At 71.3% G+C, this 90559-nt stretch carries 76 protein-coding genes and 4 pseudogenes (1 of these 80 only partly in view); 24 read left to right on the plus strand and 56 right to left on the minus strand.

The features are described from left to right. Positions 1–337 carry the end of an argininosuccinate synthase domain-containing protein gene (locus R6Y94_RS37670; protein ID WP_318401362.1) on the plus strand. 887 nt of this gene lie to the left of the window's left edge, so only the last 337 of its 1224 coding nucleotides appear in the window; its start codon lies off the left edge, out of view; it ends in the stop codon at positions 335–337. A gap of 41 nt (positions 338–378) precedes the next feature. Here the strand turns inward: R6Y94_RS37670 and R6Y94_RS37675 are convergent, their stop codons facing one another. Continuing rightward, the gene (locus tag R6Y94_RS37675) at positions 379–1116 is read right to left on the minus strand and encodes a class I SAM-dependent methyltransferase (RefSeq protein ID WP_318401364.1); all 738 of its coding nucleotides are present in this window, start codon (positions 1114–1116) and stop codon (positions 379–381) included. Between the two features lie 402 nt (positions 1117–1518). Here R6Y94_RS37675 and R6Y94_RS37680 point away from each other — a divergent pair, with 402 nt between their 5' ends. Next, positions 1519–3285 (plus strand): condensation domain-containing protein, encoded by a 1767-nt coding sequence (locus R6Y94_RS37680; RefSeq protein ID WP_318401366.1) that lies wholly within the window; start codon positions 1519–1521, stop codon positions 3283–3285. 29 nt (positions 3286–3314) lie between these two features. On the opposite strand, the gene R6Y94_RS37685 is transcribed toward R6Y94_RS37680, so the two are convergent. Next, positions 3315–3974: a cyclase family protein gene (locus tag R6Y94_RS37685; protein WP_318401368.1), complete on the minus strand. Its 660-nt coding sequence runs from the start codon at positions 3972–3974 to the stop codon at positions 3315–3317. 18 nt (positions 3975–3992) lie between these two features. Then, positions 3993–4598, minus strand: a complete 606-nt coding sequence (locus R6Y94_RS37690) for a helix-turn-helix transcriptional regulator (RefSeq protein WP_318401370.1) — start codon at positions 4596–4598, stop codon at positions 3993–3995. Between the two features lie 610 nt (positions 4599–5208). Here R6Y94_RS37690 and R6Y94_RS37695 point away from each other — a divergent pair. Further along, on the plus strand, positions 5209–6237 hold the full coding sequence (locus tag R6Y94_RS37695; RefSeq protein ID WP_318401371.1) for a methionyl-tRNA formyltransferase: 1029 nt from the start codon (positions 5209–5211) through the stop codon (positions 6235–6237). Here the strand turns inward: R6Y94_RS37695 and R6Y94_RS37700 are convergent. The 8 genes from R6Y94_RS37700 to R6Y94_RS37735 are packed head-to-tail and all read right to left on the minus strand — an operon-like array spanning position 6214 to position 13436. After that, complete coding sequence (locus tag R6Y94_RS37700) at positions 6214–6894, minus strand: 4'-phosphopantetheinyl transferase family protein (RefSeq protein WP_318401373.1); 681 nt, start codon at positions 6892–6894, stop codon at positions 6214–6216. The genes R6Y94_RS37695 and R6Y94_RS37700 overlap by 24 nt on opposite strands. Further along, on the minus strand, positions 6885–8045 hold the full coding sequence (locus R6Y94_RS37705; protein ID WP_318401375.1) for an acyl-CoA dehydrogenase family protein: 1161 nt from the start codon (positions 8043–8045) through the stop codon (positions 6885–6887). The genes R6Y94_RS37700 and R6Y94_RS37705 overlap by 10 nt, the downstream gene beginning before the upstream one ends. Next, a complete protein-coding gene (locus R6Y94_RS37710) occupies positions 8042–8692 on the minus strand; it encodes an acyl-CoA dehydrogenase family protein (protein ID WP_318401376.1) in 651 nt (216 codons plus the stop codon). Before R6Y94_RS37710 ends, R6Y94_RS37705 begins: the two co-directional genes overlap by 4 nt. Next, positions 8689–9549 carry a hypothetical protein gene (locus R6Y94_RS37715; RefSeq protein ID WP_318401378.1) on the minus strand — a complete coding sequence of 287 codons (861 nt, stop codon included), beginning with the start codon at positions 9547–9549 and terminating at the stop codon, positions 8689–8691. The genes R6Y94_RS37710 and R6Y94_RS37715 overlap by 4 nt, the downstream gene beginning before the upstream one ends. 6 nt (positions 9550–9555) lie before the next feature. Further along, positions 9556–9804 carry an acyl carrier protein gene (locus R6Y94_RS37720; protein ID WP_318401380.1) on the minus strand — a complete coding sequence of 83 codons (249 nt, stop codon included), beginning with the start codon at positions 9802–9804 and terminating at the stop codon, positions 9556–9558. Further along, on the minus strand, positions 9801–11114 hold the full coding sequence (locus R6Y94_RS37725) for a type III PLP-dependent enzyme (RefSeq protein ID WP_318401382.1): 1314 nt from the start codon (positions 11112–11114) through the stop codon (positions 9801–9803). Before R6Y94_RS37725 ends, R6Y94_RS37720 begins: the two co-directional genes overlap by 4 nt. Continuing rightward, complete coding sequence (locus tag R6Y94_RS37730; protein ID WP_318401383.1) at positions 11104–12489, minus strand: hypothetical protein; 1386 nt, start codon at positions 12487–12489, stop codon at positions 11104–11106. Before R6Y94_RS37730 ends, R6Y94_RS37725 begins: the two co-directional genes overlap by 11 nt. Positions 12490–12500: 11 nt before the next feature. Continuing rightward, entirely contained in the window at positions 12501–13436 is a 936-nt protein-coding gene (locus tag R6Y94_RS37735) for a 3-oxoacyl-[acyl-carrier-protein] synthase III C-terminal domain-containing protein (protein ID WP_318401385.1), read from the minus strand. Positions 13437–13589: 153 nt separating this feature from the next. Between R6Y94_RS37735 and R6Y94_RS37740 the strand changes: the two genes are divergently transcribed. From R6Y94_RS37740 to R6Y94_RS37755, 4 genes are read left to right on the plus strand one after another with little or no spacing between them, the layout of a single operon-like run. After that, complete coding sequence (locus R6Y94_RS37740) at positions 13590–15068, plus strand: amidase family protein (protein ID WP_318401387.1); 1479 nt, start codon at positions 13590–13592, stop codon at positions 15066–15068. After that, positions 15065–16441: an aldehyde dehydrogenase family protein gene (locus tag R6Y94_RS37745; protein WP_318401389.1), complete on the plus strand. Its 1377-nt coding sequence runs from the start codon at positions 15065–15067 to the stop codon at positions 16439–16441. The genes R6Y94_RS37740 and R6Y94_RS37745 overlap by 4 nt, the downstream gene beginning before the upstream one ends. 4 nt (positions 16442–16445) lie before the next feature. Continuing rightward, a complete protein-coding gene (locus R6Y94_RS37750; RefSeq protein ID WP_318401390.1) occupies positions 16446–17651 on the plus strand; it encodes a cytochrome P450 in 1206 nt (401 codons plus the stop codon). 9 nt (positions 17652–17660) lie between these two features. Then, positions 17661–18809 (plus strand): hypothetical protein, encoded by a 1149-nt coding sequence (locus tag R6Y94_RS37755; protein ID WP_318401392.1) that lies wholly within the window; start codon positions 17661–17663, stop codon positions 18807–18809. Between the two features lie 49 nt (positions 18810–18858). Here the strand turns inward: R6Y94_RS37755 and R6Y94_RS37760 are convergent, their stop codons facing one another. Beyond that, complete coding sequence (locus R6Y94_RS37760) at positions 18859–19725, minus strand: SAM-dependent methyltransferase (protein WP_318401394.1); 867 nt, start codon at positions 19723–19725, stop codon at positions 18859–18861. Positions 19726–19878: 153 nt separating this feature from the next. On the opposite strand from R6Y94_RS37760, the gene R6Y94_RS37765 reads away from it, so the two are divergent. Genes R6Y94_RS37765 through R6Y94_RS37785 form a run of 5 tightly spaced genes read left to right on the plus strand, consistent with a single transcriptional unit; the run spans position 19879 to position 25779 of the window. After that, complete coding sequence (locus R6Y94_RS37765) at positions 19879–20928, plus strand: sugar phosphate nucleotidyltransferase (protein ID WP_318401396.1); 1050 nt, start codon at positions 19879–19881, stop codon at positions 20926–20928. Beyond that, positions 20909–21904 carry an NAD-dependent epimerase/dehydratase family protein gene (locus tag R6Y94_RS37770; protein WP_318401398.1) on the plus strand — a complete coding sequence of 332 codons (996 nt, stop codon included), beginning with the start codon at positions 20909–20911 and terminating at the stop codon, positions 21902–21904. The genes R6Y94_RS37765 and R6Y94_RS37770 overlap by 20 nt, the downstream gene beginning before the upstream one ends. Then, positions 21901–22947: a glycosyltransferase family 4 protein gene (locus R6Y94_RS37775; protein WP_318401400.1), complete on the plus strand. Its 1047-nt coding sequence runs from the start codon at positions 21901–21903 to the stop codon at positions 22945–22947. The genes R6Y94_RS37770 and R6Y94_RS37775 overlap by 4 nt, the downstream gene beginning before the upstream one ends. Continuing rightward, complete coding sequence (locus tag R6Y94_RS37780) at positions 22928–24757, plus strand: cellulase family glycosylhydrolase (RefSeq protein WP_318401402.1); 1830 nt, start codon at positions 22928–22930, stop codon at positions 24755–24757. The genes R6Y94_RS37775 and R6Y94_RS37780 overlap by 20 nt, the downstream gene beginning before the upstream one ends. Further along, the gene (locus tag R6Y94_RS37785; RefSeq protein ID WP_318401404.1) at positions 24754–25779 is read left to right on the plus strand and encodes an alcohol dehydrogenase catalytic domain-containing protein; all 1026 of its coding nucleotides are present in this window, start codon (positions 24754–24756) and stop codon (positions 25777–25779) included. Before R6Y94_RS37780 ends, R6Y94_RS37785 begins: the two co-directional genes overlap by 4 nt. Before the next feature lie 17 nt (positions 25780–25796). On the opposite strand, the gene R6Y94_RS37790 is transcribed toward R6Y94_RS37785, so the two are convergent. The 3 genes from R6Y94_RS37790 to R6Y94_RS37800 are packed head-to-tail and all read right to left on the minus strand — an operon-like array spanning position 25797 to position 29648. Further along, entirely contained in the window at positions 25797–27206 is a 1410-nt protein-coding gene (locus tag R6Y94_RS37790; protein ID WP_318401406.1) for a class I adenylate-forming enzyme family protein, read from the minus strand. Continuing rightward, positions 27203–28357 (minus strand): DegT/DnrJ/EryC1/StrS aminotransferase family protein, encoded by a 1155-nt coding sequence (locus R6Y94_RS37795; RefSeq protein WP_318401408.1) that lies wholly within the window; start codon positions 28355–28357, stop codon positions 27203–27205. Before R6Y94_RS37795 ends, R6Y94_RS37790 begins: the two co-directional genes overlap by 4 nt. Continuing rightward, positions 28350–29648 carry a nucleotide sugar dehydrogenase gene (locus tag R6Y94_RS37800; protein ID WP_318401410.1) on the minus strand — a complete coding sequence of 433 codons (1299 nt, stop codon included), beginning with the start codon at positions 29646–29648 and terminating at the stop codon, positions 28350–28352. Before R6Y94_RS37800 ends, R6Y94_RS37795 begins: the two co-directional genes overlap by 8 nt. Positions 29649–29864: 216 nt before the next feature. On the opposite strand from R6Y94_RS37800, the gene glf reads away from it, so the two are divergent. Beyond that, positions 29865–31043 (plus strand): UDP-galactopyranose mutase, encoded by a 1179-nt coding sequence (glf, locus tag R6Y94_RS37805; RefSeq protein ID WP_318401412.1) that lies wholly within the window; start codon positions 29865–29867, stop codon positions 31041–31043. Between the two features lie 23 nt (positions 31044–31066). On the opposite strand, the gene R6Y94_RS37810 is transcribed toward glf, so the two are convergent. The 9 genes from R6Y94_RS37810 to R6Y94_RS37850 form a co-directional block, all read right to left on the minus strand. Next, the gene (locus R6Y94_RS37810; RefSeq protein WP_318401413.1) at positions 31067–31732 is read right to left on the minus strand and encodes a helix-turn-helix transcriptional regulator; all 666 of its coding nucleotides are present in this window, start codon (positions 31730–31732) and stop codon (positions 31067–31069) included. A gap of 333 nt (positions 31733–32065) precedes the next feature. Beyond that, on the minus strand, positions 32066–34105 hold the full coding sequence (locus tag R6Y94_RS37815) for an NAD(P)-dependent oxidoreductase (protein ID WP_318401415.1): 2040 nt from the start codon (positions 34103–34105) through the stop codon (positions 32066–32068). Positions 34106–34229: 124 nt separating this feature from the next. After that, positions 34230–35027: a protein phosphatase 2C domain-containing protein gene (locus tag R6Y94_RS37820; protein WP_318401417.1), complete on the minus strand. Its 798-nt coding sequence runs from the start codon at positions 35025–35027 to the stop codon at positions 34230–34232. Further along, complete coding sequence (locus R6Y94_RS37825; RefSeq protein WP_318401418.1) at positions 35003–36949, minus strand: hypothetical protein; 1947 nt, start codon at positions 36947–36949, stop codon at positions 35003–35005. Before R6Y94_RS37825 ends, R6Y94_RS37820 begins: the two co-directional genes overlap by 25 nt. Before the next feature lie 10 nt (positions 36950–36959). Next, the gene (locus tag R6Y94_RS37830; RefSeq protein WP_318401420.1) at positions 36960–37634 is read right to left on the minus strand and encodes a PIG-L deacetylase family protein; all 675 of its coding nucleotides are present in this window, start codon (positions 37632–37634) and stop codon (positions 36960–36962) included. A gap of 23 nt (positions 37635–37657) precedes the next feature. After that, positions 37658–37873 carry a hypothetical protein gene (locus tag R6Y94_RS37835; RefSeq protein WP_318401422.1) on the minus strand — a complete coding sequence of 72 codons (216 nt, stop codon included), beginning with the start codon at positions 37871–37873 and terminating at the stop codon, positions 37658–37660. After that, positions 37870–43548, minus strand: a complete 5679-nt coding sequence (locus R6Y94_RS37840) for a polyketide synthase (protein WP_318401424.1) — start codon at positions 43546–43548, stop codon at positions 37870–37872. Before R6Y94_RS37840 ends, R6Y94_RS37835 begins: the two co-directional genes overlap by 4 nt. A 52-nt stretch (positions 43549–43600) precedes the next feature. Further along, the gene (locus R6Y94_RS37845; RefSeq protein ID WP_318401426.1) at positions 43601–45067 is read right to left on the minus strand and encodes a tryptophan 7-halogenase; all 1467 of its coding nucleotides are present in this window, start codon (positions 45065–45067) and stop codon (positions 43601–43603) included. 218 nt (positions 45068–45285) lie between these two features. After that, positions 45286–45417, minus strand: coding sequence for a hypothetical protein (locus R6Y94_RS37850; protein ID WP_318401428.1), 132 nt, complete (start codon positions 45415–45417; stop codon positions 45286–45288). Between the two features lie 176 nt (positions 45418–45593). Between R6Y94_RS37850 and R6Y94_RS37855 the strand changes: the two genes are divergently transcribed. Both R6Y94_RS37855 and R6Y94_RS37860 read left to right on the plus strand, forming a co-directional pair. Further along, positions 45594–45836 carry a hypothetical protein gene (locus R6Y94_RS37855; protein ID WP_318401429.1) on the plus strand — a complete coding sequence of 81 codons (243 nt, stop codon included), beginning with the start codon at positions 45594–45596 and terminating at the stop codon, positions 45834–45836. A 450-nt stretch (positions 45837–46286) separates the two neighbouring features. Then, on the plus strand, positions 46287–49013 hold the full coding sequence (locus tag R6Y94_RS37860) for a cation-transporting P-type ATPase (protein WP_318401431.1): 2727 nt from the start codon (positions 46287–46289) through the stop codon (positions 49011–49013). A 440-nt stretch (positions 49014–49453) separates the two neighbouring features. Here the strand turns inward: R6Y94_RS37860 and R6Y94_RS37865 are convergent, their stop codons facing one another. Next, positions 49454–51445: an acyl-CoA dehydrogenase gene (locus tag R6Y94_RS37865; RefSeq protein ID WP_318401433.1), complete on the minus strand. Its 1992-nt coding sequence runs from the start codon at positions 51443–51445 to the stop codon at positions 49454–49456. A 90-nt stretch (positions 51446–51535) separates the two neighbouring features. Between R6Y94_RS37865 and R6Y94_RS37870 the strand changes: the two genes are divergently transcribed. Further along, positions 51536–51751, plus strand: coding sequence for a hypothetical protein (locus R6Y94_RS37870; protein ID WP_318401434.1), 216 nt, complete (start codon positions 51536–51538; stop codon positions 51749–51751). 280 nt (positions 51752–52031) lie between these two features. Here R6Y94_RS37870 and R6Y94_RS37875 read toward each other — a convergent pair whose 3' ends face one another. The 4 genes from R6Y94_RS37875 to R6Y94_RS37890 all read right to left on the minus strand — a co-directional run bounded on the left by R6Y94_RS37875 (position 52032) and on the right by R6Y94_RS37890 (position 56274). Continuing rightward, positions 52032–52943 (minus strand): anchored repeat-type ABC transporter permease subunit, encoded by a 912-nt coding sequence (locus R6Y94_RS37875; RefSeq protein WP_318401435.1) that lies wholly within the window; start codon positions 52941–52943, stop codon positions 52032–52034. Next, the gene (locus R6Y94_RS37880; protein WP_412102973.1) at positions 52944–53657 is read right to left on the minus strand and encodes an anchored repeat-type ABC transporter ATP-binding subunit; all 714 of its coding nucleotides are present in this window, start codon (positions 53655–53657) and stop codon (positions 52944–52946) included. 26 nt (positions 53658–53683) lie between these two features. Further along, positions 53684–54637, minus strand: coding sequence for a choice-of-anchor M domain-containing protein (locus tag R6Y94_RS37885; RefSeq protein ID WP_318401437.1), 954 nt, complete (start codon positions 54635–54637; stop codon positions 53684–53686). Positions 54638–54699: 62 nt separating this feature from the next. Next, the gene (locus R6Y94_RS37890; protein WP_318401502.1) at positions 54700–56274 is read right to left on the minus strand and encodes an anchored repeat ABC transporter, substrate-binding protein; all 1575 of its coding nucleotides are present in this window, start codon (positions 56272–56274) and stop codon (positions 54700–54702) included. Positions 56275–56663: 389 nt separating this feature from the next. On the opposite strand from R6Y94_RS37890, the gene R6Y94_RS37895 reads away from it, so the two are divergent. Together R6Y94_RS37895 and R6Y94_RS37900 are read left to right on the plus strand one after the other, a co-directional pair. Next, positions 56664–57056: an SCO5389 family protein gene (locus R6Y94_RS37895; protein WP_318401439.1), complete on the plus strand. Its 393-nt coding sequence runs from the start codon at positions 56664–56666 to the stop codon at positions 57054–57056. Next, positions 57046–58146, plus strand: coding sequence for an LLM class flavin-dependent oxidoreductase (locus tag R6Y94_RS37900; protein WP_318401440.1), 1101 nt, complete (start codon positions 57046–57048; stop codon positions 58144–58146). The genes R6Y94_RS37895 and R6Y94_RS37900 overlap by 11 nt, the downstream gene beginning before the upstream one ends. A 221-nt stretch (positions 58147–58367) precedes the next feature. On the opposite strand, the gene R6Y94_RS37905 is transcribed toward R6Y94_RS37900, so the two are convergent. From R6Y94_RS37905 to R6Y94_RS37950, 10 genes and pseudogenes are all read right to left on the minus strand, one after another. Further along, positions 58368–59012 carry a choice-of-anchor M domain-containing protein gene (locus R6Y94_RS37905; protein WP_318401442.1) on the minus strand — a complete coding sequence of 215 codons (645 nt, stop codon included), beginning with the start codon at positions 59010–59012 and terminating at the stop codon, positions 58368–58370. Positions 59013–59043: 31 nt separating this feature from the next. Next, positions 59044–59709 (minus strand): choice-of-anchor M domain-containing protein, encoded by a 666-nt coding sequence (locus R6Y94_RS37910; protein ID WP_318401444.1) that lies wholly within the window; start codon positions 59707–59709, stop codon positions 59044–59046. Positions 59710–59894: 185 nt separating this feature from the next. Continuing rightward, entirely contained in the window at positions 59895–61481 is a 1587-nt protein-coding gene (locus tag R6Y94_RS37915; RefSeq protein ID WP_318401446.1) for a TIGR03773 family transporter-associated surface protein, read from the minus strand. A gap of 83 nt (positions 61482–61564) precedes the next feature. Further along, a complete protein-coding gene (locus tag R6Y94_RS37920; protein ID WP_318401448.1) occupies positions 61565–62785 on the minus strand; it encodes a WxL protein peptidoglycan domain-containing protein in 1221 nt (406 codons plus the stop codon). A 182-nt stretch (positions 62786–62967) separates the two neighbouring features. Next, positions 62968–64431, minus strand: a complete 1464-nt coding sequence (locus tag R6Y94_RS37925) for a choice-of-anchor M domain-containing protein (protein ID WP_318401449.1) — start codon at positions 64429–64431, stop codon at positions 62968–62970. 103 nt (positions 64432–64534) lie between these two features. Then, positions 64535–64840 carry a 30S ribosomal protein S14 gene (gene rpsN / locus R6Y94_RS37930; RefSeq protein ID WP_318401451.1) on the minus strand — a complete coding sequence of 102 codons (306 nt, stop codon included), beginning with the start codon at positions 64838–64840 and terminating at the stop codon, positions 64535–64537. A gap of 53 nt (positions 64841–64893) precedes the next feature. Next, positions 64894–65058: pseudogene (gene rpmG / locus R6Y94_RS37935) on the minus strand (50S ribosomal protein L33); the annotation flags it as partial. Beyond that, the gene (gene rpmB, locus R6Y94_RS37940) at positions 65058–65294 is read right to left on the minus strand and encodes a 50S ribosomal protein L28 (RefSeq protein WP_318401453.1); all 237 of its coding nucleotides are present in this window, start codon (positions 65292–65294) and stop codon (positions 65058–65060) included. The gene rpmB and the pseudogene rpmG, both read right to left, overlap by 1 nt. Positions 65295–65346: 52 nt before the next feature. Continuing rightward, a pseudogene (locus tag R6Y94_RS37945) lies at positions 65347–65655 on the minus strand (winged helix-turn-helix domain-containing protein); the annotation flags it as partial. 45 nt (positions 65656–65700) lie between these two features. Next, positions 65701–65829, minus strand: a complete 129-nt coding sequence (locus R6Y94_RS37950; protein ID WP_318401455.1) for a hypothetical protein — start codon at positions 65827–65829, stop codon at positions 65701–65703. Between the two features lie 3 nt (positions 65830–65832). On the opposite strand from R6Y94_RS37950, the gene R6Y94_RS37955 reads away from it, so the two are divergent. The 6 genes and pseudogenes from R6Y94_RS37955 to R6Y94_RS37975 form a co-directional block, all read left to right on the plus strand. Beyond that, the gene (locus R6Y94_RS37955; protein ID WP_318401457.1) at positions 65833–66849 is read left to right on the plus strand and encodes a histidine kinase dimerization/phosphoacceptor domain-containing protein; all 1017 of its coding nucleotides are present in this window, start codon (positions 65833–65835) and stop codon (positions 66847–66849) included. Further along, on the plus strand, positions 66759–67028 hold the full coding sequence (locus tag R6Y94_RS45450; protein ID WP_412102971.1) for an ATP-binding protein: 270 nt from the start codon (positions 66759–66761) through the stop codon (positions 67026–67028). The genes R6Y94_RS37955 and R6Y94_RS45450 overlap by 91 nt, the downstream gene beginning before the upstream one ends. Continuing rightward, on the plus strand, positions 67025–67681 hold the full coding sequence (locus R6Y94_RS37960; protein WP_318401459.1) for a response regulator transcription factor: 657 nt from the start codon (positions 67025–67027) through the stop codon (positions 67679–67681). Before R6Y94_RS45450 ends, R6Y94_RS37960 begins: the two co-directional genes overlap by 4 nt. A 275-nt stretch (positions 67682–67956) precedes the next feature. Then, complete coding sequence (locus R6Y94_RS37965) at positions 67957–68259, plus strand: hypothetical protein (RefSeq protein WP_318401460.1); 303 nt, start codon at positions 67957–67959, stop codon at positions 68257–68259. Beyond that, positions 68249–70438 carry an N-6 DNA methylase gene (locus R6Y94_RS37970; RefSeq protein WP_318401462.1) on the plus strand — a complete coding sequence of 730 codons (2190 nt, stop codon included), beginning with the start codon at positions 68249–68251 and terminating at the stop codon, positions 70436–70438. Before R6Y94_RS37965 ends, R6Y94_RS37970 begins: the two co-directional genes overlap by 11 nt. Before the next feature lie 50 nt (positions 70439–70488). Beyond that, positions 70489–70674: pseudogene (locus R6Y94_RS37975) on the plus strand (IS5/IS1182 family transposase); the annotation flags it as partial. A 173-nt stretch (positions 70675–70847) separates the two neighbouring features. Here R6Y94_RS37975 and R6Y94_RS37980 read toward each other — a convergent pair. From R6Y94_RS37980 to R6Y94_RS38060, 17 genes and pseudogenes are all read right to left on the minus strand, one after another. Beyond that, positions 70848–73331 carry a CHAT domain-containing protein gene (locus R6Y94_RS37980; protein WP_318401464.1) on the minus strand — a complete coding sequence of 828 codons (2484 nt, stop codon included), beginning with the start codon at positions 73329–73331 and terminating at the stop codon, positions 70848–70850. Between the two features lie 34 nt (positions 73332–73365). Beyond that, positions 73366–74313: a hypothetical protein gene (locus tag R6Y94_RS37985; RefSeq protein WP_318401466.1), complete on the minus strand. Its 948-nt coding sequence runs from the start codon at positions 74311–74313 to the stop codon at positions 73366–73368. A gap of 23 nt (positions 74314–74336) precedes the next feature. After that, positions 74337–75230 carry a hypothetical protein gene (locus tag R6Y94_RS37990; RefSeq protein WP_318401468.1) on the minus strand — a complete coding sequence of 298 codons (894 nt, stop codon included), beginning with the start codon at positions 75228–75230 and terminating at the stop codon, positions 74337–74339. Then, a complete protein-coding gene (locus R6Y94_RS37995) occupies positions 75230–75631 on the minus strand; it encodes a hypothetical protein (protein WP_318401470.1) in 402 nt (133 codons plus the stop codon). Before R6Y94_RS37995 ends, R6Y94_RS37990 begins: the two co-directional genes overlap by 1 nt. Positions 75632–75845: 214 nt before the next feature. After that, positions 75846–76994 carry a glycosyltransferase family 4 protein gene (locus tag R6Y94_RS38000; RefSeq protein WP_318401472.1) on the minus strand — a complete coding sequence of 383 codons (1149 nt, stop codon included), beginning with the start codon at positions 76992–76994 and terminating at the stop codon, positions 75846–75848. Then, positions 76991–77257, minus strand: a complete 267-nt coding sequence (locus R6Y94_RS38005) for a hypothetical protein (RefSeq protein WP_318401474.1) — start codon at positions 77255–77257, stop codon at positions 76991–76993. The genes R6Y94_RS38000 and R6Y94_RS38005 overlap by 4 nt, the downstream gene beginning before the upstream one ends. 254 nt (positions 77258–77511) lie before the next feature. After that, on the minus strand, positions 77512–78735 hold the full coding sequence (locus R6Y94_RS38010; RefSeq protein ID WP_318401476.1) for a glycosyltransferase family 4 protein: 1224 nt from the start codon (positions 78733–78735) through the stop codon (positions 77512–77514). Further along, complete coding sequence (locus R6Y94_RS38015) at positions 78732–79796, minus strand: endonuclease/exonuclease/phosphatase family protein (protein ID WP_318401478.1); 1065 nt, start codon at positions 79794–79796, stop codon at positions 78732–78734. The genes R6Y94_RS38010 and R6Y94_RS38015 overlap by 4 nt, the downstream gene beginning before the upstream one ends. Beyond that, complete coding sequence (locus R6Y94_RS38020; protein WP_318401504.1) at positions 79793–80491, minus strand: sulfotransferase family protein; 699 nt, start codon at positions 80489–80491, stop codon at positions 79793–79795. Before R6Y94_RS38020 ends, R6Y94_RS38015 begins: the two co-directional genes overlap by 4 nt. 6 nt (positions 80492–80497) lie before the next feature. Next, positions 80498–81481 carry a lysylphosphatidylglycerol synthase domain-containing protein gene (locus R6Y94_RS38025; protein ID WP_318401480.1) on the minus strand — a complete coding sequence of 328 codons (984 nt, stop codon included), beginning with the start codon at positions 81479–81481 and terminating at the stop codon, positions 80498–80500. Positions 81482–81554: 73 nt separating this feature from the next. Then, a complete protein-coding gene (locus tag R6Y94_RS38030) occupies positions 81555–82532 on the minus strand; it encodes a UbiA prenyltransferase family protein (RefSeq protein ID WP_318401482.1) in 978 nt (325 codons plus the stop codon). 13 nt (positions 82533–82545) lie between these two features. Beyond that, a complete protein-coding gene (locus R6Y94_RS38035) occupies positions 82546–83574 on the minus strand; it encodes an NAD-dependent epimerase/dehydratase family protein (protein WP_318401484.1) in 1029 nt (342 codons plus the stop codon). A 1549-nt stretch (positions 83575–85123) separates the two neighbouring features. Continuing rightward, positions 85124–86779 (minus strand): ABC transporter permease, encoded by a 1656-nt coding sequence (locus R6Y94_RS38040; protein WP_318401486.1) that lies wholly within the window; start codon positions 86777–86779, stop codon positions 85124–85126. Then, a complete protein-coding gene (locus tag R6Y94_RS38045; RefSeq protein WP_318401488.1) occupies positions 86776–87714 on the minus strand; it encodes an ABC transporter ATP-binding protein in 939 nt (312 codons plus the stop codon). Before R6Y94_RS38045 ends, R6Y94_RS38040 begins: the two co-directional genes overlap by 4 nt. 159 nt (positions 87715–87873) lie before the next feature. Next, on the minus strand, positions 87874–88218 hold the full coding sequence (locus tag R6Y94_RS38050) for a hypothetical protein (protein ID WP_318401490.1): 345 nt from the start codon (positions 88216–88218) through the stop codon (positions 87874–87876). Between the two features lie 641 nt (positions 88219–88859). Further along, a complete protein-coding gene (locus tag R6Y94_RS38055; protein WP_318401492.1) occupies positions 88860–90230 on the minus strand; it encodes a hypothetical protein in 1371 nt (456 codons plus the stop codon). Between the two features lie 17 nt (positions 90231–90247). Beyond that, positions 90248–90559: pseudogene (locus R6Y94_RS38060) on the minus strand (ABC transporter ATP-binding protein); the annotation flags it as partial.

Here is a 90559-nt window from a genome sequence, read left to right on the forward strand (position 1 = left end):
CAACGCCGTGTTCAGCGCGCGGGAACACACCATCCGCGCCGGCCTCGCCGCCGAATGGACCACCACGGTGGTGCACGGCGGGTGGTTCGGCCACCTCGCGGGCTGCCTGGCGCGCTGTCTGGCGGAGCTGGACCGCCCGCTGGAGGGCGTGGTCCGGATGCGGCTGCACGCCGGCACCGTGACCCTGCTCCGGCTCATGTCACCCAACGGCCTGTACTACGCGCGGCTCGGCGACGAATTCCACGACTGGATGGGATCCTTCTCGTACGGTCCCTGGTTGACCCTAACCACGCTCGCGGACCGTACCCGCGGCGGCACGGACCGCTCCGCCCCCTGATCCGCCAGGGGCGCGGGCATGCCTCGACCGCTGCCCGACGTTCAGGCCTCGCCGCGCCGTACGACCCGGGCCAGGCGGTGCCCGAGCACGTCCTGTTCGTCGACGGCGTACCGGTCGCGTCGCCGGGCCAGTGCCGCCAGCAGCGCCCCCCGCAGTTCGTCGGCGCCGTCCCACACGCCGTAGAACTTGTCCGCGCTCAGGCAGACCGGGCGCAGCCCACCGGTGAGGACGGCCTCCCAGACCGCCGCCGCGACCCCCGGGGTGTGTGCGGTCCGGTAGTCGTCGACCGCGACCACGCCTCCGGGACCGAGCATCACCCGGGCCGCCAGCAGGTCGGCCCGGACATCGTCGTACCGGTGCGACGCGTCGATGTGTACGAAGCGACAGGACCCGGCGCGGACGTGGTCGAGGATCGTGGAGCTCAGGCCCTCCACGATGGACGGCAGCGCGCTGTGGTATCTGAGGTAGTTCGCCTCGAACTGCTCACGCCGCAGCGGCTCGTAGAACTCCCGGGCGCTGGGCAGGATCGACCGGGTCGAGCCGGCCTGCTCGAACAGGTCGCACACGACCAGGCGCTCGCCGGGGCGCGTGAACCGACCGAGGTGGACCGCGCTGCGGCCGAGGTAGGTGCCGAGCTCCACGATGTCGCCGGGCGCCTCGGGCCGGCCCGAGTCGAGGAACCACTCGAACAGGTCCTGGTCAGTGTCGGAGAACCAGCCCGGGACGTCGCCGGTGATGCCCGCGCCCACCTCGGCCACAAGCTCCGCGTCGACGGTCATCCCGGTTGCCCCCAGACGTCGCCGACCGGGCTCACCCGCAGGGGATCCCGGCCATCCAGTGAACCTCTTTCACCCTGAACCGCGCAGCACTCACACACCGCGTCCGACCTCGCGCTCCGACGGACCGCAAGGTGAGGTTGGAAAAGGTTCAGTGTGTACGGCCGCTGCTGCGAAACTACTGCTCCCGTTCCCGACCCGGCAGGGTCCGGACGAGCGCGCGGACGGGCTGCCCGGACGGCCGTAGCCGGACGGACGGATGGTGCGGCGCGGCCGTCGCGGCTTGACTGGTGCACGTCGGCCGGTGAGGGCAGCACGGCGCTGCGCCGGCACGCGACCGCCGCGCGCCGGTCGGTGGACCGCCCGCCGGGACACCCGATCCGCGGCGGAGGAGGAGCCGGAGCCATGTTCCCCGTTCAGCACGTCCCGATCCGGTTCTCCGGCCTTCCCACCCGCGCCGGTCCGCTCACCCGGGGACAGGCGAACCTGCTCCGGGTGATGCTGACCGGGACACCGGTCTGCCTGGACGCCGTGCTCCCCGTGCCCCGGGGAACGGAGCCGGCCGACGTCTCGGCGGCCGTCCGCGTGCTGCTGGCCCGCCACGAGTCGCTGCGGACGACGTACCGGGTCGGTGACGTGCCCTCGCAGGTCGTCGCGGAGGCCGGCGAGCTGGTCATGAGCGTGGTCGAGGTCGCCCCGCCGATCACGCCGCAGCTGCTGGAGGACGTACGCCGCATCCACTGGGACAGCCCGTTCACGGACGCGGAGCAGGAGCTTCCCTTCCGGGTCGCCGCGGTGTCGGCCGACGGTGTGCTCAGCCACGTGGTCCTGGCGCTGTCGCACGTGGCTGCGGACCTGGCCGCGCTGACCATCGTCGCCGGCGAGCTGGAGAAGCTGCTCACGGGCCAGCCACTGTCAGCGCCCGGGCCGCAACCGCTCGACTTCCTGACGGTCGAGAACGGTGCCGCGATGCGGAACCGGCTGCGGACGAGTCTGCGGTACTGGGAGACACAGCTGCGCACGACGCCCCACTCGCTGTTCCCGCAACGGTGGCCGGAGGAGGACGGGCGGCTGCATCCCGGGCTGCTGGTCCGGTCCGCGGCCGCCGCCAAGGCCCTCGACCGGGCCTCCCGGCGGATCGGGGCGAGCAGGTCGGCCGTCGCGTTGACCGCGCTGGTCGTGCTGGTGGCCGACTACGTGGGGCAGCCGGTGTGCCCGGTCACGATGCCGTCCGCCAACCGCTTCCTGCCGCAAACGCGCGACTATGTCGGGCAACTCGGTTCGGACTGCTTCACCCGGGTGGACCTGCGCGGAACGCCGACCTTCGACGCCGCGGCCCGGGCCGTCCGGCGGGAGTCGATCCGGGGGTACTGGCACGGGTGGTTCGACACGGACGAGCTCTGGCGGCTCTACGAGACGGTCGCGACCGAACGTGGCCTGCACGCCCATGCCCGCGAGCTCGTCTTCAACGACCTGAGCGGAGTCGGCTCGGCGACCGCTCGCCCCGGCGAGGCCTCACTGCCGGAGCGGTACGGCCTGGTCGGCACGCCCGTCGTCGCCGCCGACCGCGCCACCGGGGCCGCCGACGGCGCATGGGCCCGGGTGTCGCCAGGCGCGGGCAACTGCTGGCTGGAGGCCGAGCCCAGCGTATCGCGCCTCTCCGTCGACCTCTACCGCCTCGACCACGAGCTGACGGCGGCGTTCTGGGCCGATCCCCGGTGCTTCACGGCGGCCGAGACGGTCGCCCTGGCCCACGCCTTCGAGGCCCTGCTCGTGGCGGCCGGCGACGACGACCTGGAGCTGTGTGACGTCCGGTCGGTGACCGGCCTGGCCCCCCGGGTACAGGGCGACGACTGGTACCCCGTCGACTCCGGCTGGGTCCCGCTGTCCTGCGCCCGTCGGCTGCTCGCCGACGTGGTCGGGGACGACTCCTTCGTCGCGGCCGTTCCGGACCCGCGGCTCGGACACCGCCTGATCGGCTACCTGGGTGATGGTTCGTGGACCCCGCAGGCGGTGCACAGCGCCTGCGTGGCCGCGCTGGAGGACCGGCCGGGGGCGATGACCCCGCACACGTACGTGATCTGCGCGGATGTCCCGGAGGACCGCGACGACTGGGACGCCTGGCGGCGGCAGCCGGTGCGGGCCACGGGCACGGGGCGCGCCGACCGGTAGCCGCGGCCGGCCGCCGCGCCCCGGTCAACTCAGTCGTCGTGCCAGGTCGCCACTGCGCGGACCGGGAACGACGCCATCCCCCGGACCGGCGCGGGAAGCGCGGTCAGACACGCCCCGGTGTCGGGCACGGCCCCGAGGTTGGTCAGGTGCTCGATGATCGGGATCTCGGCACCGAGGAGCCCGGCGTGTGCCGGCCGCCGCAGGTCGGTCGGGTCGTCGATGTTGAGGGAGTCGATCCCGACGACCGCGGCGCCCGCCCGGACCAGCAGGGCGACGGCGTCCGCGGTCAGATGCGAGCAGTCGGTGTCGAGGTAGCGGTCGGTCCCCCAGTGCCGGTCCCAGCCGGTGTGCAGGAGGACCGCCCGACCCCGCAACAGGTCGGGATCCCCGAGCGCCGCGGCCGTCACCGATCGCCGGTCGACCGACCGCACCACGACGATCGGCACGTTGACGAGCCGTTCGAGAGCCAGCCCGGCGACATCGGCGCGGTCCGGGTAGTAGTGGTAGGGCGCGTCGACGTAGGTTCCGGTGTTGCCGACGAGCGCAACCTCCTCGATCTCGAACGACGCGCCGCCGCGCAACCGGGTCACGGACGTCTCGCGCGCCACGACGACCCGCAGTCGCGGCGCGGGGATGCCCGGGTAGGTGGTCATGCCGTCGACGACCTCGTGCGAAAGGTCAGCCAGCATGGTGCAACGCTCCTCGCCTCATGCGGTCTTGTCCAGACCGGACCGGATCTCGGGCTCGATCTTGATGAGACCCATCTGGACGGCGGTCACCACCGCGGTCGTCCGGTTCGGTGATCCCAGCTTCAGCAGCAGGCTCGCCACGATACGTTTCACCCCGTGGCTGGAGATGTGCAGCCGGCGCGCGATCTGCTTGTTGCCCAACCCCTCCGCGAGCAGCGCGAGCGTCTCCATCTCCCGGGGTGTCAGGATGTGGCCGCCGCCCCGCCGCCGCGGGCGCGGGGGCGGTCCGCTGGCCCGCTCGATCAGCTCTCTGGTCAGGCCGGTCGGCATCGGGATCTCGCCGGCCGCGACGCGCCGGAGCGCGTCGGTCATCGACCTCTCCGTCAGGTCGTCCGCCATCAGCAGGCCGTCCGGCACCAGCCCGCGTTCGAACACCCGCGTCGCGTGACAGTCGTCGAACAGCACGAGGACCTTCACGCTCCGGCTGACCAGGGCCACGGCGTCGTCGGTCAGCGCGGACGCCTCCGACTCGTGCAGGATCAGCACGTTGACGTCACCTCCGCGCAGCAGCGACTCGACCCGTTCCCAGCTGTCGCAGTTGTGCACCGCTTGGACGGAGGACACCGCGGAGACCAGAGCGCCCACGCCCAGTCCCAGAACGAGTCTCCGCGCGTAGATGGCGACTCTTAGCTGAATCTCACTCCCCGGATTTGGCTGCATCTCACTCCCCAGGTCAGATGGTGGAACAGCGGTCCTGCGCGCTCGGTGCCCGGACTAGGAAACCGCCGAGACAATGGCCGCCGCCATTCGCCCACCAGGTGGGAAACACGCCATTGCGGGCCCCACGATGAGCCTGGATAACCCGCGGCCGGTCGCGGCGAGTGCGACCAAAAATACGCGCGCCGAGCACGGCGACGCGCGTTCACCACCCTCTATTACCTCCCCGTTTCTCGTGCATCATCGCCAACGGCGGCGGGCGGGCCGCTGGTCGTACATGCCAGACAGTACGTCACAGCGACTTCACATCGGCTTCAATACGGAGTCACGACCACATCGGCCCGCCGGGTGCGTGACATGGGGACGCACGAAAGGCCCCTATCCATATACACAGCACCAGGACGCGGTGTAGAATCAGGAATCATCCTCTACTGTGGTCGCTCCTTTCCCGGACTCCAGGACGCGCGTACGTCACCTGGCCGACGCCGGTGAAATCCTGACAGCGGAGGCACTCGACGTGAATGACACCGCATCGACCCCTCTCACAGCGCCGACCAAATTCGTCTTCGTCACCGGCCACACCTTCGGCCGCCGAGCCGTCGAGGGCATGGTGACGTCCTCGGCCTTCCTCGCCGGCCACCTCCAGTGGGCCGGGGCCGTGCAGCTCGGCGCGAGCAGGCAGGACAGGACCGTCGGATACGGCGGGCTGGAGGAACTCGCCGGGTGGCACGACGTCGAGGTGCGGCAGACCGTCGACGGGTCGCTGCTCAGCCTCGCCGACTGGCTGCGCGAGGTGTCCCCGCGCTTCATCCTCGTCGTCGGCTGGTCCCGGATCGTCGCCCCGCAGGTGCTCGACCTCCCACGGAGCCTCTGGGGGGCCGTGGAGGAACCCCGGAACACGCCCCGCTTCGGCGCGGTGGGCATGCACCCGTCCCCACTGCCCGAGGGTCGGGGTCGGGCACCGATCCCCTGGACCCTCATCAAGGGCCTCCGGCACACGGCGTTGACGACGTTCTTCCTGGAGGACACCGTGGACTCCGGCGCCGTCATCGCGCAGCGGCACGTCGACGTCCGCGACACGGAGACGGCGTCGTCGCTGTTCCTGCGGTTCGCCGACGCCCACTACCACGCGGGCCGGCACATCGCCGACCTGATGGCGGAGCGGCGCGTGGTCGGGCACCCGCAGGACCCGACGCTCGCCACCACCTGGCCCCGACGCACACCGGCGGACAGCCGGATCGACCCGACCGCCCCCCGCCGCTCCGTCGCGGCGTTCGTACGCGCGCTGTCCGCGCCCTACCCGCGTGCCTTCCTGGCCCTCGGGGCTCGACACCTGCGCGTCGACACCTGCCGCGAGCTGCCCGCCGACAGCCCGGCGCCGCCCGGAGCCGTCCTCGGCGCCGACGGCCGGTGGCTGCACGTGGCGGTCGGCGACGGGGCGCTGGCGCTGCGGGTCGTCGACGAGGACCTTGCCGGCCTGGTTCTGGCAGTCGAGCCCGACGATGCCGGCGGGCCGGTCGGTTCAGGCCTGGCATCCCACGGTTGACGCGATCTCGGCCCAGTCGTGGACCACCGCCGTGAAGGGCGCGTCCCCGCGCAACGCCACGGCCGCCACCCAGCGCGCGGGCAGCGACAGGTCCCGTACGGTCAGCAGGGGTGGATCGCCGGCGGCAACCGGGAGGCGCAGGCCGTGGGCAAGCTTCCCACCAGTCGCCTTGACGCAGGCCTCCTTCCGGGTCCAGAGCCGGGCGAAGAGCGCCGCCCGGTCGGCCGGTTCGGCGCCGCGCACCAGCCGCGCCTCGGCCGCCGGGAAGTACCGGTCGGCGAGCCGCACGGCGGTCTCCGCGTCACGTGGCTGTTCCACGTCGACACCGACGTCCCGGACGGCGCTCACCGCGACCAGGGCGAGGTCGCCCGCGTGCGTCAGGCTGGTCCGGACCGGGCGCCGGCCGCACAGCTCCGGCTTGCCGTACCGGCCGCGCCGCCAGCGGAGCTCGGCCGGGGCCGCCCCCGTGTAGCCGGCCACGACACAGCGCTTCGCCCCGTGCGCGACGGTGTACCGGCGGCGCAGCGACGGATCGCCCCGGCGGTGCATCCGCTCCCGCTCGTCGCCGTCGAGGGTCCGTTCCAGGAACCGGACCGTCGCCGGCGGGGCCCTCAGGTCGACCCGCCAGACGTCGACGGTGTCACCGGTCAGCTCCACCGCACCTCGTTGCGGGTGAGGCTGCCGAACAGGCCGAGCCGCTGGACGTTGCCGGTCCCCTCCATGTACTCGACCCCACACGCGTCGCGGGCCAGCTTGTCGAGGGCCGGGTGGTCGAGGCGCGCTCCGGTGCCGAAGAACCCCAACGCCGCCAGCGTCGTCTCCTCCGCCAGCCGGACGGCCCGGACCTTGGCGGCCGAACCGAGCGCGCCGTCGGCCGGGTCGCGGTCGACCGCCGCGGCCGCCCGCCAGGTGAGCTGCCGGACCCCCTCGATGCGCCGGCGTATCCGATCCAGCTCCAGTCGTTCCGCCGCACTCGGGTCGCGCCGGTTGGCGACGACGTACTCGTAGGCGGCCCGGGCCACGCCGACCGCCATCGCGGCCGCCACCGGACGCAGCTTGTGCAATGTAGACAGCCAGCCCAGCATGCCCCGCCGAATGGGTGGCAGGTGGCGGCCGAGCACCCGGTCCGGCGGCACCTCGACCGCGTCGAACGTGATGGCGCCGAGCTGCGCTCCGCGCAGGCCGATGGTCGGGATCGGCTCCGCGGTGTACCCGGGCGTGGGAAGCTCCAGCAGCGCCGCGCTGAGCGCGAGCGGCCCGGCTCCGGCGCGGGCGAACACCACACCGAGCCGCGCCCGTACCGAGTTGGTCACGTAGCGCTTGGCGCCGTCGAGCGTCAGGACCTCGCCGTCGTCCCTGGCCCGCAGCGACGTCTTGGTGGCCGCGGCGTCCGATCCGCCGTGCGGCTCGGTGAGCGCGAAGAAGCTCCACGTCACCCGCTCCAGCAGGCGGCCGTAGAACCACTCCTGCTGCCTGTCGTCACCAAGCATCGCGACCGTCGCTCCCGCCATCGGCGCGCCGGGCGCACCGAGGGTCATGCCAAGGTCGACCGCGGCGCACTCCTCCGCGTGCAGCACCTGCTCCAGCGCACTCACCAGGTAGTAGCGGTGTCCGTCGACGACGAGCGGCGCGGAGTTGTACTTCTCCGGGACCTGCAGGGTGGCCATCCGGGCGTACACCGGCAGGTCCCGGTGCCGCGTCACGGCCGCCGGGTCCCGGTCGACCTCCGCCGAGTACGGCGCCATCTCGGCCGCCCACCCACGGGCATGGCGTTGCAGGGCGAGCAGCGCGCCATCGAGTACGATCACGCCACGAGCTCCTCGTCGCGGCCCGGCACGTACGCGTCGGCGAGCAACTCCGACAGGTAGGACGCGGACCCCGGCCCCGCCGTGACGAATCCCCGCGCACCCAGCAACCGCAGCAGCATCCGGTCGGCCCGGGTGATCTGGTCGTGCAGCTCCCGCAGGGCCACCCCGGTCGGCTCGCCGTGCAGGACGCTCTCGACGGCGAGCAGCTCGACGAGGACGTCGGCCAGCGTTCCCTTGACGAGCTGCTGGTGCAGCAGCGGCCCCCCGGACACCGTCCGGGTGCGCGCGTGCCGGACGGTGGCGTCGAGCAGTCCCCTGGACAACCCGAAGCGCACCCAGGTGAGGCCGGTGAGGAAGGCCGGACACGGAGGGGCCCCGGCGCGAAGCCGAACGGCCCGTACCTCGCCGCCGTCCGGGCCGCCCTGCAGGGGCAGGAGCCGCTCGGTGGCCGGCACCCGGTCCCGGAGCACACCGCCGAGACAGACCTGGGTGGCCCGCGCCAGCACGGTGGACGGGACGATCGCGTGGCCGCGCGGCCCGCCGTGCACGGCGTCCCGGCCGACCCGTGTGTAGAGGCGGGTGAGCGCCGGCACCGGACCCTGGGCCCGGGCCACGTCACGCAGCTCCGCTCCGACGGGCGGAATCATCGCGGGACGGCCCAGTCGACCGCACACAGCCCGAGGTAGCCCAGCTCCTCGTCGTAGTCGCAGACCACCGTCCGGGTGCCGGCCGCGCGGAGCTGGTCGAGGTGGGCGGCGAGCGTCGCCCACACGCCGGTGCACGGCAACCCCGGCTCCGCGACGTACACGTCGGTCGTGCCGCAGTGGCGGGCCAGCGCCGGTCCGCAGACGACGGTCGACGGCGTGGCCGCCAGCTCGCGCGCCAGGATGCCGGCCACCTCCGCCGGGGCGGCCCCGCTGAGGTGCTGGACCGCCACCCGGCCCTGCGCCGCCGTCTCGTCGAACACCAGCGCGACGGCCGAGTTCCGCGTTGCCCGGAGCCGCTCCGGGATCGGCTCGCCGTGCTGCACCGCCGCCTGGTCCATGACCACGACCACCGACCGGCCGGCACCGTCGAGCTCGGCGACGTCCGCCGCCACCCGCATCGCGGTGAACGGGGCGGTGGGCCCCTGGTCGGCGAGGGCGAACAGCAGGTTGGACTGCGCGGCCGAGGCGGACAGGTAGGGCATCGGCCACCCCGGTTCCGCGTCCGGCGTACTGGAGACCTGCACCGCGACGCCGAGGTCACCCCCGAAGCGGCTCAGGGCCGGCAGCAGGCCCTCCATCATGTCGCGGAACGTGGTCCGGGTACCGCTGAGCATCTCCGGCCGGTACGGGACGCGGTGCAGGGCCAGCAGGTCGCTGAAGTACGTCCGGTCGGCGGCGCTGTAGCTCGCCCCGTCCGCCGCGAAGAACCGGTGGTGGATCAGGGTCAGGCCGAGCCGCAGGTGCTGCCAGCCGGACCGCCTGGTGCCGTGGAGGTCGGGCGCGGAGGTGAGGTACATGGCGGTCTAGCGCTCCGGCTGCCGGTTGATGAAGTCGACCAGCGCGCCCACCGTCTCCAGGTCGTCCGGCTCCAGCAGGTCCGGGTCGAACTGGACGCCGAGGTTGTTCTCGATGTGCATCAGCAGCACCAGGATGCTGGTCGAGTCAAAGCCCATGTCCTCGAAGAACCGCGTCTCCATCGAGATGGAACCGGGCTCTCGGTCGACCATCTCGGCCAGGACGTCGACGAGGTTCTCGGTTACCTTGGCGTTCATTGGCTGACTCCCGTCCTCTCGCTCATCACGCTGTCGTCGTCGGGTTGGAGGAACTCCGGCAGGAGCTGGCCGCGCAGCACGTCGCCGGCGCCGTCCCGGGCCCGGACCAGGTGTGCCCGCCCGCCGTGCACCAGCACCTCGGCCGGGTAGCCGTGGCCGAGGAACAGGACCGGAGACGCGGTGGGACCGTAGGCGCCGGAGCGCAGCACCCCGACCAGGTCGCCGGCCCGCGGCGCCGGCATCGGGACGGCCTTGCCGAGGACATCGTTGGGCGTGCAGAGCGGCCCGGCGACGTGCCAGGCGCCGTCCGGCTCCTCGTCCAGCCGGTTGAGCAGGCGCATCGGGAAGTTGCGCTTGACGAAGGAGCCGAGGCCTACCGCCGCCATGTGCTGATGGGTACCGCCGTCCACCACCGCGTACCGCTCCCCCATCGACGACTTCACGTAGCGGACCCGGGTGATGTAGGTGCCGGCCGGCGCCGTCAGGTACCGGCCCAGCTCCATGACGAGCCGGGTCCGCGGGTGGGTCGCGGCGAAGCGGTCGACGACCGGGTTGAGCGCATCCGTCAGCACCTGCCGGTCGAGGTCACGTTCACCGTCGAAGTAGGCGACGCCGAGCCCGCCGCCAATGTCGACCAGCTCCAGCGGGAAGCCCAGGACGCGCGCGAGCCGGTCCGCGGTCTCGAAGATGTGCTCGGTGTTCCGCACGATCGCCGGCTCGTCCAGGATCCGGGTACCCATGTAGATGTGCACGCCGACGACGTGGACGTGCGCCGACCGGACCGCCTCCGGAGCGTCGAGGAGGGTCCGCTCGTCGATGCCGAACTGCCGGCTGCGGCCGCCCATGGTGAGCTTGGAACCGGTGACCGTGAAGCTGGGGTTCACCCGCAGCGCCACCCGGGCGACCCGGCCGCGCTCCCGGGCCAGGAAGTCGACGAGGCGCAGCTCGTCCAGTGACTCGCAGATGATCGCATGGACGCGCTGGTCGAGGCAGGCGGCCAGCTCCGTCACGTCCTTGCCCGGCCCCGGGAAGACGATGTCGGCGGGCGGTACGCCTGCGCGGCGCGCCGTGATCAGCTCGGCGAGTGAGGACACCTCCGCCCGGGCGCCGAGCGAGCGCAGCAGGGCGCAGATCGCCACGTTGGGGTTGGACTTGAGCGAGAAGAATATCTCCAGCGCCGGGTGCAGGCTGTCGCGCAGGTCGCGGAACTGCGCCGTCAGGACGTCGCCGTCGTAGGCGAACAGCGGGGTGCCGAACGCGTCGGCCAGCTCGCTGACCGCGACGCCGCCGATCCGGAGCTCACTGGACATGGTCGCCCTCACGGTCGAGTGCGGTCAGCCGGGACCTGATCTCCCGGTCGATGTCGGCCGCCCGCTCCGGTGAACCGGCCACGACGATCCCGTGCAGGCGGCCGCCGAAGGGTTCGCCGGCCGTCCCGCGGCCCGCGTTGACGGTGGCGAAATTGTTGACCAGCAGCCCGTCGTCCCCCGGCCGCTGGAACAGCAGCCCGGCGAGCAGCCGGCGGAGGCCGGCGAACGGCAGCGGCCGGGTGAGCCGCACCGGATACCGGGTGGCCAGCGCCGCGCCCTCCGCCGGGACGAACCGTTCCCGGACTGGCTCCTGGTAGGTGGACATGTTGTTGCGGGCGTTGATCTCGATGACCGGGTACAGGTCGCCGTCCGGGTCCACCAGCGCGTCGACGCCGGCCAGTCCGAAGTAGCCGTCGGCGGCGAGCCGGCCGCCGAGGAGCTGGGTCGCCTCCCGGACCCGGTCGAGCTGCGCCGGGGTGAGCCGGGCCGGGATCCGGTGTCCGACATGCACGCCGCGCTCGGTGACGGCCTCGCGGACGAAGTCGAGGTGGACACCGCCCTCGCGGCCGATCGTGAACTGGTAGTTGAGGTCGGCCGACTTCGGCACCCAGCGCTCCAGCACCACGCCGAGCCGGTGCTGCCCGGTGCGGTCCGCCCGGCGTACCATCATCCGGTGGATCTGGTCGAGCTGTCGCTCGTCATCCACCAGGACGATCCCCTTGCCCGAGACGCCGTAGGCGTCCTTGACCGCGCACCGCCCGCCGTCCGCCAGCCACCGCCGGCCGACCGGTAGCGCGTCGGCGAACTCCTCGACGCTGGTGCACGCGACCCCGTCCGGCTGCCGCAGTCCGAGCGTCTCGGCGGCGCGCCTACTGTAGATCTTGCTGTTGACGCGCTTGCAGACCGTCGTCGGGGGCGCTGCCAGCGGCAGGCCGGAAAGCTCGGCGAGCCGCTCCTCAGTCTCGGAGACGCCGTGCGGCCACAGGTGCGCTCCCGGTCGCGCCACGCTGGACAGCTCCTTTACCAGCCGGGGGTCCTGCAACACGTCGTCGGTGACGATCTCCTCCGGGTCCTGCCGGCTCGGCACGCAGACGTGTGGCGGGTCGACGCCCAGCTCGGCGAGGTACCGCAGGTAGCCGGGATCGGGCGCCTCCTTCAGGATGACCAGGTCGTCCGGGCCGGCCAGGAGGAGGGTGAACTCGTCCATCCGGTTCTCCACCGCGCGACTGCGCCGGGGCGACAGCCGCGACACCCCGGGCTCCTCCGCGCCCCACCGGTCCTCGACCTCGAAGTTGCCGAGCAGGACGAGTTGGCCCCCGGGTGAGCCGGTGAGTGCCGTCCGCCACCGGTCCAGGCTGCTGGGCTCCACACGCATCCGTCGATCGCCTAGTGCTCGAAGACCATGGCGGAGAACGTGGCGCACAGGCCGACCGCCGTCATGACGTAGTGATCCCCGGGGCGGATCCGGCCCTGGGCGCGGGCCGTCTCGTAGTTGATGAACGCGTCGGCGCCGAAGCAGTGGCCGAGTCGCGGCAGCGTGTCGAGGAACAGCCGGTCCGTGCCGCGGATGCCCAGCTTCTTGAGCACGCGGGCCCAGGAGAGCCGGTTGGCGTTGTGCGGCAGGATCATGTCGACGTCGTCGACGGTGAGGCCGGCCCGCTCGACCGCACCCCGGATCACCGCGGCGAGGCCGTCGGCGTAGATGTCGCGGTACCGTTCCCCGCCGACGCCGTTCTTGAGGTCCTCCAGCGTCGACATGCCGCTCATCCGGTTCGCGTAGCCCAGCATCCGATCGCGTTGCCCGCTCGGCTGGACGAGGACCGCGGCCACGCCCTCCCCCATCACGCCGGTCTGCGCGATGTAGTCCGGCGTCGCCGTGAAGGACTTCTCGCCGACGAAAACCAGCGCCAGCGCGTCCGGATCGCCGTCCCGGGCGAGGAGCTTTCCCGCCAGGCTCACCGCGAGCAGGCCGGAGGCGCACGCGTGCTGGTTGACGCAGAACGCGGCGGCGTGACGGAGTCCCAACATGTCGCGCAGGCGGTGCAGGGGATTCGCCGGCGCGACGGTCGCCACCGGCATCGTCCGGGCCTGGATCAGGTACCGGATCCGGGGTTCGGCCGCGCGCAGCCCGGTCAGCCGCTGGGCGGCCGCGAACGCCTGGTCCAGCCAGGTCTCGTCGGCGTCGAAGCGCACCTCGTCGAACCCGAAGTACCGCCGATAGATATCGATCTCCGCGTCGGTGAAGCCGTGCGACTTCAGGTACGTACCGACCGGCAGCCTGGTCCGAGGCAGGTAGTGTGCCATCGCCGCGAGAGACGTCAACTTGTCCTCCCCATGAGCCGCATCGCAGTCCGAGCTTGCGACCCGGCCGACCTGTGCGACAAGACGATCTGGGCGGGACAACCGGCCTGACCGTGTGGGCATATCCCTAATCGGAGCTCCTCGCCACCCGCCACCCGCCACAGACTGAGGGGCGTGGAACCGACGGGGACGATGTCCGACCCAGACCCGTGCTGGTGGTCGGCGCAGGAGGCCGCCGCCGCGATCGCCCGACGCCGGATCTCCGCCCGGGAGTACCTGCGGGCGCTGACCGACCGGATCGAGGCGCACAACGGCCCGCTGGGGCTCGTGGTGACGCTGGACGAGCGGGCGGAGGCGGCGGCCAGGAGGGCGGACGACGCGTTGGCCCGCGGAGAGGTCCGGGGCCCGCTGCACGGGGTGGCCATGACCGTCAAGGACAGCATGGCCACCAGGGGGCTGCGCACCACCGGCGGCATGACCGAGCTGCGTTCGTTCACTCCGGTGGAGGACGCGGCGGTCGTCGCCGGGCTGCGCGCGGCGGGCGCGGTGATCTTCGGCAAGACCAACCTGCCGGCGGGCTCCGCCGACCTGCAGAGTTTCAACGACGTCTTCGGCACAGCCCGCAACCCGTGGCGTCCCGAGTACTCGACGAGCGGTTCCTCGGGCGGGGGCGCGGGCGCGGTCGCGGCGGGATTCACCCCGGCCGAGGTGGGCTCCGACATCGCCGGCTCCGTCCGGCTCCCGGCGGCGGCCTGCGGCGTCGTCGGCCACAAGCCCACCTTCGGCACGGTGTCGATGTACGGTCACGTACCGCCGGCACCGTTCCGGAACCTGATGCTCGACATCGCCGTGCCGGGGCCGATGGGCCGCTGCGTCGACGACGTGCTGCTCGCGCTGCGGGCGATCGCCGGCCCGCACCCTTGGGACCGCGCGGCCTGGCAGCTGGCGTTCCCGCCGCCCCGGGAGATACGCCGGGTCGCCGTCTGGTCCGACGACGCGTACTGCCCGGTGGACCGGGAGGTGCGCGACGCGGTCGAGCAGGCCGCGACGGCGCTCGCCGAGCAGGGCATCACCGTGGAGCACGCCACCCCACGAGGGATCCAGTTGGAGACCAGCGACCTCGTCTTCCGGCGGCTCCTCGCCGCCGCCGCCGTGAACAACCATCCGCTCGACGTGATCGAGCAGATCGGGGAGGGCCGGCGGGAGCCGGGCGCGGAGCTGGGCGCGGCGCACGTGGGACAGCGGTACCGGCACTGGAGCGACGCCGAGGAACGGCGGGCGCAGCTCCGGCTGCGCTGGCGGAGCTTCTTCCAGACCTACGACGCGCTGCTGCTGCCGGTGTCGGCGAGCCTGACGATCCCGCACGACCACCGCCCCTTCGCGGCGCGGCGGATCCGCGTCGACGGCGTCGAGCGTCCCTACTGGGACCAGGTCACCTGGGCCGGCCTGACCGGGGTCGCCTACCTGCCCTCGACCGTGGTGCCGGTGCGGCTGGACTCCCGTGGGTTGCCGGTCGGGGTGGCGGTCGCCGGCGGGCACCTGGAGGACATGACCACGCTGGCCGTCGCCCGCCTGCTGGCGACCCTTCTGCCACCCCTGGGCCGGCCGCCGATGCCGGACCGGACGATGGCGACGACGGGAGCCGGGGCATGACCCGGGACGACATCCTGAGGGTGGAGAACCCCGCGACCGGCGGGACGCTCGCCGAGATCCCGGTTCCCGCGCGGCCGGCGGTCGACCGTACGGTCGCGGACGCCGCCGCGGCGCTGCCGGACTGGTCCGGCCGCACGGTGGCCGAGCGGGCCGCGCACCTGCTGCGGTGCAACGCCGCCCTCGGTGCACACGTCGAGGAGATGGCCCGGCTACTCACGCTCGAGCAGGGAAAGCCGCTGGCCGACGCGCGGGCCGAGGTGCGGCTGGCCGTCGACTGGTTCCGGCACACCGCCGAACTCAGCCTCGAACCGGAGCGCGTCGAGGACGCCGGGGCCCGGATCCTGATCGGCCGGGTCCCGCACGGCGTGGTGGCCGCCCTCGCGCCGTCGAACTACCCCGTCATCCTGGCTACCACGAAGATCGCCCCGGCGCTGCTGGCCGGCAACACGGCCGTGCTGAAGCCGTCCCCGCTCACCCCGCTGGCCACGATGAAGATGATCGAGGTCCTCGGCGGTGAGCTTCCGCCGGGGGCACTGGCGGTGACGCCGGGCGACGGGGAGCTCGGCCGCACGCTGGTGGCGCATCCCAACGTCGCGATGATCTCGTTCACCGGCTCGGTCGCGACCGGACGGGCCATCGCCGGCCAGGCGGCGTCCCGGTTCGCGCCGGTGGTGCTGGAGCTCGGCGGCAACGACCCGGCCATCGTCCTGCCCGGCGCCGACGTGGCCGCCGTCGCTGAGGACATCTACTGGGCGGCCATGCGAAACAGCGGCCAGTTCTGCGCGGCCGTCAAGCGGGTGTACGTTCCGGACCAGCACCGGGCAGAGCTGGTGGACGCGCTGGACGCGCTGGCGGGGTCGACGGTGGTCGGTGACGGGCTGGAGCCGGAGACGCAGCTCGGCCCGCTGGTCAGCGCCGCGCAGCTCGACCGGCTGGACACGCTCGTGGCGGAGGCGCGCGGCGCCGGCGCCCGGATCGTGACGGGCGGGAAACGCCAGGAACGGGCCGGCCACTTCTACCCGCCGACCATCATCACCGACCTCCCCGCCGGCACCGGACTGGAGCTGACCGAGCAGTTCGGTCCGGCACTGCCGGTGCTCGGGTACGACGACCTCGCGGAGGCGGTCGCGCGGGCCAACTCGACCGAGTTCGGCCTCGGCGGCTCCGTCTGGGGCGACGAGGAACTCGCCCGGAACGTCGCGGGGCGGCTCGACTGCGGCACCGTCTGGGTCAACACCCACGGCCAGCTCCGCGCGGACGTGCCCTTCGGCGGCGTCCGCAGCTCCGGCAGCGGGGTGGAGTACGGCTACTGGGGCCTGCTGGAGTACACGCGCATCAAGGTGTCGCACACGGCGATCCGGACGGGGGTGTGACCAGGTGAGACGGCAGCCCTTCGACGCGCTCTACATGACCGAGCCGTACGCCGAGTACGCCCGGCTGCACCGCGCCGGGGCGCCGATCCACGCCATCCGGACCCCGGAGGGCCTTCCCGCCTGGTTGGTGACCGGTCATCGGGAGGTGCGCGCGCTGCTCGGCGACACCCGGCTGTCCCGCAACGTCAACCAGCCGCACCACCGGTCCCGAGTGCCCGTGACCGGTGCGATGCCGCTGCCCCGCCAGTTCACCACGGGTACGGTGGCCACGCTGGACGGACCGGACCACGTACGGCTGCGGGGGTTCGTGAACCGCGCGCTGAGCGCCAAGCGGGTCCGCCCGCTGCGCGGGCGGGTCGAGCAGATCGTCGAGGGCCTCCTCGACGACCTCGCGGGGTCGGACGGTACCGACCTCATGGCGGCGCTCGGCATGCCACTACCGATCACCATCATCTGCGACATGCTCGGCGTCCCCGGCGACGACCGGCCGCGGTTCCGGCACCTCATCGACGTCATCGCGGGGATGGCGAAGGATGTCGGCCTGGACCACGGCCTGCGGCGGACCGCCGGCCAGGAGATGCTCGACTACCTCGGCACTTTGATCGGATCGCGCCGCCGGCAGCCCGGCGCCGACCTCATCTCGGACTGGACCCGCCACCGGGACGCCTCGGACCCGGGGCTGACCGACGACGAGGTCGTCGGCCTCGCCTTCGCCTTCCTGCTCGGCGGGTACGACACGACGGCCGGGATGATCGGCGCCAGCTTCCTCGCCCTGCTCGACGACCGGCACCTGTTCGAGACGCTGCGCGAGCACCCCGAGCTGGTGCCGGCGGCCGTCGAGGAGCTGCTGCGCTGTTACGCGGTCCTGCACACCACCCGGCGGTTCGCCACGACCGAGATCGTCCTCGGCGACGTGCGGATCGCCGCCGGCGACCTGGTGCTGATCTCCATCGCCGCGGCGGGCCGGGACCCGAGCCGCTTCACCGACCCCGACACGCTCGACTTCGGGCGGGGCGCACCGCATCTGGCCTTCGGCCACGGGCCGCACTACTGCCCCGGCGCGGAGCTGGCGCGGCTGGAGCTGACGGTGACCCTGGAACAGACCGTACGGCGGCTGCCCCGGCTGGCCCTGGCCACACCCGCGGGCGACGTGCCGTGGCGCAGCTCCTACCTGATCCGCGTCCCCAGCGTCCTGCCCGTCACCTACTGAGGGGGAGTCATGACCGACACCGCCCGCCACCGGCTGCGCCACGCGCTGGTGCGCGCCAACCGCCAGATCCGGCACGGCCGTGAGCTGCTTCCGGAGAGCACCAATCTGCTGGTGCGGTCCTATCCGACCTGGGTCGGCGAGACGATGCGACCGGTGAAGATGTACCAGATCTGGTTCCGCACCCGCGGCTGCACCTTCGACCGCGCCGGGCAGTGCAGCATGTGCAACTACGGCGTCGGGCCGGAGATCGACCCGGACGTGATCGCCGACGCGGTGGCCGCGCGACTCGCCCTCATCCCGAAACGCTCGTTCGTCTACCTCTCGCCGTCCGGAAGCTTCTTCGACGACCGGGAGGTGCCGCCGGTCCTGCGAGAGCGGCTGCTGGCGTCGCTCGCCGAGCGGGCACCGGAGCACTTCGCCTTCGAAACCCGGCCGGAGACGTGTGCGCCGGAGATGCTCGGCCAGGTGCGACGCGCGCTGCCGGAAACCGAGCTGATCTGCCAGATCGGCGTCGAGTCCTGGGACGAACAGATCCGCACGCTGTGCCACCTCAAGCCCACACCGCAGGAATCGCTGCACCGCGCACTGGCCGAACTCGGCCGCCACGACTACCGCACGATCGCCAACCTCACGCTCGGCGGCCTCGGGCTCTCCCACCGCGAGGCCTACCGGGACGCCCTGTCCGGGGTGGCGGGCTCCCGGGCGGCCGGTTTCACCACCCAGATGGTCTTCCCGTTGAGCGCCAAGGCCGGGACCCTGCTCGGCTGGGTGCACGCGCAGGGGATGTGGGAGCCGCCGTCACTGTGGATGCTCATCCGGTTGCTGGTCGAGGACGCCCGCCGCAACGGCGGCCCGGACGACCGGTTCGACCTGCACATCTCCTGGTTCAACCCGTCGATCGGCGACGTCGTACAGGCGCGGCCGGGTTGCTGCGACATCTGCCGGCCGCTCGTCGTCGAGGCGCTGGCCACAATCCAGTCCACACCGGACCGGCGGGTGCTGGACGACCTCCTGCGGTACGACCGCTGCGCGTGCCCGCAGCTCGCCGAGCAGAAGCTGGCCCACGACGACGGGCGCACCTACCTGGACCGCCTCACCGAGGTCATGGAGCGCTGGGAGGCCAGCCGGCCCGGAGAGCTGCACCTTCTGCCGTCCTAGAGACAGCCGGAACGGGACGCCGGCGCGTCCCGTTCCGGTTCACCCATCCCTACGGCACCGGCGGCGCGGTCGCCGCCAGCAGGTAGCTGCGGGGCACCCGCACCGCCGCGGGCAGGATGCTGGCCGCCGGCCACCTCCCGTAGTCCGCGCCGGGCATGCCCGGCTCCAGGACGCTGTCGACCCGCCAGTCGGCATCCGCGACGAACCGCCCCGGCTCGTCGGTGCCGAACCGCCACGGGCTGCCCGCCGCTTCGAGGCGGCGGAGGAAGCCCCGGGTGTAGGGAAACTTGAAGACGCCGGTGCCGATGAGGTCGGCAGCCAGGCGGCAGCCGGGTACGGAGAGGGAGGCCGCGCGCCGCAGCACCGCCCGGGCGGCGTCGGCCGACAGGTAGAACAGCAGCCCTTCGGCGAACCAGACGGTGGGGCGGTCCGGCGCGTACCCGGCGTCGACGAGGTGCCCGACCCAGTCGCCGCCGAGGTCGACCGGCACCTCCCGGCGCCGGCACCGCGCCCGGCCCAGGTGTTCGCGCAGTCGGTGGGCCTTGGCGGCGAGCAGGTCCGGCTGGTCCAGCTCGAAGAGGACGGTGTCGTCGGGCCAGGAGAGCCGGAACGCCCGGGTGTCGAGTCCCGCGGCCAGCGCGACGACCTGGCAGCCGGGCCGGACGGCCCGGGTGAGGAAGTCGTCGAACCACCGCGTCCGGATCGCCAGGAACGGGTTGCCGTCCGTGGGCGCGCGATCGGTGTGGAAGTGGCTCAGCAGCCGCCGGCCCTCGTCGCCGGCGAGCAGGTGGGCCAGGGGGTCATGGAAAAGACGGTCCGGCCGGGCGCTCTCGCGCGCGCGGGCCGCGGCCGTCCACAGCGCGGTCTTGGCGACGGCGCCCAGGGGCTTTTCTCCGACGGTGGTTTCCCCGCTCATACGTCCTGATTGAAGCGGTCCACGGCGGGCGGGGCCATCCGGCCGTACGGGCATGCCCGCCGAGGCAGATCCCACCGTGCGGTCGATGGGCCCTTACCGCGGCGCAGCCGCCACTGGGAGGTTTGCGGTTACCACCGGTCCTGGGAGGCGCTGTTGCATGCCATCGTGCTCGTCGGCGGCAAGGGTACCCGTCTGCTTCCGTACACCGCCGACCGTCCAAAAGCACTGCTCGAACTGGGCAGCCATTCCGTCCTGGAGATCCTCGTGGACCGGCTGCGGAACGCCGGCGCGGAGCGGATCACCATGTGCCTGGCGCACCTGGGCGACATGATCAGGGCCGTCTTCGGCGACGGGACCGGGCACGGCGTCCGGATCGACTACACCACCGACCCCCAGCCGCTGGGCACGGCCGGCCCGCTGCGCATGGTGACCGCCTGGGACTCACCGGCGCTGATCGTCAACGGCGACGTGCTGACCACCATCGACTTCGCCGACCTGTACCGGACCCACCGCGACAACGGCAACTCGCTGACCGTGGCCGCATACCGGCACCGCCACCCGGTCGCGCTGGGCGTGCTCGACATCGCCGACGGCCAGGTCACCACGATCCGGGAAAAGCCGGAGATCGACGTCGACGTGTCGGCCGGCATGTACGTCGCCGACCCGACAGTCCGCGCGCACATCCCGCCCGGGTCCCCGCTGGACATGCCCGAGCTGATCGGCAACCTGCTCAAGGCGGGTACGCGCGTCGGCGCATACCACTTCGGCGGCGACTGGCACGACATCGGACGACCCGAGAGCTACGCGGCGGCGCAGCGCCGGTTCGCCGAGAACCCGCATCTGTTCCTCGCCAGCAACGGCGGGCCGGCGGCGGAGGCTCGCTCGACGTACGGCACCGGCGGAAAGGTGACCACGATGACCGAACATCCCCAACCCCCGGCCGAGCCCCAGATCGTCGAGATCGTCGCGCAGGAGATGGGCAGCGTCCTGATGCGGCCTCCGCTCCAGCGGGACGCCGACTTCTTCAGGGCGGGAGGCGACTCGCTCCGCGCGGTCGAGCTCGTCACCCGGTTGACCGACCGGTGGCGTCCGGCCGGCGGGGAGCCGGCGGACGAGCTGCGCAACGCCCTGCTGCTGTCCATCTTCGACGAGTCGAGCCCGGTGTTCCTCGCGCAGGTGATCAGTGAGCACGCGGGCCGCTGAGCGGGTACTCGTCACCGGCGGAGCCGGCTTCGTCGGCCTGCACCTCGCCCGCCGCCTCCTCGCGCGGGGCGCGGAGGTGGTGCTGCTCGACGACTTCTCGCGGGGCCGCGCCGACCGGGAGTTCCGGGCACTGCGCGACCACGTGGAGGTCCTCTCCCACGACCTCCGCCAACCGATCCCGGACGGGCTGGTCCGCGGTCCCGTCGACCACGTCTACCACCTGGCCGCGGTCGTCGGGGTGCGGCGAACTCTCGCCGATCCGCGGACGACCCTGTGGACCAACCTCCTCGCCGTGCTCAACCTGCTGGACTGGGCCCGGCGGGCCCGGCCGTGGGCGCTGTTCCTCAGCTCCACCAGCGAGGTCGCCGACGGCGCCGTCCGGGCCGGACTGTCCGGGCTGCCGGTCGCCGAGGAGGTGCCGTTCTCGCTGACCGAGCCGCGCTCCCCCCGGGTGGCCTACGCGCTGAGCAAGTTCGTCGCGGAGACGCTCTTCCTGCAGGAGGCGGCCGGGGTCCGGGTCCGCGTCGCGCGGTTCTTCAACGTGTACGGGCCACGGATGGGCGCCGCCCACGTGATCCCGCAGTTCATCAACCGGGCGCTGGCCGGTGCCGATCCGTTCGAGGTGTTCGGGCCGGCGCAGACCCGCGCCTTCTGCCACGTCGACGACGCCGTGGCCGCGAGCGTGGCCCTGATGGACCTGGAGACCGCGGCGCCCGTCGTTGTCAACGTCGGCAACGACCTGGAGGAGATCGCCGCGCTCGACCTGGCGCGCCGGGTCTTCACCGTGGCCGGGATCGACCCGCGGGTCGCGGTCCTGGATCCACCCACCGGCTCACCACAGCGCCGGGTGCCCGACGTCACGGCCCTGCGCCGGCTGACCGGCTACCACCCGCAGGTCGACCTGGACACCGGGCTGAAGACCACGTTCGAGTGGTACGCGGCACGCCACGCCGAGGACCAGCGGGGTGTCGGGTGAGCGCTGTACTGGTCGCCTTCGGCGCGTACCGGCAGGCGCACTCGGGCGCCGAACGCATGGCGTGGCGGTCCGCCCAGCACCTCGCCGCCCGTGGACACCGGGTCACCGTGATGACCGAATCACCGCCCGCGCCCGGCCTCGCCACCGACACGGTCGGCTGGAGCGGGTCCGCGCCCGCCGGACGCCCGGACGTCGTACACGCCTTCGACCTGGCCCGGCCCGCGCCGGTCCTGGCGGCGATGCGGATCGCCCGCGAGGCCGATGCCCTCTTCGCCCTCACGCCGGCGACGGACGCGGCCCTGTGGCCCGACCGGCACGCCGGAACGGCCGCGTGCCGCGCGGCCGACGTGATCTTCGTCCTGACCGAGGCCGAACGGGTAGCGGTACACCGGGCCGGGGCACCGGCCGAGCGGATAGTCCGGGTGCCGCAGTCCGCCGACCTCGCCGGGCGGCCCGACCCCGCCGGGTTCCGCCGGCGCTGGGCCGGTACCGGCGGGATCGTCCTCTTCCTGGCCCGCCGGGCCGCGGCCAAGGGCTACCGGCGGCTGCTGGAGGCCAGCGCCGCGGTCTGGGACCGCCTGCCGGACACCACGTTCGTGCTGGCCGGTCCCGACGCCGGCGAGGAGATTCCCGCGGGCCTGCTCGCCGACGCACGGATCCGCGACCTCGGTGTGCTGGACGAGCAGGGCAAGCACGACGCCATCGCGGCGTGCGATCTGGTCTGCCTCCCCACCACGGCCGACGTCTTCCCCCTGCTGTTCGTGGAGGCCTGGTCGTGCGGCAAGCCGGTCGTTAGCGGCCGCTTCCCCGGGGTCGAGGAGGTCGTCCGGGACGGCGTCGACGGGGTGGTCGTGGGCCAGGAAACCGGCGAGCTCGCGACGGCGCTGGTCGACCTGCTGCGCGACGCCGGGCGCCGGGCCGCGCTGGGCGCCGCCGGTCAGGTCCGGGTACGGGCGGACTTCAGCTGGCCGCGGGTCGCCGCGCAGATCGAATTCGGCTACCGGAGGGCAGGGGTGAGCCGGCATGGCGTACGCGGCTCGTGACGGTCGGATCTGGCGGGACGGCGAGCCGTTCGTCGTGCTGGGCGCCACCTACTTCCCCGCCGCCGGCTGCCGGCTGTGGCGCGACTGGGACGTCGCCGAGATGACGCGGGACTTCGCGGCCATGGCCGCCGCCGGCCTCAACACCGTCCGGATCTTCGTGATCTGGCGTGATTTCGAACCGGTCGAGGGTGTCGTCGAGGAGAGCAGCGTCACCCGGCTGGCCGGGACCGTGGCGGCGGCCGGGACGGCCGGACTGGCGTGCATCGTCTCGCTCTTCACGATCTGGATGAACGGCGAGCGGCTGGACCTGCCCTGGCGCGCCGGGCGCAACCTGTGGCGGGACCCCGCCTTGCTGGCGCGGCAGGTGGCACTCGCCAGCCGCGTCGCGGCCGCGCTGGCCGGGCACGGCAACCTGCTCGGGTTCGACCTGGGCGACGAGATCTCCAACGTCGCGCCGGACGAGGCCGCCCGGCTGACCCCCGACCAGGTCGCCGGCTGGTACCGGACCCTGGCGACCGCGATCCGGCGGGAGTCGCCCGGCGCCCTGGTCTTCCAGGCCAACGACGCGTCCGGCGTCTTCGGCACGTCGGGCTTCACCGTGGCCAACACCGAGCCGCTCGACCTGGTCGCGGTGCACGCGTTTCCCACCTGGGCACCGGGCTTTATCGAGTCCACCCTGTCGTACAAGGGGACCAACCTGGTGCCGTACGCCGTCAGCCACGCGGCGGCGTACGGGGTGCCGCTCGTGGACGAGCTGGGCAGCTACGGCGTCGACGAGCCCACCGCGACGGCGTACCTGGAGGTCTCCGCAGCCTCCGCGATCGCCAACGGCGCGGCCGGGGTCGTCGTCTGGTGCTGGAAGGACATCGTCTGCACCGCCGAGCCGTACGACCAGCGCCCGGGCGAACGCGACGCCGGCCTGTGCCGGTCGGACGGCGCCGGCAAGCCGCGGCTGGGCGCGATCACCCGGCTCGGCGCCGCCGCCCGGTCGCTGGCCATCGACCGGGAGCCGCCCCGCACCGCCATCTACCTCAACGACCGGATCAGGGTCCCCGGCGACTCCTACCTGGACCCGGGCGGCGGTCCGCTGCCGGTCTTCTACGCCTACCTGTTGCTCAAGCGCGCCCACCTCGACGCCGCGATCCTCGCCGGCGACGCGCTGACCGCACCTGGCCACGGTCTGGTCATCTGCCCGTCCGTCGGCCACCTGACCCTGCGGGATCTCCGACGCATCGAGGCCGTGGCCGAACGAGGTGCGACCGTCTACGTCTCCGCCGGCGACCACCTACACGGCTTTCCCGGCCCGGCGCTGGCCGGGGCAGAGATCGTCGACTACCGACTCGGTGACCCGGGAAAGACCTGGTTCGCCTGGGACGGGCAGCGGTGGCCGCTGGACTGGAGCCGCACCGGCGGGCGCTCGGTGACGATGCGGGCAACCGCCGGCACGGTCCTCGCGACCTTCGCGGACGACACGCCCGCCGTCGTCGCCAACCAGGTCGGCGCCGGGCAGGTGCTGTTCACCAGCGTGCCGTTCGAGCGGCAACTCGACGGTGCCGGGCGGCTGGCCTCGGCCCGGTGGGAGTCCTTCTACGAACGCGTCGCCCGGGCCGCCGGTGTCAGCGCTCCGGTCGGCTGCCCCGAGCCGGACGTGGAGGTGGTCGTCGGTCTCGGCCGCCGCCGCGCGGTGGTCGTCAACCACCAGGGCGCCGCCGTGCGGACCCATCTCGACCATGACGGCCGGCGGGTGCCGGTCGCCCTGGAACCGCACGGCTGGCGGATCGTCGACCTGACCGGGGAGGGCACCCGATGAGGGGCGTGGTGTTCCGGGGACCGCGCGAGCTGGAGGTCGTCACCGACCTGCCAGAGCCGGCGGTGCGCGGCCCACGGGACGCCGTCGTCCGGGTGACCCGCTCGGCGATCTGCGGCAGCGACCTGCATCCGTACCGGGGCGGGATCCCGGACTTCGCCCCGGGTACGGTGCTCGGGCACGAGTTCGTCGGCGTCGTCGTCGACGCGGGCGCCGAGGTGCCGTTCGCCGCCGGTGACCGGGTGAGCGCGTCCGACGTGATCGCCTGCGGGCGGTGTGCCCGCTGCGCCAGGGGCTGGCACTACCACTGTCCCGAGGCGACCCTCTTCGGTTATTCGACGGTGGTCGGCCCGGCGGTGCCGGGTGGGCAGGCCGAGTATGTCCGGGTCCCCTTCGCCGACGTGGTCCTCGCGGCCTGTCCCCCGGAGCTGAGCGACGAGCAGATGGTGTTCGTGGGTGACCTGCTGTCGACCGCCTGTGCGGCCGCTACGGCGGCCGTCGTCCCCGGAGACCTGACCACCGTGGTCGGCGGCGGCGCGCTGGGACAGCTCTCGGCCATGTGCGCGCGGGCCTTCGGCGCCGCGCACGTCGTGCTGGCCGACCCCGAGCCGGTACGCCGGGAGGACGCGCGGGCACTCGGCTTCGAGGCGGTGGAGCCCGGACGGCTCGCCGCCGCGCTGGACCGGCACGGCGGCGCCGCCGGCGTCATCGAGGCGGTCGGCAGCGACTCCGCGCTGGCGACGGCGGTCGGCGCCGCCGCGCCGCGGGCGATCATCGCCGTGGTGGGCGCGCACAGCTCCCGGGCCATGCCGCTGGCCACCCAGACGGCGTTCACCCGCGAGCTGACCCTCACCTTCATCGTCGGCGACCCGATCCGCGACCGGGCCCGGGCCGTCGCGCTGCTCCGGTCCGGCGCGCTCGACCCCACGGCGGTGATCTCGCATCGCCTGCACCTGACGGAGGCGGTGGACGGCTACCGGCTGTTCGACCGTCGCGAGGCGCTCAAGGTGGTCCTGCAACCGTGACGCGCCGAGCCCGTGGGTCAGGGACGTCCCGCGGCGATCACCCGGGGCAGGTCGACCTTCCCCATCCCGGTGCGCGGCAGCCGGTCCAGGACGTGCACCCGGTGCGGCACCTCGAACGGCATCAGCCCACGCGACCGGCAGAACGCCACCACGTCCTCGACCCGGGTGCCGGGAACGAGTACCACGGCCGCGTTGACCTCCTCCTCGCCGGCGGTCCCGCTCGCACCGTAGACGACGGCCTCCCGTACGCCGGGGTGCTCGGCCACGACGCGCTCGATCCGGCGCGGATTGACCTTCCGGCCGCCCACGTTGACGAAGGTGCTCTTCCGGCCGACCAGGACGAGGCTGCCGTCCGCGTCGACCCGGGCCACGTCACCGGTGTCGTAGTAGCCGTCGCCGCGCGCCGGCTCGCCGAGGTACCCGGTGAACATCGTCCGCGTCCGCACGAGGAGGCGCCCGTCGCCCGGCGTGACCCGGACCTGGACGCCCGGGGCAGGCCGGCCGACCCGGCCCTCCCGGGCGGGGCCGCCCAGCCCGGGCTCGCAGGCGATCAGGCCGGTCTCGGTGCTGCCGTAGACCTGGCGCACACCGGTGCCGAGGCGGTCGGCGATGCTCGCCGCCAGGCCGGGGGCGAGCGGACCGCCCGAGGTCAGGACGGTACGCAGGTGCGCGTGGCCACCCCGACGGGACGGCAGCAGCGGCGTGAGCATCTGGTACACCAGCGGCGTACCGAGGAACGTCGTGGCCCGGTCCAGCCCCTCCAGCATGCGCCTGGGGTGGAACCGGGTCACCGTGCACAGCGTCGCGCCGGAGACGAGGGCCGCCGCGAGGCCGCCGACGAGCCCGAAGGAGTGCGCGAGCGGAACGGCGGCGAGGACGACGTCGCGGTCGGTCAGCGCGAAGAGGTCCCGGTAGAGCCGGCCGCCGCGTACGAGGTTGCGCAGCGGCTGCCGGGCGGCCCGCGGCTCGCCGGTGGACCCCGAGGTGAGCTGGAGGATCTCCGGCTCGCCCGCGGCACGTCCGGTGCCGCCCGACGGGAACGGCCGGGCGCACTCCAGGTACGACAGGTACCTGAACGAGTCCGGTGGCCGCCGCTCGGGGCCGACCACGACGGACGCCCCGCAGCGGCGGATCACGGACTCGTGGTCGGTCAGGAACGAGTTCCGCTCCTCCAGCAACAGCAGGTCCACGCCGGCGTCCGCGAGCCCCAGCAGGGTGGCGATGCCGGCCGCGCCGCCGTCGAGGAGCAGCACGACCGGCGTACGGTCGAGCATCGACGGGGCGTGTGCCGCGACGGACCGCGCGGCGTCGTGCAGCTGCGTCCACGTCGTCGCGCGCCATCCGGCGTCCGTGCCGGCCCGGACCGCCACCGCGTCCGGGGACCGGTCCCGGTGCCGGCGCAGCGCCGCGACGATCCGGCCGCTCATCCGGGCACCCTCCGCGGCCGGTGCGCGGCCCGCGGGTCGAGTACGGACCGAACGGCCCGCGCCACGAACGCCGCGTCCCCGGTGGACATCCGCGCGTGCATCGGCAGGCTCACCAGCCGCGCGGCCACCCGCTCGGTCACCGGGAGCGGCCGGTGGGCGCCGGGGTACGCCGTCCGGTAGAAGGAGAACCGGTGCGTCGGCGGGTAGTGCATGGTGGTCTGGATGCCCTCGGCCGCGAGCCTCCGGCACAGCTCGTCGCGCAGCCGCGCCGGCACCAGCACCGCGAACAGGTGGTGTGCGCTGTCCCCGGTGTGCTCGGCGAACGGTACGACCACGCCCGGGACGTCGCGCAGCATCTCCTCGTACGTCGCCCGCACCGCGCCGCGCCGGGCCCGGTCCTCGGCGAGCCGGCCCAGCTGCACCCGGCCGAGCGCGGAGGAGACCTCCGTGGGCCGGTAGTTGAGGCCGACCCCGGTCACGTCGTACCCGATCCCGCCGGTGCGCGCCACGCAGTGCGACCTCATCGCCCGGACCCGGTCGAGCCGGTCGGCGTCGGTCCCGACCACCATCCCGCCCTCGCCGGTGGTGATGTTCTTCGCCGGGTGGAAGCTGAAGCAGCCGAGATCCCCGACCGTGCCGGCCATCCGCGATCCGGCCCGGACCACGGGGGCGTGTGCCGCGTCCTCGATCAGCGCCAGCCCGTGCTCGTCGGTCAGCGCCCGCAGCCGGGCCAGGTCGGCCGGGAAGCCGCTGTAGTGCATCGCGACCACGGCCCTGGTGCGGCTCGTGAGGAGCCGGGACACGTCGTCGGGATCGATCGTGAGGTCCTGTTCCGAGCGGACGTCGGCGAAGACCGGTACGGCACCGAGCAGGGCCGTCACCTCGGCCGCCGCCACGAAGCTGAGCGAGGGCATAACGACCTCGTCGCCCGGTCCGATGTCGAGGGCCAGCACGGCCAGGTGCAACGCCGCCGTTCCGCTGCTCACCGCCACCGCGTCCGGCACACCGAGCGCCCGCGCGAACTCCCGCTCGAACGCCCGGGTGGTCTCCCCGGCGGAGAGCCAGCGCGCGGAGAGCACCCGGCTGACCGCGTCGATCTCGGCGGCGGCGACGGTGGTGTCGGCGACCGCGACCCGCCACCGCTCAGCCACGCCCGTACCTCAGGTACCTGACGCCCGGCGCACCGTCCAGCCGCTGCCGGGCCACCCCCCAGACGTCGAACACGACCCGCCCCGCACGCATCCGGGACCGGACCGCCTCCGGTTCGAGCTCGCGGTATCCGGGATGGTCGTTGAGCAGGATGACGCCGTCCGCGTCGCACAGCCCCTCGTCGAGGTCCACCGGCTCGTACCCCAGTTCCTTGGTCCGGTCCTCGGGGACCAGGAAGTCGTGGCCGGCCAGGGTCCCCACGGTCGGCCCCAACAGCGTGGCCACCACGGCCGCGGCGCCACCCCGGACATCGTCGGTGGCCGGTCGGCCCTTGTAGGCCATCCCGCACACCAGCACCTTCGCCTCGGTCGCCGGGCGGTCCCCGTGCCGGGCCAGCGCCGCGCGGAAACCGTCGACCACCGCGTACGGGACGCTCTCGTTGACCGCACGGGCGGCCGCGACCATCGGCATCCACCGACCCGCCCGGCCCGCGGAGTCCAGCAGGAGGTACGGGTCCTTGGTCAGGCAGCTGCCGCCGACGTAGCCGGGCCCCGAGATGTCGGGCCGGGGATAGCGCAGGTTGGCCGCGTCGATGATCTCCCACGCGTCGAGGCCGAGGGCCGCAGCGGTGAGGGCCAGCTCGTTGCCGAACCCGTAGATCAGGTCGGTGTGCGCGTTGCAGGCCAGCTTGGTCATCTCGGCGGCCTCCAGCGAGGAGACCGGCACCCGGTCCGGGCACACCGCCGCGAAGAGCTGGTCCGCCCGCGCGCGGGACCGGCTGTCGAGCCCACCCACGATCTGCGGGAGCGACCCGAGCTCCGCCATCGCCAGGCCCTGGATGGTCCGCTCGGGGCAGCAGGCGAGCAACGGCGCGGCCACGCCGCGGCGCAGCGCCGGCAGCACGTAGCGCCGGCACGTCCCCACCGGCACCGTGCTGCGGACGACGACGAGGGTGTCCTCCGCGATCCGCGGCGCGATCCCGTCCACCGCCGCGCGCAGTTGGCGGAGGTCCGGCTGGTGGGCGTCCGGTGCGACCGGCGTGCCGACGCAGAGGATCACCGCGGCCGGTGGCCGCTCCGGCAGGGCCTCGGCCGTCGTCAGCCGGTCCGTCGGCACCGCGCGCAGCGCCGCGGCCAGGCCCGGTTCGGCGAACGGCGGCTCCCGCCGGTCGACCGCGTGCCGGACCGCCGGATCGGTGTCCACGCCGAGCACCTGCATGCCGGCCCGGGCCATCGAGACCGCCAGGGGCAGCCCTACGTAGCCGAGCCCGACCACCGCCACATACGAGTTCATCACCGCTCCGAGCGACGCCGACATCCCAGGAATGCAACACCTACGGGGAAATACTGCCGCCGACCGCCGGATCCGGAGAGATCCGATCGGCCGCACCTCCCGGTTGCGCCAGACAGCCATGCCCTGACGGACCGTAGCGGCGCCCGGGTCGGTCCCGGTTGAATCGGTCCTGGACCATCCTTCGCAAGGAAGACCCAGACAGGGGCGGTGAGGACCGTGAACGCGGATCTCGTCGTCGTCGGGGCCGGGTTGTTCGGCCTGACGATTGCCGAACGCTGCGCCACGGAGCTGGGCGCCAACGTCCTGCTGCTGGATCGCCGCGACCACATCGGCGGCAACGCGTACGGCGAGGTCGACCCGGAGACCGGCATCGAGGTGCAGCGCTACGGCACGCACGTGTTCCACACCTCGAACGAGCGGGTGTGGGCGTACGTCAACCGGTTCACCGCGTTCACCGGCTACCGGCACCGGGTCTTCACGCTCGCCGGCGGGCGGGTGTACCCCATGCCGATCAACCTGGGCACCATCTGCCAGTTCTTCGGCCGGGCGATGTCCCCGGACGAGGCGCGGCAGCTGATCGCCGAGCAGGCCGGCGCGGCGAACGACGCCGGCGGTCTGGAGGGCAGGGCGATCTCGCTGGTCGGCCGGCCGTTGTACGAGGCGCTCATCCGCGGGTACACCGCGAAGCAGTGGCAGACGGACCCGTGCGACCTGCCCGCCGACATCATCACCCGGCTTCCCGTGCGATACACCTTCAACAACCGCTACTTCGACGACACGTACGAGGGGATGCCGGTCGACGGATACGCCCCGTGGCTGGAGCGGATGGTCGACCACCGGCGGATCGAGGTGCGTCTCGGCACCGACTTCTTCGACCTGCGCCCCGCCCTCGTCGGCTCGGTACCGATCGTCTACACCGGGCCGGTCGACCGCTACTTCGACTACGTCGAGGGGGATCTGTCCTGGCGGACCCTGGACTTCGAGTGGATGGTCCTGCCCGTCGGCGACTTCCAGGGCACCGCGCAGATGAACTACGCCGACGAGACGGTGCCGTTCACCCGCATCCACGAGTTCCGGCACTTCTACCCGCACCGACGGGACTACCCGGCCGACCGCACCATCATCGCCCGCGAGTACTCGCGCTTCGCCCAGCGCCACGACGAGCAGTACTACCCGGTCAACACCGAGGAGGACCGGGCCCGCCTGCTGCGCTACCGGGACCGGGCGCGCGCGGAGCACCTGGTGTTCTTCGGCGGCCGGCTCGGCACGTACAAGTATCTCGACATGCACATGGCGATCGGGTCGGCGCTCACCATGTTCGACAACCGGGTCCGCCCGCTCCTCGAAGCGTCGTCGGTGGCCGGTCGGCCGCGGCGCGACCCGGCGGTCAAGTAGCTCGGGTGGCGGCACCAACCCGCTCAGGCGCTCGGCCGCTGCTCGCGGTCGAGGGTGATCAACCCGGCCTGCACCGCGGTGACGACCGCGGTGGTCCGGTTGGGCGAACCGAGCTTCAGCAGCACGCTCGCCACGATCCGCTTCGCGCCGTGGCTGGAGATCTGCAGCCGGCGGGCGATCTGCTTGTTACCCAGTCCTTCGGCGAGCAGCCCCAGCGTCTCCATCTCCCGCGGGGTGAGGTTCTGCGCGCTGCGGTGACGCAACGGCCAGGGCGACGGGGCGCCGGCCCGCTCGATCAGCTCCCGGGTCAGCACCGCGGGCATCGGAATCTCGCCCGCCGTGATCCGCCGCAGCGCGTCGGTCAGGGACGCCTCGGTCAGCTCGTCCTCCATCAGCAGACCGTCCACCAGGAGCCCGCTGCTCAGTATCTTCAGGGCGTGCCGGTCCTCCAGGAGGACGAGGACCTTCGCCTTGCGCCGCACCAGCTCCAGGGCTTCGTCGTCGAGCGCGTGCGCGTCGGACTCGTGCACGATCAGCGCGTCGATGTCACCGGCCCGCGCCAGCTCCTCGACGCGGTTCCAACTCTCGCAGTCGTGCGTCCCCTCGACGAAAGGCACGGCGGAGAGCAACGCCTCCACGCCGAGTCGGAGCACCATCTTCCGCACGTAGACGGCAACTCGCAGGTCCATCAGACTCCTCTCGTTGGGGCGGGGGTTCGTCCCTATTGACCAGGGCCACCGCGTCGTTGCGGGCAGAAGTCGGTCGCGTGTGGTCCTCTCCTCAACGGATGTGGGCGCGGCGCATCCGCGGCTGCGCACCGCCGCGGGTCCTGCTTGCTCACCGGGGCGGCGTCGCCGCGCGCGCCCGCCACCCGGCTGGTCGGTGCGGTAGCCGTCATCCCGGCCGGTGCGGTCGTTCGACCGCAGGTCCGTACGGTGCTTCCCACCGCGGATCCATCATCGTGCCCCCGTGTTCGATGTTCGCTTCAGTGGTGCGGACGGCGGGGCCGGCGCGGGGCCGACCTAGTCGTCAAGATCGTGGGCGAGCCACTGCGCATACCCGTGCAGGGCGTAGCCGACGTCCACGCTGGGCCGCCAACCGAGCTCCTCGGCCGCCAGGTCCACGGTGGCGACGGGGTTCTCGACGCACGACCGGAGCCGCTCGGCGTGTTCCACCGGGATCGGACGGACGACCCGGAAGACCTCCTCGCGCAGGTCCTGGTGGCTCAGTGCCTCGACGTTGCCGATGTTGAACAGTCGGCTCGACGGGGGGGCGGTGAGGACCGCGTGGACCGCGCCGGCGACGTCCCTGAGGTGCACGAGCTGCACCGGCCACCGTTCGTCCGGTTCGACGACGATCGGCCGGCTGACGATGGACCGCAGCACCATCTCGGCCAGGGCGTTGTGGCGCGGCATGCCCGGCCCGTACGGGGTGCCGAGCCGCAGGACGACGGCGCCGTGGCGGGCGCAGAGCTCCTCGATACGCCGGATCTCCCCGGCCACCGGATCCGTGCTGGGCGGGGATGCCGCGCTCTCGTCGACGGTTCCGGTGCCTCCGGCGTAGACCCGGTACGAGCTGAGGAACACCACGGTGCCGACGCCGGCCGACGCCGCCGCGCCGAGCAGTCGGCCCGTCCGGCGGTGTTCGTGCCGGATGCCGGTCAGGTCTCCGTGCCGGATGCCAACCGGGTGTTCGTGCCGGATGCCGGCCAGGTCCTCACGCACGTTGTCCGCCCATGCGCAGGGGCCGGCGTGGACGACCGCGTCGACGCCCCGTAGGAGGGCGGCGAGGCCCTGCTCCGAGCTGCCGTCGTGCACCAGGTAGGTGACCTCCTCGTGCACGCCCGCGGGCTTCTCCGCGTCGAGGGAGAGCACCTCGTGCCCGAGGTCGGCGAGGCGGTGCGCCAGGTACTCACCGACGAAGGTGTTCCCGCCGCTGACCAGGACCCGCCGGCCGGTACGGCTCGGCGTACGCGCCCGCCGGTCGGCACGCAGTCCCGTCTGCAGCCCGTGCCGGATGGTGGGTAGCAGGCGCGCGGACAGATCCGTCGCGTACCGGGCGTCGACGCGGTGGCAGACACCGCCCGGTACGAGGGTGCCGAGTGCCCGCTCCAGCACCGGGTCGGCCCCGCTCTCCAGGCCGGGGACGACCCCGTGGCCCTCCAGGCGGTTGAGGGCTCCCATCGTGTAGGCGGTCAGCCAGACCGCCCAGGCCATCTCCTCGTCGACGCCGGCCGGCGCCGGGCCCATCCGGGAGCGCAGGCCGGCGGCGTCGACGCCGAAGCGGTGGAGATAGTCGGCGCACTCGGAGTAGGTCCACCGGGGACGGGCCCCGCCGGGGATCCGCACCGCGCAGTGCGCCACCCCGCGCGAGTAGTACACGAAGAACGGCACCGCGGACGGGCTCAGCAGACCCTCCTCGCCCCGCTGCGGCGCCGGGTCGTCGGCGAAGAAGCAGGCTGACCGCCGCAGGCCCTGATTGGTGTTGTTCACCAGGCTCGGCAGGTCGTCGTGCTCGACGAGGTTCGGTACGGCGACGTACGCCGGGATGCCCTCGGCCCGCAGGTAGCGGTGCATGAGCACGTCGCTCGGCCAGGCCTCGCGGCCCCGGGCGTACCGGACGAACCCCTGCGCGACGTCGCGGGGCAGGATGAGCGCGTTGGTCGGGGTCCACTCGTTGATGGCGCGCACCCACCGCGCACCGGCGAGCGCGCCCTGCCGCACCGCGGCACCGTTACGCGAGCTCCAGAACGCGAACAGTGCCAGCGCGGCGTGCGGATGGGCCTCGACCGCCCGGCGGGCGCGCTCGACCAGCGACGACGACACCGTCATGTCGTCGTGCATCACCAGGTGGTGCGTCGAGTCGGCGGGCACCGACGACCAGGCCGCCATCGAGGTACGCAGCTCCGCGGGCGCGCCGGTCGGGTCGGGATCCGTCACCACCTCCCGGAACTCCGGCGGAAGGCGGTCGGCGAGCCGCGCAGCCTGCTCGATCCGCTTCGGGTGGGCCATGATCGCCCCGGTCAGCCGGTAGCTGTGCTCCATCAGCGGTACGCCTCCCATCCGGTGTCCGGCAGCGGCGGGATCTGGGCCACTACCCGACATATCGAGTTTCCCCGGAAACGACGGCGGCTGGCTCCCCGTCAAGGCATGACCGTTCGGCCAGGCCCGTGGAGCGCCCGGGAGATCACCGCTGCCGACCGCCCGGGAAGCGGCAGAGCACCGCCGTGGCGTCGTCGTGTGCCTTCCCCGGAAAGCTGCCTGGTGGCGTCGCGCGTTCGGCCGCTCTCGTCTGGGCGATCAGGTCCGCCGGTCCGTGCGTCTCCAGCAGGTCGAGCAGCGCCGGCCAACCCCAGCCGTACCGCTCCACCAGCCGCGACGCGCCGTCCGTGAGCAGTGCCGCCCGGCTGAGCCGGGCCAGCGGCAGCGCGCCGGTGATGGCGTGGTGGGCGGCCTCCGGCCGGCTCCCGGCCACCCAGAACCCGTCGGGCACGTTGCGGACCTGGCGCAGTGCCGCCCAGGGCCGGTCGTCGAAGCGCCGGATCCGGTCGTCGCTCACCACGCGGACCTCGCCCCGCTCCTCCTCCGCGACGAACGCCGCGTCGCCCAGGACCAGGTACTCGATGCCGCCGGCCCCGGTCCGGACCATCGCCACGGTCCCCGACGGGCTGCACGGGTTGGTCAGGTCGCAGGTGTGCGCGTGTGACCGGCCCACGGCGTCGAGCGCGCGGTGCAGGACGTCCGCCAGCGGCAGCGCGCGAGCCGCGTCGCCGGTGAGCAGGCGGCCCAGCTCGCTGGCGACCGAGACGGCGAACCACCGCACGCCGTGGACGCAACCGGGGTCGGTGTCGGGCTCGGCGGTCGCCCCGTCGATCACGACGGCGAAGTCCGCCCCGGCCACCAGCGCGTCCTCGTTCGTCCCGCCGGGGCCGGGGCTGCTCGCGAAGACGACCTCCATCGTCAGTCCGCCTCGTACGCCAGCCACTGCGCCAGGGTCCGGACGCCCTCGGCGAGCGCGACGGTCGGGGCCCAGCCGAGCTCCGACCGGGTGCGGTCCGCCGAGAGGTCCCGGCACGGCGGCCGGCCGTGCGGGGCGTCCGGGGCCGCTTCGACCGGCACCGGCTTCACCACTCGGGACACGAGGGTGGCGAGTTCGTACGGGGTGACACTCTCGGCACCGCAGACGTCCCAGGTCGCCCCCGGGCGGGTGGCGCGCAGGACCCGGTCCACCGCGGCGCCGACGTCCCAGACGTGCACGAACCGCAGCCGGTCCCGCCGCCCGGCGTCGACGGCCAGCGGCTTTTTGCGGAGGGCCCGCGCGACGAGGTCGTTCACCGGTGCCGCGTCGATCTCCGGACCGTACGGGACACCCAGCCGGAGCGTGGTCACCGCGAGGCCGTCCACTGAACCTTTTTCAACCTCCCCTTGCGGTCCGACGGACCGCATGGTCGGACGCGGTGCGTGGGCGTCGCGCGGTTCAGGTTGAAAAAGGTTCACGGTGGGGGGTGGCGGTGTGGGCACGCCGGGGGGCGGGTCGAGGTGGACGATCCGCGGGACGCCGGCGGACCGGGCGCGGTCCACGAGGCCGGGCAGAACGTCGTCGGGCGCCCCGGTTCCGGCGTACACCAACGCGGTCGCGCCCGGGAGGACCAGGCGCAGCTCGTCCTCGGGCACGGTCGGTCCGTCGAGATCCACCGTCGCGACGTCGTAGCCGCGGTCGCCCAGGTCGGCCGCGACGCACCGGCCGAGCGCCTGCCCCTTGGCGGCGATGACGGCGACCCGGCGGCGGGGCCCGGCCGGGCCGCGCCGGGCCGCGGACTCCCGGTGCCGCGCCCCGGCGACCAGGCCCGCCCGCGCCACCTCCCGGAGGTGGTCGCCGAGCGCCAGCAGCCGCCGCGCCGGGAAGCTCGTGCAGAGCCCGCCCCGGCCCAGCGTCGTCAGCGCCTCGTCCACCCACGGGTCCGCCGACCACGCCGCCAGCTCCGCCGTCAGGTCCGCCGGGCGCTCCGGGCGGCGGCCCGCGAACCCGGTCAGGTAGGCGGCCCGCCACAGCGACTCCAGGACCGGCGGCGCCAGCTCGCCGAGCCCGCGCACCGCGTCGGGGATCGCCTTCAGCGCCGACCGGAACTCGTCGAGACACGCCTCGGCGTCGATGCCCAGCCGCCGCGAGCTCCGGTCGAACCCGAGGGTCAGCCAACGGCCCGTCGGACCCTCCCGGACCGCGCAGAGCGCCATGCCGAACTTGAAGAACGGCACGACGTCCGGCTCCAGCACCCGGTGCGGGCCCCAGTCGGCGTCGGCCGGCAGTGTGCCGAAGCAGGCGGCCCGACGGGACCCGTGCTGGTCGTTGTCCGTCAGGCTGGGCAGGTCACCGTGCTCCACGAGGTTGGGCACGGTCAGGTACGTGGGCACTCCGACGGCGCTGAGGTAGCGCGCCATCACCACGTCACCCGGCCAGGTGTCGCCGTGGGCGGCGGCGTACGCCGCGAAGCCCGCCCCGACCGCGGCCGGCAGCATGAGCGCCACCGTGGGGGTGTACTCGCCGGCGGCTCGCGCCCAGCGGGCCCCGGCGAGCAGGCCCAGCCGGACCGCCCCGCCGTTGCGGGAGCTCCAGTTGCTGTGGAAGGCGATCGCCACGTCCGGCATCGCGGCGGCCGCCCGCTCGGCGTGCTCAGCGAACCCCGGGGACGGCTCGGCGTCGTCCTCCAGCACCAGGTGGTGCGTTGCCCCTGCTGGGATGGACGACCAGGCCCGCATCGCCGTCCGCAGGGCGGTCGGCGGCCCGTCCGGCTGCGGGTCGAGCACGAGGTCGAGGAAGCCCGGCCGGAAAAGCCGGATCAGTGCCTGGCCGGGACCGGTTCGATCGGGGTGCGCCATGACCACACCGCTGACGCGGACGTCGCTCACGAGATACCTCTCAGTCGCACAGCTGGCGGACGAGGAGGAACGGTTCGGCGCACTCCCAGCCCACCCAGGTGCCCCACGCCTCGGCGTTCGCCCGGATCGCCCGGGACGACCGCGGGTGCGGCCAGGAGCGGGTCTCCGTCGTGTAGCACGCGAACGCGCGCACCTTGTCCTCGATGGTGTCGGTGACGTTGGAGAACCAGTTGGGCCGGAAGGATGCCTCGAAGGGCGGCGTCCACTCGACGGCCGACGTCGTCGCGTAGCTGAGCACCCGGCGCACCGGACAGCCGCCCCGGGGCCGGGTCGCCACCATCACGGACTGGAACACCATCCGGTGGTCCAGGTTGACATCGGGGTGGACGGTGTAGACGGTGTCCGGGCAGAACTCCTCGACCGCCTCCTCGACCACCCGGTTGACGTCGATGTGCGGGACCGCGTCGAGGCGCATGTTCGGCAGCTCGCGCTGCATGCAGTGGACCACCCCGAGGGTACGGGCGGCCGCCTCCGCCTCCTTCTGCTTCAGCTCAAGGATCTCGCGGTTGCCCGGGTACTGCCCGGTGCTGCCGTCGGAGACCCACAGGACAGCGATCTCGGCCCCCTCGTACAGGGCGTGCTTGGCGATCGTGCCGCCCATGCCCAGGATCTCGTCGTCCGGATGGGCGGCGACCACCAGTATTCGGCCGGACATACCTCTCCTTGTCGTGCTCCGGGTCAGCGGGGCGGCTCGGTCCACGCGGCCAGCCGGTCCAGCCGGTCGGCCTCCTGCGGGTTCTGCCGGATCCGGCCCATCGCCCAGCGGAGCATGGGCGGTGCCATCACCGAGGTCACGATCGCCACCAGGATCAGGACGGCGTAGCTCGTCGTGGTGAGCAGGAGCAGCACCTGGTGCGCGCCCAGCGGCGGCACGATCTCGGCGGCGGCGGTCATCCGGTCGCCGGCCCGTCCGCCGGGGCGAGTCGACGGACGATGTCGGCGACCACGTCCGCCTCGTGCTCCAGCAGGTAGAAGTGGCTGCCCGGGTACACCCGCAGCGCGAAGCCGCCGTCCGCCACCGCCGCCCACTCCGCGACCTGCGCCACGGTGACCGTGGGGTCCTCCCGCCCGGCGTAGCCGACCACGGGGCAGCCGAGCCGGGCTGCCGGGCGGGGCCGGTACGCCTCGACCGCCCGGTAGTCGGCACGCAGCGTGGGCAGCACCATCGCGCGCAGACCGGGCACGTCGAGCACCGCCGCGCCGGGGCCGGCCAACCGGCGGATCGAGGCGGTGATCGTGTCGTCGTCGGCGGGGCGGTCGCCGTCGGCGCCGCCGTGACCGAACGCGGGGAAGGCGGAGACGAACAGGTGCGCCGGTGACCGCCCGCGTGCCTGGCAGCGGAGGGCGACCTCGGCCGCCACCGCGGCGCCCATGCTGTGCCCGAACAGCGCCAGCGGCCGGTCGGCCAGCGGCAGTACGGCCTCCGCCACCAGGTCGGCCAGCCGGTGCAGGTCGTCGACGGGCGGTTCGGCGATCCGGTCCTCCCGGCCGGGGTACTGCACCGCGTGCAGCTCGACCGTCGCGGGCAGGTGCCGGGGCCACCGGCGGAAGAAGCTGGCCCCGCCGCCGGCGTGTGGCAGGCAGACCAGCCGGACCCGCCCGCCCGCCGGATGCCCGTGACGGCGCAGCCACCGGTCGCCGGTCCGTCGCGTGCGCGTCGGGGGGACCGGCTGGCCCAGCAGGGCGGTGAGGTGATCGGCGAGCGCCGCCGGGCTGGCGTGGTCTAAGACCACCGAGGGGGGCAGCGACAGGCCGGTGGCGGTGCCCAGCCGGCCACCGAGCTCGATCGCGGTCAGGGAGCTGATCCCGGCGTCCACGAAGGACGTCTCGGCACCGACGGCGGTCACGTCGTGTCCGAGGACGGCGGCAGCCTCGCCGCGCACCAACTCCAGCAGGGTGGCGCCCAACCGGTCCGGTGGCACGTCCCGCAGCGGCTGGCCGGCCGGCTCGGCGTCCGCGCCGCGGGGCGCGACGTCCGCCGTGTCCAGCCAGTACCGGCGCCGCTGGAACGCGTACGTCGGCAGCGGTACACGGCGGGCCCCGGTGCCGTCGAACACGGCGGCCCAGTCGACGTCGACGCCACGGACGAAGATCCTGCCGAGCGCCTCGAGCAGCTGCACCGCGTCGTCCTGACCGGAGCGCAGCGTCGGTACGGCCACGCACGTCTCCGCCCCGCCGTGCGCGGCGAGGGTGTCGGCCGCCATGGCCGTCAGCACGCCGTCCGGGCCGAGCTCCAGGAACGTGGTGACTCCGGCGCCGACCAGCCGGCACACGCCGTCGGCGAACCGGACCGGCCGGCGGACGTGCTCGGCCCAGTAGTCGCCGCCGATCAGCGTCGGGCCTGCCAGGTCGCCGGTGACGTTGGACAGGATCGGCACCCGGGGCGGGTGGTGGGTCAGCTTGCCCGCCGCCGCGCGGAGCTCCGCCAACACCTCGTCCACCAGCGGCGAGTGGAAGGCGTGGCTGACCCGCAGTCGCCTGGTACGGTGGCCGGCCGCGGCGAACCCGGCGGCGATCTCGAACACCGCGTCGCGGCCACCGGAGATCACCACCGACGCCGGCCCGTTCACCGCCGCGACGGCCGCCTCGCGTTCCCGCCCCGCCAGAGCCGCCGCCACCTCGCCGGGGTCGGCGCCGACGGCCACCATGGCGCCGTTGTCGGGCAGCGCCCCGAGCAGCCGGCCGCGCGTCGCCACGAGCGCGGCGGCGTCGGGCAGGGACAGCACGCCCGCCACATGCGCCGCGGTGAGTTCGCCGATGGAGTGCCCGGCGACGAAGTCGGGGCGTACGCCCCAGGACTCGACCAGCCGGAACAGCGCCACCTCCAGCGCGAACAGCCCGGCCTGGGCGTACGTCGTCCGGTCGAGCGGGTCCGGGCTGACAGTGCCGAAGACGACCTCCCGGATCGGGTATTCGGCGTGCCCGGCCAGGTTCCGGTCCAGCGCGGCGCACGCCTCGTCGAAGGCGCGCGCATAACCGGGGTACGCCGAGTGGAGCGCCCGGCCCATGCCGGCCCGCTGGCTGCCCTGCCCGGTGAACCACACGGCGAGGCCACCGGTGCCGCGCACGCCGCGGACGAGGCCGGGCGCGGACCTCCCGTCGGCGAGGGCCTCGACCGCCCCGCGCGCCCCGTCCCGGCCCCGGGCGACCACGACCGCCCGGTGTGCCAGCCGGGCCCGGGCGGTCGCCAGCGCGTAGCCGACGTCCGCCGCGTCCGGCCCGTCCCCGTCCAGCATGGACAGCAGGCGGCCCGCCTGGCCGCGCAGCGCCGCCTCGCTGTGCGCGCAGAGCAGCCACGGCACCGGGACCGGCCGGCGGGCCGCCGGGGTGGGCAGGTCCCGGGCCGGCGGCGCGGGCTGCTCCAGGATCACGTGCGCGTTCGTGCCGCTCACGCCGAAGGAGGATACGGCGGCCCGGCGCGGCCGGTCCGACGCCGGCCACTCCCGGGCCTCGGTCAGCGGTCGGACCGCACCGGCCGACCAGTCGACCTCCGGGGACGGCGGGTCCGCGCGCAGTGTCGCCGGCGCCGCGCCGTGCCGCATGGCCAGCACCATCTTGACGACGCCGGCCACGCCCGCCGCGGCCTGGGTGTGCCCGAGGTTCGACTTCACCGAGCCGATCCACAGCGGACGGTCCGCCGGCCGCCCCCGCCCGTACGTGGCCAGCAGGGCGTGCGCCTCGATCGGGTCGCCCAGCCGGGTGCCGCTACCGTGTGCCTCCACCACGTCGACCTGGTCCGCGCCGAGCCCGGCGTCGGCGAGCGCCTGCCGGATCACCCGCTCCTGGGCCGCCCCGCTCGGCGCGGTCAGGCCGGCCGAGGCGCCGTCCTGGTTGACCGCGCTCCCCCGCACCAGCGCCAGGACAGGATGGCCGTTGCGGCGAGCCAGGGCGAGGGGTTCGAGCACCAGCATGGCGGCGCCCTCGCCCCAGCCCACCCCGTCGGCGGCCGCGCCGAACGCCTTGCAGCGGCCGTCGGGCGCAAGCCCGCGCAACCGGCTGTACGCGACGAACGCCCCCGGGGTCGCCATCACCGTCGCCCCGCCGGCCAGCGCCAGCGTGCACTCGCCACGGCGCAGGGACTGCACGGCCAGATGCAGCGCCACCAGGGAGGAGGAGCACGCGGTGTCCACCGTGATGGCCGGGCCGCCCAGCCCGAGCGTGTACGACACCCGCCCCGACGCGACACTGCCCGCCGTGCCGACGCCCAGGTAGCCCTCCAGGTCGCGGGGTACCTGCCCCGGCGGTGGCCCGTAGTCCTGGTGCATCACGCCGGCGAACACACCGGTGGGGCTGTCCCGCAGCGACAGCGGATCGATGCCGGACCGCTCCAGCGCCTCCCACGAGGTCTCCAGCAACAGCCGGTGCTGCGGGTCCGTCGCCGCCGCCTCCCGGGGGCCGATGTGGAAGAACGGGGCGTCGAACTCGCCGGCGTCGTGGACGAACCCACCCTCCCGGGCGTAGCACGTCCCGGCATGGTCCGGATCGGGGTGGTACAGGCCGGCGAGGTCCCAACCGCGATCGGTGGGGAACCCGGACACCGCGTCGGTGCCCGCCGCGACCAGCCGCCACAGGCCCTCGGGGTCCACCACGCCGCCCGGGAACCGGCAGCCCATCCCGACGATGGCGACCGGGTCGTCCGCGCCCTCCACCCGCGCCGGGGCGGTCCGCCCGGCGGCGGCCTCACGCTCGCCGGTGCCGCCGGACAGCACGGTACGCAGGTGCCCGGCCAGCAGGTCGACGGTCGGATGGTCGAACGCCACCGTCGCGCGCAGTTCCAGGCCGGTGGCGGTCGCCAGCCGGTCGCGCATCCGCACCGCCTGGGACGAGGTCAGGCCGAGTTCGGTGAACGCCCGGTCCACCGGCACCGCCGACCGGGCGGGAAAGCCGCAGAGGGCGGCGACCTCGTCGCGTACCAGATCGAGCAGTTCGCCGGCGGACGCGCGCGCCGGGGCGACGGCGCCGGCCGGGGCCGGTCCGGCCGGGGCCGACGCCTCGGTCCCCGCCACGAGCGGCGTCGCGGCCAGCTCGCGCAGTGCCCGGCGCCGCACCTTGCCGGAGCCGGTGCGCGGCAGCGCGGCGACCTCGTAGAGCTGGACCGGCACCTTGAAGGGGGGCAGCTCGGAGCGGCAGCGTTCGAGTGCGTGCCGCGGGTCGATCCCGCCGGAGTCGGCCACCAGATAGGCCACCGGAACCTCGCCGAGTGCGTCGTCGGGCCGTCCGGCGACGGCCACCTCGGCGACGCCCGATACCCGGCGCAGCACCGCCTCGATGTCGGCGGGATGGATGTTCTCGCCGCCCCTGATAATCAGCTCGTTGAGCCGTCCGGTCATCGTGAGGAATCCCGAGCGGTCGCGCCGGGCCAGGTCACCGGTGCGGTACCAGCCGTCCCGCAGCACGGCGGCGGTGGCCTCCGGCTGGTTGTGGTAGCCGACCATCAGGTTGGGCCCGGAGACCCACACCTCGCCCTCCTGCCCGGGAGCCGCGTCGAGCCCGCCCGGGTCCACCAGGCGGACGGTCAGACCGAGGACGGGCAGGCCGCACGAGCCCGGGACCCGGGTGCCGGTGAGCCAGTTGGTGGTGATCGGTCCGCACGTCTCCGTACTGCCGTAGCTGTCCAGCAGCGGCACCCCGAAGGTCTCCTCGAACGCGGTGACCAGCGACGCATCCGCGGCGGCGCCGGACACCAGGCAGGCGCGCGGCGCCGGCACGCCGCCGCCGTCCGTGCGGGCGGCCTCGACGAGGTGGTGGTAGAGGGTGGGCACCCCGGCCAGCACCGTGTACGGCTCCCTGCGCAGTTCCGCCAGCACGTCGCCGGCGGCCAGCCCGTCGACGATCCGGGCGGTCGCGCCGACCGCGGTCACGGCGACCAGGCACAGGCTGTGGCTCATGGTGTGGAACAGGGGCAGCGGCCACAGCACCCGGTCCGTGGCGGTCAGGTCGAGGGCCGGGGCGCAGCAGGCGGCGACGGACCACAGGAACGCGCGCTGCGTGGAGAGCACACCCTTGGGTACACCGGTGGTGCCCGAGGTGTAGAGCATCCAGGCGACCTCGTCCAGGCCGAGGTCGTCCGGCGGCGGGGCGGCCGGTTCGGTGGTGGCGAGCAGTTCGTACGACCCGGAGCCGGGCCCGCCGAGCGGTACGCCGGCACCGCCGCCCGGTTCGCCGCCGGTGACCAGGACGCGCAGCCCCGGGTACCGGTCGAGGAGGGGACCGAGCCGGCGCAGCCGCGGCGGATCGGTGATCACCACTGCGGCGCCGCTGTCGTCCAGCAGGTGCGCCAGGTCGGCGCCGCCGATCCGCGGATCCAGCGGGGTGCCCACGGCACCGGCCCGGCATACCGCGAGCAACCCCTCCATCGCCTCGACCCGGTCGCCGAGGTAGGTCGCCACCCGGTCGCCGCGGCCCAATCCGCCGGCCACGAGGTGGCCGGCGAGCCGGCCGGTGCGCCGGTACAGCTCGCCGTAGCGGATGCCGCACCGGGCGTCCTGGAACGCCATCTTGTCCGGAAAGCGGCCGGCGTGCGCGCGCAGCGAGTCGGCGACCGGGCGGATCAGTTCGGCACGAAGCATCCTCGCACTCCTCCCCGTGCGGGCGACCGGCGGTGTGTGTCGGGATCCGGGCCTAGCCGGCGCTGGGCTGCGACGCCGGCACAGTCCACTGGAGACCGTCCGACGACGGGATCAGCCCACCCGGCCGCGGCCCCTGGTGGGGTACGCCACCCGGCACCCACTGCCGTGCCTCGAAGATGGGGTGGCGGGGGTCGAAGCGGATGTGCCGGTCGGTGTCCCAGTCGGGGTACCGCCCGGCCGCGGTACCCAGCTCGATCGCCGGCGGCTGCCAGATGCCGTCCTCCGTGGCCACCTGCTCCCCGGTGGTCAGCCCGCCGACCAGGCTGGTGAAGGCCTCCAGGTCGGACGCCGGATGGTTGGTGATCTTCTTGGCCGACCAGAAGTAGGAGTTCTCGTCGACATGCCGGTCGTAGAAGGAGACCAGGAACTCGTAGAAGTTGCCGTACTCACGGCGGTAGCGCGACTCGAACTCGTCGAACGCGGTGGCCTCGGGAACGTCGCCGGCGAGCACCGCGTTGATGGACCGGGCGGCCAGCAGGCCGCTGTAGGTGGCCAGGTGCACGCCGCTGGACAGCACCGGGTCGACGAAGCACGCGGCGTCGCCGACGAGCACCATCCCGGGGCGCCAGAACGACGGGGCGCTGTAGGAGTAGTCCTTACGGGTGCGGATGGTGCCGTACACACCCTCGGTGACCCGTGGCACGCCGTCGAGGAAGTCGCTGATCAGCGGAGACTCCGCGATCAACGCGCGCAGCGCCTGCTCCCGGTCGCCGCGCACCTTGTCGGCCATCTCCCGGGAGACCACCGCACCCACGCTGGTCAGGTCCGGGCGGAGCGGGATGTACCAGAACCAGCCGCTCTTGAACGCGGCCGACAGGATGTTGCCGGAGTACGGCGCCGGAAGCCGCTTGCCGCCCCGGAAGTAGCCGAACAGGGCGATGTTGCGGAAGAAGTCCGAGTAGATCCGCTGGCCGGACACCTCCTGGTGGATACGGCTGCCGTTGCCGGACGCGTCGACCACGTACCTGGCCAGCGCGGTGCGCGGCTGGGCCTCCCGGTCGACGAAGCGCACCCCGGTCACCCGGTCGCCGTCGCGGAGCACGCCGCCCACCGTGCAGTTCTCCCGCACGTCCACGCCGTTCCGGCGGGCGTTGCGCAGCAGGAGGTCGTCGAACTTCATCCGCTCGACCTGGTACGCCGGCTCCGGCACCTGCAGGCCGGGGATCGAGGCGACGAAGTCCAGCGTCCACGGCTCCGGGTTGGTGCCCCACTTGAAGCTGCCGCCCCGCTTGACCGTGAAACCGGCCCGGCGCAGCTCGTCACCGACGCCGAGCAGGTTGCACGTGCCGAGCACGGTGGCCGGCAGCAGCGACTCCCCGATCTGGTACCGGGGGAACTTCTCCTTCTCCAGCAGCAGCACGCGATGCCCGCGCATCGCGACCAACGTGCTCAAGCTGGACCCGGCGGGGCCGCCGCCGACCACCACCACGTCGAACTGCTCCGTGTCCGCTGCCGTCATATGCCGACCTCCTGTCCCAATCGGACTGTCGGGTGTGGATGTCGCGAGGCGGGGACCCGCTGAACCACGTCCACCAGCGGATTCCGACTCTACGCAAACTCCCGGCCGCGCCCGGTAGCCGTCGGACCCGGCGTGCGGGCATAGCCCATCGGGCAGGCCGGGAGCGCGCGCCGGCCGGACTTCCGCCCGACACGGACGGTGGGCGACGGTGGTACCCGTCAGCCGAGCGGCCCGCGCGTGCCGGGGTCCCGCCCGCCCCCGACCTGGCCGGCCTGCGCCGGCTGTGGGCGGCGGTCGGCGCCGCCGACCTGGTGCAGGTCGCCGAGCAGTACCTGCTGATGCCCGCCCACGCGGTGCCGCCTCAACCGTCCTTCGGGGTACGCGTCGTTCCCAAAGATCTGGCATCGCCATCCGGTTAGCTGCAGCTTCGGACCCGCGCCGGGGCGCTGATCCGTTTCGAGGTGGTCTCCGGCCATCCGGGACTGCTCCGGACGGGTACGCCAACCCGGAGGGGACTCGGCCGCTCGTGCCTTGGCGGACCAACCGCCTCGCCTCGGAAATCCTGCTCCGCCTCTTCACCGGGAAACTGGCCGGGCTGGACCTGCACCGGCCGCCGGAGGCGCAGCGCCTGGCGGTCGAACGGCTCTCGGACGACATCTTCGGCAGGACCTCGCCGGCACCGGCGATTCCAACGCTTCCCGGGACAGGTCAGGCCGCTGCCGTCCGGCCCTCGGCGTACCGTCTCGCCGGCCCGGCTCGGACACGTTGAGCCCCACCAAAACTATTCACGTTCACCTGATGGTGGCGGTGGGGTTCGCGGTATCGAGCGCAGGCGGTGCAGGCGTCGGTTCCAGCGGCGTGTTGCCGGTTCGGGTGCGGCCCCGCGTGCGCGAGACGATAGCCGTACGGCGGGCGGCCACCCAGATGCCGGCCCTGGGAGCCGGTCTGAGCGGGCATCGCGGTGCTGGTCCGCCACCGACCACCGGCACCCGGGTACGTCCATTGACAACCGTTCCTACTACCGCACAGACGGGCGATCCATCACCAACCTGGGTGAACGCGGATAATCTGTCGTTAGGGCGGCCCGGAGTGGCGCGGCTCAGCACTGGGGGCGACTATCAGCGACTGGGCCACCTGACACAGCCACGTCCCCACCAGCCTGGGCGCATCGGTAGCCCCTGGCTCGGCCGGGATCCCTTACGAGGTGAGGGAGTTGACGATGGGATCGGTTGAGTCGCCCACTTCGCCGGACAATGCCCACCACGGCGTGTCCGCCCACGAGGTCGTGCTGCTGCTCGGGATGGATCCGCACCGTGGGCTGACTGACGCGGAGGCTTCGCGGCGACTGAAGCGGTTCGGGCCGAACGCGCTTCCCACCGCCGCCCGCGGCGGTGCACGTCGGCGGATCCTGCGCCAGTTTCACAATCCCCTGATCTACGTGCTGATCGCCGCCGGGGTGGTCACGGCGGTCTTGGGCGAGTATGTCGATTCCGCGGTGATCTTCGGTGTGGTCCTGGTCAACGCGACGATCGGCTTCGTACAGGAGTCCAAGGCCGAGGCCGCGCTGGACAGCCTGCGAGCGATGGTGCGCACCCAGGCACGGGTGATCCGCGACGGCCGTGTCCGGTCGGTGCCCTCGGAGGAACTCGTGCCGGGTGATCTGACCATGCTGGAGGCGGGCGACAAGGTCCCGGCCGACGTGCGCCTGGTCCGGTTGGCGCAGTTGCGGATAGACGAGTCGGCGTTGACCGGCGAATCCATCCCGGTCGTCAAGAACGAGGCGGTGGTACCCGCGGCGACACCGGTCGCAGACCGTCGCAACATGGCCTACTCGGGCACGTTGGTGACAGCCGGCAGCGGCGTCGGGATCGCCGTGGCGACCGGTCCGGAGACGGAGTTGGGGCAGATCCACCGCCTGGTCGGGGCGGCGGAGACACTGGCCACCCCGTTGACCCGCAAGCTCGCCCGATTCAGCAAGGTCCTGACGGTGGTCATCCTCGCCCTGGCGGCGGTCACGTTCGGGATCGGTCTGCTTCGCGGTCAGGACGCGGTCGGCACGTTCACGGCGGCCGTCGCCCTCGCGGTGGGAGCGATTCCGGAAGGGTTGCCAGCGGCGGTCACCATCACCCTGGCCATCGGGGTGACGCGGATGGCACGGCGGCGGGCCGTCGTCCGCCGACTGCCGGCGATCGAGACGCTCGGCAGCACCACGGTGGTCTGCTCCGACAAGACCGGCACGCTGACCGAGAACCAGATGACGGTACGGACGGTCTGGACCGCGGATGGCCAGTTCACGGTCACCGGCGCCGGCTACGCACCGGACGGCGGACTGCGAGACCCCCAGGGTACGGCGGTGACGGCAGCAGCCAGTCAAGCCCTGCGCTGGAGTCTGCTCGCCGGTGCTGGCTGCAACGATGCCCAGCTCCACCGGGAAGGGGACGAGTGGGTACTCATCGGTGACCCCACGGAGGCGGCGATGCTGGTCGTCGCCGCCAAGGCCGGCCTCGACCACGAAGGAGTCACCACCGGTTACCCCCGGGTGGCCACGGTCCCCTTCAGCTCCGAGCGTCAGTACATGGCGACCCTGCACGAGGACCCGAACGGCGGCGGCCGGGTGGCGCTGGTCAAGGGCGGCGTCGAACGGATCGTCGCGTTGTGCCGTACGGAAATGGGCGCCGACGGGGCCAACCGGCGGCTGGACGTGGACGCCGCCCTCGACGCCGCCGAGAATCTCGCGGGTCAAGGGCTGCGGGTCCTGGCCACCGCCATGAGCGGCGACGTGGACGCGGACGCGGAGCATTTCGATGAGCGGACGCTCTCCGGCGGCCTGACGCTGACCGGGCTGCAGGCAATGCTCGATCCGCCCCGCTCCGCCGCAGCGCCCGCAGTACGCGCGTGTCACACCGCCGGTATCGCGGTCAAGATGATCACCGGGGATCACGGGACGACAGCCACCGCGATCGCGGACCAGCTCGGCATCATTGGCGACGAGCGTGACGCCAGGGTGTTGACCGGCGCGGACCTGGACGCACTACCGGACGAACGGTACGCGGAGGCGGTCGACCGGGCCCGGGTGTTCGCCCGGGTCTCCCCGGAGCAGAAGCTCCGGCTGGTCGAGACGCTGCAGGAACGCGGCCATGTAGTGGCCGTGACCGGGGACGGGGTCAACGATGCACCCGCCCTGCGCCAGGCCAACATCGGCATCGCCATGTCCCGTGGCGGAACCGAGGTCGCCAGAGAAGCCGCCGACATGGCGCTCACCGACGACGACTTCGCCACCATCGAAGCCGCCATCGAGGAAGGCCGCGGCGCCTTCGACAACCTCACGAAGTTCATCGTGTGGACCCTGCCGACGAACCTCGGCGAGGGTCTGGTCGTACTCGTGGCCATCCTGTTCGGTACCGCGTTGCCCCTGCTGCCCACCCAGATTCTGTGGATCAACATGACCAGCGCGGTCCTGCTCGGCCTGATGCTCGCCTTCGAGCCGAAAGAGGCCGGCATCATGCGGCGCAAGCCCCGCGACCCGGCCCGGCCCCTGCTCACGGGCGCTCTCCTGGTGCGCATCCTGCTGGTGTCAGCACTGCTGGTCGCCGGCACGTGGTGGCTGTTCAACTGGGAACGGGACCACGGCGCCAGCGTCGCCGAGGCGCGGACCACCGCACTCAACCTGTTCGTCGTCGTCGAGGCGATCTATCTGTTCAGCTGCCGGTCGATCACCCGGTCCGCCTGGCGCATCGGCCTCTTCTCCAACCGTTGGATCTGGGCCGGCCTGACCCTGCAGGCCATCGGCCAGCTCGCCATCACCTACGTACCAGCCATGAACACGATCTTCGACACCGCCCCGATCCACGCCGACGCGTGGCTACGCATCCTCGCCCTGGCCGCGGCGACGGCTACCGTGGTCGCCGTCGACAAACGGCTCCGCAGGCCGCTCCTACAAGTGTGATCCACCGCTGCCGCCGCCGATGACCGGTCAGCACCGTACGGCCGCCGGTTGCCCAACCGTAGGCACCGCATCCTCCTGTCGTCGACCGGTACTGGAGCCAGCCTCGTGCTGCGTGTGGAGCGGACTACGCGGACCTATGACAGTCTCGTGACAACCAGCTACGACGGCAGGTCGCCGTCCTGGCAGCATCCGCGCCGCTGGCGCAGACGTGGGTGCCGGATCCTTCGGTTCCCCGCTCCAGGCGCCTGCTACCGCCGCCGGCCACATCAGGGAACCACAGGCGATCGGGCAGGTCGGGAAACTGCCGTCCGGACGCCGGTTCATGGCGGTGTACGTCGCGTGGCTCGACCGGCACGGGAAGAGCGTCTCGCCCTCCGTTACCACCGGGTGTGGGACCGAGCCGTTCGTCTGACAGCTCCACCGCACACGAGTCTTCCTGCCTACGCCGGGACCGCTTGCGGATCACCGGCGGCGTCATGGGCGGCCATCGTCTCCTGCCGATGGGGTTCCTCGCGCAGGATGGCGCAGTGCAGCCACTCCTCCGGGATGGCGAAACCGTCCACGAGCGTCCGCATGTGCGGGCGTAGCTCCTTGAGCAGACTGTTCACCACGCCGGTGATCGCTTTCGAGCGGGCCGGCGTGAGACGGCCGTGCTCCAGGAACCACCCCTTGTCGGCCTCGATGACGCTGAGCGCGTACAGGTCACAGATCCGGGAGAGCAGCGCCCGGACCGCCGGGTCGGCGGTGTCCTCGACGCCGGCGACGAACGCCTCCAGGGTGACCCGGTCGACGTGCGCGGCGGCAACGGCGAGGACGTGGTCCTGGACGTCGTTGAAGATGTCGAAGGGACGGTCCTTCTTCGTGGCCGCGCCGTTGCGGAGGCGACGGACCGCGCCGTCGAGGAGGTGCCTCTCGCGGTCCTCGAAGACCTTGAGCTGCCAGCCGCGGTCGGTGACGGCGACCTCCTCGTCGCGGCCGGGCACGGCGCTGGTCAGCCGCTCGATGAGCGACCGCGCGGCGGTGCGCTCAAGCACCATCTCGCGGATCTGTTCGGCGACGAAGGAGGCACGACCCCAGCCGTCCAGCGAGCCGAACTCGTCCCGGTGGCCGGTGAGCAGCCCCTTGGCCACCAGCTGCAGCAGCACCGTGTTGTCGCCCTCGAACGTGGTGAAGACGTCGGTGTCGGCCTTGAGACTGGGCAGTCGGTTCTCGGCCAGGTAGCCGGCGCCGCCACACGCCTCGCGGCACATCTGGATGGTGCGGGTCGCGTGCCAGGTCTGCGCGGCCTTGAGGCCGGCGGCCCGGGACTCCAGCTCCCGTTGCCGGTGCTCGTCGACCGGCCCGTCGCCGCCCTGCACCTCGTGCAGCGCGGCGACCAGCTCGGCGTGGGCGAAGTGCAACGCGTACGTGGTGGCCAGGGCGGGCAGCAGCTTGCGCTGGTGGGCCAGGTAGTCGTTGAGCTGCACCTCCCGGTCGGCGTCGGGCGTGCCGAACTGGCGGCGGATGTCGCCGTAGCGCACCGCGATGGTCAGTGCCGCCTTGGTGGCCGCCGACGCGGCGCCGCCCACGCTCACCCGGCCGCGGACCAGGGTGCCGAGCATGGTGAAGAAGCGCCGGGAGTCGTTCTCGATCTGGCTGGAGTACGTGCCGTCCTCGGCGACCTGACCGTACCGGTCCAGCAGCATGTCCCGCGGGACCCTCACGTGGTCGAAGCTGAGCCGCCCGTTGTCCACACCGAGCAGGCCGGCCTTGGGCCCGGCGTCGCCGATGGTCACGCCGGGCAGCGGGCTGCCGTGCGCGTCGCGGATCGGGACCAGCCACGCGTGTACGCCGTGCCGCCGTCCGTTGGTGATCAGCTGCGCGAAGACCACCGCCATCCGCCCGTCCCGGGCCGCGTTGCCGATGTAGTCCTTGCGGGCCGCCTCGTGCGGGGTGTGCAGGTCGAAGGTCTGCGTCTGCGGGTCGTACGCGCAGGTGGTGCGCAGCTGCTGGACGTCGGAGCCGTGGCCGGTCTCGGTCATCGCGAAGCAGCCGAAGATCTTGCCCGAGATGATGTCCCGCAGATAGGCGTCGTGGTGTCGCCTCGTGCCGAGGGCACCGACGGCGCCGCCGAACAGGCCCCACTGCACGCCCGCCTTGACCATCAGCGACAGGTCGACCTGCGCCAGCATCTCGCTGGCGACGATCGAGCCCCCCACGTCGGATCTGCCCCCGTACTCGGTGGGGAAGGCCGACGCGATCCCCAGTTCGACGGGGAGCTCGGAGAGCAGCCGGGTGATCCGCTCACGTGCCTGGTCACCGGTTTCGCCGTACACGGGGAGAAAGCGCGCGTCGAGGTGATGCCGGTGCGCGTCGCGGACCTCGGCCCACGGTCCGTCGAGCACTTCCCGCAGGCGAGCGAGGTCGAAGTGGCCGGACGCGTGATCGGGCATGGTCACCCCTCGGCTAGCGGACATATGCGTACAGTCTGTACCCCATCAAGGGTACCGACTCCGGGCGGTGACCCGGTCAGCGAGACCGCGGTGCGACGGGACACCATCGACGAACTCCCACACCTGCCCAGGGCAATGGCGATGGCCGATTCTGCTGACGGCTCGTGTGGTGTTGTCGGCGTCGCAGGTGATGGTGATCTGGTTCGCCCGCAGGTACGCGGCGGTAGCTCGCGCGTCGTCACGGGCTTCCGTCGTTCGATCGTCGAGTTGCCGTGCGATGTGGGCGAAGAGCAGGTCTTCGCGTAGGTACAGCGGCTTGGGCCGGCCGGGTAGGGGCGGGCTGGCGCGGTGTGGCCATGCCGGCACCGGTATCCGGGCCGTCCGTGTACCCAGTGCGCGTCGGCTCGTCGGCCGCAGGTTCGGCAGACGACCAGTCCGGTGAGCAGATACCGGCGCGGCTGGCCGTCCTCGGGCGTGGCGACCGCGTTCACCGTTTGGGCCTGGACGAAAGTCCGTCTCGCTGACCAGCGGCGGGTGCACCAATTTTCGGATAGCTAGCCGACAGCGGTGGAGACCCAACTCTTGATCAGGAGTTTTGGTACGAAAGGTCGCTCGCGGGCAGTTGCTCGTCGAATGCGCTACCTCGTGGTCGGCGCCAACGCTTGGTCAGTAGGCCGTGCCGTGGGGCGAAGAGCCAGGACGCCAGGAACGCGGCGGTGGCGACCAGCACGATGGTGCCACCGACCGGGGTGTCGTAACTCCAGGAGAGGTAGAGCCCGACGACCGCCGACACCCCGCCGACGACCGGGGCGAGCAGCATCATCACGCCCAGCCGGTCAGTGAGCAACCGGGCGGTCGCGGCCGGGATGATCAGCAGGGCCAGCACCAGGATGTTGCCGATGGTCTGTAGGGAGATCACCACGGCCAGGGTCACCAGTACGTAGAGCAGGATGTCGAGCCAGAAGACCGGCAGGCCGATGGCCCGGGACATCTCGCGGTCGAGGCTGACCGCCACCAGTTCCTTGTGCAACGCGAGGACCAGGCCGAGGATGAGCAGCCCGGTGCCGCCGACCAGGTACAGGTCCCGGTCCGGGATGCCGGTGATCGAGCCGAAGAGGAACTGTTGCAACGAGCCGGCGTAGCCGGGCGCCTGGGAGATGATCACGATGCCGAGGGCGAACGCGGCGACCAGGAAGACGCCGATCAGCGAGTCCTCCTTCAGCCGCCGGTTCTGCGCGAAGACGGCGATCAGCAGCGCGGTGGCGATGCCGGCGACCGCGCCGCCGAGCACCAGGCTGCCCTGCAACACGAAGGCGGCCGCGAGCCCGGGAAAGACCGCGTGCGCCACGGCGTCGCCGATGAAGGCCATCCCCCGGAGTACGACGTAGCAGCCGACCACGCCGCAGACCACGGAGGACATCACCGCGATGGCCAGCGCCTTGGGCAGGAAGGCGAGGTCGGGGTTGAACAGGTCGGCGAGAAAGTCGGTGATCGACAACTAGGCCGCCTTCACGAGTTTGAGCAGCGCGGACCGGTCGCTGACGCCGAACGTCCGCTTCCAGACCTCGGGGTCGCGCAGCTCCGCCGGCCGGCCGTCGGCGGTGACCCGGCCGTTGAGCAGCACCAGCCGGCTACTCGACTGCAGAGCGGCGACCAGGTCGTGGGTAGTCATCAGCAACGCCCGGCCCTCCTGTGCGAGGCTGCCGAACAGGTCGCCCAGAAGTTCCTGGGTGGGCAGGTCCAGGCCGGTGAACGGCTCGTCGAGGAGCAGGATCCGCGGCGACAGCGCAAGGGCCCGGGCCACCAGGACCCGCTGCCGCTGGCCGCCGGAGAGTTCACCGACCGGCCGGGTGCGTAGCCCGGCCAGCCGTACCCGGTCGAGCGCCTCCCCCACCGCGCGCCAGTCCGGTACGCCGGGCCGGCGCAGCAGCCCGAGCCGTCCCGTCCGGCCGCTCAGTACGGTCTGCTCGACCGAGATCGGGAAGTCCCAGCTGAACTCGTGGCGCTGCGGCACGTAGCCGATCACGATACGTCCGCGTCGAGCGGGCTCGCCGTCGACCCGGATCTGCCCGGTCCGGGTGCGGACCAGCCCGAGCACCGCCCGCAGCAGGGTGGTCTTGCCCGCGCCGTTCGGCCCGAGCAGCCCGACCAGCTCACCTGGTTCGACGTGCAGCCGTACGTCCCGCAGCACCGGTCGACCGCCGAGATCCACATTCAGGTCGGCGATGTCGAGCGCCCTCACGACCGGCTCTCCGACGTAGGATCTCCGTCGGTCGGCGCTGCCGCTGCCCGTTCGCCTCGCTCGCGCTCGGCGCGGCGCCTGGCGCTGCCGCCGCGGACCTGTACCCAGATCAGGGCGACGCCGAGCAGCACCGCGACCCCGACGAGCAGGGCGATCAGGGCTGACCTGCCACCACCGGAGCGGTCCGCCGCGGCGGCGCCGTCACTGTCCGAGGCCGCCTGGACCGCCGGCACGGACGGGATGTCCGCTATCGCGGTGAACGCCTCGTCGGTGCTGGTCGCATCGCCCACGGCGACCCGGAGCAGTCTGGTGTCGGAGACCTGCTCCCCACTGGCCAGGTCCGCCGAGACCTGGATGGCCACCAGGTAGACGCCCGGCCGGGTGAAGACCCAGTTGGCGTGGGTGTGCGTGTTCACCTCCACCCACAGCGGCTGCGGTTTCGGCTCGGCGGAGCGCCACAGCACCTGCGGCGCGGCGAAGTTGCCCGACTGGAGGTACACCGTCATCGCGCCCGGCCCGCGGACGCCGAGCAGGGTCAGCGTCACGCCACGGTCGATGTCCCGCATCACCCGGGGATCCTGGGTGTTCCAGCCGATCCAGACCACGTCCGGCTGTTGCGTCTGCGGCACCACGTACACCCGCGCACCGGCGTCGACGTCGAGGAACGAGTACGCCGGATCGTCCGGAACGGTCTGGAGGGCGGCATCGGAGACGTGCAGTACGGTCTCGTCGGTGCTGCGCCACACCGGCCGTTCCGCGTCGTCGTGGACCAGCAGCGTCCACCGGTCGTCGACGTACCGGGGACCGATGTCCACGTGCCCGGCCCTCAGCACTGCCCGACCGGTGGCGAGCGGCTGGTCCGGGGCGATCGACTGATCCAGCCCCGGCGAAGGCTCCGTGGCCACCGCCGGTGTCGCGGGCGCGATCAGCGCCAGCAGCGCGGCAGCCACCGCACCGCACCGGACGGCGACCCCCGCCCTCCCGCGTCCGCTCGATCGCACCGGTGCGCCGATCACTGTCGCCTCCCGTTGTTCGGCCTGGTCAGGCAGTCCCGCAGCGATTCCGCGTTGAACCGCATCATCTGTACGTAGCTCCGGACGTCGCCGCCGAAGCTGTCCCCGTAGATCTCGCAGATCCGTAGGCCCTGCTCGCTGGCGACCTCGGTCAGCGTCGTCGAGCGGGCCGCCAGGTTGGGTTCCAGGAACACCGCGCGGATGTCCAGGTTGCGGATCGTCTCGGTAAGCCGGCGCCGGTCGGCCAGACTCGGCTCGGTGGCCGGGTTCGGGGTGACGAATCCGGAGATCTGCACGCCGTAGGCGTCACCCAGGTACCCGAACGCGTCGTGCGTGGTGACCAGATGCCGCTGCGGCTGGGGTATCTGGGCGATGGTGTCCCGGACATAGCTGTCGAGCCGCTCCAGTTCGGCGATGTAGCCCGTGGCGTGTGCCCGGTATTCGCCGGCGCCGTCGGGGTCGATCCCGATCAGGGTGTCCCGGATCAGCTCGACGTAGGCGATGGTGTTGCGGACGTTCTGCCACAGGTGCGGATCGATCTCGCCGTGCACGTGCTTGCCCAGCACCGCCTGCGGCAGTTGGTAGACCTGGGTACCGGGCCGGCCCAGAAACCGGAACTTGCGGTCGCCAGGCACCTCCAGCAACGCCTTGTTCGGCACCTCGATCACGGTCGTCGCCGGGTCGAACGCCCGCTGGTCGGCCTCGCCGCCGCCCTCCGGGTCGGCGAACAGGTACAGCCGCCTCTGGTCGAGGTCGACGGTGATATCGGCGTGCCCCGAGTTCAGCACCGCCGCACCGGCCATTCCCGGCACGGAGTGCGGGTCCACCCCGACGGTGAAGGTGAAGGTCTGCTCCCCGACCGGAACGGGCTTCGTCTCGGGCGTGACCGCGAGCTGTGCCCGCATGGTCAGCCGGTAGACGCCCGGCCTGGTGAACGCCCAGCTCATGTGGGTGTGCGCATCCGGCGGCAGCCGGGCAGTGTCGTCCTTGAACCCGTTCGCCGGGTCGAATCCGTCGGCGGAGTTGACATAGAACGATGGGTTGCCGAACGACTCGGTCAAGTATGCCGTCATGGTGCCCGGCCCAGCAGCGCCCGTGGCGCTGAGCAGGATGTCCGAGGAACGGGTCGCACCGTGGGCCGTACCGGTGCCCCGGACGCGCATGCCCAGCCAGATCGTGTCGAGCGAGACGTCCTCGACCAACGGGATGATCTCGGCGGCGTACTTCACCGCTCCTTCGGCGAGCGAGATGTTCGGCACCCCGGTCCGCAGGTTGGCGTCCAGCGTCTTGATGATCGCGTGCTCCTCCAGCAGCAGGTAGTTGCTGAACGCCACGTCGGCGTAGACCACGTTGCGGACGTCACGAAGCGAGGGCTCGTAGCTGTGCGGATCGGCACCGTCCGGCACCAGGGAGCCGACCGCGACCCGGTCACCGCCGACCTGGCGTACCAGGTCTTGCAGGATGCCGGTGGTGGTGACGACCTGCACCCGCTCGTCGTGCCCGCTCAGCATCACGGTCGACCGGCAACCGCTGGCGAGGAGCGCCACGAGCACTGTCAGCGCGACCATTCGCATCCGGTACCCGATCGGCGGCACGACCGCGCTACTGGGAAGCCGCCCCACGGCAGGCATACGCACGACCCTCCCCACGTGTCATGGACATGCGCCTGTCGTCCCGGCCAGGTTGGAGACGAGTCGCTTTTCTCGGCCGCGGCGACCGCCGCGAACCGCCAGCACGATACCATGAAAATGGGAACGGTTATCAACTCACTCTACGGTCGGCCTCCCGGAACTGGTCGGAGCCCGAGCATCCAACCGACGGCCACCAACGTCCCGGCCACCGACCCACAGGACCCGCGCATGACGCGTCCACAGGAGAATTACTCTTTCCGACTGTTGCGCACACACACCGTAAAGAAGAAAATGGGTGTCACGATCGTTTCGGTCAACGTCTGAGGAGGGCCATGTCTCTCGCTGTTACCCCTGCCCTGTTGGAAGCCGCCGAACGAGGCCCGGTAGACGATGCGGAGTTCGTCGCCTGCGTCCGCGACTCGCTGCCGTACGCATGGCAAACGGTCAGCCACGTCGTCGCCGACCTCAACGCCTCCGACGACGACTTCGCCGACAACGTCATCCCGCCACCGAGCGAGGCCGAGCGCGGACAACTACTGCGTGCCCTGGCCAGTGACGCGATCCGAGCCGGGCTGGAACGGCACTTCGGCGTCCGGCTCGCCTTCCAGAACTGCCACCGCGTGGCCGCGTTCCGCCCCACCGCGGTCGACTCCGACGCCTACCGCCGCTTCGTGTCCGCCCGCGGCCAGCTCCTCAACCAGTCACCCGAACTGCGTGACTGCTGATCCGCCCGAGGCCGTCCGGCGAGCGGAGCAGGTCGCAGCGCACCTGTTCCTGCTCGCCGGACAGCACACCGACACGACCGCGGCCGAGTCCCTGGCGGCGGCCCACCAGTACGGCCTGGCAGCGGAACGGTACGGCTACGCCGGGGTATGGATCGCCGAGCACCACTTCACCTCGTACGGCGCCTGCCCGTCTGCTCCCGCCTTCGCCGCGCACCTGCTCGGCGCCACTCGACGCGTGACGGTCGGCACCGCGGCCTGCATCCTGTCCAATCGCCACCCGGTGGCGCTGGCCGAGGAGGCGGTCCTGCTCGACGAACTCTCCGGTGGACGGTTCGCCCTCGGCGTCGCCCGGGGCGGCCCGTGGGTCGACCTGGAGGTCTTCGGCACCGGGCTGGACAGGTACACCGACGGTTTCGCCGAGTCGGTCGACCTGCTGGCGCGCTGGCTCCAGGGCGACGAGTACGTCGCCGGCAGCGGCCGCTTCCCGTTCCGTACGGTCCGCGTGGTGCCCCGGCCCCGCAGACAGATCCCGGTCTGGGTCGCCGCCACCTCCGTACCGACCGTCGAGTTGGCCGCCGGGCGCGGGCTCCCGCTGCTGCTCGGCATGCACGCGACCAACGCGGAGAAGGCGGAACTGCTCGACCGGTACGCCCAGGTCGCGGCCTCGCACGGCCACCGGCCCGCGAGCGTCGCGCACGCGAGCGCCCACCTGGCCTACGTCGCCGACACCGACGCCGAGGCGGAGGCCGCCGTGCGCGCCGGGCTGCCGGGGCTGCTGTCCGGCACCGACGAGTACGTCCGCATCGACGGCTCGCGGTCGCCGCGGCCGGAGCGGAGCCGATATGTCGACACGCTCCTGGACATCCACCCGGTCGGCAGCCCGACCCGCTGCCGGCAGCGGCTCGCCGAGGCGGCGGCGGTCCCGGGCATGCGGCACCTGCTGTTGATGGTCGAGGCGGCCGGCGGTCGGCGGACCACTGTCGACAACATCGCCCGGCTCGCGTCCGAGGTGCTCGACCTGGCCACCCCGGCCCCGCTGCCGGAGGACCCCGTCGACGGCCAGGTACGCCATCCTCTCCCGACGCGGTGACCGGGCCTGCCGATCGGGCCCCTGGCCCCAGCCGTCAGTTCGGCGACGGGCACGACGATCGTGCTCTCCCTGACCGCCCAGTTGGCCGCCGCCACCGCCCGGACCACTTCCAGCCGCCCGTCGCCGATCTCGGCCGACGGCCGGTGCGGCGCCCCGCCGGGTATGGGACGCCGCACCGGCCGATCGTTTCCGACGGTGACCTGCCGGTCCGGGCGCGCAGACTAGGCGAGGACCTCGAAGGTGAAGGTCTTGGATCCGGAGCTGACGGTGACTCCGGTCGCCGCGAGCGTGCCGGTCACCTGGAAGGTGACGGCATAGGTGCCCGCCGCGTCGAAGCCCCAGTTGACGTGGGCGTGGGAGTTGTAGTTGACGTTCAGGTTGTCCGGCAGACCGTTTCCGCTGTCGAACAGCACGTTCGGCGACCCCAGCGAGGTGGTGTAGATGCTGAATCCAGCGGGCCCGCTGACGCTGGTGAGCCGGAACGTCACCCGGTTGTTCTGGAAGACCCCGCTGGGCACCTCGGTGGTATTCCAACCGGCCCAGAGCAGTCCACTCGTGTTGGCCTGCGGAAGGATCCAGGCTTGCCCGCCGGTGCCGAGAAACGACCAGGCGGATCCGCTGGGCACGCTGACCTTCGCCGCAGCCGGCACCCGCAACACGACGTCGGCGGGGTTGCGCTCGACGTCGCTGGATCCGGTCCCGTCGAGCACGTTGACCACCAGCGCGCCGGAGGCGTAGTCGACGTCGATGATGTCGACATGGCCGCTGGTCAGCACGACCGGCGCCGCCTGGGCGGGCACCGCCGTCCCGCCGAGCAACGCGCCGGCCAGGATCAGACCGACCAGGCCCCCGCTACGCAGACTCATTCTCTTGCCTCTCACAGGTCCTTCTCTCCGGTCAAGGCTTCACGACGAAGCGGAGGTTGACGATCTCGGAACTCACCCGCTGTCCGGAGGCGGCGAGCGTGGCCGCCGCCCTCACCTTCACGGTGTAGGTTCCCGCCTGGTCGAAGGCCCAGTTGGCGTGCAGGTGGTCCGCGACGCTCAGGCCGACCGCGTCCGGAGTCCCGTCGCCGCTGTCGGCCAGCACGTTCGGCTGTCCGACGGCGTTCTCGGTGTAGACGGCCAACTGGCCGGGCCCGACGACCCGTACCACGCTGAGCATGACCGCGTCGCCCGAGAACAGTCCGGCCTCCAATTCCTCGGTGGACAGACCGGGCCAGAGCAGGTTCTCGTCCTGCGCCTCGGGCAGGATCCATACCGGGGCGCCGGGAACGCCGAGGAACCCGAACGCGGGATCAGCCGGGACGGTCGTCCTGGCTGATCCCTTGACCTTGAACAGCACGTCGTCCGGCTCACGCTCGACGCCGGGCTCGACGGTCTCGTCGTGCACGCCGATCTCGAGGGCGCCGTCCTCGTACTCGACGTCGACCACGTCGACATGGCCGGCGGCGAGCACGACGCGGGACGCGGTGGCCACCTGAGCCTGGGCCGGCACCGCCGAGGCGACCAATGCGGCCCCGATGGTGCCCACCACGAGTAGACGGCGGGAGGTACTACGCACGGAGAACTCCTTTCCCCGCGATCCCCGACGGACCGCTTGTTGAAAACGATAGTCGTTTTTGGTTGCCCCGGGAAGTGGCGAGCGTGACAACAAACAGCCCCCGGGCTCCCTTCTGGACGGCAGGTGGGAGCCCGGGCGCCGAATGGCCCACCGGTGCGACTCCGCGCCGCCGGTAGCACCGGCCGTTACGCACCGTTCTCCTGAACGTGCCCAGGGCCGGTCGGGCGACGTCGTCTGGCCAGGTAGACCAGCAGGACCCCGACGGCCACCAGGAGCGCGCCACCGAAGCTGGCCGGGACCACCCACGATTCACCGGTACGGGGTAGCCCGCCGTTTCCATTGCCCGAGCCGTTGCCGGACCCGTCACCGGATCCGCCGCCGCCGAAGCCGCTGTCCGGATCCGTGCTGTCGCCGATCGCGATCGTCAGGGTCCTGGTGTCGGTGACCGCCTTTCCGGCGTTGGTGGTGCCGCTCATCTGCACCTCCAGGCGGTACAGTCCCGGTTTGCTGAACCCCCAGTTGCCGTGTGCGTGCGTGTTGGGCGGGATGCTCAACCGCTGCGGCAGGCTCTCGGCCGAGTCGAACAGCACATCGGCGCTGCCGAACGAGCCGGTCAGGAAGAGCACGAATCTCCCGGGGCCGTCGACGCCCCTGAGGGTCCAGAGCACGTTGCCCCGAACCGCCCCGACGACGGACTCGTGCTGGGTGTTCCAGCCGGGCCAGACGATCCCGGACTGCTGCGCCTGTGGCAACAGCCAGACCGTGTCTCCCTCCCTGCCCAGGAAGTCCGCCCCGGCCGGTACCGTGGTCTTGGCCTTGTCCTTGACATGCAGGACCACATCGGACAGCTCCCGCCAGACCGCCGGACTGACCGTGTCGTCCTTGAGCCGGATCGTCCACGTGTCACCGGTCAACTGCGGCCCCATGTCGACGTGCCCGTCCGAGATGACCTTGCGAGTGCCGGTCGTCGCGGCCGCGACCTTCGGGGGCTGCGCTTGTGCGGGTGCCTTCAGCGCCGGTGGGTTGCCTCGGCGTGCCGCCGGTGGCTCCGCCATCGGCTGCGGCAGGGCCTTCGCCCCGTCCGCCGGGCCCACCACGGATGGTGGGGCCACCGGTGGTCCCGGTGTGATCGGCGGGACGGTCACCCGGTAGGTCGCCTCGGTGCTCACCTCCCGACCGGAGGGCAAGATCGCCGAGGCGGCGAGGGTGACCGTGTAGTCGCCGACGGCGTCGAACGCCCAGAGCACCGCCGGGGTCCGGGTCGCGGTGGGCAACTCGACATGACCGGCGATGTCGGTGCCGAACAGCGGCGTGACCGCGCCGAGGCCGGACAACCGGTAGGCGGTGAACCGGCCAGGACCGTCGGCGGCACGCAACGACGCCGTGATCCGGTCTCCCCGTACCGCCCCACGGTTCACGCCGGTGGTGTCGAAGCTGGGGAAGGCGGTGCCCGAAGTGGCGAGCAGCCACACCGGCTGGCCGGGCGTGCCGAGGAACGAGAAGCGGCTGTCGGCCGGCACCCGGCCGGCCACTCCGCCCTCCGGTCCCAGGACGACATCGGCCGGATCGTGTCCGGGAACTCCCTGGGCGATCTGGGTGGCGTCACGTATCCGCAGGGACAGTGTGCCGTCGACGAGTGAGACGGACATCAGGTCGGCACCGTCGGCGCTGACCGGCACCGGGGCGGCCCGGGCCGGTACGACCCCGGCGACCAGCGCGAGTACGGCCGCCGCGAGGCCGGCGGCACCGGCGCGCAAACTGCGAATTCTCATCGTCCTCCTTTGCTGGCATGCACAGTTCTCAAGCTCACACCCCGTCCGGCGGTGCGGCGCGGGGCGAAGACCGGACCGCACGCTCATCTCTCGGGATCCTCCGACGACTCCTCACGGGAGCGGGTCGCACCGGGAGCGGCGCCGGGTGTCCAGCCGTTCGGTCGGTCCGGCGCCCGGTCGGCGGAGCTGTCCGCGGGTCCTTCCGCAGCCTCGATGCGTCCCTGTCCCCTGGCCACGGCAACGGCTTGGGCAAGCTCTCGCGCCGTACGCTGCCGTCGGCGTCGGCGGAGCACCACCAGGGCCCAGCAGCCGACGATCGTCGCGACGGCGAGCAGCAGTTGGCTCCACGGCACAGCCCAGACCGCCCTGCTGTCGGCTACGGAGACCGGCTGCGGGTCGAACACCTGGCCGTCCACCGCCATCGGGGTGACGGTGGTGGTGGCAGTCAGCCGGAACAGCGGCGGCACCCCGGACAGTTGGACGCTCACCCGTACCGCGTCGCCGGGCAGGATCTCCGGCAACGGCGCGCCGCTGGCGGTCCGGGCCGCGAGCCCGAACGGGCCGGTCGCCCGCAGCGCCGGCTGGCCGCCGAGCCGGACATTGCCCGTGTTCCGGAGCATGGCGCTCGCGGTCAGTTCGCCGCCGGCGACCGGGTTGTACGAGCCCCGATGCCGTACCCGGAGGTCTTCCAGGGCCAGCGCGGGTCGCAGCTCGCCGGTCACCCGGAGGTAGACGCGGGTGCCGACCCGGTGGTCGACCGAGACCTGGTTGCCCTGGGCGTCGGTGCCGGTGGTGGCGAGTGAGGCGACGATGCCGCCGGTGTGGTCGCCCGGCGCGGCGTTGGTCGGCACGGTCAGGGTGAACGGCAGGTCCACCCGGGAGGACGCCGGGACGGTCAGCGTCCGGGTGGTGAGTCGGACCCAGGCACCCACGTCGACCGGCTTCTCCTGGCCGGCGAGCAGGTCGAAGCCGCCCTCTCCGGTGGTGAAGGCATCGCTGGCGTAGACGGTCAGGGCGAGCGGCTCGGCGGAGTGGTTGGTGACCGCGACGTAGTCGGTGACGCTGGCACCGGGGTCGAGCTTGTAGCTGAACGAGGGCCTGCCGTCCGGTCCCTTCTGACTCGACGGTGTCACACCCCAGGTGACGCGGGACTTGGCGGGCGGGGATGTGGTGCCGGCGGGGCCGGGAGCGGCGGACGCGGCGGGGGTCGGCGCGGCGGGGGTCGGCGTCGGGGCGGCCACGGCCACGGGTGGGGCCAGGCCGATCAGGACGACGCCGACGGCGGTGACGGCTGGCAGTCGCATGGCGGGATCGTGGGTTCCGTTCGTAGCTTCTCGTGGGTCTTCGTCGCGACCGCGACCGAGGGGTGGACGAGCGTATGCAGACCGCTCGGCTCCACCCCTCGGCCGGGTCACTACCCGGTCGAGGCGGTTCGGAGGGGCTTGATCGGAATCGAGCCGCCCGCGACCGGGCAATCAGGCGACGGTCAGATCGCCGTCAGGGTGAGAGTCGAGGTGTACGTACCAGCGGCCGTTTCCGTCGGCAGGCTCAGCTGCAGCTCGGCGGAGAGCTGTGCGGTACCCCGACCGGAACCGCTCGGTGCCGAGCCGAGCACGCTGGTGGCCCCGAGTCCGCCCCCGGAGGCCGGGCCGACCGCCGGTCCGGCGACCACACCCTGCCCGGTCCCCTGGCGCAGGATCCGCGGCGTCCAGCCGAGCCGGTCGGCGCCGAACGTCGCCCCGTCCGGACCGGTGAAGTTCTCCGGAATCTGCCCGGAGACATTCCAACCCGGAGCGCCGGTACGGGTGTCGGTGACAGTTACCGGCCGCAGTTCGCCGGTGCTCTCCCACCGGTCGCCAGCGGCGTTGAGCCGGGCCGGCGGTAGCACCACGGCCCGGTCGTCCGGGTCGACGCTGACCACCAGTCCGCCCTGGGTACCGTCGATCGAGGCGGTGATCGTCTGTGATGCGCCCGGGGTCGACGGCGAAGTGGCCACCCGCAACGTAACCGGCGGGCTGCTGGCCACGACATTGTGGTCGGCATCGTAGAGCCGGACGAGGTACTGGCAGTCGTTCAGTTCGCGGGTCGCGGTGAACGAATAGCCGGCCCCGCCCTCGCCGGAGATGACCGTCCAGTCCTCGGCGCCCTGGCACCTGCTGAACCAGTGATAGTGGTCCAGACCGGACGGCGGCGTCTGCACGGCGGTCAGCGCCACCGTCTCGCCCGGCTGGTACTCCCCGGCGAGGCCGGTGATGCTCAGTTCGGTCTGCGGTGTCGGGTCCGACAGTTCGCCCACCACGAACGAGTAGTCCACCGGTCCGGTGCTGACCGTGCCACCGCCGGCCAACGTCGCGTCGGCCTGGAAGGTCAGCGTGTAGCTGCCGAGCGCGCTGAACGCCCAGTTCGCGTGCGCGTGGGTGTGTACCGGCACGTCGATCGCGTCCGGCAGCCCGTCGTCGCTACGGAACTTGACGATCGGCCCGCCGAACACGTCCTGGGTGAACACGTTCACCGCCCCCGGACCCTGGACGTCGAGCAGGCTCAGCCGCACCTGGTCGCCGGCGAAGACACCGGACGCGAGCGTCGTGGTGTTCCAGCCCGGCCAGAGCAGATCCGGGTCCTGGGTCATCGGCAACAGCCAGATCGGCGTTCCCGCCGGCCCGAGGAACGCGAACCGGTCGTCGTCCGGTACCGGCGCCTCCGCACCCGGCAACACCTGGAACGTGACGTCGGCCGGATCCCGGGTCACCGAGGGCTCGATCGTGTCGTCGTGCACCTTCAGCGACAGGGCTCCGTCCTCGTAGTGCACGTCGACCGCGTCGGTGTGCCCCTTCGCCAGCACCACCCGCTCCGCCGCGGAGGCCGGTGCCGGCGCCAGCAGCGCGCCGGCGACCATCGCCCCCACCGTAACCAGGACCCCGACCCCACGGGGCCGCGATCTAACAATCATCATGCTCCTTTCCCGACAGCCGGGCGCTCCCGCGCTCGGCAGTTCTTCGGTCGGTTCGCGCCGCTCGGGCGCTACCCCGACACATCCGCCGCTGGTGTCGTTCTCACCAGGACGCCTTGCGGACGCCGGGCAGTTCGCCGCGCAGCGCCAGCTCCCGGAACCGGATCCGGGACAACCCGAACCGGCCGAGCACGCCTCGGGGTCGTCCGTCGAGCTGGTCGCGGGAACGCAGCCGTACCGGACTGGAGTCCCGGGGCAGGGCGCTGAGCCGGCGCACCGCGTCGGCGCGTACCGCCGGCTCGGTTTCCGGGGCCGCGATGATCCGCTTCAGCTCGGCCCGGGGTTCGGCGTACCGGAGGACCAGATCCGCCCGGCGGGCCTGCCGGTTGACCAGGGTGCGCCGGGCCATCAGCGCTCCTCGCGGAAGAGCCGGGCGCCGTCCGCGTCGCGCCGTTCGACCAGTCGGCGCCGGGTCTCGTCGACGTAGCGGTGCGGTACCGGGTCGAACTTGCGTAGGACGAGCCGGTCCGGGTTGTTGCGGCGGTTCTTCCGGGTGACGTACGTGTAGCCGGTGCCGCCGGTGCTGCGCGGCTTGACGATCGGCCGCAGGTCGGTACGGCGGGCCATCAGACCCGCACCCCTCGGGCCCGGAGCCCGGCGACGACCCGTGCTGTCCCGTCGCGGTCCACCGTGCGCATCGCCTTCGCGGTGAGGTACAGGGTGACCCAGCGCCGTTCGGAGGCAAGCCAGTAGCGGTGGCGTTGCGGGTTGGGGTTCCAGCGGCGGCGGGTCCGCCGGTGGGAGTGGGACACGGCGTTGCCGAAGCTCGGCTGCGCGCCGCTGACCTCACATCGTCTGGACACGGTTGCCTCCCTCAAGTTGAGAACTATAACGGTAATCGTTTTCGTTTTTACATCATCTGTTCGGTTGAGGCGGTGCCGCCTCGGGCACTACCGCCACCGTCACGTCCTCACCCAACCGGTAGCCGACGCCGCGCAGCGTGGTGACCAGCGGAACCTCGAGCCCGACCTTGACCCGGAGTCGCCTGACGTGTACGTCGACGGTGCGGTGGCCGTTATGCGCGTGACCCCACACCTGCTCCAGCAGTTGCATCCGGATGGGGACCCTGCGCGGATGTTGGGCAAGCTGCAGGAGCAGGTCGAACTCCCGGCGGGTGAGCAGGATCTCCCCCTCACCCCGCAGGACGGTCCGGGAGTCGAGCAGCATCCGGAATGCGCACGACTCCGGCACGCCCGGCAAGGTCGCCAACTACCAGATCGCGGTCAGCATCCACGCCGCGACCGACGCGCCCGGCGTCTTCGGCGCCGTCTCCAGCAGCGGCAGTGCAATGCGGCGGCGTACCGGCTCAAGAAGACCGACGTGTAAGGGGCGTACCACCTCATGAGCACGCAGGGATGGCTGGTGGACCGGCAGACGCGGTTGCGGGCCTTCGACCGGCGCCGCCCGTGGGTCATGGACACCCTGGTGGCCGTTCCGATCGTGCTCTTCAGCATCCCCAACCTCATCGAGAATCCCCTGTCGGCGACGCTCGCAACCCTGGTCCTGCTACCGCCGCTGTACTGGCGGCGGCGGTACCCGTTCCCGGCGTTCCTGGTCACCGCAACCATCGAGTTGACCGAGGGATTGCTGGACGTCGGCGTCGGCGCCGGGGTGATCCTGCTCGTGATGCTGTTCGGGGTGGCCTCCCGCGGTTCGTGGCGGGCGCTGGTCTGGGCCTCCGGGATCACCATCGCGCTGCTGGTCGCCGATATCTACCTGATCAGCCCGATAACGGAGAACCGCATCATCACGCTGTTCCTGGTGATCGGCACGTCGGGGGCCGCGATGGCGTCCGGCGTCGCGGTGCGCACCCGCCGGGCGTACCTCATCGCCCTCGAGGACCGCGCCGCCCGCCTGGAAGTCGAGCGGGATCAGCGGGCCCGCCTCGCCGTCGCCGAGGAGCGAGCCCGGGTGGCCCGCGAGATGCACGACATCGTCGGCCATCACGTCTCGGTGATCGTGGGCCTGGCCGACGGCGGCGCCGCCCTTGCGACCTCGCGGGCCGAGCAGACCGCCGAACCGCTCCGGTTGATCGGTGACACCGGCCGGCAGGCGCTGTCCGAGCTGCGCCGGGTGCTGGGCGTGCTGCGCGAGGGGGACGCCGATCCACAGCTGAGCCCGCAGCCCGGCATCGACGATCTCGACCGGCTGCTGCCGAGCGTGCGTGCGGCCGGCCTACCAGTCACCTACTCCACCTCGGGCGAGCTGCACACCCTCGGCCGGGGCGTGCAGGATTCGACGGAAGGTGGCTCCGCGGTTGTCGCCTGGTGCCGCTCGCGGTCTACCGCATCGTTCAGGAAGCTCTCACCAACACCCTCAAACACGCGGGACGCGGGGCGGCCGCGGACGTCACTCTAGCTGCCTGCGACGGAGAGGTACGGGTACAAGTACGCGACAACGGCCGTGGCAAACCCGCCGCCCCGCGCCACGGCCTGCTCGGCATGCGGGAACGCGCCGCCATGTACGGCGGGGTAGTGACCGCCGGCCCGGCCGAGCCGGGCTGGCTCGTCGACGTAGTCCTCAAGGAGCCCTCATGACCACCGTGCTGATCGCAGACGACCAGCAGTTGCAACGCATGGGTTTCAAGATGCTGCTCGATGGCACCCCCGGGATGACCGTGGTCGGCGAAGCTTCGGGCGGCGCCGAGGCGGTGCGGATGGTGGAACAGACCCGCCCCGACGTCGTGTTGATGGACGTGCGCATGCCCGGCATGGACGGCATAGAGGCCACCCGCCGGATCACCGCTGCTGGCTCGCGCACCCACGTACTAATGCTGACCACCTTCGACCTGGACGAATACGTCTACGCCGGACTGCGAGCCGGAGCGAGCGGCTTCCTGCTCAAGGACGCCCGCCCCGAGGAGCTGATCGCCGGCATCCGCGCCGTCGCGAGCGGAGACTCAGTGGTAGCCCCCAGCCTGACCTGCAAGCTGATGAACGCCTACCTCCAGCATCCGGCGCCGACCACACCTGCGGACCCCCGCCTGAGCAGCCTGAGCGAACGAGAGCGAGAGGTCCTCGAAGCGATCGGCCAGGGCGCCACCAACACCGAGATCGCCGAACGCTTCACCCTCACCGAATCCACCGTGAAGAAGCACGTCGGACGCGTCCTAGCCAAGATCGGAGCGCGAGACCGAATCCAGGCAGTCATCTTCGCGTACGACAACGGCCTGGTCCAACCACGTGCCTGAGCACCTACTGTCACAACTCAGCGACAGGTCGAATCCTCGTCAGGACTGACCTGGCGGGAACGGTCACCCGCCCACGGAGGGTCCAGGCTGGCCATTCCCATCTCGTTGAACCGGTGGATGTGGTCGCCGCTGTCAGCTCCGGTTGAAAACTGACCATGTGGGTCCGCTGAAAACGGACCACTCCTCCGGCGCTGGTGGCCTGCTGGGCCACCCGAACCGTCGACCTCCCCGCGCCCGCCGTTGGAGGAAGCATCAACGATCGCTTACGAAACAAAGTGCCTCAGATCGAGCATCCGCGCGTGTTCGACGGGCCCGGGACGGTCTACCGTCAGACGCGGTGGACGGCTGGGGAGGAGATCGGCATGGCGGAATGGCTGATACGGGTGATCGGGCTTCTGCCACGGCCCGACCTGACCATGGCAATCCTGGTATTGATGCTGTTCGTCGGCTGGGTGATCATCAACGAGCGGCGCACCCGGCACCTGGTCCAGTTGATCCGCGCGTTGCGTGGACCGGCTGACACAGGCCGGGCGGTCCAGCCCCGACGCCGCCGAGGAGGTAAGGACGGTGGTCGCTGAGCGGCGGTTGATGACACGGGCGGAGGTAGCGCAGGCGGCCGGGGTGAAGGAGCAGGCAGTCAGCCTGTGGGTCAGTCGGCACCCGTCCTTTCCGCCGACGGTCCGGAACGGCCGCCGGGTCGGCTACCCGATCGATGCGGTCGCCGATTGGCTGGACAATCGCAAGATCCATCAGAAGAGCCGGCGGGCGGACGATCCGCCTGGCCTGACCTACTACGGGCAGCGTTTCCGGGCAGCGGTTGGCTTGGCCGCTGCGCCCGATCACGGGGACGGTGTCAAGCAGTGGCAGAGCGAGCCCCAGCAGCGGTTGCGGGCCTGGGTGGATCAGCTGCGGGTCGACAGCGAAGATCCAGTGAAGTTCGAAGCTGTGGTGATGTCCCTGATGTACGTACGGGCGATGGATCTCGCCGGATGGGCGGCGCTGGCAGGAGCGTCGGTCCGTACCATCCAGGCCACGGTCGCCGAGGTGACGCGACGGCTGCCGCCGCCGCTGACGGCGGCGACCGCGCAGTTGCGTGACCTGCCGACCGGTGACTGGTGGCCGCGTCGGTTGAGGCGGCTGGTCGCAAAGCTAAACGCAGCCCCGGCATCGGCTGCCGACACATTCGAGTACCTGCTGGACCTGTTCGCCCGGCGCCGACACCATAGCCCGGACGAATACCTGGTACCCGGCACGTTGGCGCGGCTGATGGTGGCTCTGGTCGATCCCCAACCCGGTGAGCGCGTCCATGATCCTTGCTGCGGCCCAGGAACGTTGCTGGTAGCCGCCGGGCAACACCTGGCCAGGAGCGGTGAGCCGGCTGTGGATGACCCACCGACCGTGTTGACCGGCCGGGCGACGACTGCCCGGACCTGGCGGTTGGCCACCCTCAACACAGCGATCCACGAACTGCAGTGCGGCCTCCCCGCCAAGCCACCGGATCCGGCCCACGCCAACAAGGTTGACGCGGGACCGGGACGATACGACGTGGTACTGCTCAATCCGCCGTTCGGCAAGACGGAGTGGGAGCCGGTATCGCGTACCGAGCGGGAATGGCTGTGCGGTCGACCGGCGGCGTACGATACCGCCTCGGCCTGGTTGCAGACCGTGGTGGCGGCGTTGGCTCCGGGAGGACGGGCTGCGGTGGTCATGCCGAACCGCTTCGCCTCGAATCTCAGCGACCAGCAGCGTCCGGTGCGCGAGGGACTGGTCGAGCATGGCGTCGTGCGATGCGTGATCACGCTACCCAGGAACCTGTTCCGCGAGACCGCGATCCCGGTCACGGTCTGGATCCTCGCGCACCCCGAAGACCCGCCGCGCGAGGACATCCTGCTGATCGACGCCCGGCAGGCAACGCGGGCGGACGGCAGCTATCGGGTGCTGACCGGGGACGGCTGCGCCGCCATCCTCGACACCTACCGATGCTGGCTGCACGGCTCGACTGCGTTGTCCCATGCCATCTCCACAGTCACCGCGGTCGCGGTAACCCGGGACCAGGTCCGCGACCATGACTACGCCCTCCAGCCAGCCGCCTACCAGGCCCCGCGTCCACAGGCGACGAGACCGGCGCTGCCCGAACAACGGACACCGGCTGATCCACCCGACCAACCCGACCCTACTGAGGACCGACGCGATCACCGGCCGGCACTCGGGGCGGAGACGACCAAGGACAGTCTCATCGGTGCCGTTCCGGACGACTGGTGGGTAGGCGACCTGCACCAGCGATGCGAGATTCGACCGGGCCCGTCCGGAAGCCTCTTGGCCGCCTCCGACTACCTGCCCGAGGGAGTCCCTTTGGTCAGGGCCGGCGACATCCGCGACGGTGGCATCGCACCAGACCCGAAGGCGCGGGTGAGCCGCCGAACTGCAAAGCGGCTGAGCACTTACCAGCTGCAACCCGGCGACATCCTACTGGTCCGGACCGGCGAGACAACACGGTTCGGCATCGTCACCGAGCAGGAGAACGGCTGGCTGATGGGCAACACCTGCATCCGGCTGCGCCCAGGCCCGGAAGTCACGCCAGAGTTCCTGGCCCACTACCTCAACCGGCCCGTGGTACGGGGATGGCTACACGCCCACACCCTGCACGGCTCGCGATCCAGCATCAACAAGAGCCACCTCAGCCGACTGCAGCTCGCGCTACCTCCTATCGAAGTGCAACGCAGAGTCGTCGCAGCCGACGGACGGACGCCGATTTGATTATGAACGTCGCAGTTAAGGGATCTCTCGTAACCCGGAGTCCGTCCGGTGTGCAGGTGATCTCGGCAGCCCGCCCGGAGTGGATCTTCCCGTTCACCGGGCTGCAGCCCGTCCAGTTCCGCCGGCTCGTCAAGCTGGTCGCCGAGCGTGGCGGTGACGCGATCGCTGACGGCCGGCCGGGCCGGCAGTGGTCACGCGACCTTCCAGACCGGGTGCTGCTGGCAGCCGCATGGAGGTGATGGTCAGGTCTTCCCGCGACGATGCCGTCGTCGACACGTAGGAATCCTGCCGACTACTCGCTCTGTGCCGTGACGCAGCCGCCTGAGCAGTACCGAACGAACGCTGGCCTTTCAGTGGTAGTCGTACAGGGTTCGACTGCGCTGGACGGTGTACAACGACTGGCGGCTCCTCAGATACCTACATAGTGCAGTGCCGCCCAGTGTTCATGTGCAGTAAACGGGCGGGCTGCCCGCCAGAACGCCACGTCGGCGGGTTCCCGGTCCGGTTCGGGCCGCAGATCCGGGTAGCGGCGGTGAGCCTCCTCATTGGTGCACTCCCGCAACCAGTGCTGGGCAGTCCGGACGGCCTGGACCGGGGATTGGCCCTCTATCCGCCACGCGTCGTAGAACCGGGCGACCAGCAGTGCGGCTGCGCGACTGTCCACCCGCCACAGCGTGCCGAGCACGCCTGCGGACCCGGCCTGTAGCAGTCCGGCCGGTAGCCCCACCACCTCGTCGAGCACGTCAATGCCGATCATTGCCGTCTCGCATGCCGACAGCACCGCCAGCCGCGCCCGCACCGGTGTGGCCATCAGGGCGGCCACCGTCAGCGGCCCGTCGGAGAGGGTCAGCCTGCTCTGCCGTGGTGACTCCAGGTCGACGGCTCCGTGACAGGCGAAATGCAGCACGTCTCGGTCCGGGAGAGCTGCCAGAACGGCGTCCCGAGTGGTGTGCTCGACGACATCGGCGAAGTGGACGGCCACTGCGGCCGCCTCTCTACGGGCGTCCGGAAGCGGAGCATCGTCCGGCCGGGTGTCGGCGACCACGAGTAGCCGTCCCGGTTCGATGGATTCCAGCTCCCTTGCTGCCAACAAAAATCGGGCGCTCGGTGCGTGAGTAAAGGCCACCCGGCTGGATGGTACGGCGGCGTGCAGCGGCATCAAGCCGAGCAGGTCCATGGCGATCAGGACCGCTTCGTCGGTACCGTCGAGGGCGTTCAGCAGCGGTTCCATTGCCATCGCGGCCAGCCAAGCGAGAATCGAGCGCAGCTCGCGCGGCCACGTGGGAGACCGGGAATGGTAGCTGCTCATCAGGTCGACGGCTCGGTCTACCAGCTCCGGCCGAGACAGACTGGGCAGATCTACCAGACGTGGCGGGCCGTGTGGTTCGAGGATCAGCGCGAATCCGCCGATTTCAGCGGCGGCGAGATAGACCAGGGGACGCCCACGTGCGGTGGCCTGGCGGGCTTCGGTTCGACCGGAGGGCACGAGGAAGCTCTCGGCGCCCGGTTGCGCCCGCACTGCGGCGATCGACATCCGCAATTCGGTACGGGCTTCGTCGACCATGGCGGAGCGGTCCAATCCACCGGACTCGTCCAAGACCAGGTCACCCAGCCGCCTGGATGCCTCCCGATAGCGCTGTGCCACGACAGGATCGACATGGCGCAGGTCGTCGGCTTCCAGGTCGAGAGCTTCGCTGAGCAGCCGGGCCCGGCTCTCCTCGAGTGCGTCTACCGCGGCTTCCAGATCCCCGGCGCGGGTCAGCGCGTACGCGTGCAGTATCGCCAGGTCGTGCCGGAGGCCTAAGATGCGCTCCCGGCTGGCCGGTAGCGCCTGCACCTCGTACAGGTCGGTGAACTCATCGCGGGCCGACGCGAACGCCGCCAGCGCTCGTTCCCAATCGCCAGCTCGCAGCGCCTGGCGCCCCAGCTCGCGCCGGGCGAACGAGGTGAGCAGCGTCGGAGTTTGCGGTGACTGGTCCAGCAGCGCCTCCAGGGCCTGCGCCTCGGCCCGCACCGTCGCCGGGTCGGAGCCGTCCATCGTGGCGGCAAACCGGGTGAAACCCGTACCGAGATCGGTGGCCGGCGGAAGTTCGGCCAGCAGCTCGACGGCCCGCTCACGACCGCCGTGCCCGGGCACCGCGAGGAACGCTGACGCCGCAGACTGCACCAGATCCGGATCGCGGACGCCGCGGGCATCGGCCTCCCGCAGCGCGCTCTCGATGAGTTCCCGACCCTGAGCCAACGCCGGTTCGTCACGCAGTAGCCGAGACCGCTGAATCAGTACGAAGCCAAGGTTGACCTTCAAGAGCGCCCGGTCATAGTCGCCGAGCGGCTCCGCCGACTCCAACATGGATCCCAGGAGAGTCGCCGCAGCGTCCAGGTCGGCCTCGTTGACGCTAGTGTCTGCCCGGGCCACCAGCATCATCGCCGCGTGGGACCGGTACAGCAACGAATTCGGGCCATCGGCCGGCACGGCGGCCAGTTGCTGCGACAGGGCGACGGTGTGTTGGAGGTGCACGTCGGCACCACTGGCGATCATCCGCTTCAGCGAGGTAAGCAACAGCTGGTTCTGCAGTTCCGCCGCGAACTCTTCCCGGACTGCCGGATCCACCACGGGAAGGGACGGCGCTTCGGCTCGTTCCAGCTGATCGATGGTCCAGTTGAGCAGGCTGATCCGAGCCGCCCGCGGAACCAGTGCGTCGACTCGGTCGTGGACGATCTGCACCAGCACGTGAAGATCGGCCGGTAACACCTCGGGGGCCGCGGCCGTGTCCAGCAGTAGTTCCTGGCCTTGCGCCAAGTCGCCGGGGGCGGCCCGTTCGAGAAGGGCGTCGGCCAGCTGCAGCCGCAGCAGGAAGGGCTGGGGCGGCTGCCGCCGGGAACGGATCCGCATCACTGGCTCCAATCGACGGGCGGCCCGGCCGGGTTTACATCCATCGCAGGTCCGGCTCGGAAAGCGCGTGCGCGAGCAACGCGATCTGCCGATCCAGGTCGCCTGCGTCACGGCTGATCAAGTACCGGAGTCGCAGTGTGAAGGCGAGGTTCGCCCGCACCCGGGGCAGCTCCCGGTTCACGTCCTCCTCCGGGGCCTGCTGGAGCGCTTCCTCGTAGAAGGTGACGGCCTCGTCGAGCAGCGGTCGAGGATCGCCGTCGGTGTCCTGGGCGTCCGCGACCAGGGTCTCGGCCAGCACATTGAGCGATTCGAAGCGCAGGCTCGGGTCGAGATCCGGCAGGTCGATGGCCTTGCGGGCGAAGAAACCGGCGGCCTCCCGATCGGCCCTCTCCAAGGGACGGGTACGGTGCCGTTCCAGATGGAGGTCGGCGAGCGCGGAGAGGCAGACGTGTAGATTCTGGCCCTTGGGCGTGTGCTCGTCGAAGACCTGACGGTAGAGGTCAATGGCATCGGTCAGGTCGGTTTCGGCATCCGGGTGGGCATCGCCCTGCCGCAGCCAGAACCGGCGCGTCAGCGCGTCGGCCAAATCGATGTGGACGCTCGTGAAGTAGACCGAATATCTGGGAAAATCGGCGACTGTCCGGCACATCAAGTCGACGAACAGATCCAGATCGGCGGCGACCACCGTCCGCTCGGCAGCGTCCTTGGCCCGCCGTTCGGCGGTCTCGGCCTCATCACCCCCACGGGGTGCGTCGCGCAGCGCGGCGGACCGGCCGTAGGCGAGGTCGATGCGCCTCCGGACCAGTCGAGCTGCCTCCCAGTAGGTCGTCGACCGGACCTCCAGATCGCGTTGCAACGCCGGCCGGGCGAGCAGCGCCAGGGTGGCGTCGATCGCCTCGTCCAGCCTGGCCGGGTCACCGGTGGCCTCGAACGCCTTGGTTGACACGTCGATGGGCGACGAATGCAGCGCGACCTCGGCCATCGCGAGGAAGCGCCGCACGCTCTTCACGACGTGAACCTCGGCTTACCCCCAGCCAAGCCCCGGACCAGGTAGCTGGTGAGCAATTCGCCCTTGATCCGCTCGTCGTCTGGGTCAATCGGCAGCGGCCAGCGCAACTGCTCGTACAGTTGCCGTCGGTACACGTCGTAAGAGGCTTCGAGCAGGTCGGCATAGCGGGCCGCCCGGTGCGGGATCCACAGCCAGATCGCCCACGCCGTCAACCCGAGTCCGGCGGCAGGCGCCCACAGGCTCCACACCCCGAACGGCAGGGACGCGGCAGCCCAAATTGCGGTGGCCACGCCCCTGTCGAGCGAGGCGCGGGCGGCCCCGAGGTCGAGGCGAGCCTGCTCTGGCAGGACCATCCACAGGTGCGGCCAGACGGCAACGGCATCCAGACCGTACTTCTCGGCCGGCCGGGTCTCGGCGGCCCGCAGCAGGTTGCCCAGCCGGGTCGGCATCATCCACTGGGCAGCAGGCATCCGGTGCAGCCGCTGCTCGGCTCGAACCTGTTTCGCCCGCTCGCCCCGGGACGCGAACCTCCGCAGCTCCGCCTCCAGACCGGCCCGCTGGGTGGTCTTCCGATCGACCAGCCACGCCCTCAACGGCTTCAGCGGCCACGTCCAGTAGCCCTCGAGAAACCGCAACACCGGCCGGGTCAGTAACCGGACTACGGTGCTGGCGGCAAACGCGGCCGCTAGCAACGCCGCCACCACCGCAAGGACCACCAGGGTGGGCAGATCGGCAGCCTGAGCGCCCAGCTTGACCAAGCGGGCCCAGCCTCCGTGCGTAGACAGCCACGCCAACACCCCGCCGACCGCGAAAACCAGGGCCGCGCCGAGCCGAGTCAGCAGTCGTTCGACGACGTGCCCCGCCACCGCCTCCCCAAGCGCGTCGATCATCAGCGGCGCACCTCGATCAAGACCTCGCCGTGGTCCGTACAGCGCGGCACAACCTCCGACGACGAGACGCGGTACCACTTCGTGCACTGGTTCACTGGGCACACGTACTGCTGAAGACGTGAACCGACGCGGTCGCCGGCCGGAGGCTCGCCACGCGTGGACAGCCCTGCGACCACCTCCGGAGGACGCAGATCCGGGTCGCCGAGCGTGTCAGCAACCCAGTTCTGCACGACCGGGTGCGCAAGGAACAACGCCCGCAGCCGGTCGTCGACCTGCTCGCCAGCGGAGTCCACCGCCAGCAGCTCGCTGATCCGCTGATTCCAGCGGGCGACCTCTGATTCGTCGACCAGGTTGTCCAGGTAGGGGCGTATGAGACGGGCGATCTCGACGATGTCGCTCACAGGCGCTCCGGTTCAGCAGCGTTCGGCGGCCCCACTGTAGTCGTTCGGTCGCTACTGGTCATCCCCTGATATGCGTCCCCTACGACGTACGGTTCGACCGGTCACAATGAGATGCCAGTACATCCCGCAGCTATCCGTCGAGCACGATCGATCCATGGTCGAAGACGCGATCGAGCAGCGGCTCGATCTACTCCGACGGCCGCAGGTGGACCCGTCACCGTACTGGGCGGGCGGCTCGATCCCGCATCAGCGTGAACAGCTCCTCGTGCTCGTCCAGGCTTCGCTCGGCCCCGAAGAGTTCCCGCGCCTCGCGGGCCTTGGCCTCCCGCCGGTCCGCCGGGGTGGCCGCCTGCTCCAGGATCGCCCGGTGCAGCGCGTCCGGGTCGCGAAGCGGGACCATCGAGCCGAACTGCGTCGCCTGGACGGGATACCGCCCGCCGGGCAGGTCGGTGGTCACCGACGGTACGCCGCACATCATCGCCTCGGCCTGCACGATGCCGAACGACTCTGCGTTGGACGGCAGTGCGAACACGTCGATCGAGGCGTAGAAGTCATCGATCTCCTGGCCCCGTAGCTCGCCGAGCACCTTGACGCGGTTGTCCGCGCCGATCTCCGCCCTGATGTCCGCGAGGTTGTGGCCGCCCATCACGGTCTGGTAGTTGCCACCGATCAGCAGCCGGGCGTCGGGGTCGGCGATCCGGCGGAAGGCCCGGACGAGGTAGGGGATCCCTTTGTCTTCGACGATGCGGCCGAGGAAGCCGATGTGCAGCCCGCCGGTGCGGCGGTAACGCGGCTGGCCGCCACGGCGGTCGAGACATGGTGCGGCAATAGCGCGGAACTCCCGCCCCTTCATCAGCGGCCAGAACTTCGACGCATGGGCCTGGTCCTCGCTGTAGGCGACCACTGCCGCGGAACGGCGGATCGCGGCCCGGGTCGTCACGTCAGACACGGCGACCGCGATCCGGCTCAGCCCGCCAGGAGGCAGGTACAGGTCGATGTGCAACATGCTCACAATCGGGGTGGGCCCGGCAAGTCTGGCCACCAGCGCGGCCTCGGCCATCGGCAGGTTTAGGTGGAGCAGGGCGGAGCGGCGGGCGATCCGGGCTACCTCGAACGGGTACGCCGGGCTGATCTGCGTCCGGGAGATCCGGCCGAGCACCGGTGACCGGTAGACGTCCACCCCATTGATGGTCTCCCGGCGCGGGGTGGACCGGTCGTGCTGGCTGGCCACCACCGCCACCCGCCAGCCACGCGCCGCCATGCCCTCGGCGACGGTACTAGCCGTGTGGGTCAGGCCGCTCATGTACGGCAGGTAGTAGGTCAGCGCGACGGTGAGATCGTACCGTTGGTCTGAGTTGTTCATCGACAAGGCGTCCTTTCCCGACAGTCTGAAATCGACACGACGACGAGCTTCCCGCTGAGGTCCGAAAGGCCGCCCTGGGACACAGCGGAAACCGCCCGAAGGTGGATGGCCAACTGGCCGCGGTCGACGCGCTGTCTGGCGACGGCGTCGGCGAGTAGCCTCTCCGCACGGGTCGCGGATTCACGTCCGGCGATCATCCACCCGACGGCATACGGGGTGAGAATGCCCAAGATCGCATAGAGGTGGTGGTAGGTCCGCTTCACCCGCCCGTGCAGCCTCCTGATATCCCACGACCAGCACGTGTCCGGCCCGCTGGCTACCAGCTCGGGTATGACCCGTGCCGGGTGGGTGGCCTGACGGCCGCGGTTCCCGGACCTCGCCGCATTCGCCCAGGACCCGGTACACGGTCGACACCGCCGCCGATTCGTCCATCGACCGCTCTGCGCCCTACCGGCCCGTCCCCCTCTCAGCCACGTGGCCCCGAGCCCAAGATGTGGTTCGCGGAATTCTTCAGGGCTCACCGCCGGACCACCTCCGCGTACGCCTGCAGCGTGCGGGCGGCCGCCGCATCCCAGGAATGGCGGCCGAGGATGTACCGGCGGGCGCGGTCACCCAGCCCCGGGTCGTCGTCGCTCAGCACCCGGAGCAGCGCGGCCGCCAGTTCGTCTGGATCAAGTGTCTCGGTCCGCACGCACGCCCCCTCGGCGCTACCGACCACGTCCGGGTCGAACCCGGGGCCGACCACCGCGCGGGCCCGCAGCGCCATTGCCTCCACGGCGGCGAACCCGAACGGCTCGTACGTCGACGGGAAGACGCACGCGTCGGCCGCCACCACGTGGGCACGGAGCTCGACGGTGTCCAGGTACCGCCCGAGTACGTGCACGCGCCCGGCCAGCCCTGCCTCCCCGACCCGCTCGCGCAGCCGCTGGTCGATGGAGGTGTCGTCGGGCCAGCCGGTGCCGGCCAGGATCAAGGTGACGTCGGCGCCATCGGCGAGCATCCGACGGACCGCCTCGATCAGCTCGTTCACCCCCTTGTGTGCCCCGTACCGGCCGGCGAACATGATCACCCGTCGTTCGTCCGGGATCCCGTACAGCGCCCGGACCTTGTCCCGTACGGCGCCGCGTTCGATGTCGTCCGGGCATTCCATCCGCCATGCCTTTCCGGGGCCGTGTGAAACCACGGCGATGTCGTCACGGCCGGCCAGGTGGGGGATGCCAGCTACGGTGTGCGTCGACGGAACCATGATCAACCGAGCTCGACGACTCAGCGCCCGGTTCAGGGTCCGTCCGAGCGCGGCGACCAGGCCCCGGCCCCGATCCCGGAGAAAGATCTCGGCTGAGTGCACGTGATAGCAGACGGGCATCCGAAACAGGACGGCACAGATCAGACCGGCTGGCGCACACATCCAGTCGTGCACCGCGACCAGGTCGACCTTCTCCCGGGCGTGCAGCCGGCGGGCGTACCAAGCCCCGACGATGTTCAGCCGGGCGACCGCGGCCATCATCCCGATTCGGGACCGCGGCAGTGAGGTTCGTGCCCATGGCGGCGTGACCAACACCCGGCGGATGGTCGCCTCGTGGTACCGGAACACGCGCTTCAGGCGGTGGTGCCGGGAGGCACCTACCAGATGGACCTCGGCGTCCTGGGAGGCCAGGGCACCGAGCAGCCCTTCTATGTAGGTACCGATCCCGCCAAATGGATCGGGCGGCGCGCCGGTGGAGACGATGACGATCCTCAAGTCACCCTGCCTTTCTGATCATCCGGAACGACCACCAGGAACACCTGGGCCGCATGGTCGGAGAAGGCCTCACCGCCGCTGCCGAGCCGATAGTCGAGCGCGGTCAGGTCTCCGGTCGTGAACAGCCAGTCGAGCCGCCACAGCCGAGGCAGTGGATAGCCGGAGGCGGGCCACGTGCCAGGCGGCGCGAGAGACCCCGTGGGGACATGCACCCGGATATCGGCTCCGGGCGGGGACAACTCCATCCAGGGCGAGTTGAAATCACCGGCCAACACGGCCGCGTGGGGGTTTCCAGCCAGATCGGCGCGCAGCTTGCGTAGCTCGCGGAGCCGCCAGACGCCCTGCTCCTCGAGCGCCCGATAGAAACCGCCGCTCAAGGGGTTGCCGTTGATCCGGAAGGGCACCGGGAGGTGCACGTTGTAGAAGGAGACCACGCGCTTCCCGAGTCGGATGTCGGTACGTTGCGCCTTGGTCCCATTTCTGAACCATTCCATGCCCGTACCGGAAACTGGATGGTGGTACGCCGCGACGATGGGCAATCGGGACAGCGTGAGCAACTCGCCCTCGACCGACATCTGGTAGTCGGGGAACTCCGTGCGGAGCCGCGCCGCCTCGTCGATACGGACCGGCTCCCCCCGCCGATACACGTATTCCTGCAAGAGATAGATATCGGCGTCCTGCTGGCGCAGGAAGGCGTAGAAGGCGTCCTCGTCGTTCACCATCTCCCAGTAGTCCGTGTTCCAGGCGAAGACCTTGACCGTCCTACCTCCGGGGCCGCCGGTAGCGGTGTCCGCGCCCGCCGGGCCATAGCCTGCCAACTGAATCCCGGAAAGCAGCACAAGAACCTGGACCACCGAAAACCGGCAGCGCATCTGCCGCGCGAACGGCACAAGCGCGAGAAAGAACAGTGGCACCGTCACCACGGCAATCGGTGGGGTGGCCTCGAAGATGAACCACGGCCACCAGCGGCCGACGAGCAGAACATGTAAGAGGAGGAACGTGGTCCATGCCACCGTGGCCGCGACGAGGAGCCGGGTTCCCCTGCTCCAGAGGCCGGTCACCGTGTCCGGGCCAGGAACCGCATCAGTGCCTCTCTTCCGAAGCCACGGCCACGGCCACTGGCGATCTCCACTGTGGTGCTCTTCAGGGGAAACGGCTCCGCCGGCACCGAGACACCGAGAAACTCGCACAGTGGTCCCCATTCATCACGGATATCATAAATAAGCAGGCGATCAGCGGGGACGGTCTCGATGACCTGGTCCGTGTGCGCCCGAAATTGCTCGATGGCGCGTTCTGGTTTCCCTTCGGCCACCAATTTCAGCGCCTGGCCTTCGAGCGTACGCTGAAACAGCTCAATCAGCGGGGCAAGGTCCGTACCGAGCGTCGACGACACCCGTATGGCGACCCTGCCGTACCACGTGTTTATGTGCCGTCGCCGCTTGAGCAGTGTCCTTTGGATACTGCTTATCCATTGCTCCGGGTCGCGTACCGTGTGGACGACTTTCACCTCCGGGTAATACTCGACAAGTCGCCGCCAGCAGGGCGTGACCGGCTCGCACACCGTTGATTTATAACAAGCGAATATCTCCTCCCAGTTCGTCGGCTTGCCTTCAACGGCTCCGAGCAATGGCCGGATCAGCCGGGGATTCCTGAATACCTCCCCGGCCTCAAGACACGGCCCGAAGCCGAGTTTTACCAACGCGGCGGTGAGGGATGTAGTCCCCGTCCGGCCGTACCCGGTACCCATGACGTGCATCACTGCCTACTCCCTAGTAAGCGATTGGACAGGTGACGTTTGAACCGCCCCTCGTCTGGCTGTCACGAAGCGAGTCCCGGCCAGCACTCCCAGCACTCCCAGGGTCGCGATCACATGCCCCAAAGTGGTGACGAACCGGCTCAGCAGCAGCAGTACGATGAGGTCCGGGCCACTGACCAGGACGCCGAGCGTGAGGCCGAGCACGACCTCACGCACGCCGAGGCCGGCAGGCGCCTGCGACAGTGCTCCGGCGATCGCGCTGAGGACGAAACCGCCTATGCCAAGTGTCATCGCGGATGCGGGAGGTGCGCCGAGGGCGACCGCGAGGATCACCGCGTGCGTGCCGTTGCAGCACCACCCGAGGACGTTGAGTGCGACCACCCCCATAGTGGTCCTACCGGTGGGCAGCACGATCTCGTGTTCGCCACGTCGCAAGATGCGTTGTCCGAGGCCGAGCAGCCTGGTGAGCAGGCCTGGCACCAGGATGACCGCACCGGCGGCGGAGAGCACGAGCGGCACGGACAGCCACCACATTGGGTTGCCTGCCGCCAGGTGCGGAACCGCCACCAAGCCGACGATGCCCCCGCTGAGCATGGTCATGACGAGCGTGATCAGACCAGCCGCCATGAGCCGGGACGCTGGCGCTCCGACCCTCCTCGCGAGCGCGGCCTGCACGATCGGGGGCCAGATCCCGCCGGGAAGATAAACCGTCACTCCAGACAGGAAGAACACCCAGGCCGCATCGGAAATCGTGAGTCGTACACCGGTGCCGGCTACCAGCAGCCTCCACCCGAAGAATCCCGGAGCGGTTCCCACCACGGTGAATCCGACCGCGAGACCGACGGCGCTCCAGCCCACAGAACTCAGGCTGTCACCGAGCCCATTTCGTACGCGCCAGATCTGCCATAACAGAAATACGACGATGATCGGATAGACGGTGGTTCGGAGAACCTTGAGTAGACACCGACGGCCGTTCCACGAATTCGTCACTACCGCACCAGCTCCCCCGGCCGCCACCGATCGCCACCGAGTAATCCTCCATCGGGGCGGCTGCTTCGGCTCCTCACGGTAGACGGATCGCATGGATGGAGTTGACCTTGGTTACGAGTACGAGTGCGCCGATCGCGCAGACCCAGCTCCCGATGGACACGATGAGGGCACGGTCCCGCAGGAGCAACCGGACTGGGTCACCACCTTCCTTCTGCACCAGAACCACTTGGAGGTACCGGAAGAGCGTGTACAGCACGAAAGGCAAGGAGATCAGCAGCACCTCCTGTCTGTACGGTGCGATCGGCGCCTCGGTCGCCAGGTACGTCAACGTGGCGGCGAGACAGAGCACGCTGGCGAGCAGCAGCAGATGGTTCAGGAATTCCAGCGAATAGCCACGGAGCGAGGGGCGGTGCTCAACTCCGACCTCCACCAGTTCGTACCGGCGTTTTCCGAGGATCAGCAGGAGCGATCCGGAGAAGACAGCAATGAGCATCCAACTGGATGCCGCGACGTCGGTGGCCAGGTATCCCTGAACGACCCGCAACACGAACCCACCGGAAATCGCGCCCATTTCGATCAACGGCACGTGTTTGAGGCCGGCGGTGTAGGCGAGGTTCAGACCCAGATATCCGAGTATCGGCCAGGAACTGCCGTGCGGCGCGAACGCGAACAGCAGACCCAGACCGCCGGTCAGCACTGCGCCGTACAGGACGAGCGCGGTGACGGAGAGCCGGCCAGCCGCGATCGGACGCCGACTCTTTCCCGAGTGCAGTCGGTCGAGGCGCCGGTCGACCAAGTCGTTGACGAGGTAGACCACGGCGGCGGCGAGGGTGAACGCCACGATGGACCAGGCCACGCGCTCGAGAGCGGACCACGACCACACCTCCAGGTCCACCAGCGCAATCGGCACCACCAGCACGTTCTTGATCCAGTGCGCCGGCCGGGCCAGCTGGAAGAGGTCCATGACCTGCCGCCGTACACCGGCCCGTTCCCGCTCGGTGGGTTGTTCCCGCTTGGTGGGTTGTTCCCACACAACATTGACGCTGTCCACGCGGCCCCCTGCCTTAGAAGAAGACTCTCGCCAACGACAGGGCCCCCTGGCGCCAGGCGTCCCGGCTGGTTCGGCCTACACCCGCCGGGCGCTGTTGACACCACCAGCCATAAGAGCGCAGAATCGCGTCCTCATTGGAGAACCGTGGCGAGAATCCGAGTCGTTCGCGTGCCTTGTCGATGGACACGTACGAGTCAATCAGCAGTTTGTGTGCCAGCCGGCGATAGACCGGCGAGAGGTGGCTACGCTCCAGCAGCCGCAGAAGCGGCAGGGCAGGCCATACCGGCAGCGATACAACACGCTTACCGTGCCCCGCGGCATCGAGTACCGACTGAAATGCGGCGCGCAGCGTTCCGAACTCGGCGGCACCTAGATTGTACGTATCGCTGGCGGCCTCGTCGGGTGCCGACAGCAGCAGCATGATGAACTCGACGAGGTCCTCCACGGCGAGCATCTGACTCAGAATGTCGCCGCGCCCGAGAACGGGAAAATTGCGGCCGTCCGCGGCCCATTCGAAAAGCATCGCGAACAGGCCCATGCGGCCGGGGCCGAGAAAGGTCTTCGGGCGAACAATCGACACGCACATTCCAGTGTCGCGAAATTCCTCCGCGATCTCCTCCGCTTCCGCCTTGGCCCGGCTGTAGGCGTCCACCGGCCGACGCGGATGGGTCTCCGAAGTCGGCACCTCTAACGGTAGGCCGTAGACCGCGGCCGAGGAGACATGGATGACACGAGGCACATCGGCGGCCCGGGCGGTCTCGAATACATTGCGGGTGCCATCGACGCTGATTTCCCGGAGTCGTCCCTTCGAATAGCTCGGCAATCCGCTCGCACAGTGCACGATGGCGGCGGCACCGGTGAACAGGTCGGTCAGGAACACCTTATCGCCAATGTCTCCGGTCGTGTGCTCCACGCCGTCCGTCGGCTCCACGGGCGCGCGTAGGTCGACGCTGTGAACCGCATATCCCGTACGCGCCAACCGGCGAACCAGATTGCCCCCCAGCATTCCGGATCCGCCTGTCACCACGATCCGATCGCCCACCGAATCGCCCCCTTCTTATGCCGAATTGAGTTGTTTTGCTCGCGGCGGCGCAATCCCATGACCTGAACGGTTCGCGAGAAGCCACCGGACGTCTCTGGTGGGCCAGGCAAATGCTCTTGAGATAGCCACGTATTTCGGCGGCTACATCAGCTCGCGCCACATTAAGATCGATGAACGAGGGATCGGTTCTCCCCGTGACACTGGTTTCCTTGTGTCCACGGACGTAGCTTCCGTCTCGGCCGAGTTCTCGCAGGACGGCCGCGGTCGCGGTGACGGATGCCCTGTACTGTGCATCGGCTGCCCACGATGACGGCATTCAAGGCCGGCGCCGGATTTGTGCATGCCGCAGTGTGATGCCATAGGACACCGATGGGGTTAAACGGCCCGCTCGCACCTCGTACTCGCCAGTTCCCCTCTTCGACGACCGAGATTCCCGCTCCACGCAAAACGTCGGCCAGCCACGGGATCACGGCCATTAGGTGACCCCCAGAACGGCCAGGCATTCGATTTTCCCAGTGTCGACGCCTGCCCCCCTGACGTTCCGTGCCGCCGACGCCACAACGGCGACAAGAGGAGCGGTCGCAAGCAAGCTGCGCCGCGTCAGACCGTTGTCTGATCTTCGCGGGAATGATCGGTTTTGGTCGAATCTCATCAAACCGTCTCCCTATATCTAAGATCTTTGGTGCGCGATAGTCACATGCACCAACTCCGATGAATCGAGCACATTGGAGCACACCACACGGCTGTTTCAATCTGGCTTCACCCGGGAAAGAGGTCGTCTGACTCTGTCTCTAACCGGAAAAAGACCCTCCCGACTTGGCCGCCTTTGCCACGCACCGTCAGCTCGCCTGCCCGTCAGTCGATGTCGGCCAACTCCAGCCGGGCCACCTCGCCACCGCACACCGCCAGCCGGGCCAGCATCAGCAGGATCGCGTAGTCCCGCGGCAGGCAAGCCCTCCGAACCGGCGGGGACCGCCCGGCCAGGCGACGGGCGGATGATCGGATTCGTGGGTGAGTCGAGCGACGCGTGGCCCCCACTGTGCCCGGTGCATCCGTCGCGCTGGGTCGAGGGAGTGCTGGTAGTGCCGACCCGCCAGGTGGGCCGGTAAAGCCGGCGTTGCGGGTGCTCTGCCGGCGCCTGAGGCAGCATGTAGGCCGATGGTCCGACCCTGGTTGGCGACCGAATCGATCGCGAAAAGGAGAGGATTGAGCCCACTCGTCACCAGTGAATTTTTTCAACCTGAACCGCGCGGCGCGTCCGCCCCGACTTCCACCTCCGGCCACGACGGACCGCAAGGGGAGGTTGAAAAGGTTCAGTGTTGCCCACACGATCGCGGCGATCGCAGCCGTGATCACTGCGGTGGCGGCGTTGCTCATCGCCAGGTCAGTCCTGCTGATCAGCAGAACCTGCAGGCGAGCCACCGATCAGCCGCGTCAACAACGGTGCCGATCCCTACATCTGGAGCATCTCGTGAGCCCTGGGTAGGGAAGGGCACCCCAAGCGCGAGAGCGCATCATGCCGGGGTGCCCTTCTCCGTTGTGTGGCGGGTCAGGTCGCTTGGAGGTCGCGTCGGCGGAATCCGAGCAGGCCTGTCGCGACCAGTGCGGCGGCGATGACCGTGAGGATCACCAGCGGCGAAGCGGTGAACTCCTCGGCTGGCATGCGGGGGATGTGAGTGTAGGGAGACAGGTCCTGCATCCAGTCCGGTACCTGGAGCAGTGCGCCGAAGTAGACGATGAAGATGGCGTACCCGAGCAGCGCCCAGGCGAGGCCGATCGCGCGGGGTACGACGCCGAACACGGTTATCGCGAGGCCGGCGGTGACCCACAGGGCGGGCGCGTACGCCAGCGTCGCGCCGAGGACCCGCCAGAAGAAGACGTCGTCGTTCATGGCGGTCGCGGCGCCGAGGCCGAGGCCCATGCCGGCGGCCGTCAGCAGGGCCAGCCCGCCGACCGTGCCGATGGCAACGTGGGTGGCGACCCAGCGGATGCGGGACAGGCCAGTGGCCAGCACCAACTCGGCCCGCCCCGAGGTCTCCTCGCGCCGCGGTCGCAGCCCGGCGATCACCGCGAAGATGGTGCAGACGATGGCGAGCAGCGCGATGATCATCGACAGCCACGACTCGGTGATCGTGGCGCCGCCGATGTTCTCCATCATGTCCTGGATGACCTGGTTGTCGGCGTAGTCCTCCATGACGTCGACGGCCGAGCCGTAGGCGAGGCCGGCCACGAGCATCGCGATGGTCCACCAGACGACACTTGCGCGTTGCAGCCGCCACGCGAATCCCGCCGGTGTGCCCAACGCCTTCGAGGCGGTCGTCGCCCCGGTGCGTTCGGCGCGGAGGCCGGCGCCGACGTCCCGCCGGCCGCTCAGCGTGAACGCGGCGATGACCAGCGCCGCCGTGGCCGCGAGCGCGAGCCCGATCGGCCACCAGTTGTCCTCGACGTACGGGGCGGAGGCTTGGGCCCAGCCGATCGGTGAGAGCCAGGACAGCGCACTGTCACCGACGTCGCCGATGGCGCGCAGGGCGTAGGCGACGCCGATCAGTGCGCCGGCCATGCCGGAGGCCGCCCGGGCGTACTGCGTGAGCTGCGCGGTGACCGCGGCGATGCCGGCGAAGACCAGGCCGACCGCCGTGAACGCCGCACCGAACACGACCGAGCCGGACCAGTCGACGCTTTCCACGCCGCTGCTGCCCATCCCGAGGGCGATCAGCGTGCCGAGCACCAGGTTGGCGCCGGCCACGGTGACCAACGCGGCGGTCATCGGGGCGTACCGCCCCACCACGTTGGCGCGGATGAGTTCGGCGCGGCCCGTCTCCTCCTCGGCGCGGGTATGCCGGATGACCATCAGCACGCTCATCAACGCCACGAAGATCACCATGAAGCCGAGATACTCGTTGCTCATCATGGCGCCGTAGCTGTAGTTGTCCAAGCCGTGGCCAGGGCCGGTCATGGCCTTCATCGCCGGGTTGTCACCGATGACCGATGCTTGGTTCAGCCGGTCGGCCTGGCTCGGGTAGAGCCCTTCGTAGGTCGACGGCGCGCTGACCTGGACCAGCGTGATGCCCGCGAGCCAGGCCGGAATGCGCACGCGGTCCCGGCGCAGGTTGAACCGGACCAGGGTGGCGGTTCCGGTCAGTACGTTCCCGGTGCCGGCGCGGCCGGTCGGCGCGGGTGCCCTGGTGGCGGTGGCGGTGCTCATCGCGCCACCTCTGCCCGGACTGCGGTGCCGTTGCCGTGTAGTTCGTCGCCGTAGTGGCGGAGCATGAGCTCCTCGAGGGTGGGTGGCTGGCTGGTCAGGCTGCGGATGCCGAACTCGGTCAGCGCGCGGACGGCGCCGTCGAGGTGCTCGCCGTCGACGGCGAACCGGACCCGGTGGTCCCCGGTTTCCAGGTCGTGCACGCCGGGTAGGTCGGCCAGGCCGGTTACCGGCCGGGCGGTGTCGGCCTCGACGGTGGTACGGGTCAGGTGCCGCAGCTCGGCCAGGGTGCCGGACTGGACCACCTTGCCGAGCCGGACGATGCTGACCCGGTCGCACAGCTTCTCCACCTGGGCCAGGATGTGGCTGGACAGCAGCACGGTCTTGCCGGCGAGCTTCGCCTGCCCGATGAAGTCCTGGAAGACGACTTCCATCAACGGGTCGAGCCCGGCGGTCGGCTCGTCGAGCAGCAGCAGTTCCACATCGGAGGCCAGCGCAGCGATCAGCGCCACCTTCTGCCGGTTGCCCTTGGAGTAGGTGCGTCCCTTCTTGCTCGGGTCGAGGTCGAACCGTTCGAGCAACTCCGCGCGACGTTGTCTGTCCAGGCCCCCGCGTAGTCGGGCGAGCAGGTCGATGGCCTCCCCGCCGGTGAGGTTTGGCCACAGGTTCACGTCGCCGGGCACGTACGCCAACCGCCGGTGCAGGCCGACGGCGTCGCGCCACGGGTCGCCACCGAGCACGGTGGCGCGGCCGGCGTCAGCGTGTAGCAGGCCAAGTAGCACCCGGATGGTGGTGGTCTTGCCCGCGCCGTTCGGGCCCAGGAAGCCGTGCACCTCACCGGTGTTCACGCTGAGGTCGAGCCCGTCCAGGGCTTTGGTCCGGCCGAAAGACTTGGTCAGGCCGGAAATCGTGATCGCGGCGTCAGTCCGCGTGTTCATCTGGTGCTCCTCGTTGTGTGAGGGACGAACATGAGTGCAGGGGTCGATGGCCGGGCGACCCGAGGCGACGGTCGGTACATGTGGCCGTGTCCACGGGGGTGTCGTCCAGCGCGGCGCCCAGAGAAGGGCACCGAGTAAGTGAGGAGAGAAAGGCGCTGGTCAGCGCGGCGGGTCGGAGTCGGCCTTACGCGCCGCGGCGTGCGAGCAACGCATGCGGCCAATCGGCGTACGTCGCACCGCAACCCGCTGCGCCCAGCCGCCGAGCAGGCTGGACCAGCAGGAGCGGACGGCCGCCGGGCGGTCACCCATGGTTGCCTGGCGCACGCGCGGCACGACCTCGACGTGGTACTCCTCCCACCGACGCACGTGCTCCTCGCCGTACTCGGCTCGGGGGAAGTCGAAGAAGTCCCGCAGCTCGGGTAACCGTTCGCGTTGCTCGGGGCGGTCGTCGCCGATGATGGAAAACCCGATCGGCGACTTCGGTACCGGCGTGAAGTCGGGCAACCCGCGACCGCAGGATCGTGCCCGGCCACCCGGCTCAAGTCGGTGGTGGGCAGCGATCGGCTTCCCTACTGGCCGATTGCCGCTGTCGCGTAGCTCGCGGCCAACCAGGTCGTCGGGAGTGCGGACAGGTGGCTCCTCTAGCGGGTGGCGGTGGTGCACGGTGCCCCCTGGCGCCGATTCGCAGGAGTGCCCGCCGGTACGGCGGCCGCGTCGGGGTCCGGGGCGTGCGCTCCCCACGGACCTGGAGCCGCCGCTTGTCGTCTTGCCGAGATCATCAGGTGGCCTCACGGGTCGGGGAAACACGTATCTGACGTTGCCGACCAGACTTCCCGGCGCACCTAGCTGTCAGCGTACGGGTAGCAGTGCCGGAATGCACGCGCGATATTCGGCCGCGACCTTTCACGGGCGACCCGTGCCGTGAACGCAGTGACGTACCGGCCTCCATCGCCAGTGCGACATGGGGTTAGGCCCTGACTCGCGCCTACCTGAACCATCGGGGGATCCCGTGGGGCGCGGTCCGTGACGCATGACCTCAGGGCAGTTCCTAGCCGAGCCGCCTCGGCCGGTCCCTGTCCCGCGACCTGATCGAAGCCGTGTGCGGCGCCCTCGCCCCGGAAGCCACCCCGGATGGCCGCCGGAGGCTATCGCGCGAGGCGGCGCAGCGCGCGAGGCGCGAGCAGGAGGATCCACAGGCCGGTGCAGATGGTGCCGCTGGCGATGACGGCCGGGTGCGGCCCGTCCCAGGCTCGCAGGATCCAGTACGTGGGCAGCGGCGCGAACGTCCACCCGGCCGCTCCGGGCAGCCACCAGGCGGCGAGCGGGGCGTGGCTGGGCACCCCGAGCGCTTTGACGGTGGTGACGCCGTCGACGCGGTTACCGGCCACGGCCAGCGCGGCGAGGGTGAAGGTCGGGGCGAGCGGGATGGCGAGCAGGCAGGCGCCCCATGCGGACGCGGGGACCTGCCCGGACAGCGGCGCGGCGACGGCCAGGCCGGCCGCGGCGAGGCCGGTGACGAGGGTGAGCCGGTAGCCGAGGTAGCGGCCCACGCCCAGCGGCGAAACCCGGATGGCGTGCAGCGCCCCGTCGTCGCGGTCGTCGAGGATTATCAGCGCGCCGATCATGCCGGCGATGACGGGAACGTGTACGACGACGGCGAGCAGTGTGATGACCGGCAGGTAGCCGCTGAGGTCGAGGCCGTGGACGCGTTCGGCCCAGCCGGCCAGGGGTGGCAGCGCGTAGCGCAGGACGAGGCCGAGGAGCAGCGGGCTGGCGGCGATCGGCGCGATGATCGCCTCGCGGGTGATGTTGGCCAGATCGGCGCGCGGGTAGGAGGGCCGGCCTCGGGCGACGGGGCGGCGGCGGGTGGGTCGTGTTCGGTGTGGGTCGGGTCCGGCGATGGCGTGGACCGCGTAGGCGATGGCGGCGGCGGTCCACACAGCGAGGTAGCCGAGCAACTGCCACGCCGGGTAGCTGGCGACGCCGCGCAGCAGAGCCAGCGTGCCGGTGGTGGGGACCGCGTACCACGCCGGCCCGGTGAACAGCCCGGCGGCGACGGCGAGCGGCACGGCGAGGAGCGGGGCGAGCGGCCACGGCGCGACGGTCAGGAAACCCATGACGGTACGGCGGCGCGCGGCCATTCCCACGCCAGCGGCGAGCAACAGCAGGGCGGTCAACGCGATCACGACGAGCGACACCAGGATGCCCGCTACGCGGGCGGCCAGCAGAACCGGCACGGCCGCCAGCACCGTCAGCATCCACAGTGGCACGATCCGGGCCGCGACGAGACTGGCTGGTCGAACGGGGCTGACAGCAAGGGCAGCAGTGATCCCGGTGGCCCGGTCGGCGACGGTGAGGGCGCCGGCGACGAACGTGCCGACGGTGGCGACCTCGATGAACAGCAGGTACGGCACGGTGGCCGGCAGCACGGCAGCCAGGACGGTCCACGGCACGACGAGGCCGGCCACGAGGGCGGGAACGTGGTGCCGTGCCTGCACCAGCCACCCGGTGCGCATGAGCACACCGCTGACGGTCACAGCGTGCCGCCGGTGACGGCGACGAAGACGTCCGCGAGGGACGCTTCCCGGGTGTGGATGGTCCGTACGGTGCCGGTGGCCAGAATCTGGCGTAGTGCCGGGTCGGCGGTGCCGGCATACTCCCGACCGTGCAGAGTACCGTCGGTGACGTATTCGACCGCGACGGTGACCGCGCCATGAGCCATCCGCAGCGCGCGGGGTGTGTCGATCGCGGCCAGCCGACCGTGGTGGATGAACGCGACCCGGTCACACAGCTCGTCGGCGGTGGCCATGTCGTGCGTGGTGAGGAATACCGTGCGGCCGGCGGC

This window comes from Plantactinospora sp. KLBMP9567, assembly GCF_033446045.1.
GTDB lineage: Bacteria > Actinomycetota > Actinomycetes > Mycobacteriales > Micromonosporaceae > Plantactinospora.

Excerpts from the sequence above, each read along its gene's own strand:
- R6Y94_RS37675 (WP_318401364.1), bottom strand. The coding sequence starts at position 1,116 with ATGACCGTCGACGCGGAGCTTGTGGCCGAGGTGGGCGCGGGCATCACC.
- R6Y94_RS37680 (WP_318401366.1), top strand. The coding sequence starts at position 1,519 with ATGTTCCCCGTTCAGCACGTCCCGATCCGGTTCTCCGGCCTTCCCACC.
- R6Y94_RS37685 (WP_318401368.1), bottom strand. The coding sequence starts at position 3,974 with ATGCTGGCTGACCTTTCGCACGAGGTCGTCGACGGCATGACCACCTAC.
- R6Y94_RS37710 (WP_318401376.1), bottom strand. The coding sequence starts at position 8,692 with ATGATTCCGCCCGTCGGAGCGGAGCTGCGTGACGTGGCCCGGGCCCAG.
- R6Y94_RS37715 (WP_318401378.1), bottom strand. The coding sequence starts at position 9,549 with ATGTACCTCACCTCCGCGCCCGACCTCCACGGCACCAGGCGGTCCGGC.
- R6Y94_RS37720 (WP_318401380.1), bottom strand. The coding sequence starts at position 9,804 with ATGAACGCCAAGGTAACCGAGAACCTCGTCGACGTCCTGGCCGAGATG.
- R6Y94_RS37725 (WP_318401382.1), bottom strand. The coding sequence starts at position 11,114 with ATGTCCAGTGAGCTCCGGATCGGCGGCGTCGCGGTCAGCGAGCTGGCC.
- R6Y94_RS37730 (WP_318401383.1), bottom strand. The coding sequence starts at position 12,489 with ATGCGTGTGGAGCCCAGCAGCCTGGACCGGTGGCGGACGGCACTCACC.
- R6Y94_RS37745 (WP_318401389.1), top strand. The coding sequence starts at position 15,065 with ATGACCCGGGACGACATCCTGAGGGTGGAGAACCCCGCGACCGGCGGG.
- R6Y94_RS37755 (WP_318401392.1), top strand. The coding sequence starts at position 17,661 with ATGACCGACACCGCCCGCCACCGGCTGCGCCACGCGCTGGTGCGCGCC.
- R6Y94_RS37760 (WP_318401394.1), bottom strand. The coding sequence starts at position 19,725 with ATGAGCGGGGAAACCACCGTCGGAGAAAAGCCCCTGGGCGCCGTCGCC.
- R6Y94_RS37780 (WP_318401402.1), top strand. The coding sequence starts at position 22,928 with ATGGCGTACGCGGCTCGTGACGGTCGGATCTGGCGGGACGGCGAGCCG.
- R6Y94_RS37785 (WP_318401404.1), top strand. The coding sequence starts at position 24,754 with ATGAGGGGCGTGGTGTTCCGGGGACCGCGCGAGCTGGAGGTCGTCACC.
- R6Y94_RS37790 (WP_318401406.1), bottom strand. The coding sequence starts at position 27,206 with ATGAGCGGCCGGATCGTCGCGGCGCTGCGCCGGCACCGGGACCGGTCC.
- R6Y94_RS37800 (WP_318401410.1), bottom strand. The coding sequence starts at position 29,648 with ATGAACTCGTATGTGGCGGTGGTCGGGCTCGGCTACGTAGGGCTGCCC.
- R6Y94_RS37810 (WP_318401413.1), bottom strand. The coding sequence starts at position 31,732 with ATGGACCTGCGAGTTGCCGTCTACGTGCGGAAGATGGTGCTCCGACTC.
- R6Y94_RS37815 (WP_318401415.1), bottom strand. The coding sequence starts at position 34,105 with ATGGGAGGCGTACCGCTGATGGAGCACAGCTACCGGCTGACCGGGGCG.
- R6Y94_RS37830 (WP_318401420.1), bottom strand. The coding sequence starts at position 37,634 with ATGTCCGGCCGAATACTGGTGGTCGCCGCCCATCCGGACGACGAGATC.
- R6Y94_RS37835 (WP_318401422.1), bottom strand. The coding sequence starts at position 37,873 with ATGACCGCCGCCGCCGAGATCGTGCCGCCGCTGGGCGCGCACCAGGTG.
- R6Y94_RS37840 (WP_318401424.1), bottom strand. The coding sequence starts at position 43,548 with ATGCTTCGTGCCGAACTGATCCGCCCGGTCGCCGACTCGCTGCGCGCG.
- R6Y94_RS37845 (WP_318401426.1), bottom strand. The coding sequence starts at position 45,067 with ATGACGGCAGCGGACACGGAGCAGTTCGACGTGGTGGTGGTCGGCGGC.
- R6Y94_RS37860 (WP_318401431.1), top strand. The coding sequence starts at position 46,287 with ATGGGATCGGTTGAGTCGCCCACTTCGCCGGACAATGCCCACCACGGC.
- R6Y94_RS37865 (WP_318401433.1), bottom strand. The coding sequence starts at position 51,445 with ATGCCCGATCACGCGTCCGGCCACTTCGACCTCGCTCGCCTGCGGGAA.
- R6Y94_RS37890 (WP_318401502.1), bottom strand. The coding sequence starts at position 56,274 with ATGCGAATGGTCGCGCTGACAGTGCTCGTGGCGCTCCTCGCCAGCGGT.
- R6Y94_RS37895 (WP_318401439.1), top strand. The coding sequence starts at position 56,664 with ATGTCTCTCGCTGTTACCCCTGCCCTGTTGGAAGCCGCCGAACGAGGC.
- R6Y94_RS37905 (WP_318401442.1), bottom strand. The coding sequence starts at position 59,012 with ATGAGTCTGCGTAGCGGGGGCCTGGTCGGTCTGATCCTGGCCGGCGCG.
- R6Y94_RS37915 (WP_318401446.1), bottom strand. The coding sequence starts at position 61,481 with ATGAGAATTCGCAGTTTGCGCGCCGGTGCCGCCGGCCTCGCGGCGGCC.
- R6Y94_RS37920 (WP_318401448.1), bottom strand. The coding sequence starts at position 62,785 with ATGCGACTGCCAGCCGTCACCGCCGTCGGCGTCGTCCTGATCGGCCTG.
- R6Y94_RS37925 (WP_318401449.1), bottom strand. The coding sequence starts at position 64,431 with ATGATTGTTAGATCGCGGCCCCGTGGGGTCGGGGTCCTGGTTACGGTG.
- rpsN (WP_318401451.1), bottom strand. The coding sequence starts at position 64,840 with ATGGCCCGGCGCACCCTGGTCAACCGGCAGGCCCGCCGGGCGGATCTG.
- R6Y94_RS37955 (WP_318401457.1), top strand. The coding sequence starts at position 65,833 with ATGAGCACGCAGGGATGGCTGGTGGACCGGCAGACGCGGTTGCGGGCC.
- R6Y94_RS37960 (WP_318401459.1), top strand. The coding sequence starts at position 67,025 with ATGACCACCGTGCTGATCGCAGACGACCAGCAGTTGCAACGCATGGGT.
- R6Y94_RS37980 (WP_318401464.1), bottom strand. The coding sequence starts at position 73,331 with ATGCGGATCCGTTCCCGGCGGCAGCCGCCCCAGCCCTTCCTGCTGCGG.
- R6Y94_RS37985 (WP_318401466.1), bottom strand. The coding sequence starts at position 74,313 with ATGGCCGAGGTCGCGCTGCATTCGTCGCCCATCGACGTGTCAACCAAG.
- R6Y94_RS37990 (WP_318401468.1), bottom strand. The coding sequence starts at position 75,230 with ATGATCGACGCGCTTGGGGAGGCGGTGGCGGGGCACGTCGTCGAACGA.
- R6Y94_RS38000 (WP_318401472.1), bottom strand. The coding sequence starts at position 76,994 with ATGAACAACTCAGACCAACGGTACGATCTCACCGTCGCGCTGACCTAC.
- R6Y94_RS38020 (WP_318401504.1), bottom strand. The coding sequence starts at position 80,491 with ATGCACGTCATGGGTACCGGGTACGGCCGGACGGGGACTACATCCCTC.
- R6Y94_RS38040 (WP_318401486.1), bottom strand. The coding sequence starts at position 86,779 with ATGAGCACCGCCACCGCCACCAGGGCACCCGCGCCGACCGGCCGCGCC.
- R6Y94_RS38045 (WP_318401488.1), bottom strand. The coding sequence starts at position 87,714 with ATGAACACGCGGACTGACGCCGCGATCACGATTTCCGGCCTGACCAAG.
- R6Y94_RS38055 (WP_318401492.1), bottom strand. The coding sequence starts at position 90,230 with ATGCGCACCGGGTGGCTGGTGCAGGCACGGCACCACGTTCCCGCCCTC.